The following is a 115,343-nucleotide window of genomic DNA, read 5'->3' as shown; positions in this document are numbered from 1 at the left end:
CAGGTCATTAGCCTGTTTGCCGCCGTTTTTGTATGCCCAGTCGAAGAACTTCAGCACTTCTGCGCCCTGCTCTGGTTTCTTCTGCTCTTTGTGAACCAGAATGAAGGTGGTAGAGGTGATTGGCCACGCGTCTTCACCTTTCTGGTTAGTCAGGTCCTGAGCGAAGGATTTGCTCCAGTCAGCGCCTTTGGCGGCGTTGGCGAAGTTCTCTTCGGTCGGGCTAACCGGTTTGCCGTCGGCAGAAACCAGTTTGGTGTAGGCCAGATTGTTCTGCTTAGCGTAGGCGTACTCTACGTAGCCGATAGAGCCAGGCAGACGCTGTACGAAGGCTGCGATACCGTCGTTGCCTTTACCGCCCAGACCGGTTGGCCAGTTAACGGTAGAGCCGGAACCGACTTTAGATTTCCACTCTTCGTTCACTTTCGCCAGATAGCTGGTGAACACGAAAGAGGTACCAGAGCCGTCAGCACGACGAACCACCGCGATATTCTGCGAAGGCAGCTTAACGCCTGGGTTCAGCTTAGTGATGGCTTCGTCATCCCATTTTTTGATTTTGCCCAGGTAGATGTCACCCAGGGTTTTGCCGTCCAGCACCAGCTCGCCTGATTTCAGGCCAGGGATGTTAACAGCCAGCACAACGCCGCCAATCACGGTCGGGAACTGGAACAGGCCTTCCTGATTCAGTTTCTCATCAGACAGCGGAGCGTCGGATGCGCCGAAATCAACGGTATTCGCGGTAATTTGTTTTACGCCACCGGAGGAGCCGATACCCTGATAGTTGACCTTGTTACCGGTCTCTTTCTGGTAGGTATCCGCCCATTTGGCATACACCGGCGCAGGGAAGGTTGCACCAGCGCCAGTCAGGCTTGCTGCTGCGAAGGCAGAGAAAGCGCTCATCGATAAGGTCGCGGCGACAACAGTTGCGACAGTGGTACGCATAACTTTCATAATGTCTCCTGCAAGGATTTCGTAAATCATTGTTTAAGTGGCTACGATGAGCAAAATAGGACAAACAGGTGACAGATAAATGTACGAAATATGACAGTTTTATGACAATGAGAGAGTGTAAAATAAGCCACTGATATTAATGATTATTTGTTCAGGGGAGCATCATAGAGTTGTCATATAGAAAGGGCTAAGCCTGGTGCAAAAGAGGAAAAATGACAACGGCTGTCATAAACAGCCGTTGGGTGATTAATGTTCAATTTCCAGCGTGACCGTTGCGTACGCTTCAAACGTTCCAGGTTTTGGCTGCGCCCCCGTTGCGCTTGCAGGCGCAGCGGAAAAGGTAAGCGAATTGTTTTCGGCGCCGTTATTGTTTTCTCCCCTATCCATGTCCATCCTGCCGCCGTTGACGCTGACCTGACGATCCCACTTGTCGTATACCACAATGCCTACATCATCATTGCCGTTGACTTTCATCATCGTGGCATCGGCGTCGACAGGGTCTCCATGGAAAGTGGAGTAGACAATATTCTCATCCAGCATGCCTGTGCACTGTACCTGAATCGTCTTTTTTACCTTGTGACTCGTCACGGCGGTGCCTTTGGTAGCGGAAAATTCCGGGGCCGGGATTTTGCCAAAATCTATCTCAAGCGTCTGCCCGGGCGCTATCTCGCAATTTTGCGGCACGACGATATCGCCAGCGATTTTGATCTCTGCCATTTTTTCGGTGCTGGAGGTCGAGGAGGCCGCATCCAGCCCGCCATAAAGATCGGCGACTATCGTACCTGGCACACTCACCCGGCCAATAAACGGCTTGTTAATTAAGAATGATATTTTTATTTTTGAACCGGTATTGAGTGTTGGTTCGCTCCCTTCCTCACCAGGCGCATAACAATAGGAGCTATGAGACATTACGTTTGGTTCTGCGCTGAAAGGTACCGGTATATAATCTCTGCCGAGCACAAGTATCGACGTGGCGATGCTGAGGTTGTTATTAAGGGTAAAATAGGTATACCCGTTCTTTACCACATCTTCACTTAACGACGATCGTGCGGTGTAGTAGATTTGGCGAAAGCCCGTAGAGTAATGCGTAAGACAGTTGCATTGCGCTTTGTAACTCGCAGATGAACTGAGCGTTTCCAGATCCCTGATCTCTGTACCTGCTTTATTTTTATCCGCCGGGATCGACAGCCCGTTCAGATTAAGGTTATAGATATAAGCGCCACCTTCGGAGTGACAAATCCCGTCGCCCGTGGTGTACGCTTTGCATACTGGCGTTATAAATATTATCAACGCGCTTAAAAACAGAGGTGTCCTGAATTTCATCTTATTTCCCTATTGGCATACTGCCGATATTTGTATCAGTTCGACGCCTTCTGGCGGGGTAAAGTGGTAGTTAACCGGGCAGGTCATCGTGTTATCTGCGCCCCACTTCAGGACAAACGCCCCCTCTTCCGGCATGCCGGACAGATAAAGCTCGCCATTTTCGCCCACAATGCCGGTTACGCTGCCGTGGGGTAAATCAGCCGAGGCCATGGCGCCAAACGGCACCGGTTTGCCACTCTTCTGCCGCACATTGAACAGGACGCGATAGCCCACGTGAGTGACAAACTCCGCCCGTACCACCGCGCCGCGCGTCGGGATAACGCTGAGGATACTGTTGTCGATTTCGACGTTGGCCTTCGCAAAGTAATCGCTGTCGATCTCCACTCTGTTTTCATCGTAGGCGTTGAGCTGCGTCTGTACCGTATAGCCGCGCCAGTCCGTCGCCTTACCCGTACCATTCTCCAGCGCCAGGCCGGAAGCTCCCGGGGCTTTAACCAGCGCGACGGTTTCCCCCAGTTCCTGAGAGAAAGTTATGCCATCGCTGTGGGCCAGAATCCCGCCCTTCATTCCATAGTTGAGGCGCTGGTTGTCCTGGGTATAGTCGTAACTGGCGTTTACCGAACCATAGGTGCCGTCATAGCCCACCCCTGCGCTGTTGTTGTAATCTTCGTTATCCGCATCGTAAGACTGCTGAACGTTCCAGGAGAGGTTGTGCGCATCCAGCGCGTTACCGCTCAGCCCCACCTGGTGCATCCCTTTTCCGTGGTTGTTTTGGGTGTACCCATAGTTGACGTAGCTGTCATGCAGCCAGCCTGACAACGGTATGGAGAGGGAGAGCATAAAAATCTGTTCGCTGCCCTGACTGTCGCTGACGTCAGTGTCGGTGCTATTTTGGGCCGAGGTGAGTGAATCGGTGTAGTTCCAGGAGACGTTCCAGGAAATAGCGCGCCAGCTATTGCTGTAGCCCAGCTGCACCAGCCGCTCGACTTCATCCGTCTTCCAGTACTGCTGGCGGCTAAGGGTAAGATAAATATTTCCCATCCCGTCGCCAAAGGTCTGCGTCCATGTTCCCTCCAGACGGCTACGGCGGTTACCTGTCGTCCAGAAGTCGCTCTCGTTATTCTGCCGGGACGCCCATTCGTTCAGGGTGTAGTAGCCCTCTGTGGAGTAGCGGTAGCCCACCAGCCGAAACGTTGTGTTCGTTTCATCAAAACGTTTGGAATAGAGAAAACGGTAAGATTGCCCGCTTTCGTCATCGTCCTCAAACCGCGAGCGGGCATGCGTTACGTCCAGCGAAAGGGCGCCCAGCGAACCCATATCTTTCCCCACGCCAAGCGCGGCGGAGGTGTAATCGCTGGTTCCCTGCACGCCCCCGTAGAGGGTAATACCCGCAGGAAAACCGTGTAACACCTGCGCCTGAAAAACGGTCGGCTGAAAATCGTTTTGATCGCGCAGTTCACCCGCGCTGATATCGACATCGGTTTGGTCTTCACGCTTCAGGATCGCCAGTGAGGCGTAAGGCTGGGTAAAATGTTGCTCGCTGCCATCCTCTTCTTTGATGGTAACATCCAGATCGCCACCCGAATTGGTGGTGTTTAAATCCTTGAGCGCAAACGCTCCCTGCGGTACGGCAGACTGGTAAATGATGTAACCGTTTTGCCGCACAATCACGGTCGCATTGCTTTTCGCCACGCCGCGAACCACTGGCGCAAACCCCGTCAGGCTCGAAGGCAGCATGTCATCATCCGTGTAGAGACGCATCCCTCGCAGTTGCGTGCTGTCAAACACGTCGCTTGCGGTCCATGTATCCCCCAGCATAATTTGGCTGCGTAACGCGGCGATATCGCGCTGTAAATAGGTATTGATCGAATGATACGAAGACTCGCCATCGGTCACGTTTAGCGTACTGTAGTTACGTAAACGCCATGCCCCCAGGTTGGCACCGTTGCGCAGGTTCAGATAATAAAAATCGTTGTTATCATCCTCGTTCGAATGCACCGTGCTGGAGCCGGAAAAATCGTAGTTCACCATCAGCGCATTGATGCCCTCATCCCAGCGTGAGGGATTGATATAGCCGCGCGCCGATACATCAATATAGATTTGCGGCAACGTGACGTTAAGCTGGAGTTTATCCGTATCAAACGTCCAGGTTGAGCCAGGAACGAGCGGCGCGGGGTCCAGACAGGCTTTGTCATCTATGTCGTTAAGGGCCTTGATAGCCGCCACTTTGACCCCAAGCTCAGCGAGCACGGTTTTGATGTCTGAGAAGCAAGGATGCAGGTTGCTGGTGGCAGTATCTTCGAAAAAGGTCACCTCCCGGCGGTCAACATATTCGCCGTTTACATAGATGCTGACCTTATAGTTCCCGGCAGGCAGACTGTTCGCGCGATTAAACTGGTGGATATCCACGTCCACCGGATGATCGATTTCAAGCAGCGCAGGGTTAAACATATCCCTCGCGGCCACCTCGCCGGATAAACCAAGCACCATCCCGGAAGCAAGCGCGATGAAAATACGGTAACACTCCATAAATAAACCATCCTTTGCTTAAAGCGCTGCTTTTAAATCCTGACTAATCGCACCGAAATCATTCACATACCGCCAAACCAGCGCATGGCCATTCACGCCTTCCGGTAAGGGTAAACGCAGGGTTTCAAAGGGATGGACGATATTGAGCGGCACATCTTTGCCGTCCACTGTCACATTCATAACGTTGATATTTAGCGGCGTGGGATTTTCAACTACCAGCTGCCGATTTTCTCTGTGCCACTTCACCTGCGTGGCGGCGCGCTCCGGGGTAATGTTCAACGAGGCCGGACGCCAGATCAGCTTGATACGTGTCTTAATGGCGATTTCCATCGCGTTCGGCTTATTGCTCGCCGGGGGAATATTTTTGATGTTCAGCCAGAACACCGACTCCCGATCCTGCGGTAAATTGCCCTCGGTTTTCATAATGCGCAGAATTTTTTCCTGCCCAGCCTCCAGACGAGATACCGGTGGAATGACGGTAAACGGTGGTTTTTTCGCGGTTCCTGTATTACTGAAGGGGTCAACCCATGTTTGAATAAGATAAGGGATAGCCGCTTCGTTATTTTTGACAGTAATGGTTGCGTCGGATTTATCACTCGAATAAACCACTCGTGTGCCACCGATAACCACACCTGCCGATGCCATTGTAGAAATACCCGTAAGACAACACGCTAATAATACATTCACTATACGCCCTGGCATAATCCAATGTCCTTATATATAAAGGAGCCTGTAAATAAGTTCTTAACAGGCTCCGAATCCATAACCGCTGATTATTTCAAGTATTCAATAGTAAACTGAGAGTCAGCATTCGCAGTACCCGGAGTCACTGTTGCCAGAGTCTGGACGAATTTCGCCTTGAATCCCATATCCGCTTTACCATCTGCAATGGCAACGTATTTAGAATTGTTATACAAAGGGATCGCGGTATCATCGCTCAGGTTGAACAGTTTTATCGCCACGCCCGTCGCCGCAATGGCGTCGCCGCTGCCAGTGAACTCACCGTCCGTACCGTCTTCGTTCACCGGCGTACCGATTGAAAGATAACCTTTACCGATGGTATCTTTATCTTCCGTCCCGTCAAAGCGTACCGCCGCCTCAGTATAGGTTGCCGGGCAGCCTTCCAGACGGATGTGGAAATCTTTAACAGACGCGGTGGAATCAATACCCGCGAAGGTTTTTACCGATACACGACCAATATTAACAGTCTGATTACTGGTATCAGTCGTGACTGTACAAGTAGAATCAATCACCTCGCCACGGAAATGAACAGTACCGTCAGCCGCTAATGTCGCACCTGAAAACAGGACGGAAGATAAAACCAGTGAAGTGGCTATAACGTTTAATTTCATGAAACTCTCCATAATTTACATTATTTGTATGCGTCTCATTTATACATTCAAATAAAACACACCATCCTTTAAAGCGTGGCGATAGTACAGTTCATTCCTGCTCTATGACAAATATGTTTTCCCACATGAAATATCTTTAAAATGGAACAATAAAAATTAAAAATAAAAAAACCCTTAAAAATAAGAACAAAACATAATTAAAAAATGCTATTGATATCTCTTCTCTATTTTTTTAAGAATTTATCAATATCTTTTCTTTGTCATAGCTAAATCAGATTCTTTTTTAAGCAGACATAGGTGAAATGAGCAGATAGAGCAAAAATGTAAGAAAAAATGAAAAAAGAAACAGGTTGCGATAAAAAGAAATAATCGCTGAGGGGAGGGCTATGAGGCTGCCAGAATACTGGCAGCCTCGGGTAGGCTGGAGATTATTCTACGGTGACGGACTTCGCCAGGTTACGTGGCTGGTCTACGTCGGTGCCCTTGATCAGCGCGACGTGATAAGCCAGCAGTTGCAGCGGTACGGTGTAGAAGATCGGCGCAATCACCTCTTCCACATGCGGCATCTCGATGATGTGCATGTTGTCGCTGCTGGCGAAACCGGCATCTTTATCCGCAAAGACGTACAGAACACCACCACGGGCGCGCACTTCTTCGATGTTAGATTTCAGTTTTTCCAGCAGTTCGTTGTTAGGTGCCACCACGATAACTGGCATATCCGCATCGATCAGCGCCAGCGGGCCATGCTTCAGCTCGCCTGCCGCATAGGCTTCAGCGTGAATATAAGAGATCTCTTTCAGCTTCAGCGCGCCTTCCAGCGCAATCGGATACTGATCGCCACGGCCCAGGAACAGGGCGTGATGTTTGTCAGAGAAATCTTCCGCCAGAGCTTCAATGCGTTTGTCCTGAGAGAGCATCTGCTCAATACGGCTCGGCAGCGCCTGCAGACCGTGAACGATGTCATGCTCAACAGAGGCATCTTCACCTTTCAGACGCGCCAGTTTCGCCACCAGCATCAGCAGAACCGTCAGCTGAGTGGTAAACGCCTTGGTGGAGGCCACGCCGATTTCGGTACCCGCTTTGGTCATCAGCGCCAGATCGGATTCACGCACCAGCGATGAGCCCGGGACGTTACAGATGGCCAGAGAACCCAGATAACCCAGCTCTTTAGAGAGACGCAGCGCCGCCAGGGTATCTGCCGTTTCACCTGACTGGGAAAGGGTGATCATCAGGCTGTTACGACGTACGGCAGATTTGCGATAGCGGAACTCAGACGCAATTTCTACGTCGCACGGCACGCCCGCCAGAGATTCAAACCAGTAGCGAGAGACCATACCGGAGTTGTAGGAGGTGCCGCAGGCCACGATCTGAATGTGCTCGACTTTGCTCAGCAGTTCGTTGGCATTGGCGCCCAGCTCGCTCAGATCCACTTCACCATGGCTGATGCGACCAGTCAGGGTGTTTTTAATGGCGTTTGGCTGTTCGTAGATCTCTTTCTGCATGTAGTGACGGTAAGCACCTTTGTCGCCCGCGTCGTATTGCAGGTTTGATTCGATCTCCTGACGCTTAACCTGCTCGCCTTTTGTGTCGAATACGGTCACGCTGCGACGTGTCACCTCGGCAATGTCTCCCTCTTCCAGGAAGATAAAGCGACGGGTAACCGGCAGCAGCGCCAGCTGGTCGGAAGCGATAAAGTTTTCACCCATGCCCAGACCAATCACCATCGGACTACCGGAACGCGCGGCCAGCAGCGTGGACGGGTCGCGGGAATCCATGATCACCGTACCGTAAGCACCACGTAGCTGAGGGATAGCGCGCAGCACCGCATCACGCAGTGTACCGCCCTTTGCCAGCTCCCAGTGCACCAGGTGAGCAATCACTTCGGTGTCGGTTTCAGAGACGAAGGTATAGCCGCGCGCTTTCAGTTCTTCACGCAGCGGTTCGTGGTTTTCGATAATGCCGTTATGCACGACCACGATGTGTTCAGACACATGCGGGTGTGCGTTGCCTTCAGATGGCTCACCGTGGGTCGCCCAGCGGGTATGCGCAATACCGGTGCCACCGTGCAGCGGATGTTCTTCCGCAGCCTGGGCCAGCATCTGCACTTTACCGAGACGGCGCAGACGGGTCATATGACCTTCTGCATCAACGACAGCCAGCCCGGCTGAGTCGTAACCACGGTATTCCAGACGACGTAAACCTTCGAGAAGGATTTCAGCAATATCACGCTGCGCAACTGCGCCAACAATTCCACACATAGTTATATTTCCTGATTATGGCGTTATGCCATGCGTTGTCGCTGACCTGTATTTGCCCTTTCCGGGCGCCCCGAGCCTTGTAGAGAGTGGGGTTATTTTTATGGGTACTGCTTGTGGGGGGAGGATTATGTTATCCCCTCACCCCGGCCCTCTCCCCAAAGGGGCGAGGGAGAAAAACACCGCACCGAACAATCCCCTCTCCCCTGTGGGGAGAGGGTTAGGGTGAGGGGTATAAATCCGTTACTTCTGCTTCACCGGGCGTTTCCAGCCCTGCTTGCTGACCTGCGGAACGCGGCTTAACACCAGCTCGTTCTCGGCCACATCGCGCGTAACGGTTGTCCCGGCGGCAATGGTCACGCCTTTGCCCACGGTAACAGGCGCCACCAGCTGGGTATCGGAGCCTACAAACACGTCATCACCAATGATGGTTTTAAACTTATTGGCGCCGTCATAGTTACAGGTAATCGTCCCTGCACCAATGTTTACGTTGTCGCCAATTTCCGCATCGCCCAGATAGGTCAGATGACCCGCTTTAGAGCCCTTACCCAGACGCGCTTTTTTCATTTCCACGAAGTTACCTACGTGAGCACCTTCCAGCAGCTCAGCGCCCGGGCGCAGACGCGCAAATGGGCCAATCGTACAGGCCGCCTCAAGATGGGCATCTTCCACCACGCTGTACGGGCTGATTTCGCAGTCGTCACCGATCGCGCTGTTTTTAATCACACAGCCGGTGCCGATTTTGACGCGGTTGCCCAGCGTGACGTTACCTTCCAGGATAACGTTAGTATCTATTACAACGTCGCGCCCGTGGGTCAGCGTGCCACGCAGATCGAAACGCGCCGGATCTCGCAGCATAACGCCCGCGAGCAACAGCTTTTCTGCCTGCTCGGACTGGTAAATACGCTCAAGACGGGAAAGCTGGAGACGGTTGTTTACCCCGTCCGTTTCGCTGATACGCGCCGGATGAACGGCAGCAATCTCACGCCCTTCCTGGTAAGCCATCGCAATGATGTCGGTGATGTAGTATTCACCCTGCGCGTTGTTATTGTTGAGTCTGGACAGCCAGCGCTTCATATCCGCACCGTTCGCAATCAGGATGCCGGTGTTGATCTCCTGAATCTGGCGCTGTTCGTCAGTGGCATCTTTATGCTCAACAATCCCCGTCACGTTGCCGTTTTCACGCGTAATGCGGCCATAGCCGGTTGGATCGTCCAGCACGACGGTCAACAAACCGATGCCACCCTGCGGTTTGGCTTCACGCAGCCGAGTAAGGGTTTCAACGGAGATCAGCGGGACGTCGCCGTAGAGCATCAGGATATCTTCATCATCAGCGAAGAAGGGTGCAGCCTGCTGCATTGCATGACCCGTACCCAGCTGTTCTGCCTGAAGCACCCAGTTGAGATTGTCGTCACGCAGCGTTTTTTTCAGCAGATCGCCGCCATGTCCATAAACCAGATGCACCTGGCTGGCGCCTAATTCATTCGCTGCATCAATAACATGCTGAACCATTGGCTTTCCTGCCAGCGTGTGGAGCACTTTAGGCAGATCGGAATACATGCGGGTACCTTTGCCTGCGGCAAGGATCACCACGCTCATCGCACTGTTTAACATACGCATCCTGACGGTAGTTTGTGTGAGAAGTAAAAACGTTTGATGCTTAAAATTCTACATCTTTTTCATCATGAATTAAGGCCGAAAAAAAAAGCCAGCCTGGGATCCAGACTGGCTTTTGTGCTTTTCAAGCCGGTGTTACATCGCTTTTTTGGTCAACTCGATAACGCGCAGTTTCGCGATCGCTTTGGCCAGCTCCGCAGACGCCTGAGCGTAATCCACGTCACCATGAGAGCTGTTAATGTGCTCTTCAGCCTTACGCTTCGATTCCAGGGCTCGCGCTTCGTCGAGATCCTGGCCACGAATAGCGGTATCGGCCAGAACGGTCACACTGCCTGGCTGCACTTCAAGAATGCCGCCGGACAGATAGATAAACTCTTCATGACCGAACTGTTTAACGATGCGGATCATACCAGGCTTAATGGCGGTGAGCAGCGGTGCGTGACCCGGGAAAATACCCAGTTCACCTTCACTACCCGTTACCTGGATTTTCTCGACCAGACCAGAGAACATTTGTTGCTCTGCGCTGACGACGTCCAGGTGGTAAGTCATTGCCATATCACCCTCCGATTAAGGCGTTAAAGTTTTTTGGCTTTTTCCACGGCTTCTTCGATGGAACCAACCATGTAGAACGCCTGCTCTGGCAGGTGATCGTATTCGCCTTCCATGATGCCTTTAAAGCCACGGATGGTGTCTTTCAGGGAAACGTATTTACCTGGAGAACCGGTGAATACTTCCGCAACGAAGAACGGCTGGGACAGGAAGCGCTGGATCTTACGCGCACGTGCTACCACCAGTTTGTCTTCTTCAGACAGTTCATCCATACCCAGGATGGCGATGATGTCTTTCAGTTCCTGATAACGTTGCAGCAGGGACTGTACGCCACGCGCGGTGTCGTAGTGCTCCTGGCCAACAACCAGTGGATCCAGCTGACGGCTGGTGGAGTCCAGCGGGTCAACGGCCGGGTAGATACCCAGAGACGCGATCTGACGGCTCAGAACCACGGTTGCATCTAAGTGAGCAAAGGTGGTGGCTGGAGATGGGTCAGTCAAGTCATCCGCAGGTACGTATACCGCCTGAACGGAGGTGATAGAACCAGTTTTGGTAGAGGTGATACGTTCCTGAAGAACACCCATCTCTTCCGCAAGCGTAGGCTGATAACCTACCGCTGAAGGCATACGACCCAGCAGTGCAGATACTTCAGTACCGGCCAGGGTGTAACGGTAGATGTTATCAACGAACAGCAGAACGTCACGGCCTTCGTCACGGAACTTCTCAGCCATCGTCAGGCCAGTCAGCGCAACGCGCAGACGGTTTCCTGGTGGCTCGTTCATCTGGCCGTAAACCAGGGAAACTTTGTCCAGAACGTTGGAGTCGGTCATTTCATGGTAGAAGTCGTTACCCTCACGAGTACGTTCACCAACACCCGCAAACACGGAGTAACCGGAGTGCTCGATCGCGATGTTACGGATCAGCTCCATCATGTTTACGGTTTTACCTACACCCGCACCACCGAACAGACCAACTTTACCGCCCTTCGCGAACGGGCACATCAGGTCGATAACTTTGATGCCGGTTTCCAGCAGTTCCTGAGAGCTGGACAGCTCTTCGTAGGAAGGTGCCGCGCGGTGGATAGCCCAACGCTCTTCTTCACCGATGTCGCCTTTCATGTCGATTGGTTGACCCAATACGTTCATGATACGACCCAGTGTTGCTTTACCTACCGGGACTTCGATCGGGTGCTCAAGGTCTTTTACTTCCAGACCACGACGCAGACCGTCGGAAGAACCCATGGCGATGGTACGCACGATACCGCCGCCGAGCTGCTGCTGAACTTCCAGCACCAGGCTCTCGTTACCATTCTGTACCTCAAGCGCGTCGTACACGCGTGGTACGGCGTCCTGAGGGAACTCGACGTCCACCACGGCGCCGATTACCTGGACAATCTTTCCAGTAGCCATCTTGAATCCTCTACGTAATTCGTAAACCTGGTTAAACCGCGGCGGCCCCCGAGACGATCTCGGTGAGTTCCTGAGTAATGCTGGCCTGACGAGCTTTGTTGTAAACCAACTGCAGCTCTTTAATCAGGCTGCCGCCATTATCGGTCGCGGCTTTCATCGCCACCATTCGTGCGGCCTGCTCGCTGGCCAGGTTTTCTACAACGCCCTGATAAACCTGAGATTCAACGTAACGACGCAGCAGGGTATCCAGCAGCGGTTTCGGATCGGGTTCATACAGGTAATCCCAGGCTTTCTGTTTCAGCTCGTCATCTTCTGATGCCGGTAACGGCAGCATCTGAGTGAGCGTAGGCACCTGAGACATGGTGTTAATAAATTTGTTGCTGACAACGTACAGTCTGTCCAGACGGCCTTCATCGTAGGCCTGCAACATCACTTTAACCGGGCCGATCAGTTCGGACAGGGACGGGTTATCACCCATACCGGTCACCTGAGCGACAATGTTGCCACCAACGGAGTTAAAGAAAGAGACGCCTTTAGAGCCAATCAGTGCCAGATCGCACTGAACGCCTTTATCGGACCAGCCTTTCATATCCGCCAGCAGTTTTTTGAACAGGTTAATGTTCAAGCCGCCACACAGACCACGGTCAGTCGACACCACCAGGTAGCCCACGCGCTTAACGTCGCGTTCTTCCAGGTAAGGGTGCTTATATTCCAGATTACCGTTTGCAAGGTGACCAATCACTTTGCGCATGGTCTCTGCATAAGGACGGCTGGCCGCCATGCGATCCTGCGATTTACGCATTTTGGAAGCGGCGACCATCTCCATCGCTTTAGTGATCTTTTGCGTGTTCTGGACGCTTGCGATCTTACTACGTATCTCTTTTGCGCCGGCCATGAGCTTCTCCTCAATGCCAGACGGCTTGTCCTGAGACAAGCCGCCGGACGATTACCAGGATTGGGTTGCTTTGAAGGAATCGAGGATAGCTTTCAGCTTGCCTTCGATTTCGTCGTTATAGCCACCGGTCTGGTTGATCTCTTGCATCAGCGGAGCGTGATCACGGTCGACGTAAGCCAGCAGAGCGGCTTCGAAGCTACCGATTTTCGCCAGTTCCACATCTTCGAGGTAACCGCGTTCAGCCGCGAACAGTACCAGGCCCTGCTGAGCAACCGACATTGGCGCGTACTGTTTCTGCTTCAGCAGCTCGGTCACTTTCTGACCGTGGCTCAGCTGTTTACGGGTTGCTTCGTCCAGATCGGATGCGAACTGAGAGAACGCAGCCAGTTCACGATACTGTGCCAGCGCGGTACGGATACCACCGGACAGTTTCTTGATGATCTTGGTCTGAGCAGCACCACCCACACGGGATACGGAGATACCCGGGTTAACCGCCGGACGAATACCGGAGTTAAACAGGTTGGTTTCCAGGAAGATCTGACCATCGGTAATGGAGATTACGTTGGTCGGAACGAACGCAGAAACGTCACCCGCCTGGGTTTCAATGATCGGCAGAGCGGTCAGAGAACCTGTTTTACCCTTCACTTCACCTTTGGTGAAGTTCTCGACGTATTCCGCGTTAACGCGGGAAGCACGCTCCAGCAGACGAGAGTGGAGGTAGAATACGTCGCCTGGGAATGCTTCACGTCCTGGTGGACGACGGAGCAGCAGGGAAACCTGACGATAAGCAACAGCCTGTTTAGACAGGTCATCGTATACGATCAGCGCATCTTCACCGCGGTCACGGAAGTATTCGCCCATTGCGCAACCGGCGTATGGTGCCAGGTATTGCAGTGCAGCAGATTCAGACGCGGTTGCTACCACAACGATGGTGTTAGACAGTGCGCCGTGCTCTTCCAGTTTACGAACCACGTTGGAAATGGTGGACGCTTTCTGGCCGATAGCCACGTACACACATTTGATGCCGGAGTCACGCTGGTTGATGATGGCGTCGATTGCCATCGCGGTTTTACCGGTCTGACGGTCACCGATGATCAGTTCACGCTGACCACGACCGATTGGGATCATGGCATCAACGGACTTATAACCCGTCTGTACTGGCTGATCAACTGACTGACGGTCGATAACGCCTGGTGCGATAACTTCGATTGGGGAGAAGCCATCGTGCTCAACCGGACCTTTACCGTCGATTGGCGCACCCAGGGTGTTAACAACGCGACCCAGCAGGCCACGGCCAACCGGCACTTCAAGAATACGGCCAGTACACTTAACCTTCATGCCTTCGGCGAGGTCAGCGTATGGACCCATCACAACGGCACCTACGGAGTCGCGCTCCAGGTTCAGTGCGATAGCGTAACGGTTACCCGGCAGGGAAATCATCTCACCCTGCATACAATCGGCCAGGCCGTGGATGCGGATAACACCGTCACTTACAGAAACAATAGTACCTTCGTTGTGAGCTTCACTCACAACATTGAACTGAGCAATGCGCTGCTTGATCAGTTCGCTGATTTCGGTGGAATTCAGTTGCATGCTCCAGTCCCCTTAAGACTGCAAGACGTCTGCAAGGCGCTCAAGACGGCCGCGTACGCTGCCATCAATGACCATATCACCCGAGCGGATGATTACGCCTGCCATTACAGACTTATCGATTTTGCAATTCAGCTTAACTTTGCGTGACAGACGTTTTTCCATCGCGGCGGTGATTTTCGCAAGCTGTTCGTCACTCAGTTCAGTCGCGGAAGTTACTTCAACTTCAGCGGTAGCTTCACTAAGGGCACGTAAGTGCTCAAACTGCTCGAGAACATCCGGGAGCACACGGAGACGACCATTTTCCGCCATCACCTTAATCAGGTTCTGGCCGTTGGCATCCAGTTGCTCTCCGCACACGGCGATAAACGACGCGGCGAGGGTTTCAGGCGCTAACGCACCAGAAAGCAACTCGGCCATTTGTTCGTTTTTCGTCACCTCAGCGGCAAACGCCAGCATATTCTGCCAGCGATCGACATTTTGGTGTTCGACAGCAAAGTCAAAAGCTGCTTTGGCGTAGGGGCGAGCTACCGTAACAAATTCAGACATCAGCCCCTCCCTCCTTACAGTTCAGCGACAAGTTTGTCCACGATGTCGCTGTTAGCAGCTTCATCCACGGAACGTTCGATGATCTTCTCGGCGCCAGCAACAGCCAGAATCGCAACCTGCTTACGCAGTTCTTCACGAGCACGTTTACGCTCAGCTTCAATTTCAGCCTGAGCCTGTGTCACGATCTTAGTACGTTCCTGTTCTGCTTCAGCTTTGGCTTCGTCCAGGATCTGAGAACGGCGTTTGTTAGCCTGTTCAATGATTACCTGAGCTTCAGCTTTCGCTTTTTTCAGCTGGTCTGTCGCGTTGGCCTGTGCAAGGTCCAAATCTTTCTTAGCGCGTTCTGCGGAAGCCAGACCGTCAGCAATTTCTTTCTGACGTTTTTCGATGGCAGCCATTAAAGGCGGCCATACATACTTCATGCAGAACCAGACAAAGAGAATAAACGCGATGGCCTGGCCGAGGATTGTTGCGTTCATGTTCACAGCACAATACCTCTTAAATTTCTGTGGCTTGGGGTTTTAAAACAACTACTACGCGACAGCAAACATCACGTACAGACCCAGACCTACAGCGATCATTGGGATTGCATCCACCAGACCCATAACGATAAAGAACTGAGTACGCAGCAGAGGAATCAGATCAGGTTGACGCGCTGCGCCTTCCAGGAATTTGCCCCCGAGGATGCCGATACCGATCGCAGCACCGATAGCCGCCAGACCCATCATCACAGCGGCAGCCATGTACAGCAGATCCATATTCAGGTTTTCCATGACAGTCTCCAGTTTGTTTCAATTAAAACGTAGTAGTGTTGGTAAAAAATCAGTGCTCTTCAGACGCCATCGACAGATAGACGATCGTCAGAACCATGAAGATAAAGGCTTGCAGCGTAATGATCAGGATGTGGAAAATGGCCCATGGCACATTCAGAATCCACTGTGACCACCACGGCAGAAGACCCGCGATCAGAATGAAAATCAGCTCACCCGCATACATGTTGCCGAACAGTCGCAGACCCAGTGAAACAGGTTTGGACAGCAGGCTAACGCCTTCCAGAATCAGGTTGACCGGAATAAACGCCCAGTGGTTGAACGGCTGCAAGGTAAGCTCTTTCACAAAGCCGCTTACGCCTTTCATTTTGATGCTGTAGAACAGAATGAGGATAAATACGCCCAGCGCCATCGACAGGGTGATGTTCACGTCGGCAGACGGAACCACGCGCAGTGCAGGCAGGCCGAGTACGTGCTCACCGATCCAAGGTAAGAAATCGATAGGCAGGAGGTCCATCAGGTTCATCAGGAAGACCCAAACGAACACGGTCAGGGCCAGCGGAGCAATCAGTTTGCTCTTACCATGGTACATGTCTTTCACGCTGCCATGGACGAAGCCGATGATCATCTCGATGAACGTCTGGAATTTCCCTGGAACACCGCTGGTCGCCTTTTTAGCAACGCTACGGAACATGGCCAGGAACAGAAGACCCAAAACCACCGAGAAGAACATGGAGTCGATGTTGATCGTCCAGAAGGTGGCCGGGGGGTTATGTGGATCCACCAGCGAGAATGTACGCAGGTCCAGCTGAAGGTTATTCAGATGGTGACCTATGTAATCCTGCGGCGTCATATTTTCTGAAGCCATGATGCCTTTTACCCTTTGTTATTGATTACAGCTGGAGCCAGAACTTGTACCACCAGCACCAAAACCCACGTTGCTATCAGCGGCATGAATACCACTTTCAAAACCGCCAGCGCCATCACCAGTAGAGCAAAGGTCAGCAACACCTTACACACTTCGCCGAGAGCGAAGGACCAGGCCACGCGGCCTTTGGCAGGTGTATGCGCCTGATGACGCCAGGCAAAAATCATAAACAACACGTTTGGCAGAACCACCGCCAAACCTCCGCACGCGGCGGAGATGCCCCAGAAGGGGTCTTTGAGGCTAAACAGCAGTCCACTTGCTATCACAGCCAGAAACTGAATGAACAGAAGCTTACGAGCAACGTTTCTACTCAAGAGCGACACAGACATCACGTTTTTACTCCTGCTCCCTTCGAGGTATGCCGCGTGTCGTATAAAACGTCCTTTAAGGCTCAGAGTCAAGCATCAAAAAGCGGTCAAATTATACGGTGCGTACCCGTGATTTCAAACATTAAGTAGCGAAAAGGTGAATAAATGTTTAAATATTTTTCCCCAGTCCTATTTTTCAACTTTTGACCTAAGCGTTGACCTTCAGGCAAAACTGCAAACAGCGCGGAAACGTTGGTGATAAAGCGTGCACGAGATCACAAAATACACATTTGCGATAAAGTGGTATTTATCAAAGACGTAAAACGATTAATTTCATCTGTATGAAATTAAAGCAAAAAAACCGCAACTATTTTTAAAACAGAGCCGTATACAACAAAAACCTTTTATTGACATTCTTAATAAATATTTAACATTCCATTCTTGTTGCTTTTACCCACTTTTAGCAGACTGATAATTTCATGGTTGACTATCCTCTGAGTGAACGAATCACGTCAGGTTAACCATAAGAAAATACATGGTAACAACAAGGTTAAATTAACGACGACCAAATCAGACTGAATGTGCTGCTTTTTAACACGATCAGAACAGCACAAATTCCACATTTTTTATTAATTTTTTAAAAAGTGTTTGGCTTAATTATCACCAGATGACGCTCACCTTCGAGCTGAGGGATCTGGAGTTTCTCAATGGATTCGACAACAAAACCGTCCGGAAGCTGCTCGATTTCGTCCCCCGGAAGTTGCCCTTTCAGAGCATAAAAACGCCCCTTCTCCGCTGGCAGGTGTTTGCACCAGCTCACCATGTCATTGAGTGAGGCAAACGCGCGGCTGATAACACCGTCAAACGGTGGCTCTGCCGGGAACTCCTCTACCCTGCTCTGTACGGGCGTAATGTTTTCCAGCTTCAGCTCATGCTGAACCTGGCGTAAAAAGCGTACGCGCTTGCCCAGGCTGTCCAGCAGCGTGAAATGACTCTCCGGTCGAACAATAGACAACGGAACGCCCGGCAAGCCCGGACCGGTGCCCACATCGATAAAACGTTCACCGTTCAGATACGGCGCCACGACGATGCTATCGAGAATATGGCGAATCAGCATCTCGTTGGGATCGCGTACGGAGGTGAGGTTGTACGCTTTATTCCATTTGTTCAGCATATCGACATAGGCCACCAGCTGATTTTTCTGGTGATCGGTGAGCGAAATACCTGCCTGTTCCAGCAGACGAGAGAGTTTATTGAGCACGGTGGATACCTGTTGAGAAACTTAAGTGGCGGGTGGCGCTTCGCTAACCCGCCCTACGGGTTCAGTAGGCCCGGTAAGCGCAGCGCCACCGGGCTATTTACAGAGCATTACGCGCTACGGCGCAGCATGCCCTGCTTTTTCAGCCACACCAGCAGAATCGAAATCGCGGCAGGTGTGACGCCAGAGATACGTGAGGCCTGGCCAATCGACACAGGTTTGTGATCGTTCAGCTTAGCGATCACTTCGTTGGAAAGGCCCGTCACCTGACGGTAGTCCAGCATTTCCGGCAGCAGCGTGTTTTCGTTGCGCTGCTGTTTTTCGATCTCATCCTGCTGACGCGCGATGTAGCCTTCGTACTTCACCTGAATTTCGACCTGCTCGGCAGCTTCAGCGTCTTCAAGGCCCGGTGCGAACGCCGTCAGTTTGACCAGATTCTCGTAGGTGACTTCAGGACGGCGCAGCAGATCTTCCCCACTGGCTTCGCGCGACAGCGGTGCTGTTAAGTGAGCATTCACTTCAGCAGCAGTTTCCGCCTGCGGATTCACCCAGGTGGTTTTCAGGCGCTGACGTTCCTGTTCAATGCGTTCCAGCTTCTCGTTGAAGCGCGCCCAGCGCTCGTCATCCACCAGACCCAGCTCGCGGCCCACCTCGGTCAGACGCAGATCGGCATTGTCTTCGCGCAGCATCAGGCGATATTCCGCACGAGAAGTAAACATGCGGTACGGTTCTTTGGTCCCCAGCGTGCAGAGATCGTCGACCAGAACGCCCAGGTAAGCCTGAGAACGCGCCGGTGCCCAGCCCTCTTTCTCGGCAGAGAAGCGAGCGGCGTTCAGACCGGCCAGCAGCCCTTGCGCGGCAGCTTCTTCGTACCCGGTGGTGCCGTTAATCTGGCCTGCGAAGAACAGACCCTGGATGAATTTGCTTTCCAGCGTCGGCTTCAGGTCACGCGGATCGAAGAAATCGTACTCAATAGCGTAGCCAGGACGAACGATCTTCGCGTTTTCCATGCCCTGCATTGAACGCACAATCTGCATCTGCACGTCGAACGGCAGGCTGGTGGAGATGCCGTTCGGGTAAATTTCGTTAGATGTCAGCCCTTCCGGTTCGAGGAAGATCTGGTGCTGATTACGATCGGCAAAGCGCATCACTTTGTCTTCGATAGACGGGCAATAACGCGGGCCGATCCCTTCGATCACACCAGCATACATTGGGCTGCGATCGAGATTATTGCGGATCACGTCATGGGTTTTTTCATTGGTGTGCGTGATGTAGCACGGCACCTGCTGCGGATGTTGCCCCGCATTGCCCATGAACGAGAACACCGGCATCGGGTTATCGCCGTGCTGCTGTGCCAGCACGCTGAAATCAATGGTGCGCGCATCAATACGCGGTGGCGTGCCGGTTTTCAGGCGGCTTACGCGCAGCGGCAGCTCACGCAGACGACGAGATAACGGAATTGACGGCGGATCGCCAGCACGACCACCGCTGTAATTGTCCAGACCAATATGGATTTTACCGTCCAGGAATGTCCCGACCGTCAGCACCACCGCTTTTGCGCGGAATTTGAGACCCATTTGGGTCACGGCGCCAACAACACGATCGTTCTCCACGATAAGATCTTCTACCGCCTGCTGGAAGATCATCAGGTTCGGTTGGTTTTCCAGCGCGGTGCGCACAGCCTGACGGTAAAGCACACGGTCTGCCTGTGCACGGGTGGCGCGAACAGCCGGACCTTTACTCGCGTTTAGTATCCTAAACTGAATACCCGCATGATCGATCGCTTTCGCCATCAGGCCGCCAAGTGCATCCACTTCTTTTACCAGGTGTCCTTTCCCAATGCCGCCAATCGCCGGATTACAGGACATTTGTCCCAGCGTGTCGATATTGTGTGTCAAAAGCAGGGTCTGCTGACCCATTCGCGCTGCGGCCATTGCGGCCTCAGTGCCTGCGTGACCCCCGCCAATGATGATGACGTCAAAAGGATCCTGATAAAACATGGTGGTCTGCCTCGCGTAAAGCGGTATGAAAATGGATTGAAGCCCGGGCCGTGGATTCTACTCAACTTTAGTCTTTCGAGAAAGCATTGGGATCCTGGGCTATTAAAAAGAAGATCTTTTTATTTAGAGATCTGTTCTATTGTGATCTCTTATTAGGATCGCAGACCTTTGTGGATAAGTCCGATCCCATAAATAAGATCATGCAGTTAGGAAGGATCGTTTGCTGTGAATGATCGGTGATCCTGGACCGTATAAGCTGGGATCAGATCGCCACTTTATACACAGGTCAAAAACTAAACCAACGTTGTTATTTGGATAACTACGGCTTAATACGAGCTTTTAACCAGAGTTATCCACATCTGTTCGCACGATCTTTAATCGTTTTTGAGTAAATTTTTCCATTCCGCGAGCCAGATCTCGGCTGGATCTTCGGGAATATCATGATCGAGGATGTTGATCTTCAGCGTTTCACCCAGCTGTTTTGCTCCGCAGGCGGTCACCGCAGCTTCTACTTTCTCTATGGCGCCACAGAAAGTGTCATATTCACGGCTGCCGATCCCCACAGCGCCAAACCGGACGTTTGACAGATCGGGCTGTTGTTCCAGCAGTTCGTCATATAAAGGTTGCAGGTTATCTGGCAGATCGCCCGCGCCGTGTGTGGAGGTGATCAGCAGCCAGACCCCGTCAGTCGGGAGATCTTCCAGCAGCGGTCCGTGCAGCGTTTGTGTAGAAAAGCCCGCGTCTTCCAGCTTCTCAGCCAGATGTTCCGCTACATATTCCGCACCGCCCAGGGTGCTGCCGCTGATAAGAGTAATGTCCGCCATTGATCGCTCGCTCAGATAAAGAGGCGGCCATTGTACGCTGTGAACGAGCTGGGATCTACCTGTGGAAAATGTGGGAATGAAATTTCCCGATCACGGGCGGATAGTACGCATGATCGGGTTTTGCAGGGAGATCAGGGTTTCAGTGGACTGAATTTCATCGATTGTTTGGATCTTGTTGATAAGTACCTGCTGGAGGGCGTCAATGGATCGGCACATGACCTTTATAAAGATGCTGTAGTGCCCGGTGGTGTAGTACGCCTCAGTGACTTCATCCAGCGCGTTCAGTTTCTCCAGCGCGGAGGGGTAATCTTTGGCGCTTTTCAGAATAATGCCAATGAAGCAGCAGACGTCGTAGCCGAGTTGCTTCGGGCTGACATCAATGCGTGCGCCGGTGATGATCCCGGCCTGCTTCATTTTCTCTACGCGAACGTGAATGGTCCCCGGGCTGACGCCAAATTGTTTAGCCAGTTCGGCATACGCGGTGCGTGCGTTGGCCATGAGCGCTTCCAGAATGCCGCGGTCCAGATTGTCGATCTGATAATTTTCCATAGGTTTTTCTTATGAAGATTAATGATTCCTTCTATTCTAGCGTCTTATTTTAACGAATCAAAAGTGAAGGAGGCTTTTTGTTGATGGGTTATTGAATTAAGCGCCTGTTCTGTTGCTTAATCAGTATCAACAGGACGCAGGAGTATAAATAATGAAAACCGCTTACATCGCAAAACAACGCCAGATCAGTTTCGTTAAATCCCATTTTTCTCGCCAGCTGGAAGAGAAGCTTGGCCTTATTGAAGTTCAGGCGCCGATTCTGAGCCGCGTGGGTGACGGGACGCAGGATAACTTGTCTGGTTGCGAAAAAGCGGTACAGGTAAAAGTGAAAACACTGCCAGACGCTCAGTTCGAAGTGGTTCATTCCCTGGCGAAGTGGAAGCGTCAAACCCTGGGACAACACGACTTCAGCGCGGGCGAAGGGCTTTACACGCATATGAAAGCCCTTCGCCCCGATGAAGACCGCCTCTCCCCCATTCACTCTGTCTACGTTGACCAGTGGGACTGGGAGCGCGTAATGGGTGACGGCGAGCGCCACGTTGGCACGCTGAAGTCTACCGTTGAGGCGATCTACGCCGGGATCAAAGCGACCGAAGCGGCCGTAAGCAAAGAGTTTGGTCTGGCACCGTTCCTGCCGGAAACGATCCACTTTGTTCACAGTCAGGAGTTGCTGAGCCGTTTCCCGGATCTGGATGCCAAAGGCCGTGAACGCGCGATTGCCAAAGAGCTTGGCGCGGTATTCCTGATCGGCATTGGCGGAAAATTGTCTGATGGTAAACGTCACGACGTCCGTGCGCCGGATTACGATGACTGGAGCACAGTGGGCGAAAGCGAATATGCTGGTCTGAACGGCGATATTCTGGTCTGGAACCCGGTTCTGGAAGATGCGTTTGAACTCTCTTCAATGGGGATCCGCGTGGATGCTGAAGCACTGAAGCGTCAGCTGGCCGTGACCGGTGATGAGGATCGTCTGCAACTGGAATGGCACCAGGCGCTGCTGCGCGGTGAAATGCCGCAGACCATCGGCGGTGGTATTGGCCAGTCTCGTCTGACCATGCTGCTGTTGCAACTGTCCCATATCGGTCAGGTGCAGTGTGGGGTCTGGCCGCAGCAGGTACGTGAGAGCGTCGGTTCTCTTCTTTAATTAACGTCGCCAGCGTCTGAGCAGGCGGCTACGCAACCCGGTATCAAAGCGCCAGATATGATCGAAGATGCGCATGATGCCGGGTTTTCCATGTGCAGACATCGCCACGGCATGGAAACGGTGCTGGTGCACGCGCTGCATCTCCTTCACTTTATTCACGACCTCGTCCGGCAGCCGCTGGGCAATAAAATCGGAAATCACCACCGCATCCGCGTCGTACCAGTCACCGCCCTGCATGCGCTCAATGATACTGCGAAAACAGCTGGCCAGATCGGTGCCGCCGCGAAAGCGCTGGCTTAAAAAGCGGATCGCCTGCTCCAGCCCCTGCGGGCTGGTCAGTTCATACCCCACCACTTCGCTGGAAAAGAGCATGATGTAGCAGCGACGACGATCGGCGAGCGCCACGCGCATCAGGGCCAGGCAGAACGCTTTTGCGCACTGTTCATTAAAGCCCCCCATCGATCCGGACGTATCGACGCAAACAATGAATGGGCCGCGCGGTTGCTCATCAAAATCCTGGTGCACCACCGGACGCTGGCTGATCTTCTCGCGCCAGGCTTCGCCATGCAGTCGATAGGTAATGAGCTGTTTTTCCACCAGCCGACGATAAAACTCATACTCCAGTTCGGTCATTCCCAGCGTGCTGAGTTCCGTAGGCAGCAGACGCAGGATGTCATCGCTTTGCTGTAACCCGTCCACCTGCTCCGGTACGGTGGAGGGCTCGCGTACCAGCGTTCGGAAGGTCTCCATCGGCGCATCTTTCTTTGGGACCGACCGGGCCTCCCGGGAGCGGCCGAGCTGTTCTGCGAGCTTCATCAGCTCCGGCTGTTGCGCCAGAAAGTCGCCGTACTTCACGATCAGCTGATAATCGCCCCGCTTTAACTGGCCGGCACTCATATCCCAGAGTCGACCAGCGGCGTTTTCATTCTCCACCAGCACCTGTTCTAACTGGCCGCTCAGGGTCATTCGCTCCTGGACCTCACTGAGCAACTGTTCGCGCTCTTCGTCCAGCAACTGCTGATTGAGGGCCGTGGCCTGGACCACAAGGCTCAGTCGCCAGCGCTGTAAAAACAGCGTATGCAGGGCGGGAGTGAAGCTGGGGTTGTCCGTGACCAGCGCTCTGGCCTGGCTGGCAAACGGGGAGTGAACGTTATCAAGCAGCGTCAGAGTTTGCTGTAGCTGGGCAATAAACTGCGGCGTTGAAAGCCGCTGGCACTGCTGGTAACCAGCCACTTCCTCTGTCAGTTCCGGCGGGACTTCCGTCTCCTTAAACCGCTGGCGCAGGTTATCGCGCCAGCGGGGAAGATCGTCCGTCATTGCTTTTCGGAGCTTCGGGAATTTTTCAAAGAAGGCCGCCAGCTGCGGTGAAGCGAGCAGGGTAATGACGACCTCTTCGATCAACCCTTCCTCGCTAACCGCCAGCATGACGTTAAGCGTGTCCAGCGTTAGCATTGACGAGCCTGTTTGATCTGCGCGCTGACATCCTGCAAGCTGGCTTCAATGCGACCTAACCAGTCGCTATGGATAAAGAGGCATTTCTGCTGCTCGCTGAAGCGGGTGTGCTGCTGATGCCATTCGTTATCCAGCGCGTCGAGCTGCTGTTTGATCTCCTCCGGCACAGTGTCGGAGGCCGTGCCCGGCAGAGCCAGGCGCGATCCCTGAAGGCTGACGTCGCGGATCACAAGGTGCTGGCTGCTGTCGACTTCCATTGACAACGGCTGTGCAAAGCCGATACCGTTGAGTTTACCGCGGATCTCACCGCCCTTATCCAGCCACTGAACCAGCGCAACGCGTTCGATAGTCACATGCACAACCTGCATATCATGAAGCTTCAGCGGCTGCTGAAGAAGAAGCGTTAGCGAGGCGTCAGTCAGCCCGGCTGGCAGTTCGTAGTGCGGTTTACGGGCAAACATCCCGCCAAGACGGTTCACCTTCAGCGCGGTTTTGTCACTTTGCTGCTGCTGGAGCTGAAGGCGACGTTGAGCAATCGCCCCCAGTTGATTAAGCATGGATTGCTGACCCCACGCGTGTCCGGTCATCAAAACGTCCAGCTGCTGCTGCATCAGATTCATCCCTTCTGCGTCATGCCACAGGCAGTCTTTCAGCAGGATCAGATCGATGGGAGCGACAGCATCGCGACCGCTAAACAGCGCGCTTGCCTGGAGCAGACGAATGGCTTTTTTCCAGCGACGATCGGAGACGTACGGCGCGGAGGGCAGTAAATCAAGCTGCTGGCGCAGCATGAAGATCAGCTCAAAAACGGGATCGGGCAGTTTTATCTTGCCGATCTCCTCCTGCCATTGGTGGTATTCCTCGTCCGTGACCTGCAATGACGCTGCCACCGGATTTTCGTTTTCATCCTGCTGGCTTACCAGCATAGAACGGAAGTTTGATTTATCCTGGACTTTATCCAGCCACAGGCGGATCAACATACGGTCATACAGCGCTTCCAGGCTGCTGTCGGCTTCGGGCAATTCGTTTGACGCGGCCACCAGCAGGCGCATGGGGATCTTCTCTTCGCTGGCGCCGTTGCGGAATCGGCGTTCGTTAATTGCCGTCAGCAGGGTATTCAGAATGGCCGGGCCGGCTTTCCAGATCTCATCAAGAAAGACGATTTCCGCTTCCGGGAGATAGCCCGCCGTCAGACGTTCATAGCGTCCCTCATCTTTTAGCGCCTGAATGGAGAGTGGGCCGAAAACCTCTTCCGGCGTGGAGAAGCGCGTCATCAAATACTCGAATGCGCGCGCGTTCTGGAAAGCGAATTTGAGGCGGCGTGCGATCAGACTTTTGGCAATGCCCGGCGGCCCCAGCAGAAACACGCTTTCCCCGCTCAGCGCCGCCAGTAAACAGAGACGAATGGCGTGGCTACGCTCGTAAAGGCCTTTTTCCAGCGCACTGCTAAGGCGGGAAATTCTTTCTGCTAATAAATGTGAGTGAGCCATAATAGTTTTGCATCCTTTCGCCGTCGTGGCGGCTAATTGAAGCGAGTATAGACGTTTCGGTCTGGCCTGGTAATAGGCTGAAGTGCGGCGCTATTTTCTTTGCGCTACATTAATGTGGCTGCATTTAGGGGTACGATTTTGCATTGAATCGTGCATACTGTGCGCTTTTTGTGGGCCAAGGGACTAAGCACACATTTGTTATTCAAACGAAAAGACTAGTCTATGAGCACTGATAATAAGCAATCATTACCCGCAGTAACGCTTGCGGCGATCGGGGTTGTCTACGGTGATATCGGCACCAGCCCGCTTTATACGCTTCGTGAATGTCTGTCCGGTCAGTTTGGTTTTGGTGTAGAGCGTGACGCCGTATTTGGTTTCCTCTCGCTCATCTTCTGGCTGCTGATCCTGGTGGTCTCCCTTAAATATCTCTCTTTCGTTATGCGGGCTGATAACGCGGGCGAGGGCGGTATTCTGACCCTGATGTCCCTTGCCGGGCGCAATACGTCTGCAAGAATGACCTCCGTGCTGGTCATCATTGGCCTGATTGGCGGCAGCTTCTTCTATGGAGAAGTCGTGATTACGCCGGCGATTTCGGTAATGTCGGCCATAGAGGGGCTGGAGATTGTCGCGCCACAGCTTGATACTTGGGTGGTGCCACTCGCTATTATCGTGCTGACGTTGCTGTTTGCTATACAAAAACACGGTACCGGGCTGGTGGGTAAGCTGTTCGCGCCTATTATGCTGGCCTGGTTCCTGATCCTGGCGGCGCTGGGCTTACGCAGTATTATCGCCAACCCGGATGTCCTGCACGCGCTGAACCCATTGTGGGCGGTGCATTTCTTCCTGGAATATAAAGTGGTGTCGTTTGTGGCGCTGGGCGCGGTGGTACTTTCCATTACCGGTGTTGAAGCGCTGTATGCGGATATGGGCCACTTCGGGAAACTCCCTATTCGCGTCGCATGGTTTAGCGTGGTCTTGCCTTCACTGGTGCTGAATTACTTCGGTCAGGGCGCGCTGCTGCTTGCACACCCTGAAGCGATTAAAAACCCGTTCTTCCTGCTGGCGCCGGACTGGGCGCTGGTTCCGATGCTGATCCTGGCTACGCTGGCGACGGTCATTGCCTCTCAGGCTGTCATTTCCGGCGTATTCTCCCTGACGCGTCAGGCCGTGCGGTTGGGTTATCTCTCCCCAATGCGCATTATCCATACCTCAGAGATGGAGTCTGGCCAGATCTACATTCCGTTCGTCAACTGGCTGCTCTACTTCGCGGTGGTGATTGTCATCGTCAGCTTTGAGCACTCCAGTAATCTGGCGGCGGCGTACGGTATCGCGGTAACCGGAACGATGGTGTTGACCTCTATTCTCTCCACCACCGTGGCGTACCGTAACTGGCACTGGAATAAGTTCCTCGTGGGGCTGATCCTGGTTGGCTTCCTCTGTATCGACGTGCCGCTGTTTTCTGCGAATCTCGACAAGATTGTCTCCGGTGGCTGGCTGCCGCTGACGCTGGGTCTGGTGATGTTTATTGTGATGACGACGTGGAAGAGCGAACGTTTCCGCCTGCTGCGTCGTATGCATGAGCACGGTAACTCTCTGGAGGCCATGATCGCCTCGCTGGAGAAATCCCCACCGGTGCGCGTGCCGGGCACGGCGGTGTATATGTCTCGCGCGCTGAACGTAATCCCGTTTGCGCTGATGCATAACCTCAAGCACAACAAAGTGCTGCACGAGCGCGTGATCCTGCTGACGCTGCGTACTGAAGATGCGCCGTACGTTCACAACGTGCGTCGCGTACAGATTGAACAGCTGTCGCCAACCTTCTGGCGCGTGGTGGCAAGCTACGGCTGGCGCGAAACGCCGAACGTGGAAGAGGTGTTCCACCGCTGCGGTCTGGAAGGCCTGAGTTGCCGCATGATGGAGACGTCGTTCTTTATGTCCCACGAGTCGCTGATCATCGGCAAGCGCCCATGGTATCTGCGCCTGCGCGGCAAGCTGTATCTCATTCTGCAACGTAACGCCCTGCGTGCGCCTGACCAGTTTGAGATCCCGCCTAATCGCGTGATTGAGCTGGGCACGCAGGTCGAGATTTAAGACTCCGTGCGGGCTGATGCCCTCACCCCGCCCCTCTCCCACAGGGAGAGGGCGCAACCATAAAAAACGGTAACCTGACGGTTACCGTTTTGCATTTACCTCCTCTGCATTTCACTTAGCGAAACGTTTCGACGTTGATCACAAATCCGTTACGTCATGATGGTTTTCTGAACACTTCTGCGGCTACACTATTTTTAGCGAAACGTTTCGCTAGTGGAGCAAAAAATGAAGAAAGGCACAGTACTCAACTCAGAAATCTCATCGGTGATTTCCCGTCTTGGGCATACCGATACGCTGGTGGTTTGCGATGCAGGCTTACCGGTTCCGCGCAGCACAACCCGTATCGATATGGCGTTAACGCAGGGCGTGCCCTCGTTCATGCAGGTACTGGAAGTGGTCACCGCGGAGATGCAGGTTGAGGCGGCCATTCTCGCGGCGGAAATCAAACAACATAATCCGCAACTCCACGAAACGTTGCTCAGCCACATTGAGCAACTGCAACAGCACCAGGGAAACACCATAGAAATTCGTTACACAACGCACGAGCAGTTCAAACAACAAACCGCAGACAGTCAGGCGGTGATTCGCAGCGGGGAGTGTTCCCCGTATGCGAATATCATTCTCTGTGCTGGCGTCACCTTCTGAGGCCATCATGGACGCATTACTGCAACTCAAAGGGATCGATAAATCGTTCCCGGGCGTAAAAGCCCTCTCCGGCGCGGCGCTGAACGTCTATTCCGGGCGCGTCATGGCGCTGGTGGGCGAAAACGGCGCCGGCAAATCCACCATGATGAAAGTGCTGACCGGTATCTACCAACGCGATGCCGGTTCGCTGCTGTGGCTGGGTAAAGAGACCACCTTCAACGGCCCGAAATCCTCTCAGGAAGCGGGCATCGGCATCATCCACCAGGAGCTGAACCTGATCCCGCAGCTCACCATTGCGGAGAACATCTTCCTCGGTCGTGAGTTTGTGAACCGGTTTGGCAAAATCGACTGGAAAACCATGTATGCTGAAGCGGACAAACTGCTGGCGAAGCTGAATCTGCGCTTTAAGAGCGACCGACTGGTGGGCGACCTTTCCATCGGCGATCAGCAGATGGTGGAAATCGCGAAGGTGCTGAGCTTCGAGTCGAAGGTCATCATTATGGATGAACCGACCGACGCCCTGACCGATACCGAAACCGAATCCTTGTTCCGCGTGATCCGTGAGCTGAAATCCCAGGGCCGCGGCATTGTCTATATCTCACACCGCATGAAAGAGATCTTCGAAATCTGCGACGACGTCACCGTCTTTCGCGACGGGCAGTTTATTGCCGAGCGCGAAGTAGCAACCCTGACCGAAGATTCGCTGATCGAAATGATGGTGGGACGTAAGCTCGAAGATCAGTATCCACATCTGGAGAAAGCGCCGGGTGAGATCCGCCTGAAGGTGGATAACCTCTGCGGACCGGGCGTGAATGACGTCTCCTTTACCCTGCGCAAGGGCGAGATCCTTGGCGTCGCGGGCCTGATGGGGGCGGGGCGTACTGAACTGATGAAAGTGCTCTATGGCGCACTGCCGCGCACCAGCGGCTACGTTACCCTTGACGGTCATGAAGTGGTCACCCGCTCGCCGCAGGACGGGCTGGCGAATGGCATCGTCTATATCTCTGAAGACCGTAAGCGCGACGGCTTAGTGCTGGGCATGTCGGTAAAAGAGAACATGTCCCTGACTGCGCTAGGCTATTTCAGCCGCAGCGGCGGCAGCCTGAAACACAAAGATGAGCAGCAGGCGGTCAGCGATTTTATCCGTCTCTTTAACGTTAAAACCCCATCGATGGAGCAGGCGATTGGCCTGTTGTCCGGCGGTAATCAGCAGAAAGTGGCGATTGCCCGCGGGTTGATGACGCGCCCGAAAGTACTGATCCTCGATGAGCCCACCCGCGGCGTGGACGTGGGCGCGAAAAAAGAGATCTATCAGCTGATTAACCAGTTCAAGGCCGACGGTCTGAGCATCATTCTGGTCTCTTCCGAGATGCCAGAAGTATTAGGCATGAGCGATCGCATTATCGTCATGCATGAAGGGCATCTCGGCGGTGAATTCACTCGCGAGCAGGCCACCCAGGAAGTTCTGATGGCTGCCGCTGTGGGCAAGCTTAATCGCGTGAATCAGGAGTAAGAAGATGACTACCCAGGCTGTTTCTGGTCGCCGCTATTTCACAAAGGCGTGGCTGATGGAACAAAAATCGCTGATTGCCCTGCTGGTGCTGATCGCGATTGTCTCGACCATGAGCCCGAACTTTTTTACCGTCAATAACCTGTTCAACATTCTTCAGCAGACCTCTGTCAACGCCATTATGGCGGTGGGGATGACGCTGGTGATTTTGACCTCGGGTATCGATCTGTCCGTCGGTTCCCTGCTGGCCCTCACCGGCGCGATCGCCGCGTCGATTGTCGGTATTGAGGTCAACGCGCTGGTGGCCGTTGCCGCTGCGCTGGCGGCAGGTGCGGCAATTGGCGCCGTAACCGGCGTAATTGTGGCGAAAGGTCGCGTTCAGGCGTTCATCGCCACGCTGGTGATGATGCTGCTGCTGCGCGGTGTGACCATGGTGTACACCAACGGCAGCCCGATTAATACCGGCTTTACCGATAACGCCGATCTGTTTGGCTGGTTCGGTATCGGTCGCCCGCTGGGTGTCCCGACCCCGGTCTGGATCATGGCTATCGTTTTCCTGGCGGCGTGGTACATGCTGCACCATACCCGTCTGGGTCGTTATATCTATGCGCTGGGCGGTAACGAAGCGGCAACGCGCCTGTCCGGTATCAGCGTTAATAAAGTCAAAATTATCGTTTACTCCCTGTGCGGCCTGCTGGCGTCTCTGGCGGGCATCATCGAAGTGGCGCGCCTCTCTTCCGCACAGCCAACGGCGGGTACGGGCTATGAGCTGGATGCCATCGCGGCAGTGGTTCTGGGCGGTACGAGCCTTGCGGGCGGTAAAGGTCGCATTGTTGGGACATTGATCGGCGCACTGATCCTCGGTTTCCTGAATAATGGTTTGAATTTGTTAGGTGTTTCCTCCTATTACCAGATGATCGTTAAGGCAGTGGTGATTTTGCTGGCGGTACTGGTAGACAACAAAAAACAGTAACTGACGACACTACAGGACATCTTAGATATGAACATGAAAAAACTGGCTACCCTGGTTTCTGCTGTCGCGCTGAGCGCAACCGTAAGTGCTAACGCCATGGCGAAGGACACCATCGCGCTGGTTGTCTCTACCCTGAACAACCCGTTCTTCGTCTCCCTGAAGGATGGCGCGCAGAAAGAAGCAGATAAACTGGGCTACAACCTGGTGGTGCTGGATTCTCAGAACAACCCGGCGAAAGAGCTGGCTAACGTTCAGGACTTAACCGTTCGTGGCACCAAAATCCTGCTGATCAACCCAACCGATTCCGACGCGGTCGGTAATGCCGTGAAGATGGCAAACCAGGCGAAGATCCCGGTAATCACCCTTGACCGTCAGGCAACGAAAGGGGATGTGGTCAGCCACATTGCGTCTGATAACGTACTGGGCGGTAAAATCGCCGGCGACTACATCGCGAAGAAAGCCGGTGAAGGCGCGAAAGTGATTGAGTTGCAGGGTATCGCCGGGACTTCCGCGGCCCGTGAACGTGGTGAGGGTTTCCAGCAGGCTGTAGCGGCGCACAAATTCAACGTGCTGGCGAGCCAGCCGGCAGACTTCGACCGTACAAAGGGTCTGAACGTCATGCAGAACCTGCTGACCGCGCATCCTGATGTGCAGGCGGTATTCGCACAGAACGACGAAATGGCGCTCGGTGCGCTGCGTGCGCTCCAGACTGCGGGTAAATCAGATGTGATGGTTGTCGGATTTGACGGCACGCCGGATGGTGAAAAAGCAGTAAATGATGGCAAACTGGCTGCGACCATCGCTCAGCTGCCTGAGCAGATTGGCGCGACTGGCGTGCAAACTGCCGATAAAGTGCTGAAGGGCGAAAAAGTTCAGGCCAAATATCCTGTTGACCTGAAACTGGTCATTAAGCAGTAAAGGCGATTCAGGCAGTCGCTGGCTGCCTGAGGGACACCAAATAAAAGAAAAGTGTGGCATACGCCACCGGGTAATACCGGTGGCGCTCTCAGATGGACACCTCAATACATGAAAACCGCAGGCAACCTCGTCGTCCTTGGCAGTATCAATGCCGATCACATTCTTAACCTTGAAACGTTCCCCACTCCGGGCGAAACCGTCACCGGCAATCAGTATCAGGTGGCGTTCGGCGGTAAGGGCGCAAACCAGGCGGTTGCCGCCGGACGCAGCGGGGCGAATATCGCGTTTATCGCCTGTACGGGTGATGACGATACCGGCGAGCGCGTACGCAAACAGCTCGCAAGCGACAACATCGACATCGCACCCGTCAGCGTGGTTGCAGGGGAATCTACCGGCGTGGCGCTGATTTTCGTCAATGCGGAAGGTGAGAATGTCATCGGTATTCATGCGGGGGCTAATGCCGCGTTAACGACTGAACGCGTCGAAGCGCAGCGTGGAATCATCGCCGGAGCGGAAGCCCTGCTGATGCAGCTGGAGTCACCGGTTGAAAGCGTGCTGGCCGCTGCGAAAATTGCGCATGAAAATCATACCTCTGTCGTACTTAACCCGGCACCTGCCCGTGTATTATCAGACGAGCTGCTGGCGCTGGTGGATATTATCACCCCGAACGAAACCGAAGCGGAAAAGCTGACGGGTATCCGTGTCGAAAATGATGACGATGCAGCGCGTGCCGCGCTTGCGCTGCATGATAAAGGCATCGGCACCGTGATCATCACCCTCGGCAGCCGTGGGGTGTGGGCTAGCGTCAATGGCGAAGGTCGTCGCGTGCCGGGCTTTAAGGTCAAAGCCATTGATACCATCGCCGCAGGAGACACCTTCAACGGTGCGCTGGTAACGGCGCTGCTGGAAGGAAAAGCAATGGATGACGCGATCCGCTTCGCGCATGCCGCCGCTGCGATCGCGGTGACGCGTAAAGGCGCTCAGCCTTCTGTTCCATGGCGTAAAGAGATTGATGAATTCTTAAGTCAGCAGGGGTAACGCTTGGCCACAATGAAAGATGTCGCCCGTATGGCGGGCGTTTCTACCTCGACTGTTTCCCACGTTATCAATAACGATCGCTTCGTCAGCGAGGCGATTCGGGAGAAAGTTGACGCTGCAATTAAAGAACTCAACTATGCGCCGTCTGCGCTGGCCCGCAGCCTGAAGCTCAACCAGACGCGCACCATCGGCATGCTGATCACGGCCAGTACCAACCCTTTTTATTCTGAACTGGTGCGCGGCGTGGAGCGCAGCTGCTTCGAGCGCGGCTACAGCCTGGTGCTGTGCAATACCGAAGGCGATGAGCAGCGCATGAACCGTAACCTGGAAACGCTGATGCAAAAACGCGTCGACGGGCTGCTGCTGCTCTGTACCGAAACGCATCAACCTTCGAAAGAGATCATCCAGCGCTACCCTTCTATTCCCACGGTGATGATGGACTGGGCGCCGTTCGACGGCACCAGCGATCTGATCCAGGATAACTCGCTGCTGGGCGGCGATATGGCGACTCAGCATCTGATCGATAAAGGTCATACCCGCATTGCCTGTATTACCGGCCCGCTGGATAAAACCCCGGCGCGCTTGCGTCTGGAAGGCTATCTTTCGGCCATGGAACGTGCGGGGCTTGCCATTCCTGATGGCTATCGCATCACCGGCGATTTCGAATTTAACGGTGGATTTGAAGCAATGCAGAAACTGCTGGCGCAAGAGCCGCGCCCGCAGGCGGTGTTTATCGGTAATGATGCGATGGCATTCGGAGCTTATCAGGCGCTTTATCAGGCGGGATTACGTGTCCCGGACGACATGGCGATCGTCGGTTACGATGATATCGAACTGGCGCGCTACATGACGCCGCCGCTGACCACCATCCATCAGCCGAAAGATGAACTGGGCGAGCTGGCCATCGATGTGTTGATCCACCGCATGGCCCAGCCCACGCTGCAACAGCAACGTTTGCAGCTTACTCCTGTTCTGATGGAACGCGGTTCGGTTTAGCCTTCTCTTTGTGACGCTCTTTAATCAGGTTCCGGCCGTCTTTTGGTTTTAACAACATAAAGACCACCGCCGATACCACGGTAAGCGCGCCCATGGTGATAAAGGTATAGTGGAACTGCTCAACGGTATTTGTACCGTCAAACCCTTCATAAAACCGCAGTACCGCCGCGCTCACGGCAACCCCGAGGCTGATCGACAGCTGTTGAGTGACCGCCAGTACGCTGTTGCCGCTGCTGGCATTCTCGTCGGTGAGGTCCGCAAGGGTGATGGTGTTCATCGACGTAAACTGCGTCGACATGGCCATACCCAGCACAAACAGCGGCAGGATCAGCATCCAGATTGGTAACGCCGCAGATTGCAGAGAGAACTGCGCAATCATCAATCCGATAAAGATCGTCACGCCAACCAGCGTCTTACGATAGCCAAACCAGCGCAGCACCTGCGTGACCGTCGATTTTGCCAGAATCGAGCCCATCGCCGTGGGCGCCATCATGCAGCCAGCAATCAGGGCCGGATAGCCGAAACCGACCTGGAGCATCAGCGGCATCAGGAACGGTACGCAGCCCGTGCCCAGACGTGAGGCAATGTTGCCCGCAATCCCGACGGAGAACGTTCGGGTGTTAAACAGAGATAAAGAGATAAGCGGTGTCGGATGGCGACGCGCATGACGTATATATAGAAGGAACAGCAGAATACCGCTGAGGATGACGGCCAGCGCCAGCCACGTCGCTACGATTTTCTCGCCAAACAGCTCCATCCCGCTGGAGAACAGGACCAGGCTCAGGCCAAACAGAAAGAAGCCGCCCATATCGAAGCTGCGTCTTGGCGTGGTGAAGTTCGGCATATATTTGCGAGCATAAATCAGCCCTGCCACACCAATCGGAATATTAATCAGGAAGATCCAGTGCCAGCTTGCCCAGGTCACCAGGACGCCGCCGAGAACCGGGCCAAGTATCGGGCCGACCAGCCCCGGCATAGTCACAAAGTTGAGCACCGGGAGCAGTTCGCTGCGCGGATAGGCGCGCAATAACGCCAGACGCGCGACGGGCATCATCATCGCGCCGCCTATCCCCTGTAGAACGCGGAAGATAACCAGTTCCATCAGAGAGGTGGAGAGGGCGCAAGCCAGAGAACCGAGGGTGAACAACGTCACCGCCAGCATGAATACTTTACGCGTGCCGAAACGATCGGCCAGCCAGCCGCTGACCGGAATAAGCATCGCCACCGTCAGGGTGTAGCTGATGATGGCGGATTGCATCGCCAGCGGGGAGCGGTTAAGGCTTTGGGCTATGGCGGGAAGGGCGGTATTGAGGATAGTGGCATCAAGTGCCTGCATAAAGAACGCCATGGCTGCAATCCACGGCAATCCGGCCATACTGCGTGCTTTTTTCTCTGTCATTTATTTACCTGCTGGTGGGTTGGCGCGGCCAGCAACGCCTGGCACGCACTCAGGGCTCGCTGCCCGTCGCTCTCCTGAATGGCATCGACTATCGCCTGATGCAGATCCAGCTTCACCACCTCATCCTGTGTGATAGAGGTAAAGTAAGTGTGGTACACAGAATGGAATAAAGAAGCAAAGGAGGTCAGGAAAGGATTTCCGCTCATATTATAGATATGTTCATGCCAGGCCATATCGACCGCTATCCAGCGCTCGCGGTTAAAGTGCTTTTTCAGATCCACCATCTCTTCCATCAAAGTATTGAGCTGCGCTTTTTGCTCTGCTGTGCCGAGCGTGGCGGCAAGCAGACAGGCCTGAGGTTCAAGACTGCTGCGCATGACCAGAAAGTGATCGACGACCTGATTAAAGTTATCTTCGGTCATCCACCAGGTGAGCAACTCCTGATCGAGAAAGTTCCAGTTTCCCTGAGGCATAACGCGGGTGCCAATGCGCGGGCGTGGAAGCACCATCCCTTTCGCCGTTAATGTTTTTACCGCTTCGCGAACGGCTGTACGGCTAACGCCAAACTGATCTCCCAGCTCCATCTCGCTGGGCAGGATGCTACCTGGAGCATATTTACCCGCTAAGATCAGCTGCGCCAGTTTCTCTGCCAGCACATAGGACAGGTTTTTTTGAGCTGCCAGCTGTTGTGCGCTTAATGGCATCGCTTTTATTCCTTAGATATTGATGCGGCTAATTATGCCATCTCAGGTGTGATTGTGGTTGCAGATACATCAAATAGAACAATTTGTAGCTGGATCTCATCGCTTTTGGTGAAAAAAAACACGGTCAGAAATTTTTTTTAAATTTCCTCTTGTCACTTCAGAAGAACTCCCTATAATGCGCCTCCACTGACACGGAACAACGGCACACACGCCGCCGGGTCAGCAGAGAAAAGCAAAACAAACGCTTGACTCTGAAGCGGGGAAGCGTAATATGCACACCCCGCGCCGCAGCGAAAACGAAGCGGCACTGCTCTTTAACAATTTATCAGACAATCTGTGTGGGCACTCAAAGTGACATGGATTCTTAACGTCCTCGGACACTAAATGAATACCAAGTCTCAACGAGTGAACACGTAATTCATTACGAAGTTTAATTCATTGAGCATCAAACTTTTAAATTGAAGAGTTTGATCATGGCTCAGATTGAACGCTGGCGGCAGGCCTAACACATGCAAGTCGAACGGTAACAGGAAGCAGCTTGCTGCTTCGCTGACGAGTGGCGGACGGGTGAGTAATGTCTGGGAAACTGCCTGATGGAGGGGGATAACTACTGGAAACGGTAGCTAATACCGCATAACGTCGCAAGACCAAAGAGGGGGACCTTCGGGCCTCTTGCCATCGGATGTGCCCAGATGGGATTAGCTAGTAGGTGGGGTAACGGCTCACCTAGGCGACGATCCCTAGCTGGTCTGAGAGGATGACCAGCCACACTGGAACTGAGACACGGTCCAGACTCCTACGGGAGGCAGCAGTGGGGAATATTGCACAATGGGCGCAAGCCTGATGCAGCCATGCCGCGTGTATGAAGAAGGCCTTCGGGTTGTAAAGTACTTTCAGCGGGGAGGAAGGCGATAAGGTTAATAACCTTGTCGATTGACGTTACCCGCAGAAGAAGCACCGGCTAACTCCGTGCCAGCAGCCGCGGTAATACGGAGGGTGCAAGCGTTAATCGGAATTACTGGGCGTAAAGCGCACGCAGGCGGTCTGTCAAGTCGGATGTGAAATCCCCGGGCTCAACCTGGGAACTGCATTCGAAACTGGCAGGCTAGAGTCTTGTAGAGGGGGGTAGAATTCCAGGTGTAGCGGTGAAATGCGTAGAGATCTGGAGGAATACCGGTGGCGAAGGCGGCCCCCTGGACAAAGACTGACGCTCAGGTGCGAAAGCGTGGGGAGCAAACAGGATTAGATACCCTGGTAGTCCACGCCGTAAACGATGTCGACTTGGAGGTTGTGCCCTTGAGGCGTGGCTTCCGGAGCTAACGCGTTAAGTCGACCGCCTGGGGAGTACGGCCGCAAGGTTAAAACTCAAATGAATTGACGGGGGCCCGCACAAGCGGTGGAGCATGTGGTTTAATTCGATGCAACGCGAAGAACCTTACCTACTCTTGACATCCAGAGAACTTAGCAGAGATGCTTTGGTGCCTTCGGGAACTCTGAGACAGGTGCTGCATGGCTGTCGTCAGCTCGTGTTGTGAAATGTTGGGTTAAGTCCCGCAACGAGCGCAACCCTTATCCTTTGTTGCCAGCGGTTAGGCCGGGAACTCAAAGGAGACTGCCAGTGATAAACTGGAGGAAGGTGGGGATGACGTCAAGTCATCATGGCCCTTACGAGTAGGGCTACACACGTGCTACAATGGCGCATACAAAGAGAAGCGACCTCGCGAGAGCAAGCGGACCTCATAAAGTGCGTCGTAGTCCGGATTGGAGTCTGCAACTCGACTCCATGAAGTCGGAATCGCTAGTAATCGTGGATCAGAATGCCACGGTGAATACGTTCCCGGGCCTTGTACACACCGCCCGTCACACCATGGGAGTGGGTTGCAAAAGAAGTAGGTAGCTTAACCTTCGGGAGGGCGCTTACCACTTTGTGATTCATGACTGGGGTGAAGTCGTAACAAGGTAACCGTAGGGGAACCTGCGGTTGGATCACCTCCTTACCTTAAAGAACCTGCCTTTGTAGTGCTCACACAGATTGTCTGATGAAAAGTAAATAGCAAGGCGTCTTGCGATTGAGACTGTACGTCCCCTTCGTCTAGAGGCCCAGGACACCGCCCTTTCACGGCGGTAACAGGGGTTCGAATCCCCTAGGGGACGCCACTTGCTGGTTCGTGAGTGAAAGTCACCTGCCGTCATATCTCAAAACTGACTTGCGAGTCATGTTTGAGATATTTGCTCTTTAAAAATCTGGATCAAGCTGAAAATTGAAACGACACACAGCTCATGTGTGTTCGAGTCTCTCAAATTTTCGCAATCGGAAGTGAAACATCTTCGGGTTGTGAGGTTAAGCGACTAAGCGTACACGGTGGATGCCCTGGCAGTCAGAGGCGATGAAGGACGTGCTAATCTGCGAAAAGCGACGGCGAGGTGATATGAACCTTTGACCCGTCGATGTCCGAATGGGGAAACCCAGTGTGTTTCGACACACTATCGTTAACTGAATACATAGGTTAACGAGGCGAACCGGGGGAACTGAAACATCTAAGTACCCCGAGGAAAAGAAATCAACCGAGATTCCCCCAGTAGCGGCGAGCGAACGGGGAGCAGCCCGGAGTCTGAATCAGCTTGTGTGTTAGTGGAACGGTCTGGAAAGTCCGACGGTACAGGGTGATAGTCCCGTACACGAAAATGCACATGCTGTGAACTCGAAGAGTAGGGCGGGACACGTGGTATCCTGTCTGAATATGGGGGGACCATCCTCCAAGGCTAAATACTCCTGACTGACCGATAGTGAACCAGTACCGTGAGGGAAAGGCGAAAAGAACCCCGGCGAGGGGAGTGAAAAAGAACCTGAAACCGTGTACGTACAAGCAGTGGGAGCACCTTCGGGTGTGACTGCGTACCTTTTGTATAATGGGTCAGCGACTTATATTCTGTAGCAAGGTTAACCGTATAGGGGAGCCGAAGGGAAACCGAGTCTTAACTGGGCGTTAAGTTGCAGGGTATAGACCCGAAACCCGGTGATCTAGCCATGGGCAGGTTGAAGGTTGGGTAACACTAACTGGAGGACCGAACCGACTAATGTTGAAAAATTAGCGGATGACCTGTGGCTGGGGGTGAAAGGCCAATCAAACCGGGAGATAGCTGGTTCTCCCCGAAAGCTATTTAGGTAGCGCCTCGTGAACTCATCTTCGGGGGTAGAGCACTGTTTCGGCTAGGGGGCCATCCCGGCTTACCAACCCGATGCAAACTACGAATACCGAAGAATGTTATCACGGGAGACACACGGCGGGTGCTAACGTCCGTCGTGAAGAGGGAAACAACCCAGACCGCCAGCTAAGGTCCCAAAGTCATGGTTAAGTGGGAAACGATGTGGGAAGGCACAGACAGCCAGGATGTTGGCTTAGAAGCAGCCATCATTTAAAGAAAGCGTAATAGCTCACTGGTCGAGTCGGCCTGCGCGGAAGATGTAACGGGGCTAAACCATGCACCGAAGCTGCGGCAGCGACACTATGTGTTGTTGGGTAGGGGAGCGTTCTGTAAGCCGTTGAAGGTGTGCTGTGAGGCATGCTGGAGGTATCAGAAGTGCGAATGCTGACATAAGTAACGATAAAGCGGGTGAAAAGCCCGCTCGCCGGAAGACCAAGGGTTCCTGTCCAACGTTAATCGGGGCAGGGTGAGTCGACCCCTAAGGCGAGGCCGAAAGGCGTAGTCGATGGGAAACAGGTTAATATTCCTGTACTTGGTGTTACTGCGAAGGGGGGACGGAGAAGGCTATGTCAGCCGGGCGACGGTTGTCCCGGTTTAAGCATGTAGGCGGAGGTTCCAGGTAAATCCGGTACCTTGTTAACGCTGAGGTGTGATGACGAGGCACTACGGTGCTGAAGTGATAAATGCCCTGCTTCCAGGAAAAGCCTCTAAGCATCAGGTAACACGAAATCGTACCCCAAACCGACACAGGTGGTCAGGTAGAGAATACCAAGGCGCTTGAGAGAACTCGGGTGAAGGAACTAGGCAAAATGGTGCCGTAACTTCGGGAGAAGGCACGCTGATATGTAGGTGAAGTCCCTGCGGACGGAGCTGAAATCAGTCGAAGATACCAGCTGGCTGCAACTGTTTATTAAAAACACAGCACTGTGCAAACACGAAAGTGGACGTATACGGTGTGACGCCTGCCCGGTGCCGGAAGGTTAATTGATGGGGTTAGCGGCAACGCGAAGCTCTTGATCGAAGCCCCGGTAAACGGCGGCCGTAACTATAACGGTCCTAAGGTAGCGAAATTCCTTGTCGGGTAAGTTCCGACCTGCACGAATGGCGTAATGATGGCCAGGCTGTCTCCACCCGAGACTCAGTGAAATTGAACTCGCTGTGAAGATGCAGTGTACCCGCGGCAAGACGGAAAGACCCCGTGAACCTTTACTATAGCTTGACACTGAACACTGGTCCTTGATGTGTAGGATAGGTGGGAGGCTTTGAAGCGTGGACGCCAGTCTGCGTGGAGCCGTCCTTGAAATACCACCCTTTAATGGCTGGTGTTCTAACGTAGACCCGTGATCCGGGTTGCGGACAGTGTCTGGTGGGTAGTTTGACTGGGGCGGTCTCCTCCCAAAGAGTAACGGAGGAGCACGAAGGTTGGCTAATCCTGGTCGGACATCAGGAGGTTAGTGCAATGGCATAAGCCAGCTTGACTGCGAGCGTGACGGCGCGAGCAGGTGCGAAAGCAGGTCATAGTGATCCGGTGGTTCTGAATGGAAGGGCCATCGCTCAACGGATAAAAGGTACTCCGGGGATAACAGGCTGATACCGCCCAAGAGTTCATATCGACGGCGGTGTTTGGCACCTCGATGTCGGCTCATCACATCCTGGGGCTGAAGTAGGTCCCAAGGGTATGGCTGTTCGCCATTTAAAGTGGTACGCGAGCTGGGTTTAGAACGTCGTGAGACAGTTCGGTCCCTATCTGCCGTGGGCGCTGGAGAATTGAGGGGGGCTGCTCCTAGTACGAGAGGACCGGAGTGGACGCATCACTGGTGTTCGGGTTGTCATGCCAATGGCACTGCCCGGTAGCTAAATGCGGAAGAGATAAGTGCTGAAAGCATCTAAGCACGAAACTTGCCCCGAGATGAGTTCTCCCTGAGACTTTAAGTCTCCTGAAGGAACGTTGAAGACGACGACGTTGATAGGTCGGGTGTGTAAGCGCAGCGATGCGTTGAGCTAACCGATACTAATGAACCGTGAGGCTTAACCTTACAACGCCGAAGCTGTTTTGGCGAAGAGACAGACACGATTTTCAGCCTGATACAGATTAAACAGAATTTGCCTGGCGGCTTTAGCGCGGTGGTCCCACCTGACCCCATGCCGAACTCAGAAGTGAAACGCCGTAGCGCCGATGGTAGTGTGGGGTCTCCCCATGTGAGAGTAGGGAACTGCCAGGCATCAAACAAGTGAAGAGGCCATCCGCAAGGATGGCCTTTTTGCGTTTGTTTGCTGAAAAACGGCAGGCCTTAAGAAGCCGTCACCCGGCAGATTTCAGACTGCACACCACGCCGAAATAAACGCTGCAATCCCCTCCACATTATTCAAATCCAGAACCGGTACTTTCAGCGTCAACGCAACGTCACTGGCCACGGCAATCACATGTTCATCCAGCGTTAACTCACTTACGTCATGTCCGGCATCGCTTCTGAATAGCAGGATCTTCGCAACAGCCTCATGCTTAAACCCCTCAACCAGCACCAGATCCAGCGTGGAGTGATCCATCCGGCTGACAAGATAAGCGAGATCCAGCGGTGCTTCATCCGGTGTTTCTGTCATTAACGCCCAGCGCTGGTTACTCGCCACCATCGTTTGTGCAGCGCCAGCCTTACGCAGCTCATAGCTATCTTTCCCCGGTTTATCGACATCCATGTTATGGTGCGTATGCTTAATCAATCCGGGACGAATGCCTTTGGCGCAAAGTGCAGGTATCAGTTTTTTTAGCAGCGAAGTTTTCCCGGTGCCACTCCAGGCTGAGATCGCTAATACGGGTATCATTTTCTCTCCTGCATCATCTGCAAATCTTCCGTCGTGTTTACATTCACAAACGCCGATTTCATGTCGCTGAAATCAACGGAATGCCCTCCGGACTGGCGCATAAATACCATGACGCGTCGCTCTCCTGCGGCCAGGTAATCTTCCAGCGCGGATATTAACGAGCGATTAATCAATGCGATCGTTGGATGGTCGCGTTCACCGTCGTGTACCCAGACGACGGGAGCACCACCGCGCCGCTGCACCAGACGTTCAACCAGACAGGACGGGATGAAGGGCGTATCACATGAACAAAAGAGAAACCACTCTCCGTACGACTGCTGCATAACAGAAAGCATTCCCGCCAGCGGACCGGGGTAGTCCATCAGGTTATCCTGATAAACCGGATACCCGCTGCGCTGATAAATATCAACATGTCGGTTAGCGCTGATCGCCATCGATGACACCTGATCTGCAAGCGTATCAGCAACATGCTGCCATAATGGTGTGTTGTTCAGGAGCTGAAGTCCCTTATCCTTTCCACCCATTCGCGTTGCCCTGCCCCCGGCCAGAACAACCCCGATGATTTCCTGGCATTGATTCACGAATATCGCCTCTTTTATTGTGGGATTGACCCTGCTAACGTGTCTCTCTAAATGAAAGGAGCACTACCATGAAATGTAAACGTCTTAATGAAGTCATTGAGCTTCTCCAGCCGGCCTGGCAAAAAGAGCCAGAGCTGAATCTGATGCAATTTTTACAGAAACTGGCGAAAGAGTCAGGTTTTGATGGCGAACTGGCGGACCTTTCTGACGACATCCTGATCTACCACCTGAAAATGCGTGACTCGGCTAAAGATGCTGTTATTCCTGGCATTCAGAAAGATTATGAAGAGGATTTTAAAACCGCATTACTGCGCGCCCGAGGCGTAATTAAAGAGTAAAAGCTTGTAAGCGGAGCCACCGAAATCGCCACAAGATGATATCCTGAATCATTCGTATAATTTCCGGATGATCGGATGAACGACCAGGCTTTTACTTTCCAGACACTACACCCGGATACCATTATGGATGCGCTGTTCGAGCAGGGTATTCGGGTGGATTCCGGGTTAACCGCTTTAAACAGCTACGAAAACCGTGTCTACCAATTTCAGGACGAAGAGCGCCAGCGCTTTGTCGTAAAGTTTTACCGTCCACAGCGCTGGTCCGCAGAACAAATTCAGGAAGAACATCAGTTTGCCCACGATCTACTGGATGATGATGTTCCCGTTGCGGCACCGATTAAATTCAATAACCAAACGCTGCTGACCCATCAGGGCTTTTACTACGCGGTATTTCCGAGCCTGGGCGGAAGACAGTTTGAGGCAGATAATATCGATCAGATGGAATGGGTTGCCCGCTATCTGGGGCGCATTCATCAGACGGGACGTAAAAAACCGTTTGTTGCCCGTCCGACGATTGGTGTTCAGGAATATCTTATTGAGCCGCGACAGGTATTCGAAACATCGGCGCTGATCCCGAATGCACTAAAGGATAATTTCCTCACGGCGACCGATAAGCTTATTGATGCTGTAAAAGCCTGCTGGCGGGATGATATTACTACTCTGCGCCTGCACGGTGACTGCCACGCCGGGAATATTCTCTGGCGCGATGGGCCGCTATTTGTCGATCTTGATGACGCACGTATGGGACCCGCGGTGCAGGATCTATGGATGCTACTCAACGGTGATAAAGCCGAGCAGCGCATGCAGCTTGAGACCATAATTGAAGCTTATGAAGAATTTATCCCCTTTAATTCAGACGAAATTGCCTTGATAGAGCCTTTACGTGCGATGCGATTTGTTTATTATCTCGCGTGGTTAATCAGGCGTTGGGAAGACCCGGCTTTTCCCCGAAATTTCCCCTGGCTTACCGGGGAGGATTACTGGCGCAACCAGATATCCACATTTACCGAGCAGGTTAAGGTTCTACAGGAACCCCCTTTGCAATTAACGCCGATGTATTAATTGGACACACCCAGGAGAGAGTTGATCATGAAAAAAATTTGGCTGGCGCTGGCTGGTATGATTCTGGCATTTAGCGCAACTGCTGCGCAGTTTACCGACGGCAAGCAGTACATTACGCTAGACAAGCCTGTTGCTGGCGAGCCTCAGGTGCTGGAGTTCTTCTCCTTCTACTGCCCGCACTGCTACGAGTTTGAGCAGGTACTTCATGTTTCTGACAACGTGAAGAAAAAGCTGCCGGAAGGCACCAAAATGACGAAATACCACGTTGAGTTCCTTGGCCCACTGGGCAAAGATCTGACTCAGGCATGGGCGGTCGCGATTGCGCTGGGTGTGGAAGATAAGATCACCGCGCCTATGTTTGAAGCCGTACAGAAAACCCAGACCGTACAAACTACGGCAGATATCCGTAAAGTGTTCGTAGATGCCGGTGTGAAAGGTGAAGACTACGACGCTGCCTGGAACAGTTTTGTGGTGAAATCTCTCGTGGCACAGCAGGAAAAAGCTGCCGCTGACTTCCAGTTGCAGGGCGTGCCGGCGATGTATGTTAACGGCAAATACCAGGTGAATATGCGTGGTATGGACACGACCAGCATGGATATCTTCGTACAACAGTACGCTGATACCGTGAAATACCTGGTTGAGAAAAAGTAACAACCATAAAGAAAAACGCCGGTCACTGACCGGCGTTTTTGTATGAAGATTTAATCTTCGCTATCTGCTCGTCTTTCTCTTTCCAGAGTGTATTAAGCCAAAGCTGGAAACGACGTTTGAAGTTTTTATCGTTGACGTAATCCCCGTGCAGTTCAGTATTGACGGGCACCAGATCAACGCGGACAACGATACGCGTCAGCCTGCCGCTGAGCATGTCGTAGAATGGCGTCCTGTCGTTTTCCGGATAGCAGAGCGTTACGTTCAACAATTTATCGAACTGCTCACCCAGCACGTTGAGCGCCATTGCGATGCCCGCAGCCTTTGGCGGCAACAGGTTCTGATAAGGAGAGCGAGTTTGCTGGCGCTTCTCTTCGGTAAAGCGCGATCCTTCGACGAAGTTAACAATGGTGGTGGGATGCGCGCGAAACTTCTCGCAAGAACGGCGCGTGGTTTCCACGTCCTTACCGCGGCGTTCCGGATGACGAATCAAATAGCTGCGTGAATAGCGTTTCATAAACGGCATATCCAGCGCCCAGCAGGCCAGACCAATGAAAGGCACCCAGGCCAGCTGCTGTTTCAGAAAGTATTTATTCATCGGAATGTGTTTGCGAAACAGTACGCACAATACAACAATGTCGGCCCAGCTGTGGTGATTGCAGATCAGCAGATACCAGTTCTTTTTGTTCAGCTTCTCCAGACCCTGAACGTCCCACTTCAGCCAGGGGTTCAGATGCAGCAGGATCGCCAGGCCTTCACACCAGCAGTACATCATAAAATTACAAAAAGCAGACACCGCGCGCCATACCGGAGGGACAGGCAGCAGGAGCTTAATTATTCCGGCAACGATGATTGGCACAGAACAGGCGATAGTAACCAGAATAGTTAAAATGACGCTTAACAATAATGTTATCGCAGCGAGTATTCTCGACATGATGAATTTTTTCAGATAGTTAGCTGTAATTGAGCAGCCGGCTATCCGGTGCTGGGCACCGATCTTATCAGAAATTCGCTCAGACCAGGGCGCTTTCACACCAGGAGGCCGCGGCTTTTCCTGGCAGGCCGCGAATTCTTCCCTATAGACAAGGTGCTTAAGCCTTATATCCACATAGACTAAATAACCATCAGTGAGGTGTGATCTTAATTGATCTTTTATTAATTATTTGATTTAAATAGATAAATAAGTTTTCAATATCACTTTTATCAAGCTGTTATTCACCTGTATTAAAAATATGCACAAACTTATCCACAGTTTTGTTTTGCGAGCGATCTTCCCGATCGCAAAATCTTTTTCTGTATAAAGCGCTAAAACCTGATGTTTTCATCCTTCTGTGGCATCCTTTACCCATAAATTCATAACAGGCACGGACATTATGGTTCAGATCCCAGAAAACCCACTTATACTCGTCGATGGCTCTTCTTACCTGTATCGGGCGTATCATGCGTTTCCTCCTCTGACCAACAGCGCAGGGGAACCTACCGGCGCAATGTACGGCGTGCTGAATATGCTGCGCAGCCTGATTCTGCAATACCATCCAACCCATGCGGCCGTGGTGTTTGATGCGAAGGGTAAAACCTTCCGCGATGAATTATTTGAGCACTACAAATCACACCGTCCCCCTATGCCTGACGATCTGCGTGCGCAGATTGAACCGCTGCACGCTATGGTGAAAGCGATGGGGCTGCCACTGCTGGCGGTCTCTGGCGTTGAAGCTGACGACGTAATTGGTACCCTGGCGCGCGAAGCGGAAAAAGCAGGCCGCCCGGTTCTGATCAGTACCGGTGATAAAGACATGGCGCAGCTGGTAACGCCAGGGATTACGCTGATCAACACCATGACAAACACCATTCTTGGCCCGGAAGAAGTGGTCGCCAAATATGGTGTGCCGCCAGAGCTCATTATTGATTTCCTCGCCCTGATGGGCGATTCCTCGGATAACATTCCTGGCGTGCCGGGCGTGGGTGAAAAAACAGCTCAGGCGCTGCTGCAAGGGCTGGGCGGGCTGGATACGCTGTATGCAGAGTCCGACAAAATTGCCGGTCTTACCTTCCGTGGCGCAAAAACCATGGCCGGAAAGCTCGCCGATAACAAAGAGGTGGCTTATCTCTCCTATCAGTTGGCCACCATCAAAACTGACGTAGAGCTGGAGCTTACCTGCGAGCAGCTGGAAGTGCAGGAACCCGCCGCCGACGAACTGCTTGGTCTGTTCAGAAAATACGAATTTAAACGCTGGACCGCGGATGTTGAAGCCGGTAAATGGCTTCAGGCGAAAGGGGCTAAACCTGCGGCGAAGCCGAAAGAGACCATCGTTGTCGATGCCGAAGAGCAGTCAGAAGAAGAGGCGGTAGCGCTCTCCTTCGACAACTATGAAACCATCCTGGAAGAGTCACGGCTCGTCGCCTGGATTGAAAAGCTGAAAAAAGCGCCAGTATTTGCTTTCGATACCGAAACGGACAGCCTCGATAACATTACGGCTAATATGGTGGGCCTGTCATTCGCAACGGAGCCGGGTATTGCCGCCTATGTTCCGGTTGCTCACGACTATCTGGATGCGCCGGAGCAAATCTCCCGCGAGCGCGCCTTAGAACTGCTGAAGCCGATTCTGGAAGACGAGAAAGCGCTGAAGGTCGGGCAAAACCTGAAGTACGACCGCGGTATTCTGCAAAACTACGGCATTGAGCTGCGTGGTATCGCTTTTGACACCATGCTGGAATCTTACATTCTGGACAGCGTGGCGGGCCGCCATGATATGGATTCCTTATCCGATCGTTGGCTGAAACACAAAACCATCACCTTCGAAGAAATTGCCGGTAAGGGCAAAAATCAGCTGACCTTTAACCAGATCGCGCTGGAAGAAGCAGGCCGCTACGCCGCGGAAGACGCTGACGTCACGCTACAGCTGCATCTCAAAATGTGGCCGAAATTGCAGAAGCACGAAGGGCCGCTGAATGTGTTCCGGAACATTGAGATGCCGCTGGTGCCTGTGCTGTCCCGCATTGAGCGCAATGGCGTTAAAATCGACCCAACGGTGCTGCATAACCACTCTGGTGAGCTGGCGCAGCGCCTGACCGAGCTTGAACAGAAGGCGCATGAGCTTGCTGGCGAGGCATTTAACCTGTCGTCACCGAAACAGCTGCAAACCATCCTGTTTGAAAAACAGGGCATCAAGCCGCTGAAGAAAACCCCAGGCGGCGCCCCTTCAACGTCTGAAGAGGTGCTGGAAGAGCTGGCGCTGGACTATCCGCTGCCAAAAGTTATTCTGCAATACCGCGGCCTGGCTAAGCTGAAATCGACCTATACCGACAAACTGCCGTTGATGATCAACCCGAAAACGGGCCGCGTGCACACCTCCTATCACCAGGCTGTGGCGGCGACCGGGCGACTTTCGTCAACCGATCCTAACCTTCAGAACATTCCGGTGCGTAATGAAGAGGGCCGCCGTATTCGCCAGGCTTTCATTGCGCCAGAGGATTATCTGATTGTCTCCGCGGACTACTCGCAAATCGAACTGCGTATTATGGCGCACCTGTCACGCGACAAAGGCCTGCTGACGGCCTTTGCCGAAGGGAAGGACATTCACCGGGCAACCGCTGCCGAAGTGTTTGGGCTGCCGCTGGAGAGCGTGACAAATGAGCAGCGTCGTAGCGCAAAAGCGATCAACTTCGGTCTGATTTACGGCATGAGTGCCTTTGGTCTTTCACGCCAGCTCAATATTCCGCGTAAAGAGTCGCAGAAGTATATGGATCTCTACTTCGAGCGGTATCCGGGCGTGCTGGAATATATGGAACGTACCCGCGCGCAGGCGAAAGAGAAAGGCTACGTTGAAACGCTGGATGGCCGTCGTCTCTACCTTCCGGACATCAAATCCAGCAACGCCGCGCGCCGCGCGGGTGCTGAACGTGCTGCGATTAACGCCCCTATGCAGGGCACTGCGGCGGACATCATTAAACGCGCAATGATCGCCGTCGATGCCTGGTTGGAAAAAGAGAAGCCGCGCGTGAAAATGATCATGCAGGTACACGATGAACTGGTCTTTGAAGTTCATAAAGACGATCTGGAGACGGTCTCTCAGAAGATCCATGAACTGATGGAAAACAGCATGAAGCTGGACGTTCCGTTGCTGGTGGAAGTGGGTAGCGGCGAAAACTGGGATCAGGCTCACTAAGGGTTAACGGAATAACGCGCGTTTTATGTAAGTAAGCAACATAAGTACGCGCGTTTTGTGACGATCATTAGAATTCCCTATGTAAAGAATGAAAAAAAACTACAAAAAGTGCTTTGTCCAGCGATAAAAAAAGAGTAGAGTTAACGACGTAGGGTACAGAGGTAAGATGTTCTATCTTTCAGACCTTTTACTTCACGTAATCGGATTTGGCTGAATATTTTAGCCGCCCCAGTCAGTAATGTCTGGGGCGTTTTTTATTGCGGCAAAGAAAGTTTCAGGCGAAAAAAAGCGCGGTCATCGCCGCGCCTGTTATTACTCTGCTTCCGCTTCTGTCGCCGGTTCCAGATCGTTAAACCAGCTGTCGAGCTTCTGACGCAGTTTATCCACGCCCTGCTTTTTCAGCGAGGAGAACGGTTCAACCTGTACATCACCGTTGAATGCCAGCACCGCTTCACGAACCTTATTCACCTGTGCCTTGCGCGCGCCGCTCGCCAGCTTATCCGCTTTTGTCAGCAGTACCAGCACCGCAATATCGCTTGCCACCGCCCAGTCAACCATCTGCTGGTCGAGATCTTTCAGCGGATGACGAATATCCATCAGCACCACCAGGCCTTTCAGACACATGCGTTTTTCCAGGTATTCACCCAGCGCACGCTGCCATTTGATCTTCATCTCTTCCGGTACCTGCGCGTAACCGTAGCCCGGTAAATCGACCAGGCGTTTGCCTTCAGCCACTTCAAACAGGTTAATCAGTTGTGTACGGCCAGGTGTTTTTGAGGTACGCGCCAGGTTTTTCTGATTGGTCAGCGTATTCAGGGCACTGGATTTTCCCGCATTGGAGCGGCCAGCAAATGCCACTTCAATCCCTGTGTCTGAGGGCAGGTGGCGAATATCGGGCGCACTGGTGACAAAATGCGTCTGTTGGTAGTTCCAGGTAGTCACGTGGTCGTCTCCAAAAATCGTAATCTGCGGGGATTATACCTGAATGCGGGCAAAAGGCTTTTCCCTTCGTCATTGACATGTAAGTGAAAGCCCTGCGAAATGTAAGAGATTTGCCCTTAAGCGTATGAGAAATTTAAGAGAAATCGCAGGGTCTAAAAAACTCAAGATATTAAAATTCAAAGAGTTATTAATGAGTAATTATCTGAAAATCCGGTTTTGTACCTTTTCGTTGCTTGTTAGTTTAAAGGAACAAGGTAAAGTGTGTGCTACGGCGAGGATGCCAACAGGATAACGACTTAAGGATAAGGGTCAGGAGCGCCAGGAGGCGAAGACTCAGGATTGTCAGGACGACCGGCGCCTGGAGGCGTTTTTAACAGGAAACGGAACCGTATCACGGACGGTAGTAGCCAAGGGATAAACAGGGTTTGTTGCAGGCAAACAGGGAATGTCTGACCCGTTAAGGGTTGTGAGTCAGGAAAAAAGGCGACAGATTGCTCTGTCGCCTTTTTTCTTTGCTTGCTTTCTGCTAGATTTCGCCGCAATTCTATACTGAAGAAAACGACTTAAAGATAAAACATCATGAAAAAACCGACCTCCGCTGCGGGCGCGAAACGCCCTGCAAAAGCACGCCGCAAAACGCGCGAAGAACTGAATCAGGAAGCGCGCGATCGCAAACGCGATAAAAAACATCGTGGCCATGCTGCGGGTAGCCGTGCTAACGGTGGCGGTGCCGCAGGCGCTTCTGCAAAAGGCAAACAGCAGAAAGATCCTCGTATCGGCAGTAAAACTCCCATTCCACTGGGCGTGACAGACACCCCGGTCACTAAGCAGCATAAACCAAAGAGCGAGAAACCTATGCTTTCACCGCAGGCTGAGCTGGATTTGCTGGAGAACGATGAGCGCCTGGACGCGCTGCTGGAACGTCTTGAAGAGGGTGAAACCTTGACCGCCGAAGAGCAGTCATGGGTGGATGCCAAACTGGATCGCATCGACGAGCTGATGCAGAAGCTGGGTCTGTCTTACGATGACGAAGACGATGAAGAAGAAGACGAAAAGCAGGAAGATATGATGCGTCTTCTGAAGGGTGGAAACTAACATTTGCACCCGGCAGGTACACTCGTCCTGCTTATAACCCTTCCGGTTATATGTTATCTGGTGTGGTTATTCGTTAAACTACGGCGGTTGTCGCGGCGACAGAAGTGGCTGCGCACCCGAATGATGGCCCGCAACGGGACCAGAACGGGCCGCCGTATACGAACGCGACACCAACGGAAGGAGTGAGCATGTCTGTACCATCTATCGACTGGGATTTGGCCCTGATCCAGAAATATAACTATTCCGGGCCGCGTTATACCTCATACCCCACCGCGCTGGAGTTTTCTGACGCTTTCGGCGAGGCGGATTTTCAGCATGCTGTGGTGCGCTATCCCGAGCGCCCGCTGTCGCTCTACGTCCATATTCCATTCTGCCATAAGCTCTGCTACTTCTGCGGCTGCAATAAAATCGTTACCCGCCAGCAGCACAAAGCCGATCAATACCTCGATGCGCTCGAACAGGAAATTCTGCACCGCGCACCGCTGTTTAAAGGGCGTCACGTTAGCCAGCTTCACTGGGGCGGTGGTACGCCAACCTATCTGAATAAAGCGCAGATCAGCCGCCTGATGGCGCTGCTGCGCGACAATTTCAGTTTTAACGACGACGCCGAAATTTCGATCGAGGTCGATCCACGTGAAATCGAGCTGGATGTGCTGGATCATTTACGCGCTGAAGGCTTCAACCGCCTGAGTATGGGCGTACAGGACTTCAATAAAGAAGTACAGCGCCTGGTAAACCGCGAGCAGGACGAAGCGTTTATCTTTGCCTTACTCAACCATGCGCGTGAAATCGGCTTTACCTCAACGAATATAGACCTGATTTACGGCCTGCCGAAGCAGACGCCGGAGAGCTTCGCCTACACGCTTAAACGCGTGGCTGAGCTTAACCCGGACCGTCTGAGCGTCTTTAATTACGCGCACCTGCCGACGCTGTTCGCCGCTCAGCGCAAAATCAAAGATGCGGATCTGCCTTCCGCCCAGCAGAAGCTGGACATTTTGCAGGAGACCATCGCCTCGCTGACCGAAACCGGCTATCAGTTTATCGGGATGGATCACTTTGCCCGCCCTGACGACGAACTGGCAATTGCCCAGCGCGAAGGTGTTCTCCACCGTAACTTCCAGGGTTACACCACCCAGGGCGATACCGATCTGCTCGGAATGGGCGTCTCCGCCATTAGCATGATTGGCGACTGCTACGCTCAGAACCAGAAAGAGCTGAAGCTGTACTACCAGCAGGTTGATGAAACGGGTAACGCATTGTGGCGCGGCATTGCGTTAACGCGTGACGACTGCATCCGTCGTGATGTGATTAAGGCGCTTATCTGCAACTTCCGTCTCGAATTCCGCGAGGTGGAGTCGCAATGGGATCTGCAATTCAGCGATTACTTTGCCGAAGACCTGAAACTCTTTGCGCCGCTGGCGAAGGACGGGCTGGTGGATGTGTCGGAAAGCGCGGTGGTCGTCACGCCGAAAGGACGTCTGTTGATTCGTAATATCTGCATGTGCTTCGATGCCTATCTACGTCAGAAGGCGCGTTTACAGCAGTTCTCGCGGGTGATTTAAGTTGAAAAGCCGGGTAAGCGAAGCGCCACCCGGCTTTTCATCAACAGCTCGTTAGCTAAACAGCCCAACCAGCGCCGCACACAGCACCGCCGCAACGGCAGTTTGAGGCGTGTGGCTTTCTGCTGCTCCGCTCGAAAGCAAAGTCACTAATGATTCCAGCATGATGCTCCCCCTGTTTCCGGGCACGATCATACAAAACTCATCGGAACAGTAAAGCGCAAAATAACGGCACTTTGCGCTCAATTAGTAACCTTTACACAGCGGAGTAAGATCACTCCATTCCCAGCTCTTTCAGCTTGCGCGTCAGGGTGTTTCGACCCCATCCCAACAGGCGAGCCGCTTCCTGTTTGTGGCCCTGGGTATGACGAAGCGCGGTAGTTAACAGCGTGCGCTCCATCTCAGGCTGCGCTTCGGAGAGCAGATTTTGATGACCGGAACGCAGCGCGCGATCTGCCCACTGCGCCAGCAGCGTCGCCCAGCTGTCCGGCAGCGCATGTCCGGCGGTGCTTTCGGGCACGGTGGCTTCAAACAGCTCGGCGGGGAGATCCTGAATCAACACTTCCTGTCCGGCGGCCATCACGGTCAGCCAGCGACAGGTGTTTTCCAGCTGACGCACGTTGCCAGGCCACGCCAGACGGGTGAGGGCGGCATCCGTTTCCGGATGAAGCTGCTTGGCTTCCACGCCCAGCTCGCGGGCCGCCACTTGCAGGAAATGGCGCGCCAGACGCGGGATATCTTCCCGACGCTCGCGCAGCGGCGGCAGGTGGACACGGATCACGTTCAGACGATGGAATAAATCTTCACGGAATTTCCCCTCCTGCACGCGCAGCTCCAGGTTCTGGTGCGTCGCGGCAATAATACGCACGTCCACCTTCACCGGCGCATACCCGCCCACGCGGTAAAACTGGCCATCTGCCAGCACGCGCAGCAATCGGGTCTGAACATCCAGCGGCATATCGCCGATTTCATCCAGGAATAGCGTTCCGCCGTCAGCCTGTTCAAAGCGTCCCTGACGAATGGTATTTGCCCCGGTAAACGCCCCTTTTTCGTGGCCGAATAGCTCAGATTCAATCAAATCTTTGGGGATCGCCGCCATGTTCAGGGCGATGAAAGGCGCTTTCGCCCGCGGGCTGTGGCGATGCAGGGCGTGCGCAACCAGCTCTTTACCGGTCCCTGATTCACCGTTAATCAAGACGCTGATAGACGAGCGCGACAGACGCCCGATGATGCGAAACACGTCCTGCATGGCCGGCGCTTCACCGATGATGTCCGTCGTAGGCCCGAAATCCGGCGCGTGGCGGGGCTGCTGTTGCTCCTGATAGTGGCTGATGGCGCGTTCGACCAGGGCAACGGCTTCGTCGATATCAAACGGTTTTGGCAGATAATCAAACGCCCCCTGCTGGTAGGCGCTAACGGCGGCATCCAGGTCGGAGTGGGCGGTCATTATGATGACCGGAAGCATGGGGTGGCGCTGTTTGATCTGCTTTAAGAGCGCCAGTCCGTCCATGCCCGGCATGCGAATATCCGAGAGCAGAACGTCCGGCGTTTTGGTGGTGAGTGCGTCGAGCACCTCGCTGCCGCTCTCAAACGTCGTGCAGCTTAATCCCGCTCCCGTGAGTGCGCGTTCAAGCACCCAACGGATGGAGCTATCGTCATCGACTACCCAGACTATCCCTCGTTGCATAAACGTCACCTTTATTTTTTAATCGGCAGGAAAACCGAAAACTCGGTATGTCCCGGCCAACTGGTAAATTCAATTTTGCCGGAGTGTTGGTCAATCAAATTTCGGGCTATGGATAACCCCAGCCCGGTGCCGCCTTCGCGACCGCTGACCATCGGGTAGAACAGAGTGTCCTGGAGATGCGGTGGGATCCCCGGCCCGTTATCTTCCACATCAATACGTGCCGCCAGACGATAACGCACGCCGTGCAGCGTCAGCTGGAACGCGGTGCGGGTACGCAGAATAATTTCGCCACCCTCCGGGCCCAGCGCCTGCAACGCGTTACGCACAATGTTCAACAGCACCTGTTCAATCTGGTCCGGATCGTGCGCCAGCTCCGGCAGGCTTGGGTCGTAATCACGCACCAGCGTGACGTTATCCGGCAGCTCCATAGAGACGAGTTTCACCACCCGCTCCGCGACCTTGTGAATGCTTTCTGAAACATGCATCCCCGGCTGCTGTGGCCCGAGCAGGCGATCGACCAGATTACGCAGACGGTCCGCCTGCTCGATAATGACGTTGGTATACTCCGCCAGGGCAGGGTCAGGCAGCGCTTTGGTCAAAAGCTGTGCCGCACCGCGTAAGCCGCCCAGCGGGTTTTTGATCTCATGGGCCAGCCCGCGCACCAGGTCGCGCGCCGCAATCTGCTGCGCATGCTGAAGCTGCTCCTGGCTGAGACGACGTTGGTTATCCATCGGCGCCATTTCCAGCAGAATCATGCCATCTGGCAGGCGCTGTGCGGTGAGGGACAAAATATGCGAGCGTCCGTCAATCACCAGCGTCACTTCGTTATCGGTGAAGCCCTGACCCGCCTGCAAACTCTCCTGCATCAGACCAATATTCAGCGAGAAATAGCTCAGCAGTTCCGGCAGCGGCGTGCCAAACAGTTTTCGGGCGCTTTGGGCGAGCAGCTGTTGCGCCGCCGGGTTGGCGTAATGCACCGCCAGCTCGTCGTCGACCAGCAAAATACTGTTAATCAAAGAATTGAGGATCTGCCCAGCATCGGGCAGCGTGCCAGTTGCCATTCAGCAGTCTCCTGGAGTCGTTGCACTATTTTAGTGCAGTATAGCGTTTTAGAGGTAAAAAGCGCGTGAGATCAGGTTGTTGGTGGAGAAAAAAGCCCATCCGAAGATGGGCTAAAGTTTCCACGGCAACTACTCCCGACGCGTATGCGCCGGGTAAAACAAAACAATTAAACGCTGTAGTACAGTTCAAACTCAACCGGGTGCGGCGTCATGCGAACGCGGTCGTTTTCTTCGGTACGCAGCGCGATGTAAGCGTCGATAGCTTCATCGGTGAACACGCCGCCAGCGGTCAGGAACTCGCGGTCTGCGTCCAGCGCTTGCAGGGCTTCTTCCAGAGAGCCGGCAACCTGTGGGATCTCTTTCGCTTCTTCTGGCGGCAGGTCGTACAGGTTTTTGTCCATGGCTTCGCCCGGGTGGATCTTGTTCTTGATACCGTCCAGACCGGCCATCAGCAGTGCTGCGAAGCACAGGTATGGGTTAGCCGCCGGGTCCGGGAAGCGCACTTCGATACGACGCGCTTTCGGAGACGCAACCACCGGGATACGGATAGAAGCAGAACGGTTACGGGCAGAGTACGCCAGCATCACGGGTGCTTCGTAGCCTGGAACCAGACGCTTGTAGGAGTTCGTGGTCGGGTTCGCCAGGGCGTTGATCGCTTTAGCGTGTTTGATAACACCGCCGATGTAGTGCAGCGCCTGCTCAGACAGACCCGCATACTTGTCACCAGAGAACAGGTTGGTGCCGTTCTTGGACAGGGACATGTGGCAGTGCATGCCGGAACCGTTGTCGCCAAACATTGGTTTTGGCATGAAGGTCGCGGTTTTACCGAAACGGTGCGCAACGTTGTGTACAACGTATTTGTAGATCTGAATCTCATCCGCTTTTTTGGTCATGGTGTTGAAGCGGGTAGCGATCTCGTTCTGGCCAGCCGTTGCCACTTCGTGGTGGTGAGCTTCAACAACCAGGCCCATCTCTTCCATGATCAGACACATGGTAGAACGGATGTCCTGTGAAGAATCGACCGGAGGAACCGGGAAGTAACCGCCTTTCACGCCCGGACGGTGACCTTTGTTACCACCTTCGTACTTGGTGGAAGAGTTCCATGCGCCTTCGATATCATCGATAGCGACGTGGGAGCCAGAAATGGAAGCACCAAAACGGATGTCGTCGAACAGGAAGAACTCTGGCTCTGGCCCGAACAGAACGGTGTCTGCGATGCCGGTAGAGCGCAGGTACTCTTCAGCGCGTTTTGCGATGGAGCGTGGGTCACGGTCATAGCCTTGCAGCGTGCCAGGTTCCAGAATATCGCAGCGGATGATCAGCGTAGGTTCTTCGTAGAACGGGTCAATGAGCGCAGTGGTTGCATCTGGCATCAGAACCATGTCGGATTCGTTAATGCCTTTCCAGCCGCCAATGGAGGAGCCGTCAAACATTTTGCCTTCTTCAAAGAATTCGGCGTTCACCTGATGAGCAGGGATCGTGACGTGCTGTTCTTTACCTTTGGTATCGGTGAAGCGCAGATCAACAAACTTCACTTCATGTTCGTTCAGCATCGTCAAAACGTGTTCAGCGGACATACTTAACTCTCCAGATTGGTCATTGTCGTCGTGGTAACGAGGTCTTCAAATCGGCTGGGCTGCCATATTTTTACTGTATTTCTGTAAAGCGAAATCTGTGCCAACTTTTAAAACACCCCAAAAAGGCGTTATCATGCGCACCATAGTGCAGAAGGGCTGCACCACATTGGATTTGTTGCACCATTATAGTGCTTCTGTGTGAACATCGAGCACCATATTGGTGCAATTTACGTTAAAGTGCCCTTTTACCGCTCCGTGAAAGCGATCACAAAGCATCTCTGCAATACTTGTTTGCGGGGGATGTTTGTGATCCTGTTTTGTAGTGCGATTAATCCGTGTACAATAACGCGCTATTTCTAAATGCCTGAGGCAAAGTTGTGATCGAAAAATTGCGTAATATCGCCATCATCGCGCACGTCGACCATGGTAAAACTACCCTGGTTGATAAGCTGCTACAGCAGTCCGGTACGTTTGATGCTCGTGCCGAAACTCAAGAGCGTGTGATGGACTCCAACGATTTGGAGAAAGAGCGTGGGATTACCATCCTCGCCAAAAACACCGCTATCAAATGGAATGACTACCGTATCAACATCGTTGATACCCCAGGGCACGCCGACTTCGGTGGTGAAGTTGAGCGCGTGATGTCCATGGTGGATTCCGTGCTGCTGGTGGTTGACGCATTTGATGGCCCTATGCCGCAAACGCGCTTCGTGACCAAAAAAGCATTTGCCCACGGCCTGAAACCTATCGTTGTGATCAACAAGGTTGACCGTCCTGGCGCGCGTCCTGACTGGGTTGTTGACCAGGTCTTCGACCTGTTCGTTAACCTCGACGCGACCGACGAACAGCTGGACTTCCCTATCGTTTATGCGTCTGCGCTGAACGGTATCGCCGGTCTGGATCACGAAGACATGGCGGAAGACATGACTCCGCTGTACCAGACGATTGTTGACCGCGTTCCTGCGCCAAACGTTGACCTGGAAGGCACCCTGCAAATGCAGATCTCTCAGCTCGACTACAACAACTATGTTGGCGTAATCGGCATTGGTCGTATCAAGCGCGGTAAAGTGAAGCCTAACCAGCAGGTCACTATCATCGATAGCGAAGGGAAAACCCGTAACGGTAAAGTCGGTAAAGTGCTGACTCACCTGGGTCTTGAGCGTATCGAGAGCGACATCGCTGAAGCGGGCGACATCATCGCCATCACCGGTCTGGGTGAACTGAACATCTCCGACACCATCTGCGATCCGCAGAACGTCGAAGCGCTGCCAGCCCTGTCCGTTGATGAACCAACCGTATCCATGTTCTTCAACGTCAACACTTCTCCGTTCTGTGGTAAAGAAGGTAAGTTCGTTACCTCTCGTCAGATCCTTGACCGCCTGAACAAAGAGCTGGTGCACAACGTTGCGCTGCGCGTTGAAGAAACCGAAGACGCTGATGCATTCCGCGTTTCGGGTCGTGGTGAGCTGCACCTGTCTGTTCTGATTGAGAACATGCGTCGTGAAGGTTTCGAGATGGCGGTTTCCCGTCCGAAAGTTATCTTCCGCGAAATCGATGGCCGTAAACAAGAGCCGTTCGAAAACGTAACGCTGGACGTTGAAGAGCAGCACCAGGGTTCTGTGATGCAGGCACTGGGTGAGCGTAAAGGCGACCTGAAAAACATGAATCCAGATGGCAAAGGCCGCGTACGTCTCGACTACGTGATCCCAAGCCGTGGCCTGATCGGCTTCCGTTCTGAGTTCATGACCATGACTTCCGGTACCGGTCTGCTGTACTCCACCTTCAGCCACTACGACGACGTTCGTCCGGGCGAAGTGGGCCAGCGTAACAACGGCGTGCTGATCTCCAACGGTCAGGGTAAAGCGGTTGCGTTTGCGCTGTTCGGTTTGCAGGATCGCGGTAAGCTGTTCCTGGGTCACGGTGCTGAAGTTTACGAAGGCCAGATCATCGGTATTCACAGCCGTTCTAACGACCTGACGGTAAACTGTCTGACCGGTAAGAAACTGACCAACATGCGTGCGTCCGGTACTGACGAAGCAACGGTTCTGGTTCCACCGATCAAGATGACCCTGGAGCAGGCGCTGGAATTCATCGATGATGACGAACTGGTCGAAGTGACGCCTCAGTCAATTCGTATCCGTAAACGTCACCTGACTGAGAACGATCGTAAACGTGCAATGCGCGGTGCGAAAGAAGACTAATTCGGTTATGCCGTAGGCCGGGTAAGCGCATGCGCCACCCGGCAACGAAAAAGCCGCTGAGCGATCAGCGGCTTTTTTATTAGAACGAATACCGTAACCCTAAACGGATCCGGTACTGCTCCCGGTTGTAATCATTCCATCGGTCCAGCCACTGTAGCTCAAGATACGGCAGCCAGTTTCTGTCGATTTTATAGCTGAACTTGTTAGTAATTTCCCAGTGATGATCTTTGCCATTTTTGCTGTGGTAATCATTCACCCGCTGGAAAAAGTGCGGCTCAAAGGTGTAGAAAAACGCATCCGTCACTTTGAAATTCCAGTAGTTGGCGAATTCATGCGTGTCGTTCTTATCCATCTGCCCGTTATAGTCCGGCGTATCGTAATTGTTATGGTTATAGCGATAGCGGAACGTCAGATTAAACCAGTCCGTAAATTTGTAATTGGTATCTAAATAAACCGCGCCACCTGATCCTGCGCTGCTGTCATTAATTAAGCCGCCGGGCTGGAAGGTCAGTTTGTCGGTCGGTTTGAAGAGCGGATACCACCCCTCGATTTCGTTATAGCTGTGTTTCAGTTCGTCCCATTTCCCCACGTTATAAGCGTTGGTGAACATCAGCCCCGCGCCCATATCGAAGTTATAGCCCGCACGCAGGATCACTTCGTGCAGCTCTGAGGCGGTGTTGTAGGCTTCGCGCGTTTCGACGTAGGCCCCGGCAAATACCGGGCAGGACACAGACGACACGATCAGTACGGTGATGATTCTTTTCATAATTTGTCCATGTATCAGGTACAGAAAGGCCTCCCTCCTGATAAACAGGAAGGACATAGTGGCCGGATTTATTGTTATAAAGTGACTGCTGACGCTTTATTGTTGGTGGTTATCTCAGGGGTATTTGCTGTCTGTTTCTTCCGTTTTCCAATCTCCTCGATAATAAAGGCGAAGCGCGCTTCGTTGAGTTTATAAAATAGCCCCATGGTCACGGCGGCGACGATTGCCAGGCCGCACGGCCAGAGGAAAATAAGCTGACGCAACCCAAGCAGCGTGCCCGCGCTCTGCACGGCGTGAGGAACGTAGCCAATCTGGGTCAGCATGATGCCGGGCAGGAAACCGGCGAGCGCGGCGGAGATTTTGCGCGAGAAGGTATAGCCGGTATACACCGACCCTTCGGCGCGAATGCCGGTTTTCCACTCGCCGTAATCAACGGTATCCGGCACCAGCGCCCAGTTCAGGCTATTAACAAACGCCGTGCCGAAGAAGGCCATGCAGGAAAACAGCACGAACAGCAGGGAGCTGGTCCCCCAGAAAAAATTCAGCACGTCGCCCACCGCCCACAGCGTCAGCCCGCCCAGATAGACCGGCTTCTTGCCAAAGCGCTTCACCGCGCCGGGCACCAGAAACACGCCAATCAGAATGCAGCCCATGCTGAAAAAGCCCATCCACGACAGGAGATGCAGATCGTTCAGCACGTACTGGGTGTAATAGACCTGAATCGCCAGCTTGATGTTAAACGCGGCGAGGGTACAGAGGTTGGCGATGCACAGCACCAGCAGCGGCGGATTGCGGAAAATCGCGCAGAATGATTTCAGAATGCCGGGCTTATGGTGATCGGGCGTAAGCTCGACGTAGCGTTCTTTCACCCCGCTGTAGCACCACCACATGCAGAACAGCCCCCCGGTGACGAACACCAGCGCGGCCACCAGATAGCCGAGTGAGGGCTGGCTGATGAACAGCGCCTGAATCGGCATAAAGCCGACGGTGCAGAGCAACAGTCCTACCGTTGCGCCGCCTTGACGCCACGCCGCAAGCTGCGCGCGCTCGTTCGGGTTTTTGGTGATGGCCGGAACCATTGCACCGTAGGCGCAGTTCATCAGGCTGTAGCAGAGGCCAAACATCATGAAGAGCACGGTGGCGAGGGCCGTTTTCACCGTCAGGCTAAAGTCGTTGGCCATAAACTGCGCCGTCGCGACCAGCGCCACCGGAACGGAGGCGTAAAGTATGAATGGCCTGAACTTCCCCCTCGGGCCAATGTTACGCCGGGAATCCAGCAGCACCCCGGTCAGCATGTCGGTGAACGCGGTAAAGAACTTGGCGACCAGAAAAATGATGCCGCCGTAGAACGCGGGCATGCCCAGCTCGTCCGTGTAAAACTTAAGCAGATACAGCGTGCCAATACACAGCATCAGGTTCGAGCCAAAATCACCCATCCCGTAGGCGCACTTCTCTCGCAGGCTCAATTTCAGGGTTAACGGATCAGTATTATGTGTCATGGTCGATCCTCAAAGCGCCCCGCAGGGCGCTCAATCACGTCATTTATGCCGTACGTTTGCGCAGTTCGATCTCTTCCACTATGCGCACATACATCTTCTCGTTGAGGTTGTAGAAGCAGCCCATCGCCACGATGGTGATGACCGCCAGCAGGCTCGGGTAGATAAATATCAGCTGCCGCAGCCCTTCAACCGTCCCGGCGGACTGCACCACGTTCGGCACATAGCCGATCTGGGTGAGCATGATCCCCGGGAAGAAGCCCGCCAGCGCCTGCGAGACCTTCCTGAAGAAGGTAAAGCCGGTGTAGACCGTTCCCTCGGAGCGCACGCCGGTGCGCCACTCGCCGTATTCCACGGTATCGGACACCAGCGCCCAGTTCAGGCTGTTCACGAACGCGGAACCGAAGAACGCCAGGCAGGAGAACGCCACAAAGCTCACCGAGCCGCCGCCGAAGAAGTAGTTAAGCAGATCGCCCGCCACCCAAATCATCAGCCCGCTGATGTAGACCTTTTTCTTGCCGAAGCGCCGCACCGCGCCGGGCATCATAAAGACGCCGATAAAAATACAGCCCATGCTGAAGAAGCCCATATACGACAGCAGGATCGGGTCGTTCAGCACGTACTGCGTGTAGTAGACCTGAATGGCGAGCTTAACGTTAAAGGCGCCCAGCGTGCACAGGTTAGCGATGCACAGGATAAACAGCGGACGGTTCCCGGCGATGGCGCGAAACGACTGCAACAGCCCCGGTTTCTGCGCCGGGTTAGCAGGCTGCGTCTCGACGTAACGCTCGGTAACGCCCTTATAGCACCACCACATAAAGAACAGCCCGAACAGCGAGAAGAGGGTGGCGGCAAAGATGTAGCCAAGCTCGTCGTTACCCTCAATCAGGTTCATCACCGGGACAAAGCCCACCGTACAGAGCAGCAGGCCGAGCGTGGCGCCGCCCTGACGCCAGGCCGCCAGCGAGGCGCGCTCGTCCGGGTTTTTGGTGATGGCGGGCACCATCGCGCCGTAAGAGCAGTTCATCATGCTGAAGAACAGGCCGTACAGCATGAACAGCACCGTCGCCATCACCGTTTTACCGGTGATTTCAAACGGTGTGCCGACGAAGTTGGCAATCGCCAGCAACGTTACCGGGAAGGCTGCATACAGCACGAACGGGCGGAATTTCCCTTTCGGGCCGATCTTGCGCCGGGAATCGAGCATGATCCCGGTGCCCATATCGGTGAAGGCGGTAAAAAACTTCGCAATCAGGAAGATAATCCCGCCGTAGGTGCCCGGCAGCCCCAGCACGTCGGTGTAGAACTTCAGCAGATACAGCGTGCCGATATCAAGCAGGATGTTAGAGCCGAGATCGCCCATCCCGTAGGCGAGTTTTTCTTTAAACGGCAGGCGCAGGGTTGCCGGATCAGAAGTATGTTGACTCATTATTGTTCTCCGTCTGCCCGCAGGTTTTCCCGCGGGCGAGCCTTATCAGATATGACGTAAGGTGCTAAACAGATCAGCCCATTCGCTTTGCTGGCGATAGAAGACCGGCGGTTTGCCGAGCGGGGCATCAACGGTGATGTCACCGCCCTGGCAGGTTTCTCCGGTCCACGCATTGACCCAGGTGTCCTGCGGCAGATAGAGCGACCAGTCGCGGCGTCCCTCTTCATGGACCGGCGCCACCAGCAGATCGCGGCCAAACAGATACTGGTATTTCAGCGTGTAGGCGCGCGCGTCGTCCTCGTAGTGCAGGAAAAGCGGACGCATCACCGGCAGGCCGCTTTTCGCGTTCTGCGCGACCGCGGCTTTGATGTACGGCTTCAGAGTGGTGAAGACAGTGGTCATGCGCGCGAAGTGCGCGATGGTTTCCGCGTCGCCGTCGAACTGCCAGTTATCGCCAGGGCGGTTGCCCTCGTGGGTACGCATCATCGGCGTAAAGGCGCTGAAATCACACCAGCGCAGCAGCAGCTCTTTGCTGCGCTTCATCTCGAAGAGCGTCGTATAGCCGCCAATGTCGCTGTGGTGCAGGCCGTGCCCGGTCATCGCCAGCGACAGCGCCGCCGGTACGACGGAAGCCAGACCGTCGTCCAGGCTCCAGTCGACGTTCTGATCCCCCGCCCACATCATCACCGAGTGCTTCTGGCTACCGGTGTAGCCTGCGCGCATGAAGAACAGGATCTCCCCGAGCTTGCCGGTCTCCTCCAGCGCTTCGTAGTTACATTTCGCCCACAGGGCAGGCCAGGCGTTATGCATGATCTCCGCGCTCACGCCGTTGTGCAGGAAGGTATCGGTCGGCAGGTACTCCCCGAAATCGGCCATCCAGCCGCCGCAGCCCAGTTCGATCAGGTTCTTTTTAATGACCTCTTTGTACCAGTCGTAGGCTGCCGGGTTGGTCAGGTCGATAACGCCCGCGTAGAACTCGCCGAACTCGACGTGGTAGTCCTTGCCGTCGGCGTTTTTGGTCAGATAGCCGCGTTTCGCGGCCTCTTCGCAGAGATCTTTATCGCTGGCGACGTACGGGTTGATATAGGAGAGGAACTGCACGCCTTCTTCTTTCCACTGCGCAATCCGCGTATCAAGCTGCGGATAGAGCGCGCTGTTCCACTTCCAGTTCCACATTACGCGTTTGCCGAAGGAGGTCATGCGGATGCCGGACCAGTCCTGCGCCCAGATGCCGTTCACCTTTACGCCGCCGTTACGCATGGTGTCGAGCTTCTGCTGGCACACCTCGGTGCCGCCCTGGATGCCCAGCGTCACGCCGTCGTACACCCAGTCCGGCAGCTCCGGCTGGCGTCCCAGCAGGCCGGTCAGTTTTTCCAGCAGATCGACGTACGTTTCCGCACATTCGAAGCGCAGCGTGGCGTTATCTTCCCAGAACGCCAGCTCGTGGAAGTCAGGGGCGCTGAAGTCAAAGTTCATGTAGCAGCTGTTATCCACGTGGCAGTAGTACTTCTGGGTGCTCACGAAGGTGGGCTGCGGGAAGAAGGTCCAGTAGTAGTCACCGCCCGCGTTCTCTTTGCAGTCGGCCTGCCAGGTGACATAGGTCTGCTTGTTGCGGCCCACGCCCTGCTCGCTGGTCCACAGCGGGAACGGCTTGCCGCGCAGATCGAAGTACGAGAACTGCTCGCCGCAGCCGTAAATATGATCTTCTGGCTGCGCCGCCAGCCGCAGCCAGATGCGGTTATGGCCGGGAGCATCATTTTTCAGCTTCAGCTCCAGACGGCCTTCACCATCCACGCCCACCAGCAGCGTCGCGCTTACCGCATCGCCGCGGGTAAAGCGGATTGCCCAGCCCGCGCTTTGCTGCGTAACGGTCGCGTTCGTCAGGGCAATCTTTTCGTTGAGCTTGTCTTTGATGCTGAAGTTGCCGCGAAACATCTCGATATCCGCCTCACCTGCGCCAATCCACAGGCAAGGGGCATCCGCGGTGTGGGATAAAATCAGACGGTCCTGCCAGCGCAGGGTGAAGCCACTTTCGTTATTTTTCAGGTCAATATTGTGTAGGGTACGCATAAAAACTCCGTCTTAATTATTTGGCCTGGCTATCCAGTAATCCGGCGGCGACGGCAGGCGCTAAGCCCGGTGCCAGCGGCAGGCGGGGGATCACCAGGCAGTGCAGCAGATGGTAAATATCCTGCTTGCCGTCCCAGACTTTGGTGGTCACTTCGTTGTTGGTGTCCAGCTCCTGCCACCAGGATCCGTTTTCGTAATCCATCAGATACTTGATGCAGTAATCCCACCATTTCTGATACCAGGCTTCGTACTGCGCCTCGCCGGTCACGGTATAGAGGGCATAGGCCGTGCCCATCGCCTCGACGATTGGCCAGCGCACGCGTTCGCGCACGATTGGCTTGCCGTCCCAGCCCACGGAGTAGACAAAGCCGTCCGCCCCGTCGGGTGCCCAGGCGTCGCGGATGGTGGCGTGGAACAGTCCTTTCGCATCTTCCAGCAGCCACTCCGGCGGGGTTTCAAAGCGCGCTTCCAGCGCGGCGCGCAGGTGCAGCATCAGGCGGCCCCACTCAATCCAGTGCCCAGGCGTGCCGCCATAGGCGCGGAAGCGGTGGGCGGGGTTATCGATGTTATAGTCGCGGATCGGGTTCCAGTTGGTGTCAAAATGCTCGTTAACGCGGTACTCCCCTTTGCGCGCCACGTCGTGAATAATCACCGAGGCGATGCGCAGGGCGCGGTCGAGCCATTTGCGGTCGTGGGTCACGTCATAAACGATGAGGAAGGCTTCCACGGCGTGCATGTTGGCGTTACCGCCGCGATAGTCTTCCGTTTTGCTGAAGGCTTCGTCCCAGGACTCCAGGCACATCTGCTCCTGTTCGCTCCAGAAGTAGCGCTCAATCACCTCGATGGCGTCGTCCAGCAACTTGCGTGCCTGCGGATGGCCGGTGGTGACGGCGCTCGCCGCGCCCAGCAGAACGAAGAAATGCTGATAGCCCTGCTTGGACGCATCAATGACGCCTTCATCGTTAACGCAGGCGTACCAGCCGCCGTGCTGCTTGTCGCGCAGCGGACCGTTCAGGGCATTAATGCCGTGCTCAACCAGGGCGTACGCGCCGGGGCGCCCCATGTTCGCCGCCACCGCGTATACATGCAGCATGCGGGCGGTGATCCACAGATGTGTGCCCATATCGCTACGCACCTGCCCGTTATTGCCCAGCCAGCCAAAGCCGGTCGGTACGGCGGCGTTTTTACCGAAATCGAGAATGCGGTCGGTCTCTTGTTCGAGCCAGCGGTTATGGCTCAGGGTGTTAAACCATTTCATGTTCGGATCCTTTCTTAACGGCGAGCCATCATTTCGTCGACGATCTCACCCAGACGCTGAAGTTTTGGTACGGAAATATCACGCAGCATCAGCTCGGTGTCCGGCAGGCCAATCACAGAGGACCAGACGGCGCGACCGGCTAAAAAGCCCGATGCCCCCGCCTGCATCGCCACGCTCACCGCGCGCGGGAATAACTTATCGTCAACGCCGGACGAGAGGATCACCCACGGCATGGCGATGTTCTCGTTAAGCTTTTGCGAGGCCGCCAGCAGCTCTTGCTGCGTGCCCTTGCCAAACAGTGGCATCTCCACTTTGTAGAGGTCGGCACCGCTGTCGCCCAGCTCTTTGGCCGCGTCGATAATCGCCTGTTCGCGGTTAAACGCGGCACCGCGACGCGGTGGACGCACCACCGGCTCGATAATGCTCAGCAGACCGTTATCGTGGCACAGCGTATTGAACGCTTTCACCATCTCCAGGCGCTGCTGCGGATCTTCATCGCTGCGCCACAGCACCAGCAGCTTCAGTGCTTTGCCGCCATCGCGCTTGACCGCCTGCGCGTCGACGTTCTTGTCGATCGCCACGCTGTCGACCGGAATACCGTTCCCCGGGATAAATTCGTCGGCGGCCACAATCATCGCGCAGCTTTTGGCCACGGCCTGCTGCTCGACAATCTGGCGATAGCAGAACTGCTGGTCGACAAGGATCGCAGAGGCGTACGGCGACAGAATTTTTGCCGCGTTGACTTTAAAATCCGTCAGGTGCTGGTCGGTTACCGGTACCGGCGCGCCTGCCGCCGCAAACATCAGGCGCATCGCTTCGCGCTGATCCACGGCCAGCATCGCAAAACCGCCGGAAGGTCGGGTGATATCTTTCAGGGTGTACATCGTCATTCCTCAGTCCTTTCGTATCAGTGTGATTTTTTCAGCCCGGCAGATGCGCGAACCTGTTCAAGAATGGCCGTCCAGTCCTCGCGCCCGCGCCCGGCGGCGCGAGCCTGGTTGTAAACTTCGCGGGAGGCCGCGCCCAGCGGCATCGGAACGTGGAGCTGGTTGGCCACGTCGAGGGCGATCCCCAGGTCTTTATGCGCAAGGTCGATCATGAAGGCGGGAGAAAGATCCCCTTTCAGCACCTTGTTCGGCCAGGATGTCGTGAAGTGGCCTTTACCCGCAGGCGTACCGCTCATGACCTTGAGCGCCACGTCAAAGGAGAGGCCAAGCGCTTCGCACAGCACGGCGGCCTCGGCGGAAAGGGCGTTCAGGGCAATGCTCATGTAGTTATTGATAAGCTTCACGCGGATGCCCATGCCTGGCCCGCCGGCGTTAATCAGCTCATTGCCCATCGCCATTAAGACCGGGGTGGCGCGCTCAACCTGCTGGGCCGTGCCGCCTGCCAGCAGGAGCAGCGTGCCGGCGATGGCATGGTCAGAGGTGCGTCCGACGGGCACGTCCATCAGGCTGAAGCCTTGCTCAGCCATGTCGCGTATCAGCGCGTCGGTTTGCAGCGGGTGAATGGTGGACATATCAATGACCAGCGCGTCGCGGGATAATCCTTCGCACACGCCGTGCTCGCCGAACAGGACGCTGCGCACCAGGTCGCCGTTGGGCAGCATGGTGATGACGAACTCGGCATCCGTTGCGGCCTGTGCTGGCGTAGCCGCCGCCCGAGCGCCGCTCTCTACCAGCGCCTGAACCGCCTGCGGGTTCACATCAAAAACGTTAAGCTGGTGGCCCTGTTTCAACAGATTCTTCGCCATGGGCGCGCCCATCTGTCCTAAGCCGATAAATGCGATTGCTGACATGCCTCTCTCCTGTCACATCGTGTCAATTTTTGCGCGTTTGTAGTGTCTGTTTTTGATCGTATTTGTAATTTATAGTCAAAAAATTGACACGGGTCACTTTTTAAACATTTGGTGAAATTAAAATGAAGGCATCAGAAATCGCAGAAGGAATCACCATGACTCGCATCGTTTGTGTCGGCATTACCGTGCTGGATCGCATCTGGTATCTCGATGATTTACCGAAAGAAGGTGGGAAATATGTCGCAAAAGACTATACGGAAGTGGGCGGTGGCCCGGCGGCAACGGCGGCAGTGGCAGCCGCGAAACTGGGCGCGGAAGTGGATTTTATTGGCCGGGTGGGGGACGACGATACCGGCAGACGACTGCTTGCGGAGCTGGAATCCCTGGGGGTGAACACCCGCTATACGCGCATAGTTAAGGGAGCCCGATCGTCGCAATCGGCGGTGCTGGTGGACGCAGGTGGGGAAAGAGTGATTGCCAACTACCCCAGCCCCGATCTCCCTGCGGCGGCAGACTGGCTGCATGAAATCGACTTCTCGCAGTGGGACATTGTCTTAGCCGACGTGCGCTGGCATGACGGGGCAAAACAGGCATTTACCCTGGCCCGCCAGCAGGGCGTACCGACGTTGCTTGATGCGGATGTCACCCCGCAGGACATCGCGGATCTGATTGCCTTAAGCGACCACGCGGCCTTCTCCGCGCCGGGATTGCGGCGTTTAACGCAGCGGGATGAAACCGAAAACGCGCTGAAGAAAGCACAAACGCTCACAAATGGACATGTGTATGTTACGCAGGGGCGAGACGGCTGCTTCTGGCTGGAAAACGGTGCACTGTGTCATCAGCCCGGCTTTGAGGTGAACGTGGTGGATACCACGGGGGCGGGCGACGTGTTCCACGGTGCGCTGGCGGTCAGTCTGGGGCAACAATCGTCCACTTCAGACGCCGTGCGTTTTGCCAGCGCCGTCGCAGCACTGAAATGCACAAAGCCCGGTGGACGCGCGGGTATACCCGACTGTGATCAAACCCGCTCTTTTTTGTCACTTTTTGTATAAAATGCGGGGCGTGATGGTTTTCAGAGGACAGCCCATGAGCCTTACCGAACTGACCGGCAACCCGCGTCACGATCAGCTGCTGACGCTGATTGCCGATCGCGGCTATATGAACATTGATGAACTGGCGCAGCTGCTGGATGTGTCGACGCAAACCGTGCGCCGGGATATCCGTAAGCTCAGCGAGCAGGGGCTGATCACCCGTCATCACGGCGGCGCGGGCAGGGCATCCAGCGTGGTCAACACGGCGTTCGAACAGCGTGAAGTCTCGCTTACCGAAGAGAAACGGGCGATTGCCGAAGCGATTGCGGACTATATTCCCGACGGTTCGACCATTTTTATCACCATCGGGACGACCGTGGAGCACGTTGCCCGGGCGCTGCTTAACCATAATCATCTGCGCATCATCACTAACAGCCTGCGGGTGGCGCACATTCTTTATAAGAATCCGCGCTTTGAGGTGATGGTGCCCGGCGGTACGCTGCGCCCGCATAACGGCGGCATTATCGGTCCTGCGGCAACGGCGTTCGTGTCAGGATTTCGCGCAGATTACCTGGTCACCAGCGTCGGGGCGATAGAGCACGACGGCGCGATGATGGAATTTGACGTTAACGAAGCCAGCGTGGTGAAAACCATGATCGCTCACTCCCGCCACATTTTACTGGCGGCCGATCATACGAAATACCACGCCTCCGCGGCGGTTGAAATTGGCAACGTGGCGCAGGCGACGGCGCTGTTCACCGATGAGCTGCCCGGCCCGGCGCTGCAAAATCACCTCAAATCCAGCAAGGTTGAGGTTGTCGAAGTCAATTCCGGAGAAGAGCAGCAGGCTGGCTGATCATCCTATGGCCCGATATTGCGATTCGGGCCTTTCCTTTCTCTAAGCTGAATCTGGCGCATAGCTAAAGTTTCTCTTTCCCGCTACAGTTACTTCTCCACGGCGAAAGGAGATAAACATGCTTTATATCTTTGACTTAGGAAATGTAATCGTCGATATCGATTTTAACCGGGTGTTGGGCGCATGGAGCGATTTTAGCCGTGTTCCGCTGGCGACGTTAAAGCAGAATTTCGCGATGGGTGAGACTTTCCATCTGCACGAGCGAGGTGAGATCAGCGACGAAGCGTTCGCAGAGCGTTTCTGCCAGGAAATGGGTCTTTCGTTAAGCTACGAGCAGTTTTCCCACGGCTGGCAGGCCATATTTGTCGCGATCCGCCCGGAAGTGATCGACATCATGCACAAGCTGCGCGAGCAGGGGCATCGTGTTGTCGTGCTGTCTAATACTAACCGCCTGCATACCACCTTCTGGCCGGATGAATACCCGGAAATTCACGCGGCGGCAGATAAAGTGTATCTCTCCCAGGAGATGGGGATGCGTAAACCTGAGGCGCGCATCTATCAGGCAGTATTGCAGGAAGAAGGATTCACGGCAGCGGATGCGGTCTTTTTTGACGACAACGCCGATAATATAGAAGGGGCTAATCAGTTAGGTATCACCTCCATTCTGGTGACCGGAAAAGAGACGATACCGAACTACTTTGCGAAGCAGTTATGCTAAAAACCGTTCATCAAAAAGCCAATCACCACACGCGCCCGCTGAGGGCGTGGTTGAAACTCCTCTGGCATCGCATTGATGAGGACAACATGACCACGCTGGCGGGCAATCTCGCTTACGTGTCGTTGCTCTCGCTGGTGCCGCTGGTGGCGGTGATTTTTGCGCTTTTTTCGGCATTTCCAATGTTTGCCGATGTGAGCATGCAGCTTCGCCATTTTGTTTTCGCAAACTTTATTCCTGCCACCGGCGATGTGATCCAGAACTACATTGAGCAGTTTGTCGCAAACTCCAGCAAGATGACGGCGGTGGGGGCGTGTGGGCTTATTGTTACCGCGCTGCTGCTGATGTACTCCATCGACAGTGCGCTCAACACCATCTGGCGGAGCAAAAAAGTCCGCCCGAAGGTTTACTCCTTTGCCGTCTACTGGATGATTTTAACCCTTGGCCCATTGCTGGCGGGGGCAAGCCTGGCGATCAGCTCCTACCTTCTTTCGCTGCGCTGGGCGACCGACTTAAACAGCGTGATCGATAACGTGCTGCGTATCTTCCCGCTGATTTTATCGTGGCTTTCGTTCTGGCTGCTCTACAGCGTGGTACCAACCACGCGCGTACCCAACCGGGATGCCGTGGTGGGTGCTCTGGTCGCGGCGTTGCTCTTTGAGCTGGGCAAGAAAGGATTCGCGCTTTATATCACCATGTTCCCCTCTTATCAGCTGATTTACGGTGTGCTGGCGGTGATCCCCATTTTGTTTGTCTGGGTCTACTGGACGTGGTGTATCGTCTTGCTTGGCGCCGAAATAACTGTCACTCTCGGGGTCTACCGCGAACTCAAAAAAGCAGCAGAAGCTGAAAAACAACAAGAAGCAGACCAACCATGATTGCATTGATTCAGCGCGTAACCCGTGCCAGCGTCACCGTGGCGGATGAGGTGACGGGTGAAATTGGCCCAGGACTTTTGGTGCTCCTGGGTGTCGAAAAAGATGACGACGAACAAAAAGCTAACCGCTTATGTGAGCGCGTGCTGGGCTACCGCATTTTCAGCGATGCGGAAGGCAAGATGAACCTGAACGTTCAGCAGGCGGGCGGCAGCGTGCTGGTGGTTTCCCAGTTTACGTTGGCTGCGGATACCGAACGCGGCATGCGGCCGAGTTTTTCGAAGGGCGCGGCACCGGAGCGCGCAGAAGCTCTATACGAGTACTTTGTTGAGCGCTGTCGCCAACAGGACATGAATACACAAACCGGACGATTCGCTGCGGATATGCAGGTTTCGCTGGTGAACGATGGCCCCGTCACATTCTGGCTCCAGGTATGAGCCAACTGGCGGTATGGCCGCGGGTAACAAGAGAGAGTACAGCTATGTATCACCTTCGAGTACCGCAAACGGAAGAAGAATTAGACGCTTATTACCATTTCCGCTGGGAAATGCTGCGCAAACCACTGCATCAACCGAAAGGCTCTGAACGCGACGCCTGGGACGCGATGGCGCACCACCAGATGGTGGTTGATGAAGAGGGCAACCTCGTTGCCGTGGGACGTCTGTACATCAATGCCGACAACGAAGCTTCAATCCGCTTTATGGCCGTTCATCCCTCCGTGCAGGACAAAGGCCTTGGAACGCTGATGGCAATGACGCTGGAATCCGTTGCCCGTCAGGAAGGGGTCAAGCGCGTCACCTGTAGCGCCCGCGAAGATGCCGTTGAGTTCTTTGCCAAGCTTGGTTTCGTGAATCAGGGGGAAATCACCGCCCCGCAAACTACGCCGATTCGTCACTTTTTGATGATCAAACCCATCGCCACGCTGGACGATATTCTCCATCGCGCCGACTGGTGCGGGCAGCTCCAGCAGGCGTGGTATCAGCACATTCCGCTCAGTGAAAAAATGGGCGTACGTATTCAGCAGTATACCGGACAAAAATTTATCACCACCATGCCGGAAACCGGCAACCAGAACCCGCACCATACCCTGTTTGCCGGCAGCCTGTTTTCACTCGCCACGCTCACCGGATGGGGACTGATCTGGCTGATGCTGCGCGAACGTCATCTCGGCGGCACCATTATTCTGGCCGATGCCCATATCCGCTACAGCGCGCCGATCAGCGGCAAGCCGAGCGCGGTAGCTGACCTGGGCGCACTGGGCGGCGATCTCGACCGTCTGGCGCGTGGACGTAAAGCACGCGTACAGATGCAGGTTGAGCTGTTCGGCGATGAAACGCCAGGCGCGGTGTTTGAAGGCACCTATATCGTTCTGCCTGCGAAGCCGTATGGCGCGTATGAAGAGGGTGGGAACGAGGAGGAGTAGTCTCCTTCTCACTCTCGCCCGGCATGGTTAATGCGCCAGGCAATATCTCGCATAATGTCTCGCGCTGACTGGCTAATTCCACCCAACTGGAAGAAGCCGTGAATTACACCCCGCCATTGTTGAGCGGTACACTTCACGCCTTGCGCCGTGAGGCGCTGATAAAGCGCCTCGCCTTCGTCACGTAACGGATCATACTCAGCGGTAACAATATGGACCTTCGGCAGACCGCTAAAGTCGTTGCGCCACAGTGGACTGACTTCAGGATGCTGACGGTCGGCTCCAGCCAGATACATTTCATAGCCGCTCAAAAGGGTATCGCGAGTAATCACGTAATCCATGCCATTGAGGGTATAGCTTTCAAGACTGGCCGTAGCGTCGAGCATGGGATAGATAAGAATGAGCTGCGCGGGATCCCAGAGCCCTTTTGCCTTAAGCCGCAATGACGTTACCAGCGCCAAATGCCCTCCTGCGCTGTCTCCACAGAGGGTGAGTCGGTTCTTATCCACGCCTAATTCGTCTGCATACTGCCAGACCAGATTCGCACCTCTTTCAGCATCGTCATGTGCGGCGGGGAAGGTATGCTCCGGCGCCAGTCTGTACTGAATCGCAATCACCCGGCAATTGCCGTAGTAGGCTAACTGACGGAGCTGGTTGTCATGGGTATCAAAGCCGCCGCTGATAAAACATCCGCCGTGGTAGTAGATGGCAGCAGGCAATATTTCAGGCGCATTGAGAGGTGAAAATACCCGAATGGTAAGACCCTCAAGAACAAGCGTCTCCAGCTGAACGCGCGTTTCGGTCTTCCCGGCAAGCTCCGTGCTGGCAATATAGCCTGCTCGTCGTACCTCAATTGTCTGGCGACGCGATGAGGGGCGACCTGCAGCGATAAATCCTTGAACCAGCCGTTCAATACCCTTTTCCAGTGCCATGAAAACACCTTTTAACTGTATGAATGTACAGCTTTATAGCCTGGTTTAATTCAAAAGAAAACAAGAATATTATTGAGGGGAAAAGTCTTGAAAGCTGCTCGCAAAGGCGAGAGCTTTTTTATTATCTGCTTTCGTCACAGACATAAAGTGCGGATGTTGCCTGAGATTTGCCGTGGAAGCGATGCTAAAGCGATAACGCGTCTTTAGACGGATCCTGGACTACGGGCTGAAGAGCATCTGGCATATAAGACGGCAGGTATTGCTGTCGAGGTGTAGGCCGGGCAAACTCGCGCCGCCCGGCACTCTCACAGGAGATTACTCCCCTTCACCCGGGAACAGGAACGGGTTGATCGAGCTGCGGGCAAAGCCCTCCTGCTCCATCTTCGCGTCCAGAATCAGCGAGGCGAGATCGTCGGCCACGGCTTCGACTTTCGGGTCTTTTTCCTGATACAGAATCTTCAGGTAGGTCCCGCAGTCGCCGCAGCTCTCCGCTTTCACCGCCGCGTCTTCATTTTCCAGCGACCAGTAGTTCAGATCGCGGGTCTGTTCGCAGTTGCTGCACTTGATGCGCACCACGTGCCACTCGGTTTCACACAGGTTGCAGTGCAGGTAGCGCAGCCCCTGAGTGGTGCCGATTTGCACCATGCTGGAGACCGGCATTGAACCACACACCGGGCAGAACTGGCGCGCTTCGCCGTATTCGGCGCGGGCTTTACCTGGAATCAGGCTCGCCATTTGCGCCCAGTAGAGCGACAGCGCAGCCCAGATGAACGGCGCTTTATCGCTGCTCACCAGTGAGAAGTCGGAAGCAAACAGCGCGCTCGCCATCTCTTCCAGCTCCTGATCGGAGGCTTTTTCCAGGTTCTCAATGACCGCCAGCGCCGTGCCGCTCATCTCGGGCTTCAGCTCGGCGATCAGGGAATGCAGCAGCTTATGCCAGTGCTTGTCGCGCGGCAGAACGTGAATATCCAGCGGCGGTTTGCCCTGCTCATTGGCTTCTTTGATGCGTGCGGTCAGGTCCATTTGCAGCGGATGGTCGTACAGCACCACTTCCTGCGCATGGGCGACCAGCGCGGCAAAACGCAGAAAATCGCCCAGCGGGTTGTTCTCTGCCAGCTCGCGCAGACGCTCTGCGCGGCGGTTGTAGAGGTTCTTGAGTCTGGGGAATAACAACGGCGGAATATACTCCGCCGTACGTTTCTCGCTCGACCCCAGCTCATCTTGCGGGATTATGCGAATACTCATTCAGATGACTTTTCCTGTTTCTGGCGGACTTCTCGGTACCAGCGCGGGTGATGTTTCTTCGCCCACGTTTTGGTGACCCAGCCTTCCACCATCGCGGTAATGGTGCCTTTCACCCAGAGGGCGGCGTAAATATGCACCATGATAACCACAATTAACGCCACTGCGGCAAATGAATGCAGCATTAGCGCAAATCGGATCACCGGGATTGAGAAAGCAGGCGCAAAGTACGGACGCCAGATGATCACGCCGCTCACCAGCAACAGGACCAGGAAGATAATCGCCGCCCAGAATACGCATTTCTGGCCGAAGTTATAACGCCCGGTATCACCTACTTCCTCGTTGACGACGATCTTACGAATATTCTTCGCCCAAAAGATATCATCCCGATTGATTAGGTTATGGTGCCAGTAACGGAAAAACATGATGATGAACGACGCGAACATGATGACGCCCACAAACGGGTGCAGTATACGCGCCAGCTGTGGTGTCCCCATGATCTGCATCAGCCAGTTGAAGGACGGGAAGAAGAACCCCAGCCCGCTTATCGCCGCCAGCATGAAGCAGAAGGCGGTGACCCAGTGGTTGATGCGTTCCGGCGCGGTGTAGCGCACGATGGTGTCACGTTTTCTCATTTGCGCACCTCGTCTTTCTCTTCATGCAGGTTGTCGTCTTCCTCTTCCGCACGGTTCGGACCAACGCCGACGTAGTGGAAGATGCTCGCTGCGAAGGTGGCCGCAAAACCGACCGCGGCCAGCGGTTTCCAGATGCCTTTCCAGAACTTCACGGTCGCGCTGATTTCCGGGTTCTCCGGCAGGCCGTGATACAGGTTCGGCTTGTCGGCGTGGTGCAGCACGTACATCACGTGCGTACCGCCAACCCCGGCCGGATCGTACAGGCCCGCGTTATCGTAACCACGAGTTTTCAGCTCGCCCACGCGCTCTGCCGCCAGCGTTTTCATATCCTCTTTAGAGCCAAAGTGGATAGCGCCGGTTGGACAGGTCTTCACGCACGCTGGCTCCTGGCCGACATTTACGCGGTCAACGCACAGCGTACATTTGTAGACGCGGTTGTCTTCCGGGTTCATGCGCGGCACGTCGAACGGACAGCCCGCGATGCAGTAGCCGCAGCCAATGCACTGCTCGGACTGGAAGTCGACGATGCCGTTGGCATACTGAATGATAGCCCCTTCTGACGGACACGCCTTCAGGCAGCCCGGATCCGCACAGTGCATACAGCCGTCTTTGCGAATAAGCCATTCCAGCTTGTCGTTCTGCTCCACTTCCGAGAAACGCATTACCGTCCAGGACTTGGCGGTCAGGTCCGCCGGGTTGTCGTACACCCCGACGTTGTGACCCACTTCGTCACGGATGTCGTTCCACTCAGAGCAGGCCACCTGACAGGCTTTACAGCCGATACAGGTGGTCACGTCGATAAGCTTCGCCACTTCCTGCTGGTGGTCCCGCGCCTGAGGCGCGGGCGTGAAACCGTTAGTCGCGGAACGACGGATAATGTCTTGAGATTGATAAGCCATAAGTCGTCTCCGTTACACCTTTTCCACGTTCACGAGGAAGGCCTTAAACTCCGGCGTCTGCGTGTTCGCATCACCGACGAACGGCGTCAGGGTGTTCGCAATGAACCCTTTCTTCGCCACGCCCTCATAACCCCAGTGAATCGGGATGCCGATGGTATCCACCTGCTGACCGTGAACGTTCAGCGTGCGAATACGCTTGGTCACCACCGCCTTGGCTTTGATGTAGCCGCGGTTAGAGGAGACCTTCACGGTATCGCCATGGGCAATGCCGAGTTTGTTCGCCAGCTTCTCGCCGATCTCCACAAACTGTTCCGGCTGCGCGATGGCATTCAGCAGCGCGTGCTTGGTCCAGTAGTGGAAGTGCTCGGTCAGACGGTAAGTGGTGCCGACATACGGGAACTTGTCCTTTTTACCCAGCGCTTCAAAATCGCTCTTGAAGATACGGGCTGCCGGGTTAGAGACCACGTTCGGGTGCAGCGGGTTAGTACCCAGCGGCGTCTCAAACGGCTCGTAGTGTTCCGGGAATGGCCCTTCCGCCATCTTATCGATAGCAAACAGACGGCCCATCCCTTCAGGCTGCATGATAAACGGCCCGACATCGCTGCCTGGTGCGGCAGTGCTGTAGTCCGGAATATCCACGCCGCCCCATTTCGCGCCGTCCCACTTCAGAAGCTGACGCTTCGGATCCCACGGGTTGCCCTGCGGATCAGCGGAGGCACGGTTATAGAGGATGCGGCGGTTAAGCGGCCACGCCCATGCCCAGCCCAGCGTATTACCGAGGCCCGACGGGTCGGCGTTATCGCGGTTGGCCATCTGGTTGCCTTTCGGCGTCCAGCTCCCGGCAAAGATCCAGCAGCCGCTTGACGTCGTACCGTCATCGCGCAGGTGCGCGAAGGTGCTGAGCTGATCGCCTTTCTTCGCCAGCACCGCACCGGTCGCCGGGTCGATAACGTCCGCCAGCGCTTTACCGTTGCTCTCCATGGCCACTTCTTCCGGCGCTGGGTTTTCCGGCGTCGAGTAGTTCCAGGTCATGTTCAGTACCGGCTCAGGCGTTGCGCCGCCCTCAGAGGCGTACATCTTACGCAGGCGTAAGAAGATGCCGGCCAGGATCTCGCCGTCATTCAGGGCGATGCCCGGGGCGTCTGCGCCTTTCCAGTGCCACTGCAACCAGCGGCCGGAGTTGACGATAGACCCGTTCTCTTCCGCGAAGCAGGTGGACGGCAGACGGAACACTTCGGTCTGAATCTTCGACGGATCGACGTCGTTCGACTCACCGTGGTTCTGCCAGAACGTCGACGTTTCGGTATTGAGCGGGTCAATCGTCACCAGGAACTTCAGCTTCGACAGAGACTCGACAACCTTGTTCTTGTTCGGGAACGACGCCACCGGGTTAAAGCCCTGGCAGATATAGCCGTTGACCTGGCCCTGGTGCATCATTTCGAAGTACTGAAGTACGTCGTAACCTTTGTCCCACTTCGGCAGCCAGTCAAAGCCCCAGCTGTTTTCCGCCGTCGCCTTGTCGCCGTAGAAGGCTTTCATCAGCGAGACGAAGAACTTCGGATAGTTGCCCCAGTAGTTCACCTGGCCTTCGAGCAGCGGTTTTGGCGTGCTGGCCGTCAGGTAGGTTTGCAGGTCAGTCTGTTTCTCGCTCGGCAGGTTCATGTAACCCGTCAGGCTCTGAGACAGCAGGCCGAGGTCGGTCAGACCCTGAATGTTGGAGTGACCGCGCAGGGCGTTCACGCCGCCGCCTGCCATCCCCATGTTGCCGAGGAGCAGCTGAACCATCGCCATGGTGCGGATGTTCTGCGCGCCGATGGAGTGCTGCGTCCAGCCGAGCGCATACAGGAACGACGCGGTTTTATCTTTCGCGCTGGTTTCCGCAATCAACTCGCACACCTTCAGGAAATCCGCTTTCGGCGTCCCACAGATGTTTTCGACAACCTCCGGCGTGTAGCGGGAAACGTGCTCTTTCAGCAGGTTCCACACGCAGCGCGGGTGTTGCAGGGTGGTGTCGCGCTTCGCAAAGCCGTTTTCGTCCAGCTCGTAGTTCCAGCTGGTTTTGTCGTACTTGCGTTTTTCGGCGTCGTAACCGCTGAACAGGCCATCTTCGAAGTGGTAATCCTCACGCACGATCAGGCTGGCGTTGGTATAGGCTTCGGTGTACTCGCGGTTATATTTTTCGTTGGTCATCAGGTACAGCAGTACGCCTGACAGGAAAGTGATGTCAGTACCTGAACGAATAGGGGTGTAGAAATCCGCCACTGACGCTGTACGCGTAAAGCGGGGATCGATCACAATCAGCTTCGCGCCGTTGTGGATTTTGGCTTCCATCGCCCAGCGGAACCCGACAGGGTGCGCTTCAGCGGCGTTACCGCCCATCACCACAATAAGGTTGGCGTTCTTGATGTCGACCCAGTGGTTGGTCATCGCACCGCGACCAAATGTTGGAGCAAGACTTGCTACCGTTGGTCCGTGTCAGACACGCGCCTGGTTGTCGACCGCGAGCATACCGAGTGCGCGCGTAAATTTCTGGGTTAAATAGCCGGTTTCGTTACTGGACGCTGAAGCACACAGCATGCCGGTGGAGAGCCAACGGTTAACGGTGGTGCCTTCGGCATTCTTCGCGATAAAGTTGGCATCGCGGTCTTCTTTCATCAGCTTAGCGATGCGATCGAACGCTTCTTCCCAGCTGATTTGCTGCCATTTGTCAGAGCCGGGAGCGCGATACTCAGGAAACTTCAGGCGGCTTTCGGAGTGGATAAAATCTACCAGACCGGCCCCTTTCGGACAGAGTGCACCACGGTTTACCGGGTGATCCGGATCGCCTTCGATGTGGAAAATAGATGCTTTGGCGTTTTTCGCACCGTCGCCGAGGCTATACATTAACAGCCCACAGCCGACGGAGCAGTACGTACAGGTGTTACGGGTTTCGCGGGTGCGCAGCAGTTTATACTGCCGTGTTTCCGCCAGCGCTACACCGGGCGCAAAGCCCAGTGCCGCCGCCGTGGTGCCTGCCATACCGCCAGCGCAGATCTTAAAGAACTGCCTTCTGCTGACCTGCATGGGTCACTCCTTGGTTCATTACGACATTGCTATGTAGTTTTACTCTGCGGTTGAGAATTAACCGCAAAGGAGAAAAATTTGCGTTAATCCCTCATTTCTCCGAGGGATAAGCCCAGAATACCACAATGTCGGTACGCCTGTTCCAACGGGGTTAAAACAAAGTGAACGTATTATCACGGCATTGATTATAAAATGTGATATCAATCACATTTTACCCTGTGCATGTTAAAGAGGTGTAGCAGGTGATCGGTTGCACCCCTCCGTATTGAGTAGGAGAATGGTTGCTGAAAAGTTGATCCATACTATGCGTAAGGCCTGCCGTTTGTGTTGCAATAGCAGGCTCACTTCCGTGGTTGTTCAGGAATACCGTTGTGTCTAAACAAAACCGTGTTGCCCACGCGTCGCCACTGCCTGCGGGTATTGTGGAACTGTCGATACACAGACCGCCTCACATTTCACATGCCACGCCGGATTTTCTGGCGGAAGAGGTCCCCGTTGCCCTGGTTTACAACGGTATTTCGCATGTGGTGATGATGGCCTCGCCGAAAGATCTGGAGCTGTTCGCCATAGGTTTTTCCCTCTCGGAAGGCATCATTGCGCATCCGCAGGAGATCTACGGCATGGATGTGGTTCATGCCTGTAATGGTCTTGAAGTGCAAATCGAACTCTCCAGCCGCCGCTTTATGGGGCTGAAAGAGCGCCGCCGGGCGCTGGCCGGACGTACCGGCTGCGGCGTGTGCGGCGTTGAACAGCTTAACGATATCGGCAAACCCATTATCCCGCTGCCGTTCACCCAGACGTTCAATCTGGCGCACCTTGATCGGGCGCTTGAGCACCTGAACGACGTGCAACCCATCGGTCAGCTCAGCGGCTGTACCCACGCGGCGGCATGGATATTGCCGTCAGGCAACATTGCCGGCGGTCATGAAGATGTGGGCCGCCACGTCGCGCTGGATAAGCTGTTAGGTCGCCGCGCTCGGGAAAGCAACGTCTGGCAGCAGGGCGCGGCGTTAGTCTCCAGCCGCGCCAGCTATGAGATGGTGCAAAAGTCCGCCATGTGCGGCGTGGAAATTCTGTTTGCGGTGTCAGCGGCAACCACGCTGGCGGTGGAAGTGGCGGAGCGCTGCAACCTGACGCTGGTGGGGTTCTGCAAGCCGGGTAGAGCAACTATTTACACCCATCCGCAGCGATTGATAGTTGATCAGTAATTTTGAATGAGTATAGCAAATCCTTCCGCTTTTAGTTGTTCATGATGAGGTCTAATATTTATCTCATCAAGGCACGGCGCCTTATCTAAACAACTTAACGAAAGGGTTTATCTCATGAAAAGCATCAAAACTTTTGTCGCAGTAATCGCTCTGGCTACCTCTTTTGGTTCTTTCGCTGCGCAGACAGTGACCGCATCCGCCTCTACCCTGGATGGTGCAGAAGCTAAAATCGCTGCACAGGCACAGGAAGCGGGCGCGTCATCCTACAAAATTACCCAGGCATTCACCGGTAACCGCGTACACATGACCGCTGAACTGAACAAATAATTCCGCTATACCGTCGAAAGAGCGCCCCTGGGGCGCTTTTTAGTTTATGCCTGCCAGACGCAGCAGTGCGGTCACCACCGCCGCCGCGACGATCACCACAATTAACGGCATTTTGCGCCAGGCCAGAAACACCGCGAACCCCACGCCCAGCACACGTGCCATCCCGGCAAAATGGTCCCCTTCATAAAACGTTGTCGCCAGCGCGACGGAGAACAGCAAAACGGTAGCCGCGTCTGAAAGCAGCGCCTGCGACCGTTCTGAAAGCGCCAGCCGGTTGCCAAGCTTCGCTCCGCCAAGACGCATCAGATAGGTTCCGGCAGAAAGAATGGCGATGCCGAGAATAAAGACCGTCATGTTTTCCATTATTTTTTCCTCGCGGCAAGGCCGAGCAAAGAGAGCAGTACCGGCAGACCCACCGGCGCAAACGGTACGGCGGCCAGCGACAACACTGCGCCGCTACAGGCGCGGATCAGCGTGGTACGGTTTTTAAATGCCGGCACCACTAACGCCAGCAGGATCGCCGGGAACACCGCGTCCAGCCCGATGGTTTCCGGGTCTGGCAGCAGCTTGCCGACCATCGCCCCCAGTACCGCCCCCAGCGGCCAGATAATTGCCACGCCCAGGCCGCACAGCCAGTAGGCCGCTTTACGCTGCTCGGCGGTTTTTTGCGAAAGGCCGAACACCACGCTTTCATCGTTCATAATATGACAGCCCAGAAAGCTCAGGCCGCGCTTGCCCACCAGGTCACGCACCGTTACGCCGAACGGCACATGGCGTGCGTTTACCAGTAAACCGGCCGCGGCCGCTGCCAGCGGATTGCCGCCGCTTGCCACGATGCCAATAAACATAAACTCGGATGCGCCTGCCAGCACCGTGAGGGAGAGGACAAACGGCACCCACAGCGGGAAACCGTAGGCCATCGCCAGTGAGCCATAAGACATGCCGACCACGCCCACCGCGAGGCAGACCAGGACGATCGCTTTTATCGTGTCGCCTTTCAGGCAAGAGAGGTGATTCTTCATACCATTTTAGCCATATCGAACGTATTTCCATTATAATGAACGCATCAAAATCGTTTTACAAGGCGAACGATTCGTTCGTTATAGAGAGAAAGAGGCCGTTTTTATGACGCAGCCAATCAGCGTGATCGCCAAAAGCCTGGTACGAGAACGCCTGCGAACCGGGCTCTCACTGGCGGAAATTGCCCGCCGTGCCGGGATCGCCAAATCCACGCTTTCACAACTGGAGTCTGGCAACGGCAATCCTAGCCTGGAAACGCTGTGGTCGCTTTGCGTGGCGCTGGATATTCCGTTTGCCCGGTTACTGGAGCCGCAGCAACCCGTCACGCAGGTGATCCGCCGCGGCGAGGGCACAAAAGTCGTCGCCGGGCAGGCGAACTACGAGGCGATTTTGCTCGCGGCGTGTCCGCCGGGCGCGCGTCGTGATATCTATCTGCTGCTGACTCAGCCGGGGGCAGACCGTATTTCCCAGCCCCATCCGCCTGGTTCGGTTGAGCATATTATCGTGACCCAGGGGCGGGCGATGGTCGGTCTGATCGACGCGGCGGAAGAACTCGGCCCGGGAGATTACATTTGCTACCCTGCTGACCAGCCGCATATCTTTAAGGCGCTGGAGCCCGATACGCACGCGCTGCTGGTGGCGGAACAAAACTAAAGAAGATACGGAAAATCATGTCGCTTAAAGCCATTGCCAAAGAACTGGGGCTGTCTGTTACCACCGTCAGCCGCGCCCTCAACGGATATGACGACGTTTCTGCTGAGACGCGCGCCCGCGTGGAAGCGGAGGCCCAGCGCCGTGGCTACCGACCAAATACCTTTGCCCGTCGCCTGAAGATGGGCAAAATCGACGCCGTCGGGCTGGTATTTCCGGTGCATCCTGTTCCGCTCAATAACAGCGTTTTTATGGACATGGTCGGCGAAATTAGCCACGAACTGGCGCGACATGAGATTGACCTGCTGCTCATCGCTGACGACGATCTGGTGGACAAACACAGCTATATGCGCATGGTGCAGAGCCGACGCGTGGATGCGCTGATAGTGGCGCATACGCTGGATCACGATCCGCGTCTTGAGCAGCTTCAGGCCGCCGGGTTTCCGTTCCTGGCGCTCGGCCGCAGCCAGCTCCCGCAGCCGTACGCGTGGTTCGATTTCGACAACTATGCCGGTACGTATCAGGCCACCCGCTGGCTGATCGAGAAAGGCCATCAGCGCATTGCGCTGCTGGGCGAAAGCAACAACCAGGCATTCATCACCCAGCGCCGCCAGGGCTACCTGGACGCGCTGCGGGAAGCCGGACTTTCCAGCGAATGGCTGCGCGCCATGCCTCCTTCGCGCCGCGTGGGTTATGCCACCACGCAAGAACTTCTCTCCCTGCCGCAGCCGCCCACGGCCATCATTACCGACTGCAACACCCACGGCGACGGCGCAGCGATGGCCCTGGCGCAGATGGGACGCTTAACCGGTGAAAATGCCGTCTCGCTGGTGGTCTATGACGGCTTACCGCAGGACAGCATTGTCGATATCGACGTCGCGGCGGTGATCCAGTCTACCCGTCAGGGCGTCGGGAAACAGATTGCCGATATGGTGCGCCAGTTGATTAACGGCGACGACATTGACACTCTTCAGGTGCTCTGGCAGCCAGAATTCTCCCCAGGCCAGACGGCCTAATCACACGAAAAATTCCAAACCCGATCACAGATCCGAAACGTTTTGGTTTGTATCCGAAACGTTTCGGATCAAAACTCAGGACATCCCGATGACAGGAGATGTCCGATGCAAGATGCCATTTTTCGACTTGAAAGCAATACGGTTGACGTGGTGCTAAAAACTCACCCGTTCGCCGAAATTCTCTACTGGGGGCCGCACCTTCAGCACTTCTCGCCGCAGGATGTCCTGAGTATTGCGCGCCCGGTTGCTAACGGCAGGCTGGACGTCGACTCCCCCGTCACGCTGATGGCAGAGCTGGGGCATGGGCTGTTTGGCTCGCCGGGCATCGAGGGGCATCGCCAGGGGCTGGACGGATCGCCGGTATTTAAAACCACGCAGGTGCAGCAGGCGTTAAACGCCCTGACAATCACTGCTGAAGACGAGCATGCAGGCTTGCGCCTGACCAGTGAAATAACGCTGGATGCCAGCGGCGTACTGGTGGTGCGCCATGGGTTAACCAACCTGAAAACGCTGGCGTGGCAGGTGGATCGCTTTGCCGTGACGCTGCCGGTGGCCGAACGCGCGCAGGAGGTGATGGCCTTCCACGGACGATGGATCAGGGAGTTTCAGCCGCACCGCGTTACGCTTGAGCACGACAGCTTCGTGATTGAAAACCGCCGGGGTAAAACCTCCCACGAACATTTCCCGGCACTGATTTCAGGTACGCCGTCATTCAGTGAAATGCACGGCCACGTCTGGGGTGTGCATCTGGGCTGGAGCGGCAACCACCGCCTGCGCGCAGAGGCGAAAACCGATGGCCGCCGCTATATGCAGGCCGAAGCGCTCTACCTGCCGGGTGAAATGGCGATTGAAGAGGGGGAAACGCTCTGGACGCCGCGCCTGTATGCCAGCCACTCCCCGCACGGGCTGAACGGCATGAGCCAGCAGTTCCACCGCTACCTGCGCGATAACGTTATCCGCTTCCCGGAAGATAAACCGCGCCCGGTGCATCTCAACACCTGGGAGGGGATCTACTTCGACCACGATCCGGACTACATCATGCGCATGGCCGACGAGGCCGCAGCGCTGGGCGTGGAGCGCTTTATCATTGACGACGGCTGGTTCAAAGGCCGCAACGACGACCACGCCGCGCTGGGCGACTGGTATCTGGACGAGAAAAAATACCCGAACGGCCTTAAGCCGGTAATCGATCACGTTAAACAGCTCGGCATGGAGTTTGGTATCTGGGTTGAGCCGGAGATGATTAACCCGGATTCCGATCTGTACCGCGCGCACCCTGACTGGGTGCTGGCGCTGCCGGGCTACGCTCAGGCGACCGGGCGACATCAGCTGGTGCTCAATCTTAATATTCCGCAGGCCTTTGATTATCTGGTCGAGCGCATGAGTTGGCTGCTGGGCGAACACGCGGTCGACTACGTGAAATGGGACATGAACCGCGAGCTGGTGCAGCCAGGGCACAAGGGCAAAGCCGCCGCCGATGCCCAGACGCGCCAGTTTTATCGCCTGCTGGACGTGCTGGGCGAGCGTTTCCCGCACATTGAGTTTGAATCCTGCTCCTCCGGCGGCGGGCGAATCGATTATGAAGTGCTGACCCGCTGCCACCGCTTCTGGGCGTCCGACAATAACGACGCGCTGGAGCGCAACACTATCCAGCGCGGCATGAGCTACTTCTTCCCGCCGGAGGTGATGGGGGCGCATATCGGTCATCATAAGTGTCACGCTACCTTCCGCCAGCACAGCATTCAGTTCCGCGGGCTGACGGCGCTGTTTGGTCACATGGGGCTGGAGCTGGATCCGCTCACCGTCGACGCGCAGGAGCGTGAAGGCTATCGACATTACGCCGCGCTGTATAAGCGGTGGCGCGAGGTCATTCATCACGGCACCCAGTGGCGCGTGGATATGCCGGACGCCACCACCCTGGCGCAGGGTATAGTGAGCGAAGACAAGACGCAGGGGCTGTTTTTGGTCAGCCAGCTCGCGATGCCGGATTACACCCTGATGATGCCGCTGCGCATGCCGGGGTTAGACGCCAGCGCGCAGTACCGCATCACGCTGCTCGATCACCCGAACATTCAGATTACGGGCGAGGGCGGGCACACCATGCGCAAGCTGCCGGCGTGGATGGACGCGCCGCAAACGGTAAGCGGTGAATGGCTGATGCAGGCGGGTATTGCGCTGCCGATTCTGGATCCGGAAACCACCATTCTGATTGGTGTGGAACGCGTGTAAGGGTGACGGGCCGGGCAACCGGCCCTCCGTTGAGGATAAAAATAATGAACACAACAACCTGTACCCACAAAGACAACCCTAACTTCTGGATCTTCGGGCTGTTCTTCTTTCTCTACTTCTTCATCATGGCCACCTGTTTTCCGTTCCTGCCGATCTGGCTGTCGGACATCATCGGCCTGAACAAAACCCATACGGGGATTGTTTTCTCCTGCATCTCGCTGTCGGCCATTGCCTTCCAGCCGGTGCTGGGGGTCATTTCGGACAAGCTGGGGCTGAAAAAACATTTGCTTTGGATCATTTCGGTGCTGCTGTTCCTGTTCGCGCCGTTCTTCCTGTACGTCTTCGCCCCGCTGCTGAAAACCAATATCTGGCTGGGGGCGCTGAGCGGTGGGTTGTATATCGGCTTTGTCTTCTCAGCGGGTTCGGGGGCGATTGAGGCCTACATTGAACGCGTGAGCCGCAACAGCTTTTTTGAGTACGGCAAGGCGCGCATGTTCGGCTGTCTCGGCTGGGGGCTGTGCGCCTCAACGGGCGGCATCCTGTTCGGCATCGATCCGTCGTATGTTTTCTGGATGGGATCGGCGGCGGCGCTGTTGCTGATGCTGCTGCTGGTGGTCGCGAAACCGAAGCCCAACCAGACGGCGCAGGTCATGAACGCCCTGGGCGCGAACCAGCGGCAGATCACTGCTAAAACCGTGTTCAACCTGTTCCGCCAGCGCAGAATGTGGATGTTCATCCTGTACGTGATTGGCGTGGCCTGCGTATATGACGTCTTCGACCAGCAGTTTGCTACCTTCTTCAAAACCTTCTTCGCCACGCCGCAGGAGGGGACCCGCGCCTTTGGTTTCGCCACCACAGCGGGGGAAATCTGTAACGCGATCATCATGTTCTGCTCGCCGTGGATCATTAACCGCATCGGTGCGAAAAACACGCTGCTGATTGCCGGGGTGATCATGGCGACGCGCATTATCGGATCGTCGTTTGCCACCACCGCCGTGGAGGTGATTGCCCTGAAGATGCTGCACGCGCTGGAAGTCCCGTTCCTGCTGGTGGGGGCATTCAAGTACATCACCGGGGTGTTTGATACGCGCCTGTCGGCCACCATCTACCTGATTGGCTTCCAGTTTGCCAAACAGTCGGCGGCGATCTTCCTCTCCGCCTTTGCCGGAAATATGTATGACCGGGTCGGCTTCCAGGAGACGTATCTGATACTGGGCTGTTTCGTGCTGGCGATCACGGTGGTGTCGGCGTTTACGCTGAGTGGCAGGCGGGAGATTGCTGCTACCGCTGGGGCAGCAGCGTTAACACATCAGTCCAGGTAAAACACCTCGTTCAGCGCCGCACTCACCGGGCTGTTGTCAGGGTTAGACGGCATAACGTCAGCCATATGTTTCCACCAGCGCTGGCAGACGTCGGTATTCGCTACCGCGTTCCAGCGCTCCTCCGATTCAATCTCCACGGTTGCAAACAGCAGGTTGCGGGCTTTGTCGAGGTAAATGGCGTAGTGGTGCGCACCGTGGGCTTTCAGTACCGCCTCCAGCTCAGGCCAGATCGGGTTGTGGCGACGTGCGTACTCCTCGTGCGCGTCCGGGTTTACCTGCATCACAAACGCTTTGCGGATCATAAAGCCTCCAGGTACAGCTCGCGGACCTCATCGCGGCTGGCGGTGCGCGGGTTACACGGCGCGCACGGGTCGGCGAGAGCTTTATCCAGCCAGCCTTCAATATCGGCTTTGGTCACGCCGAGCTGGCTAAATCCGGACGGAATGCCGACCCGGGCGCTCAGGTCGCGAATCGCCTGAATGGCTGACATGCTGGCCGCTTCATCGCTCATGCCGCGCGTGTCAACGCCCATCGCCTGCGCCACGCGGGCAAATCGGGCAACCGCGTTCGGGCGGTTAAAGTTTTCGATGATCGGCAGCAGAATGGCGTTGCACACGCCGTGCGGCAGGTTGTGCGTCGCGCCCGGCTGGTGCGCCAGGGCATGCACCAGCCCCAGACCGGCGCTGTTAAACGCCATGCCCGCCAGATACTGACCAAAGGCCATCTGCTCGCGCGCTTCCAGGTTGTGACCGTCGTCGACCGCTTTCGGCAGCCAGAGGTTGATCAGGCGAATCGCCTCCAGCGCGTTGGCATCGGTCAGCGGGTGCGCGCCGACGGACACGTAAGCTTCAATGGCGTGGGTCAAGGCATCCATGCCGGTTGCGGCGGTCACGGAGGCCGGAATTTCAAGCATCACGCTGGCATCGTCCACGGCGATATCCGGGATGATGTTCGGGTCGATAATCACCTCTTTCACCTGTCGTGCGGCGTCAATGATCACCGCGTTGCTGGTCATCTCCGCTGCCGTGCCTGCGGTGGTGTTGATCGCCACCAGCGGCACGCCCGCGTTTTTCACCTTGCCGACGCCAGAGTAATCGGTTGACGGACCGGGGTTGGCGGTGAGGATTTTGATTGCCTTGGCGGTATCAATCGGGCTGCCGCCGCCAAAGGCAATCAGGTAATCACACTCCGCATCCTGATATGCCGCATAGCCTTTTTGCACCAGCGCTTCCGTCGGATTCGGGAATACCTCATCGAACAGGTGATACGACATCTGATGGGCGTCGAGCGCGGAAAACAAACTGTCGAGCAGGCCCAGCTTCACCAGCTGACCGTCGGTGACAATCAGCGCTTTTCCCCACTGTTTGTTTGCCACCAGATTGACCATATCGCCGATCGCGCCCGCGCCGTGCAGGCTGATTTTGGGGAGTGCCAACATAAAGCTCATGATAATTCTCCTTAATTACTGTGAATTTTATGCCCGGCGGCGCTGCGCTTGCGCGGGCCTACGGTTAAGCAGGCCGGGTAAACGCAGTGCCACCCGGCTATGAGATCCGTCTTCGCTGCATAATCCGGCGGGTAATAATCGGCAGCGAAATCACCACGATCAGCATCGCGCCGATAATCACCGACATCACAATGCCGGGCACGTTGAGCAGGCTCAGGCCGAAGGTCACCAGCCCCATCAGGAAGGCGGCGATAATCACGCCCACCATGCTGCCGGACCCACCGAGAATATTGACGCCGCCGAGCACCGCCATCGTCACCACCGCCAGCTCCCAGCCCATCGCGATGGTCGGACGGGTGCTGCCCAGACGCGAGGTGAGCAGCACCGACGCCAGGCCGGACATCAGCCCCACCAGCGCGAAGAGGATCAGGTTGTGGCGCTTCACGTTGATGCCGGAGTACCACGCGCCGGTCGGGTTGTTGCCGATGGCGTAGGTGCGGCGGCCAAAGTTGGTACGGTGCAGCACAAAGGCAAACAGAGCGGCCAGGACGATAAACAGCGCGAACTCAAACGACAACGCGCCCCAGACGTAGCCCTGGCCGAACCAGGCAAAGCTCTCCGGGTAGCTGTTCAGCGCCTGGTCCCCGAGCAGGATGTAGGTGATCCCGCGGTACAGGCTCATGGTGCCGATGGTGATGACGATGGACGACAGGTTAAAGCGCGTCACCAGAATGCCGTTGAACAACCCGCACAGTAGCCCGACGCCTAATCCCACGCACACCAGCAGTGGCGTATCGACGCCCGCCGCCGCGCAAAAGCCCATCACCGTGGAGCTGAGCGCGATGGTGGAGGCCACCGACAGGTCAATTTCCCGGGCGATAATCAGCATCGCCATCGGCAACACAATGATCGCTTTTTCCGTGAAGTTGAACGTCGCGTCGGAGAGGTTCCAGATATTGAGGAAGTAGGGCGAGGCGAGCGCGTTCACCACAAACACCGCCAGCGTCACCGCCAGCAGGAAGCCCTCCCAGCACAGCAGACGCTGGAAGATGCCCGGCGCAGAAGTGGGTTTGAACTCTTCAGATGTCATCATTTTACTCATGGTTTCACCGCCAGTTTCTGACGTGCCAGCGCCGCGTCGCGCAGGATCAGCCTGCCTTTGCGTTTGTTGCCGCGCTCGTTCAGCAGCACAGCGATGACAATGACCGAGCCGGAAATCGCCATCTGCCAGAACGGGGAGACGCCGATCACCGGCAGGGCGTTGTTGATGACGCCAAGGAACAGCGCCCCGAACAGACAGCCGAGCACGCGGCCGGTGCCGCCCATGGTGCTGATCCCGCCAATCACGCAGGCTGCCACCACCTGCAATTCAAAACCGTTAGCGACGTCAACATACGCAACGGCAAAGCGCGATATCCACAGGTAGCCGCAGAACCCGGCCAGCAGACCGGAAAGGCAGAAGCTGATGAACTGCATTTTCCCGGCGTTGATCCCGGTGTAGTACGCTGCCGTGGCGTTCCCGCCTGCGGTGTAGAGCGCCCGTCCGGTGCGGCTGTAGCGCAGGAAGTAGCCCACCAGCAGCAGTACGGCGATGGCGCACCAGCTCAGCACCGGCAGGCCCAGCACTGACGCACGCGGCAGGCCGAGGAAGTCTGCACCCATCTGGTTGGAGTTCACCCAGCCGCCGCCGGAGAGCAAAAAGATCATTCCGCGGTAGATGCTCATGGTGCCGAGTGTTACCACAATCGCCGGAATGCCCAGCTTCCACACAAGCAGGCCGTTTATCGCGCCCATCAGTAGCCCAAGCGCGCTGGCGAGGATCAGCAGCGCCCAGACGGGCACGTCCGGGTAATGGAAGTTAATCAGGGCGACAATCATCCCGGTCAGGGCCAGATTGGCCGCCATCGACAGGTCGATGCCTTTAGTGAGCAGCACCAGCATCTGCCCGAGCGCGAGGACGATCAGAATGGCGGTGTCGTTAAACATCTCCACCAGGTTGCCCGGCGCGATAAACGATGGCACGCGGCTGCCAATGGCGACGATCATCAGGATAATCACCGCGCCCAGCAGGGCTTCGCGGTGTTTTAAGAGTGAGCTAAGCATTTATGCCGCCTCCTGTTTTGCACCGCTGGCGGCGCTGACGATGGTTTCCGCCGTCGCGTCTCCCGCCTGGTATTCGGCCACCATCAGCCCCTCGTGCATGACGATAATGCGATCCGCCATGCCCATCACTTCCGGTAGTTCGGACGAGACCATAATCACCGCCAGCCCCTGACTGACCAGCTCGGACATAAACTGATGAACGGCTGCCTTTGAGCCGATATCGATGCCTTTTGTTGGCTCATCGAGGATGATCACGTCAGGGTGCGTCGCCAGCCATTTGCCGATCACCACCTTTTGCTGGTTGCCGCCAGAGAGGGTCTCCACCGCCTGCTTCCAGCTGAAGGCTTTCACTTGCAGGCGTTTGGCGTACTCGTTCGCCAGTTTCCATTCACGGTCGTCATGCAGCACGCCGTTCGGATTGAGCGTGCTAAGCTGAGGCAGGCTGATGTTCTGGGCAATCGGCAGGGCGATAATCGCCCCCTGTTTCTGCCTTTCTTCCGGCACGCAGACAATACCGGCTTTGATCGCATCCGCAGGCTGGCGGAAGCGCCGGGGCTGTCCGTTGAGGATAATTTCCCCGGACGATGGCCGCGTGACGCCGGAAAGCGCCTGCATCAATTCGGTACGCCCGGCACCCACCAGCCCGTAAAAGCCGAGGATTTCCCCTTTACGCAGGGAGAACGAGATATGCGCAAACTCGGTCGGATGGCAGAGGTTTTTCACCTCCAGCACCGTCTCGCCTTTTTCGCAGTCGATTTTCGGGAAGGTTTGGGTAATGGCGCGCCCGACCATCATCGACACCATCCGCTCCTCGGTGATCTCATTTATTGCCCCTGCACCGACGAACACGCCGTCGCGCAAAATGGTGTAGTGATCGGCCAGCTCAAAAATCTCGTCGAACTTGTGGGAGATAAACAGGATGGCTTTTCCCTCCTGCTTTAAGCGCTCCACAATCTGGTAAAACTCGAGGATTTCATGCTGCGACAACGCCGCCGTGGGTTCGTCGAGGATCACCACCTGCGCCTCAAACGACAGCGCGCGGGCAATCGCCACCATGTGACGCTGGGCGATGCTTAGGGTTTTCAGCGTTGCGCGCGGGTCGATTTGCACCTCAAGGCGGGCGAGAATAGCCTGCGCCCGGCGGTGCATTTCCGGCCAGTCGAGCTTTTTCAGGAAGCCTTTGTGAAGGTACTGACCAACAAAGATATTTTCGGTGACCGAGAGTTCATCAAACAGGACGGTTTCCTGGTGTATGGCGGTGATACCCATTTTATGCGCCGACTCCGGCGTTGGAAGGTGAACGGGGATCGCCTTGTAGAGAATTTCGCCCTCGTCGGGCTGGTATATGCCGGTCATCACTTTGACCAGCGTCGACTTGCCCGCGCCGTTTTCGCCGATAAGCGCCGTCACTTTGCCGGGCCACAGCGCAAGCTGCACGTTCTCAAGAGCACGTACGCCGGGGAACACCTTGGTGATGCCAGAAAGCTGTAGCAATGGGGTCATGATAGTTCTCCGTTTGGTTCACCCTCACCCCGACCCTCTCCCTTTGGGAGAGGGCTAGGGTGAGGGGGGAAAGGATCAAAAGATTTTCGAGAACTTATCAATATTGCTGGCATCGTAGACGAACGGCTCGGCCATCGCGCCGTTGCCGTCCGCATCCAGCTTCACTTTGCCCAGTTTGCCCATGCTGGCCTCACCTTTCGTGGCCGTGCCTTTCACCAGATCGTCCGCTAAGTAAGTCGCGGCATAGCCCAGGTCAATCGGGTTCCAGATGGCAAAGCTCTTGCTCGCGCCGGATTTCACCGCGCCCGCCATCTCAGACGGCAGGCCTAAACCGGTGACGTACACTTTGCCAATCTTGCCCTGGTCCTTCACCGCCTGCGCGGCAGCCACAATGCCCACGGACGACGGCGAGACGATGACTTTCAGCTCCGGGTAGGTTTTCAGCAGGCCGACCGCTTCGCGATAGCTTTTGTCAGAGAGATCGTCTCCGTAGGCCACGGTCACCAGATTGACGGACGGGTACTTCGGCAGCACCTTTTTCATCTCCGCAATCCAGGTGTTCTGGTTGGTGGAGGTTGGCGTGGCGCTCAGCACCGCTACTTCGCCCTTCTCCACGTTCAGCGCTTTCAGGGCATCGGCGGCGAGCTTGACGTTGGTTTCGCCAATCAGGGCGTTATTGGACGGGTTGAGATGGATCTGACGCCCGGCTTTCGCCACCCCGGAATCCCACGACACAACCTTAATGCCGCGCTGCATCGCTTTTTTCAGCACCGGCACGACGGCGTCCGGATCGTTCGCGGAAATTGCGATCGCATCCACGCCCTGGGCGATCAGCCCGTTCAGCACCTCGATCTGCGCTTCCGCCGTGGTGGTGGTCGGGCCGGTATAAATCACTTTTACATCGCCTAACTCTTTGGCCGCCTCCTGCGCGCCGACGTTCGCTGCCTCGAAGAATCCATTCCCTAAGGACTTCGCCACCAGGGCGATTTTCACTTCTGCTAAAGCGGAACCGGACAACGCCAGAGCGGCAACGGTGAGGATCAAGCTTGCTTTTATTTTCATTGCTTTTACTCCACTGACTTGAGTTAGTTGTAGGGATTGCAGGTGGTTTTCGCCCCGTCTCGGTGAGCGGGGCGCGATGTTGTTATTGGTACAGATCTAACGCCGACTGCATCGGGGTGACGCCAAAGCGTTTGCCCAGGGCAATCAGCTCTTCCCGGGTGATGGTCTGCTTCATGCTGCCCATGGAATAGACCTTCACCAGCACCTCCGCGGATTTCTCGGCGGTGTCGATCAGGCCGAAGGTTTCATCCAGTGTCGGGCCGCTGCCGAAGACGCCGTGGAACGGCCACAGCACCAGTGAGTGCTTCTGCATGTCCGTCGCGGTCGCCTGGCCGATTTCGTCGGTACCCGGCACCATCCACGGCAGAATGCCGACGCCGTCCGGGAACACCACCAGACACTCGGTGCTGCCTTCCCACAGTTTGCGGGTGAAGAAATCAGAATTATTTTCCAGCACGTAGGTCAGGGCGATCAGGTTGGTGGCGTGGCAGTGCATGATTACGCGGTCCTTGCCATTGGTCGCCTTAATGCGCTCGCAGTGGGAGAGGAAGTGCGCCGGCAGTTCGGATGTCGGTACCGCGTCGTCCGTCAGTCCCCAGAGAATGTGGTAACCCGCGCCGTCGCTGTCCACCTTCACCACGCCGAGGTTGGCTTCCGGGTCCAGCTGTACGTTGCGGAAAAACTTCCCGGAACCGGTGACGATAAACGGCGTGTTGGCGAGCAGCGGCATCGGCTGGCTCAGGGCGATATAGCGCGGCTTCTGGTGGAAATCGGAGGCAAATGGCTCGATATCCGCGTCGTCCAGGCGTAGCGTCAGGTTGCCGCCGTTGCGCTCATCCCAGCCCTTGAGCCAGGCGTCAGAGGTGGCTTTGATCATGCCCTGGACGAACCAGGAAGTGGTGATGGTCTGCATACTGTAGTTCCTTTGAAAATGCCGGGTGGCGTTACGCTTACCCGGCCTGGTCTTATCTGTAGGCCCGGCAAGCAACGCGCCGCCGGGCGATGTTTTTTACTGACGAGCGGCAAGAACCTCTTTCTCATACGCCCGCACGTTATCCAGCCACTGGCTGCCCGCAGGTGCATCGTGACGCTGGCAGTACATCTCCCACACCGCCTGCCACGGCAGGGATTTCTGCTCTTCCAGCAGCGCCAGGCGCGCGGTGTAGTCGCCGTTTTCTTCCAGCTGTTTCAGGGCGGCGACAGGCTCCAGCAGCGCGCGCAGCAGGGCTTTCTTCATGTTACGGGTGCCGATAACCCACGCCGCGATGCGGTTGATGGAGGCGTCGAAGAAGTCGAGGCCGATATGTACGCGGTCAAAGAGGTTGTGGCGGATGATTTCGCTGGCAATGGCCTGGGTTTCGTCATCCAGCAGCACCACGTGGTCGCTGTCCCAGCGCACCGGGCGGCTGACGTGCAGCAGCAGGCGCGGCACGTAGAGCATGGCGGCGGAGATCTTGTCGGAGATGACTTCCGTTGGGTGGAAGTGGCCAGCATCCAGGCACAGCGCGGTCTGGCGGCTGGTGGCATAACCCATGTAGAACTCGTTTGAGCCCACGGTGTAGCTCTCTGCGCCAATGCCGAACAGCTTGCTCTCGACGGCGTCGATGTGGTGCGCCGGGTCCAGCTTCTCGCTGATGGCTTCATCCAGCGCGGCCAGCAGGCGCTGACGCGGGGCCAGTCGGTCTACGGTGATGTCCTTCATGCCGTCCGGGATCCAGATATTCATTACCGATGGCGTGCCAAGCTGCTCGCCAAAATAAGCCGAGACGCGGCGGCTGGCTTTGACATGGTCGATCCAGAACTGGCGGATTTCATCGTTGGCATGCGCAAGGGTAAACCCGTCCGCGCTCAGCGGGTGCGAGAAGCAGGACGGGTTAAAATCCAGACCCAGCCGGTTGGCTTTCGCCCACGCCACCCAGTTCGTAAAGTGTTCCGGTTTGATTTCGTTACGCGCGACCGGCTCATCGGATTCGAGATAAATGGCGTGCAGGTTCAGGCGCTTTGGCCCGGGGATCAGGCTCAGCGCCAGCTCCAGATCCGCACGCAGTTCGGTGGCGTTGCGCGCTTTGCCAGGATAGTTACCCGTGGCCTGAATACCCCCCGTCAGGGAACCGCCCGGGTTCTCGAAACCGGCGACATCATCACCCTGCCAGCAGTGCATGGAGACGGGCAGACGATCGAGCTGGCGCAGCGCCTCTTCGACATCCACGCCGACGGCGGCGAAACGCTGTTTAGCCAGGTCCCAGGCTTGTTCAAGTTGAGTGGTCATGCGCAAAGCTCCTTAGTCAGTCGTTTTTGCTGAAACTGCGCCCGGTAGCGGGCAATTTCATGGCAGGGATGGGGGGTGAAGGTGGTCAGGCTGTTATTCGCCGTCACCACCGAACGGAAATCGTCGACGTTGGACAGTTCGTCCAGGGTCATCAGCTGAATGCCGATATTGCCGAGCGTGGAGGCTTCAATCGGACCTGCCACCACGGTAATGCCGCATGCATCCGCGCAGAGCTGGTTCAGCAGCTGGTTCTGGCAGCCGCCGCCCACGATATGCAGTTGTGTGAACGGTTTGCCGCGAAGGTCAGCCAGCTCGCTCAGGATGTCGGCATAGAGCAGGGCGAGACTGTCAAAAATGCAGCGCGCCAGCTCGGCGGGGCGGGAAGGTACCGGCTGCCCCGCTTCAAAACAGGCGGCCTGGATTTCGGCGCTCATGTGCGCCGGGTTGATAAAGCGGTCGTCGTTCGGGTTAATCAGGAAGGTGCAGGCCTTCAGCGTTTCGGTTTCCGCGATAAGCGCGGGCAGGTCGGTGATGTTCTGCTCTTTCAGCACCCGCTGGAGCAGCCACAGGCCCATGATGTTCTTCAGCACCCGGTAGCGCCCTTCGGCACCGCCTTCGTTGGTGATGTTCGCGGCCAGCGCGGCATCGCTGGTGTAGGGCGTTTTGCTCTCAAAGCCCATCAGCGACCAGGTGCCGGATGAGAGGTAGGCCGCATCTTTGCCGGCGAGCGGCGAGGCAATGACCGCGCTCGCGGTGTCGTGGCTGGCGACGGCGACAACGGGGATTTTATTCCCTTGCGGGCAAAGCCAGTGGCCGATCACATTGCCCGGATGGGTTGGCGCGCCAAACCAGGACGGCGAGGCGCCCGTCCAGGCCAGCAGATGTTCATCCCAGTTATCGGTGTTGATGTTGACCAGCTGCGTGGTGGTGGCGTTGGTGTATTCCCAGTTCATGTTGCCGGTCAGACGGTAGCTTAAGTAGTCCGGGATCAGCAGCGCATGCGCCACCTTTTCGACCAGCTCTGGCTGTTGCTCAACCAGCGCGCGCAGCTGATACAGCGTGTTAAACGGCAGAAACTGAATGCCGCTGCGACCATAGATGTTCTCCTTGCCAAGCTGGGCGATGGCGTGCGCCATTAGCCCATCGGTGCGGCTGTCGCGGTAGGAGACGGGCAGGCCGACGCGTTCGCCGTGACGGTCCAGCAGTAGGTAATCCACACCCCAGGTATCAATGCCGATACTGTCGATGCGAATACCGTCTTCGCAGACGTTGTGAAGTCCGGTGCGGATCTCTGCTTCCAGGGCGTCGATATCCCAGGTAACAAAACCGTCCTGTTTTTGCAGACAATTGGCGAAACGGTGCATTTCGCGAAGCGTAAGGGTGTGCAGGTCGCAGTCCCAGGTGGCGAGCATTACACGGCCGCTGGATGCGCCTAAATCGACAGCCACACAATGGCGAAAAGTCATGGTCGGGTCCTTTCTTAAGTCATTAGCGAGGAGTGTAAGAAAGGGAAGAAATAGCCACCTTCTCGCCACTGACAGCCCAAATCTCGCGCTGGCAAGAAAGCAAAGATGAACGTGAGGGAGTTCACAGTTTCCAGTAATGGCGGGGTTTGCAGGCAGTGTGACGCTGACCGCATTTCCCGATCTTTCCGCCTGTTTCTTGAAAAACCGACAGCTTTTGCGCGGTTTGCTGTCAAAAATTTAAGGTGAGCGTGAAAGGCCTTAATTACTATTTTGAGAACTTTTCTCATTGGTGGGGGCCGTTATGACCGTACTGCACAGCGTCGATTTTTTTCCTACGGGGGCTTCGCCGGTCGCGATTGAGCCACGGCTGCCTCAGGCTGCGTTCCCGGAGCATCATCATGATTTTCATGAAATTGTGATTGTTGAGCACGGAACGGGCATCCACGTGTTTAACGGTCAGCCGTATACCATCAGCGGCGGTACGGTGTGCTTCGTGCGCGATCACGACAGGCACCTGTATGAACATACCGACAACCTGTGCCTGACCAATGTGCTCTATCGTTCTCCGGATGCGTTCCAGTTTCTTTCCGGGCTGAATCAGCTGTTGCCGCAGGAGAAGGACGGCCATTATCCGTCGCACTGGCGGGTGAATCAGTCCACGTTGCAGCAGGTGCGTCAGCTGGTGAGCCAGATGGAGCAGAGCGAGGATGGACAGGAGACGCACGCCATTGCTACCCGCGAGCTGCTGTTTATGCAGCTGCTGGTGCTGCTGCGGCGCAGCAGCCTGGTGGAAGGGCTGGAAAATAACGACGCGCGCCTGAATCAGCTGATGGCATGGCTGGAAGATCATTTCGCCGAAGATGTCTGCTGGGAAACGCTGGCGGATGACTTTTCGCTCTCGCTGCGCACGCTGCATCGTCAGCTCAAGCAGCATACCGGCCTGACGCCGCAGCGTTACCTTAACCGTCTGCGCCTGATCAAAGCGCGTCACCTTTTACGTCATACCGACGAAAGCGTCACCGATATCGCCTATCGCTGCGGTTTCGGCGACAGTAACCACTTTTCGACGCTGTTTCGCCGGGAGTTTAGCTGGTCGCCGCGCGATATTCGTCAGGGGAAAGACGCGTTGCTTCAGTAACGCGAGGGCAGTCACCGTTTTTTTGCTGCAAAAAGGCTAATAATGTCCGGTTATTCGCCGTAGAGGTTGTGGTGTGGCTGCTCAGCTCATTCTTCGCAAAGATGATTTTTTTGCCTCCGCGAGTCAGGCCGTCGCGGTGGCCGACCGCTACCCGCAAAACGTCTTCGCCGAGCACACCCACGAGTTTTGCGAGCTGGTGCTGGTGTGGCGGGGCAATGGCCTGCACGTCCTCAACGACCGTCCCTACCGCATCACGCGCGGAGACCTGTTCTACATCCGCGCTGAAGACAAACACTCCTACGCCTCGGTTAACGATCTGGTGTTGCAGAACGTCATCTATTGCCCCGACAGACTTAAACTGAATGTCGACTGGGCGGGCAATATCCCCGGTTTTCATGATGCCAGAGGCGAACCGCACTGGCGCTTAAGCAGCAACGGCATGGCTCAGGTGCGCCAGACGATTTCCCAGCTGGAGCAGGAGAGCCAGAAGAGCGATCCGGTGGCAAACCAGATGTCGGAGCTGCTTTTCGCCCAGCTGGTGATGACCCTGAAGCGCCATCGTTACGCTACGGATAATCCCTCTGCCACCATGCAGGAAGCGTTGCTGGATAAGCTCATCACCCGGCTTGCGGGCAGTCTGAACAAGAGTTTCGTGCTGGAAAAATTCTGCGAGCAGGAGCAGTGCAGCGAGCGCGCGCTGCGCCAGCAGTTCCGCACCCAGACGGGGATGACGGTAAACCACTATCTGCGCCAGCTGCGCATCTGCCACGCCCAGTACCTGTTACAGCATACGGAGCTGATGGTGAGTGAAGTGGCGATGCGCTGCGGCTTTGAGGACAGTAACTACTTCTCGGTGGTGTTTAACCGTGAGGTGGGGATGACGCCGGTTCAGTGGCGTCATCGCAGTCGAAAGGCAGCGTAATCAGTTCGCCATGCCGAGGCCGACGATATTGGCCGCAATGATAATCACCACGCAGCCCAGGCTCAGCACGCCAACCGGACGACGCCCGGCGTTGTTCCACTCTTTCAGCACCAGCCCAACCAGCCCGCCGCACAGCACGTAGAAGCTCATGTGCAGCATCCAGCTCATGTAGTCATACTGCGCCGGAATACTGGCGTGACCCCAGGCGTAGAAGAAGAATTGCAGATACCACATCAGGCCGCCAAGGGCGGAGAGCAGGACGTTGGTGACGATCAGCGGTTTTGCCAGCGAGAAGTCGGCTTTTACCGACAGGTTGTTCACTTTTGCCAGACGAATAAAGCAGAAGCCGAGGTTTACCAGCGCGCCGCCGCCCATGATCACCACGTAGCTTGGCAGGGCAACGTACAGCGGATCGACGCCCAGCGCCGCAGCGGCGTCGTGCATCGGTTTGGCGGCATTCATGGCGAACGACATGCCCGCCGAGAAGATGCCGCACATCACCGCCAGCAGCAGCCCTTTCTTCAGGTTGAACTCTTCGGCTTTGATGCCCATCTTGCGTTCTTTCAGCTGGCCCGCGCGGGTGACGATGCCCACGCCGATCACCGCCACCAGCACGCCCAGCAGGGTCATTCGCCCTCCCTGGGTGTTGATCAGCACATCGAAGTTGCCGTTGAGGATTGGCGTCATCAGGGTGCCAACAATCAACGTTATGCCAATCGCGATGCCAATCCCCATCGACATGCCGAGGTAGCGCATGGTGAGGCCGTAGTTGATATTACCGATGCCCCACATCGCGCCGAACAGGAATATCGGCAGCAGGGTGGAGGCGTTGAAGGAGGAGAAGTAGCCCCAGAAATCGGGCAGCAGCATGGCGCTGATTGTCCACGGCAAAATCAGCCAGGACACGGTACCGCCAACGGACCACATGGTTTCCCATGACCAGCCTTTCACCTTTTTAAACGGGGCATAGAAACAGGCTGCACTGGCCGCGCCTATCAAATGCCAGAAGATACCCATCGTAATCGCATGATTCATTTTTACATCCTCATCGTTTTTATAGCCGGAGGCTTCCCGCCGACTTGATGAGTGTAAAAATGAGGCGGTTTGGGAACCTTCAGAAGGTTGCCGCACTTTTGTTCAGGATGGCAATCAGCACGTTAAACACGTGAGCAGACTCACAATTTTGTCATTTATCAAAAACCGAATAACCTTATAAAAACTACGGCATTGATAATCATTTTCAATATCATTTAATTAACTATAATGAACCAACTGCTTACGCGGCATTAACAGCTGTGCCGCCCGACAATAATGGAGAGGATTATGAGTTATACACTGCCATCCCTGCCGTATGCCTACGACGCACTGGAACCGCATTTCGACAAGCAGACGATGGAAATCCATCACACTAAACACCACCAGACCTACGTGAACAACGCGAACGCCGCGCTGGAAAGCCTGCCTGAGTTCGCTAATCTGCCTGTTGAAGAGCTGATCACCAAGCTGGACCAGCTGCCGGCAGACAAGAAAACCGTGCTGCGCAACAACGCGGGCGGTCACGCTAACCACAGCCTGTTCTGGAAAGGCCTGAAAACCGGCACCACCCTTCAGGGCGACCTGAAAGCGGCTATCGAGCGTGACTTCGGTTCCGTTGACAACTTCAAAGCGGAATTCGAAAAAGCCGCTGCAACCCGTTTCGGCTCTGGCTGGGCGTGGCTGGTCCTGAAAGGTGACAAACTGGCGGTCGTTTCTACCGCTAACCAGGACTCCCCGCTGATGGGTGAAGCTATCTCTGGCGCATCCGGCTTCCCAATTCTGGGTCTGGACGTGTGGGAACACGCTTACTACCTGAAGTTCCAGAACCGTCGCCCTGACTACATCAAAGCCTTCTGGGATGTAGTGAACTGGGACGAAGCAGCAGCGCGTTTCGCCGCTAAAAAATAAGGTTGCATTGACGCCTGTGAGAAGCGAGTCTGATGACTCGCTTTTTTTGTATCTGAAGGAGTGGAGATGCATTACCCGGTGAATGTGTTTACAGGCAAGGTAAGGGAGTACGAAGGCAGCCGCCCGAGTGCCATCGCCAAAGTGCAGGTCGACGGTGAGCTGACGTTGACCGATCTCGGGCTTGCGGGTGACCAGCAGGCTGAAAAGAAAATCCACGGCGGGCCCGATCGCGCGCTGTGCCATTATCCCCGCGAGCACTATCAGCACTGGAAAACCGAATTTCCTGAACAGGCTGACCTCTTCGTCGCCCCCGCGTTTGGCGAAAATCTCTCAACGGAGGGGCTGACGGAGAAGAACGTCTTTATCGGCGATATTTACCGCTGGGGCGATGCTTTGATTCAGGTCACCCAGCCGCGCTCACCGTGCTTTAAGCTTAATTACCATTTCGGCATTCAGGATATGTCGGCCCAGTTGCAAAACGCGGGTAAAACCGGCTGGCTGTATCGCGTTGTGCAGGCGGGACAGGTTTCGGCGGATGCGCCGCTTGAGCTGGCTTCGCGTTTGAGTGAGGTGTCGGTGTACGAGGCCTGCGCAATTGCCTGGCATATGCCGTTTGATGACGATCAGTATCACCGTCTGCTGTCAGCGGCGGGATTATCCACCAGCTGGACCAGAACGATGCAGAAGCGGCGGATAAGCGGCAAGATCGAGAGCAGTTCGCGGAGATTATGGGGGAAATAGTTCCCGCAGAAAGTAGGCCGGGTAAGGCGAAGCCGCCACCCGGCACATACGGTTACGAACGCTTATACAGCGGCAGCCACAGCGTTAACCTGAGCCCGCCCAGCGGGCTGTCATCGGCTTTCACCCAGCCACGGTGCTGTTGCATGGCGGTTTCAACAATCGCCAGACCCAGTCCCGTACCGCCAGATTCACGGTCGCGTGCCTCGTCGGTACGGTAGAACGGACGGAAAATCTGCTCGCGGTCTTCCGGGCTGACGCCAGGACCGTCGTCGTCGACGATGACGGTGATCCCGTCTTTATCCACCGAGAACGCCACCTCAATCTTCGTGTGCGAGTAGCGCAGGGCGTTACGCACGATATTTTCCAGCGCGCTTTCCAGCGCGTTGGGGTTACCGTAGAGCGGCCACGGGCCCGGCGGGAAGTTAACGGTGAAGGATTTGCCCATCTGCTCCGCTTCAAACGCCGCGTTGTCCAGCACCTCATGCCACAGATGATTGGCTTTCACCGTTTCGCTCACCAGCGCGTTTTTCTGCTGATTGCGCGACATCACCAGCAGATCGTTTATCATGCTGTCCAGGCGATGCGCTTCCGTCTCAATACGCTCCAGCTCTTTGCTCTCACCGCTGCGGCGGCGCAGCAGGGCGGTACCCAGCTGTAAGCGCGTGAGCGGCGTCCGCAGCTCGTGGGAGATATCCGACAGCAGGCGTTGCTGCGCGGTCATCATGCGGTCAAGAGCAGAGACCATCTGGTTAAAACTGGTTCCGGCGGCCAGGAACTCCTGCGGCCCGGATTCCAGCTCCGGATGCTGCCTCAGGTTGCCCTGCGCCACTTCGTCCGCCGCATTTTTCAGCTTACGCGCCGGTTTCGCCAGGCTCCACGCCAGCCATAATAGCAGCGGGGAACTGACCAGCATCGTGACAATCAACAGCAAAAGCGGACGGTCAAACAGCAGGTTGATGAAGTCGGACTGGGAACTGCTCGCAGGGCGAATCAGGTAGAGCTGATAATTGTCTTCCCCGTCCCGAACCGAGAAAGGACCAACCATCTCTACCCGACCATATTTCTTTTTCTGTGGGTGATCGGCGTTATCCGCCTGGCCAATAAAGTTGCGGATAATCTGCATTTCATTGCGATCGGCCCCAATCACGCGACCTTCGCTGGTGACCAGTAAAAGACGTTGTCCGGGGGGCGCCCACTTGTCGATAGCGCGAAACAGCCTGCGCCACCACATTAAATCGTTCGGCGGATCGTTTGCCAGCTCCGCTTCCACGTGCTGCTCGATCATCACGCCCTGACGTTGCTCGCTGTCGAGTAGCTCCGTCATCTGGCGTGAGTCGAGTTTTGGCAACATCAAAACGAGCATTAAAACCAGTGCCAGCGTCAGCCAGAAGATGGCGAAGATGCGGGCGGTTAAGCTGCCTATCATGAAGCGGAAACCATCAGATAACCACGACCACGCAGGGTTTTGAACCAGGGATGACCGTCTTTACGCTCCGGCAGCTTACGGCGCAGGTTCGAGATATGCATGTCGATGGCGCGGTCAAACGGGGTGAGGCGTTTGCCCAGCACTTCCTGGCTTAAGTGTTCACGCGACACCACCTGGCCGAGATGCTGCGCCAGCAGATACAGCAGGGTGAACTCGGTGCCGGTTAGCTCCAGTGTTTCACCGTCGAAGCTCGCTTCCTGTCGGCCCGGGTTCAGGCTCAGGGAGTCCACTTCCAGCGTAGGTGAGCTGTTGTCGGTATTCTGCTGCTGCTCGCTCCAGTGAGAGCGGCGCAGGATCGCGCGAATACGCGCCACCAGTTCACGGTCGTTGAACGGCTTAGGTAAATAGTCATCCGCACCCAGCTCAAGGCCGAGTACGCGGTCAAGCTCGCTGCCGCGTGCGGTCAGCATAATGACGGGGGTCTGGTGTGTCTGGCGAAGCTCTTTCAACGTATCAATACCGTTTTTCTTCGGCATCATGACGTCGAGCAAAAGTAAATCGATGCTGTCGTCAAGGAGACTCAGCGCCTGCTCGCCATCATGGGCAACCAGGACGTTGAAACCTTCCATGTCGAGCAACTCCTTTAAAAGAGATGTGAGCTCTCGGTCATCATCAACTAACAGGATTTTATTCATTGTTTAAATACCTCCGAGGCAGAAATTACGACATCAAGGCTATCTAATCCATGACTTTACGTTGTTTTACACCCCCTGACGCATGTTTGCAGCCTGAATCGTAGACTGTCTCTCGTTGAATCGCGACACGAAAGATTTTGGGAGCAAGTGATGCGCAAAGTTACCGCTGCCGTCATGGCCTCAACGCTGGCCTTCAGTGCGTTTAGCCAGGCTGCTGTAGCTATCATCAGCGATAACGGTTCCTCAGCAGAGGGCACAACGCAGCACAGCAGCCAAAGCCATATGTTTGACGGCATAAGTTTAACCGAACATCAGCGTCAACAGATGCGAGATCTGATGCAGAGGGCAAGACACGACCAGCCCCCTGTTAATGTTAGCGAAATGGAGACAATGCATCGCCTTGTCACCGCAGAAAATTTTGACGAAAGCGCTGTACGCGCTCAGGCCGAAAAAATGGCGCAGGAACAGGTTGCCCGCCAGGTAGAGATGGCGAAGGTTCGCAACCAGATGTTCCACCTGCTAACGCCCGAGCAGCAAGCGGTTTTGAATACCAAACATCAGCAACGTATGAACCAGTTGCGTGAGGTTGCACGGATGCAGCGAAGCTCAGATATGACGCTTTTCAGTAGCAATAGCAGTACCCGTAGTAACCAGTAAACCCTGTTTTCCTTGCCATAGACACCATCCCTGTCTTCCCCCACATGATGTGGGGGTTTTTTTTGCCCATCGTTCCGGTTTGTTAACGCTTTATTCATCCTTTCACTCCACCACCATCCGTTATACTAGCGCCATGGCATGACAGGAGTGTTTATGAATCAATCCTATGGACGGCTGGTAAGCCGGGCCGCAATAGCCGCGACGGTGATGGCGTCGTGTTTACTGATCATTAAAATTTTCGCGTGGTGGTACACCGGATCGGTCAGTATTCTGGCGGCGCTGGTGGACTCACTGGTGGATATTGCCGCCTCGCTGACCAACCTGCTGGTGGTGCGCTACTCGCTGCAACCGGCGGATGAAGAGCATACGTTTGGCCACGGCAAAGCGGAATCGCTGGCGGCGCTGGCACAAAGCATGTTTATTTCGGGCTCTGCGCTTTTCCTGTTTTTGACCGGCATTCAGCATCTTGTTTCGCCGTCACCAATGAACGATCCGGGCGTTGGCGTGGTCGTAACGGTAGTTGCACTTATAAGCACACTTGTTCTTGTAACGTTCCAGCGCTGGGTTGTACGCAAAACACAAAGCCAGGCTGTACGGGCCGATATGCTTCATTATCAGTCTGATGTTATGATGAATGGGGCTATTCTTATTGCGCTTGGTCTGGCCTGGTATGGCTGGCATCGGGCCGATGCGTTGTTTGCGTTAGGGATAGGGATCTATATTTTATACAGCGCCTTGCGGATGGGGTATGACGCGGTACAGTCGCTTCTTGACCGTGCGCTTCCGGATGCAGAACGTGATGAAATTTATGCCATCGTGACCAACTGGCCCGGCGTCAGTGGTGCTCACGATCTTCGTACGCGGCAGTCAGGGCCGACCCGCTTTATTCAGATTCATTTGGAAATGGAAGACAACCTGCCACTGGTTCAGGCGCATATGGTCGCTGAACAGGTGGAGCAGGCGATTTTGCAGCGTTTCCCTGGGTCAGACGTCATTATTCACCAGGATCCGTGTTCTGTCGTACCCAGGGCGTTTTGAGCTTTCGTAATTCGTTGTAAAAAAGTGAGCCAGAGCAGCATTTTGTGGATAAATTACCACCATATGGCCTGACCTGAATCAATTCAGCTGGAAGGGATTGATATACTATTTGCAGTATTCGACGGTTGAACAGTTTCTTCCGGCAGCAGATTTCAATTTTGCATTCCTAAGTTCAGAGGTAGTCATGATTAAGAAAATCGGTGTGTTGACAAGCGGCGGTGATGCGCCGGGCATGAACGCGGCAATCCGTGGGGTTGTCCGTGCAGCGCTGACGGAAGGTCTGGAAGTTTTTGGTATCTATGACGGTTACCTGGGTCTGTATGAAGACCGCATGGTTCAGCTCGACCGCTACAGCGTGTCTGACATGATCAACCGTGGCGGTACTTTCCTCGGTTCTGCACGCTTCCCGGAATTCCGTGACGAACACATCCGTGAAGTGGCTATCGAAAACATGAAAAAACGGGGTCTGGATGCGCTGGTGGTTATCGGCGGCGACGGCTCCTACATGGGTGCAAAACGTCTGACTGAAATGGGCTTCCCGTGCATCGGCCTGCCTGGCACCATCGACAACGACATTAAAGGCACCGACTACACCATCGGTTACTTCACCGCGCTGGGTACCGTTGTGGAAGCGATTGACCGCCTGCGTGACACCTCTTCCTCTCACCAGCGTATTTCCATTGTTGAAGTGATGGGCCGTTACTGCGGTGACCTGACTCTGGCGGCGGCAATTGCCGGTGGCTGTGAGTTCGTGGTGGTGCCGGAAGTGGAATTCAGCCGTGAAGATCTGGTCGCTGAAATCAAAGCTGGTATCGCGAAAGGCAAAAAACATGCGATCGTTGCCATCACCGAGCACATCTGTGACGTTGACGAGCTGGCGAAGTACATCGAAACCGAAACCAAACGCGAAACCCGCGCGACCGTTCTGGGTCACATTCAGCGTGGCGGTTCCCCAGGCCCGTACGACCGTATCCTGGCGTCCCGCATGGGCGCGTACGCGATCGAGCTGCTGCTACAGGGCCACGGCGGCCGCTGCGTCGGTATCCAGAACGAGAAACTGGTTCACCATGACATCATCGACGCCATTGAAAACATGAAGCGTCCGTTCAAAGGTGACTGGCTGGACTGCGCGAAAAAACTGTACTGATTGGCTCTGTTGCCCGGTGGTGACAAGGTAAATGCAAAACGGTAACCCAAGGGTTACCGTTTTTTATGGTTGCTCCCTCTCCCGTGGGAGAGGGTTGGGGTGAGGGCATCAGGCCGCTCATTCATTTTTTTATTCCTTCACGTTATAGCCAATCTTTTTTTATTCTTTAATCATCGATTAGCTTTCTGGCACGCTGCATTCATCAAAACACTACACAAGAGAGCTGGGCGATGAATAAATGGGGCGTGGGGTTAACATTATTGCTGGCATCAACCAGCGTTCTGGCAAAGGACATTCAGTTACTGAATGTGTCGTACGATCCGACGCGTGAACTGTACGACCAGTACAACAAAGCTTTCGCGGCGCACTGGAAACAGGAAACCGGCGATAACGTGGTGGTTCGCCAGTCTCACGGCGGTTCCGGTAAGCAGGCGACATCGGTGATCAACGGTATCGAAGCCGACGTGGTGACCCTGGCGCTGGCTTATGACGTGGATGCGATCGCGGAGCGTGGCCGTATCGACAAAAACTGGATCAAGCGCCTGCCGGACAACTCTGCGCCATACACCTCGACCATCGTCTTCCTGGTGCGCAAAGGCAACCCGAAACAGATTAAAGACTGGAACGACCTGATTAAGCCTGGCGTGTCTGTCATTACCCCGAACCCGAAAAGTTCCGGCGGCGCACGCTGGAACTACCTGGCGGCCTGGGGCTACGCGCTGCACCACAACAACGGCGATCAGGCCAAAGCACAGGACTTCGTCAAAGCACTGTTTAAAAACGTCGAAGTGCTGGACTCCGGCGCGCGCGGCGCAACCAACACCTTCGTCGAGCGCGGCATCGGCGACGTGCTGATCGCCTGGGAAAACGAAGCCCTGCTGGCGACCAACGAGCTGGGTAAAGACAAGTTCGAGATCGTCACCCCGAGCGAATCCATCCTCGCTGAGCCGACCGTCTCCGTCGTCGATAAGGTTGTTGATAAGAAGGGCACCAAAGCGGTGGCGGAAGCCTACCTGAAGTACCTCTACTCACCGGAAGGGCAGGAAATTGCGGCGAAAAACTTCTACCGCCCACGCGATGAGGCCGTCGCGAAGAAATACGAAAACGCCTTCCCGAAACTGAAGCTGTTTACTATCGATGATGTTTTTGGCGGCTGGACCAAAGCGCAGAAAGAGCACTTCTCTAACGGCGGCACCTTCGACCAGATCAGCAAGCGCTAAGCGTTTTACAAAGAACGACACGGTAACCCGGTGTGAGAAATCCGCCGGGTTTTTTATTTGGTAATCATTTTGCGTTACTCTTTTGCCTCTATTGAAAACAGGGAACGCGTTGTGAAAAAAATTATCTTACTGATTCTGATCGTTATCGCCCTTGCCGCAGGCGGCGTGTACTGGATGAAAGCGGGTAATCCGAATGCGTTGCGTCATATCGTTCTCGACCAGTGTGTGCCCAACCAGCTGCATAACCGTAACCCGGCACCGTGCGCGCAGGTGAAGCCAGATGCGGGCTACGTGGTGTTCAAAGACCGCAACGGACCGTTGCAATACCTGCTGATGCCCACGTACCGTATCAACGGCACTGAAAGCCCGCTGCTGACAGAGCCGCAGACACCGAATTTCTTCTGGCTGGCATGGCAGTCTCGTCATTTTATGAGCATGAAACGAGGGGCCGACGTGCCTGACAGCGCCGTTTCGCTAACCATCAACTCCCCGACCGGGCGCACGCAAAACCATTTTCATATCCACATCTCCTGTCTGCGCCCAGACGTGCGCGAGAAGCTGAACGCGTCGCAGGGGCAAATCAGCACCCAGTGGTTACCGCTTCCGGGCGGGCTGGAAGGGCATGAATACCTTGCCCGTCGGGTGACGGAGAACGAACTGGTGCAGCGCAGCCCGTTTATGATGCTGGCGGAAGAGCTGCCAGAAGCGCGCGACCATATGGGACGCTTCGCGCTGGCGATGGCGCAGCAGTCAGACGGCTCGTTTGTATTGCTGGCGACAGAGCGTAATTTGCTTACCTTTAACCGCGCGTCAGCTGAGGAATTGCAGGATCATCAATGCGATATCCTGAAGTGACCCCACCATAAATAGCGTTTACTCGCCCTGCCTGTCGCCGTAGACTTGCTGAAAAATTCTACAGGAGACAGGTATGTCGCTCTGGTTAACGCATCCTCTGCTGCTTCCCTCGCTGATCGTCGGCGTCACCATCGTGCTGTGGGCGACGTCGCTGTTGCCCGAATTTATCACCGCGCTGTTGTTTTTCACGGCGGCGATGACCGCCAGAATCGCCCCGCCGGAAGTGATCTTCGGCGGCTTCGCCTCGTCTGCCTTCTGGCTGGTGTTCAGCGGCTTTGTGCTGGGTGTGGCGATTCGGAAAACCGGCCTGGCGGACAGGGCCGCCCGGGCGCTGTCGGCAAAGCTTACCGACTCCTGGGTGCTGATGGTGGCAAGCGTTGTGCTACTGAGCTATGCCCTGGCATTCGTGATGCCGTCGAACATGGGACGTATTGCGCTTCTGATGCCGATTGTCGCCGCGATGGCGAAGCGGGCCGGCATTCCTGATGGCTCGCGGGCCTGGTTTGGCCTGGCGCTGGCGGTCGGGTTTGGCACCTTCCAGCTCTCGGCCACTATTTTGCCCGCCAACGTGCCCAACCTGGTGATGAGCGGCGCGGCGGAAGGCTCATACGGCATCCACCTGAACTATGTTCCGTATCTGCTGCTGCACACCCCGGTGCTGGGTATTCTCAAAGGCCTGATTCTGATTGGCCTGATCTGCTGGCTGTTCCCCGGCAACCCGAAACCGGCGAAGGATCTCGCGCCATCGGAACCGATGGGGCGTGACGAAAAACGGCTCGCCTGGCTGCTGGCGGTGGTGTTGACGATGTGGGTGACGGAGAGCTGGCACGGCGTAGGCCCAGCGTGGACAGGGCTGGCGGCCTCAGTCGTCGTTATGCTGCCGCGTATAGGTTTTATCACCGGGGAGGAGTTCTCGGCGGGGGTGAATATGCGTACCTGTATTTACGTCGCGGGTATACTCGGGCTGGCCATTACGGTAACGCAGACCGGTATCGGTTCGACCGTAGGTGAAGCGTTGCTCCATATCATGCCGCTGGATGCAGATCGCCCGTTTACCAGCTTCCTGGCGCTGACGGGGATCACCACGGCGCTCAACTTCATTATGACCGCCAATGGCGTTCCGGCGCTGTACACCACGCTGGCGCAGAGCTTCTCCGACGCGACCGGCTTCCCGCTGCTGTCGGTGATCATGATTCAGGTGCTGGGGTATTCCACGCCGCTGCTGCCGTATCAGGCGTCGCCAATTGTGGTGGCGATGGGCTTAGGGAAAGTGCCTGCGAAGGCGGGGATGCTGCTCTGTCTGGCGCTGGCGATTGCGACGTACCTGGTGCTGCTGCCGCTGGATTATTTGTGGTTTAGCGTATTAGGACGTTTGTAGTGGTTTTGTAGGGCGGGTTAGCGAAGCGCCACCCGCCACAAAGGCAATTACGCCTGCTTAGCCGCTTCTGCCGCTTTAACGATCACCGCGAAAGCGTCTGCTTTCAGGGATGCGCCGCCAACCAGCGCGCCATCGATGTCTGGCTGGGTGAACAGCTCAGCTGCGTTTGATGCGTTAACGGAACCGCCGTACTGGATGATGACCTGCTCCGCCACTTTCGCGTCTGCTTTCGCAATGTGGTCACGAATGAACTTGTGCACCGCCTGTGCCTGCGCTGGAGTTGCAGATTTGCCGGTACCGATCGCCCAGACTGGCTCGTATGCGATAACCGCGCCTTCGAACGCTGCCGCGCCCTGGGTTTTCAGCACAGCGTCGATCTGACGTGCGCACACTTCTTCGGTTTTACCCGCTTCGTTTTCTGCTTCGGTTTCACCGATGCACAGAACCGGGATCAGACCCTGCTCTTTCAGCACAGCGAATTTCTTCGCGATGAACTCGTCAGATTCTTTGTGGTAGGTGCGACGCTCAGAGTGGCCGATGATGATGTATTTCGCGCCGATGTCTTTCAGCATTTCAGCGGAGGTTTCACCGGTAAACGCGCCAGACAGGTTAACGTCAACGTTCTGCGCGCCCAGAATGATGTGGCTGCCGTCAGCGGCACGTTTAGCCAGATCCAGGTACATATCCGGCGGAGCGATAGCAACCGCGCAGCCGGTCACGCCAGCCAGCTCTTTACGCAGGTTAGCAACCAGTTCGTTTACCATGTGGCGGCTGCCGTTCAGTTTCCAGTTACCCATCACTAAAGGATGTCGCATTTCAATTCTCCACGCTCAATAAGCGAATTAAGGAATATGGCCACCCTTAAGGGCAGCATGGTCTGTGAATCAGTATAGAGATTTTCCCTCGAAAGGCTTTGCTTTTTGTCATTAATTCGCCCCCTCGAGTGCGTCTGATAGGGCCAGCTTAATCGGTTCAACCGCGAAGGTCAGCCCCTTTTCGCCGTTATCTGCGACGACATAGCGAACGGCACCTTCCGTATCGGCGTAATAGCGTTTGTTTTTCCCCGCGGTAAGTAGTTTTTGCAGCTTTTGCTGGCTTTGTGCTTTCGTGAAGGTGGGGGTAAAGGCGCGCAGAATAGCGCTCATGTACTCCAGCGCTTTCGCTTTCGCCGCTTTCTGCTCTGGGCCCTGAATCGGCAGCCAGGTGATCTGCATGCTTTTGATTTTTAACGTTCCGCGCTCAAGGGCGGTAGAGGCATACAGATTCTCGTTAATTTTGCTGGCCGCGCGGGTCAGGGTCGGCGTATCGCGGGCGCTGTCAATCGCTCGGAACTCTCCCAACGGAAGTGAGGGGTTTTCTTTGTTGAAGGCTTCGCGGAACTGGCTGATAGATTGATCGAAAGAGGGAGCGCCCGCCAGAAGATAGGGGGCGGTGACCGGGGAAGCCGTTTCCGTGGCGTACAGGGAAAAACTGGCGCACAGCATCGCTAAACACAAATAAAGAGAGTGTGCCGAACTTTTCATCAACATTGCCCCTGGCCGTCATTGCCCATGATTAAAACGATATCTGGTCGGCTTGTCAAAAGGTCACAACTCCAGGGTAAAATGCGGGCTAAACAATAATAAGGAACCTTACATGACCATACAGCAGTGGCTGTTTTCATTCAAAGGGCGTATTGGGCGCCGTGACTTCTGGATCTGGATTGCAACGTGGGTTGTCGCCATGCTGCTTCTGTTTTTTGTTGCCTACAACGCATGGCTGAGCACGCAAACCGCGGCATTTGCGCTGGTCTGTTTACTGTGGCCAACCGCCGCCGTGGTGGTGAAACGTCTGCACGATCGTGGCCGCTCCGGCGCATGGGCTTTCCTGATTATCCTGGCGTGGATGCTGGTGGCGGGGAACTGGTCATTGCTGCCCTCAATCCTCCCATGGGTGGTGGGCAGACTGCTGCCGACGGTTATCTTTGTGATGATGGTTGTCGAACTGGGCGCGTTTATCGGCACCCAGAGCGAGAACAAATATGGTAAAGATACCCTTGAGGTGAAGTACCGCTGATCACCAGTAGTGTTCAGCGGTCATGTGGCCCGGCCGGCGGCGAAGGTGCTTCGTCATCTGTCGGGTATCTTTCAGCAGCTGCTGCGTATCGCGTACCATCTGCGGGTTACCGCACAGCATCACATGGCTGGTTTCGGTATTCATCGGTAAACCCACCGCCTCTTCCAGCGCGCCGCTTTCAATCAACGCCGGAACGCGACCGGTTAACGAGCCAGCTGCGGTTTCGCGGCTGACCACCGTCTGAATTTTTAACTTTCCGCCATATCGCTGTTCCAGCGCCTGCATCTGCGGCAAATAGCTCAGGTCTGCGGCGTAGCGCGCGGCGTGAACCAGCACGATATTTTTAAAGCGCTCCAGATCTTTGCCGTATTGCAGAATGGAAAGATACGGGCCGATGGCCGTGCCGGTCGCCAGCATCCAGAGCGTGTCACAGTCGGGGATTTCATCCAGCACGAAGAACCCCGCCGCGTCGGAGACAATCTGCACTTCATCGCCTGGCTTCAGCGCAGCGAGGCGCGGGCTGAGCTTACCGTCCGGGACGGTGACCAGATAGAACTCAAGGTCCGGGTTATCAGGCGCATTAACGTAAGAGTAGGCGCGCTGTACGCGTTCACCGTCGATATCCAGCCCGAGTTTGGCAAACTGCCCGGCAGTAAACGGATGAACGGGAGCGTGCAGCGTGAGGCTAAATAGCGCATCGGTCCAGAACTGTACCTTTGTGACTTTACCTGTTACCCAGTCCGCCATGATCTTCTCCTGTGCTGTTTCTCTCTTCTATCTTCCGTACTTGTGGGAAACATTTCCAGCCCATTCGGGCCGGAAAGCTCTATCGATCAAACGGTTTTACAGAATGTGCGTCTGTACGTCCGGATCTTTACGATCGAGATAATGAATGGACTTAATGCGGCGAATAGTGCGGGATTTACCGCGGATCAGCAGGGTTTCAGTGGTGGCCATGTTGCCCTTGCGGGTGATGCCGTCCAGCAGATCGCCTTTGGTGATGCCGGTTGCGGAGAAGACCACGTTATCGCTGCGGGCCATCTCGTTTAGCGCGAGCACTTTATTGGCCTCGATGCCCATCGCCGCGCAGCGCGCCAGTTCGTCTGCACCAATGCGAAGGTTCTCGTCGCTGTCGCCTTTCACCTCATGGCGTGGCAGCAGACGCGCCTGCATATCGCCGTCCAGCGCGCGGATCACTGCCGCAGAGACCACACCCTCCGGCGCGCCGCCGATGCCGTAAAGCACGTCGACTTCGCTGTCAGGCATGCAGGTCAGAATAGAGGCGGCAACGTCGCCATCCGGAATAGCAAATACGCGCACGCCAAGCGTTTGCAGGTACGCGATGGTGGCGTCGTGGCGCGGTTTTGCCAGAATGGTCACGGTGAGTTCGCTGAGCGCTTTACCCAGCGCCGCAGCGATATTGCGCAGGTTGGCGTCCAGCGGCAGACTAAGGTCGATAGCGCCTTTAGCGCCAGGACCGACGATCAGCTTTTCCATATACATATCGGGCGCGTTGAGGAAGCAGCCCTTATCGCCCACCGCCAGTACCGCCAGCGCGTTGGCCTGGCCCATCGCCGTCATGCGCGTGCCTTCGATCGGGTCGACCGCGATATCCACCGCATCGCCTTTGCCGGTCCCGACCTTTTCACCGATGTAGAGCATCGGCGCTTCGTCGATCTCGCCTTCACCGATGACGATAGTGCCGTCGATGTTGACCTGGTTAAGCACAATGCGCATGGCGTGGACGGCTGCGCCGTCTGCGGTATTTTTGTCGCCACGGCCCAGCCACTTGTAGCCTGCGAGGGCGGCAGCTTCGGTGACGCGGGAAAACTCGATAGCAAGTTCACGTTTCATGAGGTACTCGTACAATCAAAAGGAATTGCACGAAGTTTATCACAGAGTGGGGAGGGTCGAGGGGACCGGTGCGGTTGGAGCCCCTCACCCTAACCCTCTCCCCAGGGGAGAGGGAATATAGGCTTACTCGTCGTGCTCTTCCCACGCCAGGGCACGTTTCACCGCTTTCTTCCAGCCGCTGTAACGGTAGTTGCGCTCGGTGGTTTCGATGCCAGGACGGAATTCGCGTTCGATAACCGCTTTTTCCTGAAGCTCGTCGAGGTTTTGCCAGAAGCCAACCGCCAGACCTGCCAGATACGCCGCGCCCAGCGCCGTCACTTCTCGCACCTCAGGACGTTCAACGCGAGTGCCCAGAATGTCGGACTGGAACTGCATCAGAAAGTTGTTGGCTACTGCACCGCCGTCCACGCGCAGGGCGTGCAGACGAATGCCAGAGTCAGCCTGCATCGCTTCCAGCACGTCGCGCGTCTGGTAGGCGATGGATTCCAGCGTCGCGCGAATGATGTGGTTTGAGTTCACGCCGCGCGTCAGGCCGAAAATCGCGCCGCGGGCGTACGGATCCCAGTACGGTGCGCCCAGACCGGTGAACGCTGGCACCACGTACACGCCGTTGGTGTCTTTCACTTTGGTCGCGAAGTATTCGGAGTCAAACGCGTCGCTAATCAGCTTCATCTCGTCGCGCAGCCACTGAATGGAGGCACCCGCCATGAATACCGCGCCTTCCAGGGCATAGTTCACTTCGCCGCGCGGGCCGCAGGCGATGGTGGTCAGCAGACCGTTTTCTGATTTCACCGCTTTCTCGCCCGTGTTCATCAGCATAAAGCAGCCGGTGCCGTAGGTGTTCTTCGCCATCCCTTCTTTTACGCACAGCTGGCCGAACAGGGCTGCCTGCTGGTCACCGGCGATACCGGCGATAGGAATACGCGTGCCGCCTTTACCGCCAATGTTGGTCTGGCCGTACACTTCTGAAGATTTACGCACGTCTGGCAGCATCGCTCGCGGAATGTCCAGCGCGTCCAGCATCTTGTCATCCCACTCCAGAGTGTTGATGTTGAACAGCATGGTGCGCGAGGCGTTGGTGTAGTCGGTGACGTGAACGCGTCCCTGAGTCATCTTCCAGATAAGCCAGGTATCGACGGTACCGAAGAGCAGCTCGCCACGACGTGCGCGCTCGCGTGAACCTTCCACGTGGTCGAGGATCCACTTCA

At 55.4% G+C, this 115,343-nt stretch carries 102 protein-coding genes, 1 tRNA gene and 3 rRNA genes (2 of these 106 cut by a window edge); 43 read left to right on the top strand and 63 right to left on the bottom strand.

The window, feature by feature from the left end:
- The 20 genes from pstS to asnC form a co-directional block, all read right to left on the bottom strand.
- Positions 1-948: the 5' portion of a phosphate ABC transporter substrate-binding protein PstS gene (gene pstS, locus BFV63_RS22170; RefSeq protein WP_022652104.1), read on the bottom strand. 93 nt of this gene lie to the left of the window's left edge; the window shows 948 of its 1,041 coding nt (coding positions 1-948); the start codon lies at positions 946-948; its stop codon lies off the left edge, out of view.
- A 246-nt stretch (positions 949-1,194) separates the two neighbouring features.
- A complete protein-coding gene (gene stgD, locus BFV63_RS22165) occupies positions 1,195-2,271 on the bottom strand; it encodes a fimbrial protein StgD (protein WP_069597595.1) in 1,077 nt (358 codons plus the stop codon).
- A 9-nt stretch (positions 2,272-2,280) separates the two neighbouring features.
- On the bottom strand, positions 2,281-4,800 hold the full coding sequence (locus BFV63_RS22160) for a fimbria/pilus outer membrane usher protein (RefSeq protein ID WP_048241618.1): 2,520 nt from the start codon (positions 4,798-4,800) through the stop codon (positions 2,281-2,283).
- Positions 4,801-4,818: 18 nt separating this feature from the next.
- On the bottom strand, positions 4,819-5,502 hold the full coding sequence (locus tag BFV63_RS22155; RefSeq protein ID WP_022652100.1) for a fimbrial chaperone: 684 nt from the start codon (positions 5,500-5,502) through the stop codon (positions 4,819-4,821).
- 71 nt (positions 5,503-5,573) lie between these two features.
- Positions 5,574-6,152: a chaperone-usher fimbrial major subunit gene (locus BFV63_RS22150; RefSeq protein ID WP_048241619.1), complete on the bottom strand. Its 579-nt coding sequence runs from the start codon at positions 6,150-6,152 to the stop codon at positions 5,574-5,576.
- A gap of 428 nt (positions 6,153-6,580) precedes the next feature.
- A complete protein-coding gene (gene glmS, locus BFV63_RS22145; protein WP_048209822.1) occupies positions 6,581-8,410 on the bottom strand; it encodes a glutamine--fructose-6-phosphate transaminase (isomerizing) in 1,830 nt (609 codons plus the stop codon).
- 240 nt (positions 8,411-8,650) lie between these two features.
- Positions 8,651-10,021 (bottom strand): bifunctional UDP-N-acetylglucosamine diphosphorylase/glucosamine-1-phosphate N-acetyltransferase GlmU, encoded by a 1,371-nt coding sequence (gene glmU / locus BFV63_RS22140; protein ID WP_023323907.1) that lies wholly within the window; start codon positions 10,019-10,021, stop codon positions 8,651-8,653.
- Between the two features lie 138 nt (positions 10,022-10,159).
- Positions 10,160-10,579, bottom strand: a complete 420-nt coding sequence (locus BFV63_RS22135) for a F0F1 ATP synthase subunit epsilon (protein WP_003862360.1) — start codon at positions 10,577-10,579, stop codon at positions 10,160-10,162.
- Positions 10,580-10,599: 20 nt separating this feature from the next.
- Positions 10,600-11,982 (bottom strand): F0F1 ATP synthase subunit beta, encoded by a 1,383-nt coding sequence (atpD, locus tag BFV63_RS22130; RefSeq protein WP_003862362.1) that lies wholly within the window; start codon positions 11,980-11,982, stop codon positions 10,600-10,602.
- Positions 11,983-12,013: 31 nt separating this feature from the next.
- A complete protein-coding gene (gene atpG, locus BFV63_RS22125) occupies positions 12,014-12,877 on the bottom strand; it encodes a F0F1 ATP synthase subunit gamma (protein WP_003862364.1) in 864 nt (287 codons plus the stop codon).
- A gap of 51 nt (positions 12,878-12,928) precedes the next feature.
- On the bottom strand, positions 12,929-14,470 hold the full coding sequence (gene atpA, locus BFV63_RS22120) for a F0F1 ATP synthase subunit alpha (RefSeq protein ID WP_003862367.1): 1,542 nt from the start codon (positions 14,468-14,470) through the stop codon (positions 12,929-12,931).
- Between the two features lie 12 nt (positions 14,471-14,482).
- Entirely contained in the window at positions 14,483-15,016 is a 534-nt protein-coding gene (gene atpH, locus BFV63_RS22115; RefSeq protein WP_003862369.1) for a F0F1 ATP synthase subunit delta, read from the bottom strand.
- A gap of 14 nt (positions 15,017-15,030) precedes the next feature.
- A complete protein-coding gene (gene atpF, locus BFV63_RS22110; protein WP_003862370.1) occupies positions 15,031-15,501 on the bottom strand; it encodes a F0F1 ATP synthase subunit B in 471 nt (156 codons plus the stop codon).
- A 48-nt stretch (positions 15,502-15,549) separates the two neighbouring features.
- Positions 15,550-15,789 carry a F0F1 ATP synthase subunit C gene (gene atpE / locus BFV63_RS22105; protein WP_000429386.1) on the bottom strand — a complete coding sequence of 80 codons (240 nt, stop codon included), beginning with the start codon at positions 15,787-15,789 and terminating at the stop codon, positions 15,550-15,552.
- 49 nt (positions 15,790-15,838) lie between these two features.
- Positions 15,839-16,654: a F0F1 ATP synthase subunit A gene (atpB, locus tag BFV63_RS22100; protein ID WP_003862373.1), complete on the bottom strand. Its 816-nt coding sequence runs from the start codon at positions 16,652-16,654 to the stop codon at positions 15,839-15,841.
- 8 nt (positions 16,655-16,662) lie between these two features.
- A complete protein-coding gene (gene atpI, locus BFV63_RS22095; RefSeq protein ID WP_003862375.1) occupies positions 16,663-17,043 on the bottom strand; it encodes a F0F1 ATP synthase subunit I in 381 nt (126 codons plus the stop codon).
- Positions 17,044-17,659: 616 nt separating this feature from the next.
- Positions 17,660-18,283 (bottom strand): 16S rRNA (guanine(527)-N(7))-methyltransferase RsmG, encoded by a 624-nt coding sequence (rsmG, locus tag BFV63_RS22090; RefSeq protein WP_003862377.1) that lies wholly within the window; start codon positions 18,281-18,283, stop codon positions 17,660-17,662.
- A gap of 107 nt (positions 18,284-18,390) precedes the next feature.
- The gene (gene mnmG / locus BFV63_RS22085) at positions 18,391-20,280 is read right to left on the bottom strand and encodes a tRNA uridine-5-carboxymethylaminomethyl(34) synthesis enzyme MnmG (RefSeq protein ID WP_048241620.1); all 1,890 of its coding nucleotides are present in this window, start codon (positions 20,278-20,280) and stop codon (positions 18,391-18,393) included.
- Positions 20,281-20,654: 374 nt separating this feature from the next.
- The gene (gene mioC, locus BFV63_RS22080; protein ID WP_003862381.1) at positions 20,655-21,104 is read right to left on the bottom strand and encodes an FMN-binding protein MioC; all 450 of its coding nucleotides are present in this window, start codon (positions 21,102-21,104) and stop codon (positions 20,655-20,657) included.
- Positions 21,105-21,194: 90 nt separating this feature from the next.
- Positions 21,195-21,653 (bottom strand): transcriptional regulator AsnC, encoded by a 459-nt coding sequence (gene asnC, locus BFV63_RS22075; protein ID WP_003862383.1) that lies wholly within the window; start codon positions 21,651-21,653, stop codon positions 21,195-21,197.
- 151 nt (positions 21,654-21,804) lie between these two features.
- On the opposite strand from asnC, the gene asnA reads away from it, so the two are divergent.
- Complete coding sequence (gene asnA / locus BFV63_RS22070; RefSeq protein ID WP_003862385.1) at positions 21,805-22,797, top strand: aspartate--ammonia ligase; 993 nt, start codon at positions 21,805-21,807, stop codon at positions 22,795-22,797.
- Here asnA and viaA read toward each other — a convergent pair whose 3' ends face one another.
- Both viaA and ravA read right to left on the bottom strand, forming a co-directional pair.
- The gene (gene viaA / locus BFV63_RS22065) at positions 22,798-24,249 is read right to left on the bottom strand and encodes an ATPase RavA stimulator ViaA (protein WP_023315068.1); all 1,452 of its coding nucleotides are present in this window, start codon (positions 24,247-24,249) and stop codon (positions 22,798-22,800) included.
- Positions 24,243-25,739, bottom strand: coding sequence for an ATPase RavA (gene ravA, locus BFV63_RS22060; protein WP_003862389.1), 1,497 nt, complete (start codon positions 25,737-25,739; stop codon positions 24,243-24,245). Before ravA ends, viaA begins: the two co-directional genes overlap by 7 nt.
- Positions 25,740-25,961: 222 nt before the next feature.
- Between ravA and kup the strand changes: the two genes are divergently transcribed.
- The 7 genes from kup (at position 25,962) to rbsR (ending at position 33,910) form a co-directional block, all read left to right on the top strand.
- The gene (gene kup, locus BFV63_RS22055; RefSeq protein WP_003862390.1) at positions 25,962-27,830 is read left to right on the top strand and encodes a low affinity potassium transporter Kup; all 1,869 of its coding nucleotides are present in this window, start codon (positions 25,962-25,964) and stop codon (positions 27,828-27,830) included.
- Between the two features lie 225 nt (positions 27,831-28,055).
- Positions 28,056-28,475, top strand: coding sequence for a D-ribose pyranase (gene rbsD, locus BFV63_RS22050; protein ID WP_003862392.1), 420 nt, complete (start codon positions 28,056-28,058; stop codon positions 28,473-28,475).
- Between the two features lie 7 nt (positions 28,476-28,482).
- A complete protein-coding gene (gene rbsA, locus BFV63_RS22045; protein WP_003862393.1) occupies positions 28,483-29,988 on the top strand; it encodes a ribose ABC transporter ATP-binding protein RbsA in 1,506 nt (501 codons plus the stop codon).
- Positions 29,989-29,992: 4 nt separating this feature from the next.
- Complete coding sequence (gene rbsC, locus BFV63_RS22040; RefSeq protein ID WP_003862395.1) at positions 29,993-30,958, top strand: ribose ABC transporter permease; 966 nt, start codon at positions 29,993-29,995, stop codon at positions 30,956-30,958.
- A 27-nt stretch (positions 30,959-30,985) separates the two neighbouring features.
- Positions 30,986-31,876: a ribose ABC transporter substrate-binding protein RbsB gene (rbsB, locus tag BFV63_RS22035; protein ID WP_003862397.1), complete on the top strand. Its 891-nt coding sequence runs from the start codon at positions 30,986-30,988 to the stop codon at positions 31,874-31,876.
- 108 nt (positions 31,877-31,984) lie between these two features.
- Positions 31,985-32,914: a ribokinase gene (rbsK, locus tag BFV63_RS22030; protein WP_003862399.1), complete on the top strand. Its 930-nt coding sequence runs from the start codon at positions 31,985-31,987 to the stop codon at positions 32,912-32,914.
- 3 nt (positions 32,915-32,917) lie between these two features.
- Positions 32,918-33,910 (top strand): ribose operon transcriptional repressor RbsR, encoded by a 993-nt coding sequence (rbsR, locus tag BFV63_RS22025; protein WP_003862402.1) that lies wholly within the window; start codon positions 32,918-32,920, stop codon positions 33,908-33,910.
- On the opposite strand, the gene mdtD is transcribed toward rbsR, so the two are convergent.
- Positions 33,876-35,309, bottom strand: a complete 1,434-nt coding sequence (gene mdtD, locus BFV63_RS22020) for a multidrug transporter subunit MdtD (RefSeq protein ID WP_022652092.1) — start codon at positions 35,307-35,309, stop codon at positions 33,876-33,878. The genes rbsR and mdtD overlap by 35 nt on opposite strands.
- Positions 35,306-36,013, bottom strand: coding sequence for a FadR/GntR family transcriptional regulator (locus tag BFV63_RS22015; protein WP_003862405.1), 708 nt, complete (start codon positions 36,011-36,013; stop codon positions 35,306-35,308). The genes mdtD and BFV63_RS22015 overlap by 4 nt, the downstream gene beginning before the upstream one ends.
- A 455-nt stretch (positions 36,014-36,468) precedes the next feature.
- Between BFV63_RS22015 and BFV63_RS22010 the strand changes: the two genes are divergently transcribed.
- From BFV63_RS22010 to rrf, 4 genes are all read left to right on the top strand, one after another.
- Positions 36,469-38,010 (top strand): 16S ribosomal RNA (locus BFV63_RS22010).
- A gap of 84 nt (positions 38,011-38,094) precedes the next feature.
- Positions 38,095-38,170 (top strand) — tRNA-Glu (locus BFV63_RS22005).
- A 182-nt stretch (positions 38,171-38,352) separates the two neighbouring features.
- A 23S ribosomal RNA gene (locus tag BFV63_RS22000) occupies positions 38,353-41,256 on the top strand.
- Positions 41,257-41,326: 70 nt separating this feature from the next.
- Positions 41,327-41,442 (top strand): 5S ribosomal RNA (gene rrf, locus BFV63_RS21995).
- Together the 16S, 23S and 5S rRNA genes with 1 tRNA gene alongside form the textbook arrangement of a ribosomal RNA operon.
- A 94-nt stretch (positions 41,443-41,536) precedes the next feature.
- Here the strand turns inward: rrf and mobB are convergent.
- Together mobB and mobA are read right to left on the bottom strand one after the other, a co-directional pair.
- The gene (mobB, locus tag BFV63_RS21990) at positions 41,537-42,040 is read right to left on the bottom strand and encodes a molybdopterin-guanine dinucleotide biosynthesis protein MobB (protein WP_003861899.1); all 504 of its coding nucleotides are present in this window, start codon (positions 42,038-42,040) and stop codon (positions 41,537-41,539) included.
- The gene (gene mobA / locus BFV63_RS21985) at positions 42,037-42,621 is read right to left on the bottom strand and encodes a molybdenum cofactor guanylyltransferase MobA (RefSeq protein ID WP_003861901.1); all 585 of its coding nucleotides are present in this window, start codon (positions 42,619-42,621) and stop codon (positions 42,037-42,039) included. Before mobA ends, mobB begins: the two co-directional genes overlap by 4 nt.
- 68 nt (positions 42,622-42,689) lie before the next feature.
- Between mobA and BFV63_RS21980 the strand changes: the two genes are divergently transcribed.
- From BFV63_RS21980 to dsbA, 3 genes are all read left to right on the top strand, one after another.
- Complete coding sequence (locus BFV63_RS21980; protein WP_003861904.1) at positions 42,690-42,959, top strand: YihD family protein; 270 nt, start codon at positions 42,690-42,692, stop codon at positions 42,957-42,959.
- Positions 42,960-43,034: 75 nt separating this feature from the next.
- Complete coding sequence (locus BFV63_RS21975; protein WP_003861905.1) at positions 43,035-44,021, top strand: serine/threonine protein kinase; 987 nt, start codon at positions 43,035-43,037, stop codon at positions 44,019-44,021.
- A 27-nt stretch (positions 44,022-44,048) separates the two neighbouring features.
- Positions 44,049-44,672 carry a thiol:disulfide interchange protein DsbA gene (dsbA, locus tag BFV63_RS21970; protein WP_003861908.1) on the top strand — a complete coding sequence of 208 codons (624 nt, stop codon included), beginning with the start codon at positions 44,049-44,051 and terminating at the stop codon, positions 44,670-44,672.
- A 22-nt stretch (positions 44,673-44,694) separates the two neighbouring features.
- On the opposite strand, the gene BFV63_RS21965 is transcribed toward dsbA, so the two are convergent.
- Complete coding sequence (locus tag BFV63_RS21965; RefSeq protein WP_003861910.1) at positions 44,695-45,603, bottom strand: 1-acylglycerol-3-phosphate O-acyltransferase, YihG family; 909 nt, start codon at positions 45,601-45,603, stop codon at positions 44,695-44,697.
- Positions 45,604-46,042: 439 nt separating this feature from the next.
- On the opposite strand from BFV63_RS21965, the gene polA reads away from it, so the two are divergent.
- Complete coding sequence (polA, locus tag BFV63_RS21960) at positions 46,043-48,835, top strand: DNA polymerase I (RefSeq protein WP_023323904.1); 2,793 nt, start codon at positions 46,043-46,045, stop codon at positions 48,833-48,835.
- A 166-nt stretch (positions 48,836-49,001) separates the two neighbouring features.
- The gene (spfP, locus tag BFV63_RS23645; protein ID WP_071892919.1) at positions 49,002-49,049 is read left to right on the top strand and encodes a small protein SpfP; all 48 of its coding nucleotides are present in this window, start codon (positions 49,002-49,004) and stop codon (positions 49,047-49,049) included.
- Positions 49,050-49,147: 98 nt separating this feature from the next.
- On the opposite strand, the gene yihA is transcribed toward spfP, so the two are convergent.
- Positions 49,148-49,777, bottom strand: coding sequence for a ribosome biogenesis GTP-binding protein YihA/YsxC (gene yihA, locus BFV63_RS21955; protein ID WP_069597594.1), 630 nt, complete (start codon positions 49,775-49,777; stop codon positions 49,148-49,150).
- A gap of 579 nt (positions 49,778-50,356) precedes the next feature.
- On the opposite strand from yihA, the gene yihI reads away from it, so the two are divergent.
- Together yihI and hemN are read left to right on the top strand one after the other, a co-directional pair.
- The gene (gene yihI / locus BFV63_RS21950; protein ID WP_014885763.1) at positions 50,357-50,872 is read left to right on the top strand and encodes a Der GTPase-activating protein YihI; all 516 of its coding nucleotides are present in this window, start codon (positions 50,357-50,359) and stop codon (positions 50,870-50,872) included.
- A gap of 188 nt (positions 50,873-51,060) precedes the next feature.
- Positions 51,061-52,434, top strand: coding sequence for an oxygen-independent coproporphyrinogen III oxidase (gene hemN, locus BFV63_RS21945; protein WP_069597593.1), 1,374 nt, complete (start codon positions 51,061-51,063; stop codon positions 52,432-52,434).
- Between the two features lie 51 nt (positions 52,435-52,485).
- On the opposite strand, the gene BFV63_RS23165 is transcribed toward hemN, so the two are convergent.
- The 4 genes from BFV63_RS23165 to glnA all read right to left on the bottom strand — a co-directional run bounded on the left by BFV63_RS23165 (position 52,486) and on the right by glnA (position 56,756).
- Complete coding sequence (locus BFV63_RS23165; protein WP_017382667.1) at positions 52,486-52,596, bottom strand: YshB family small membrane protein; 111 nt, start codon at positions 52,594-52,596, stop codon at positions 52,486-52,488.
- A gap of 109 nt (positions 52,597-52,705) precedes the next feature.
- The gene (gene glnG / locus BFV63_RS21935; RefSeq protein WP_003861919.1) at positions 52,706-54,118 is read right to left on the bottom strand and encodes a nitrogen regulation protein NR(I); all 1,413 of its coding nucleotides are present in this window, start codon (positions 54,116-54,118) and stop codon (positions 52,706-52,708) included.
- A gap of 11 nt (positions 54,119-54,129) precedes the next feature.
- Entirely contained in the window at positions 54,130-55,179 is a 1,050-nt protein-coding gene (glnL, locus tag BFV63_RS21930; protein ID WP_003861923.1) for a nitrogen regulation protein NR(II), read from the bottom strand.
- A 167-nt stretch (positions 55,180-55,346) separates the two neighbouring features.
- Positions 55,347-56,756 carry a glutamate--ammonia ligase gene (gene glnA, locus BFV63_RS21925; RefSeq protein WP_003861925.1) on the bottom strand — a complete coding sequence of 470 codons (1,410 nt, stop codon included), beginning with the start codon at positions 56,754-56,756 and terminating at the stop codon, positions 55,347-55,349.
- Between the two features lie 377 nt (positions 56,757-57,133).
- Between glnA and typA the strand changes: the two genes are divergently transcribed.
- Positions 57,134-58,957 carry a ribosome-dependent GTPase TypA gene (gene typA, locus BFV63_RS21920; protein ID WP_003861927.1) on the top strand — a complete coding sequence of 608 codons (1,824 nt, stop codon included), beginning with the start codon at positions 57,134-57,136 and terminating at the stop codon, positions 58,955-58,957.
- A 79-nt stretch (positions 58,958-59,036) separates the two neighbouring features.
- On the opposite strand, the gene ompL is transcribed toward typA, so the two are convergent.
- The 7 genes from ompL to yihU all read right to left on the bottom strand — a co-directional run bounded on the left by ompL (position 59,037) and on the right by yihU (position 67,774).
- Positions 59,037-59,723 (bottom strand): porin OmpL, encoded by a 687-nt coding sequence (ompL, locus tag BFV63_RS21915; RefSeq protein ID WP_003861929.1) that lies wholly within the window; start codon positions 59,721-59,723, stop codon positions 59,037-59,039.
- Between the two features lie 74 nt (positions 59,724-59,797).
- Positions 59,798-61,222 (bottom strand): MFS transporter, encoded by a 1,425-nt coding sequence (locus BFV63_RS21910; RefSeq protein WP_023315060.1) that lies wholly within the window; start codon positions 61,220-61,222, stop codon positions 59,798-59,800.
- 43 nt (positions 61,223-61,265) lie between these two features.
- Positions 61,266-62,648, bottom strand: a complete 1,383-nt coding sequence (locus BFV63_RS21905; protein ID WP_048241621.1) for an MFS transporter — start codon at positions 62,646-62,648, stop codon at positions 61,266-61,268.
- A gap of 45 nt (positions 62,649-62,693) precedes the next feature.
- Positions 62,694-64,718, bottom strand: a complete 2,025-nt coding sequence (locus tag BFV63_RS21900; protein WP_048241623.1) for an alpha-glucosidase — start codon at positions 64,716-64,718, stop codon at positions 62,694-62,696.
- A gap of 16 nt (positions 64,719-64,734) precedes the next feature.
- Entirely contained in the window at positions 64,735-65,976 is a 1,242-nt protein-coding gene (gene yihS / locus BFV63_RS21895; RefSeq protein WP_003861936.1) for a sulfoquinovose isomerase, read from the bottom strand.
- Positions 65,977-65,990: 14 nt separating this feature from the next.
- Entirely contained in the window at positions 65,991-66,866 is an 876-nt protein-coding gene (gene yihT / locus BFV63_RS21890) for a sulfofructosephosphate aldolase (RefSeq protein ID WP_003861939.1), read from the bottom strand.
- A gap of 17 nt (positions 66,867-66,883) precedes the next feature.
- Positions 66,884-67,774 (bottom strand): sulfolactaldehyde 3-reductase, encoded by an 891-nt coding sequence (yihU, locus tag BFV63_RS21885; protein ID WP_023323900.1) that lies wholly within the window; start codon positions 67,772-67,774, stop codon positions 66,884-66,886.
- A 155-nt stretch (positions 67,775-67,929) separates the two neighbouring features.
- Here yihU and BFV63_RS21880 point away from each other — a divergent pair, with 155 nt between their 5' ends.
- The 6 genes from BFV63_RS21880 to fabY all read left to right on the top strand — a co-directional run bounded on the left by BFV63_RS21880 (position 67,930) and on the right by fabY (position 72,674).
- Positions 67,930-68,826, top strand: coding sequence for a sugar kinase (locus BFV63_RS21880; protein ID WP_003861942.1), 897 nt, complete (start codon positions 67,930-67,932; stop codon positions 68,824-68,826).
- A gap of 34 nt (positions 68,827-68,860) precedes the next feature.
- Positions 68,861-69,661, top strand: coding sequence for a DeoR/GlpR family DNA-binding transcription regulator (locus BFV63_RS21875; RefSeq protein WP_003861944.1), 801 nt, complete (start codon positions 68,861-68,863; stop codon positions 69,659-69,661).
- A 118-nt stretch (positions 69,662-69,779) separates the two neighbouring features.
- Positions 69,780-70,379 carry a glucose-1-phosphatase gene (gene yihX / locus BFV63_RS21870; protein WP_003861947.1) on the top strand — a complete coding sequence of 200 codons (600 nt, stop codon included), beginning with the start codon at positions 69,780-69,782 and terminating at the stop codon, positions 70,377-70,379.
- Positions 70,373-71,254, top strand: coding sequence for a virulence factor BrkB family protein (locus BFV63_RS21865; protein ID WP_003861949.1), 882 nt, complete (start codon positions 70,373-70,375; stop codon positions 71,252-71,254). The genes yihX and BFV63_RS21865 overlap by 7 nt, the downstream gene beginning before the upstream one ends.
- On the top strand, positions 71,251-71,688 hold the full coding sequence (gene dtd / locus BFV63_RS21860; protein ID WP_003861951.1) for a D-aminoacyl-tRNA deacylase: 438 nt from the start codon (positions 71,251-71,253) through the stop codon (positions 71,686-71,688). Before BFV63_RS21865 ends, dtd begins: the two co-directional genes overlap by 4 nt.
- Before the next feature lie 44 nt (positions 71,689-71,732).
- Positions 71,733-72,674 carry a fatty acid biosynthesis protein FabY gene (gene fabY / locus BFV63_RS21855; protein ID WP_015569910.1) on the top strand — a complete coding sequence of 314 codons (942 nt, stop codon included), beginning with the start codon at positions 71,733-71,735 and terminating at the stop codon, positions 72,672-72,674.
- Positions 72,675-72,682: 8 nt separating this feature from the next.
- Here the strand turns inward: fabY and BFV63_RS21850 are convergent, their stop codons facing one another.
- From BFV63_RS21850 to fdnG, 5 genes are all read right to left on the bottom strand, one after another.
- Positions 72,683-73,603 (bottom strand): alpha/beta hydrolase, encoded by a 921-nt coding sequence (locus BFV63_RS21850; protein ID WP_003861954.1) that lies wholly within the window; start codon positions 73,601-73,603, stop codon positions 72,683-72,685.
- 315 nt (positions 73,604-73,918) lie between these two features.
- Entirely contained in the window at positions 73,919-74,848 is a 930-nt protein-coding gene (gene fdhE / locus BFV63_RS21845) for a formate dehydrogenase accessory protein FdhE (RefSeq protein WP_003861956.1), read from the bottom strand.
- Positions 74,845-75,480, bottom strand: coding sequence for a formate dehydrogenase cytochrome b556 subunit (gene fdoI, locus BFV63_RS21840; protein ID WP_003861958.1), 636 nt, complete (start codon positions 75,478-75,480; stop codon positions 74,845-74,847). Before fdoI ends, fdhE begins: the two co-directional genes overlap by 4 nt.
- On the bottom strand, positions 75,477-76,379 hold the full coding sequence (fdxH, locus tag BFV63_RS21835) for a formate dehydrogenase subunit beta (RefSeq protein ID WP_003861960.1): 903 nt from the start codon (positions 76,377-76,379) through the stop codon (positions 75,477-75,479). The genes fdoI and fdxH overlap by 4 nt, the downstream gene beginning before the upstream one ends.
- Positions 76,380-76,391: 12 nt before the next feature.
- Positions 76,392-79,442, bottom strand: coding sequence for a formate dehydrogenase-N subunit alpha (gene fdnG / locus BFV63_RS21830; RefSeq protein WP_086527948.1), 3,051 nt, complete (start codon positions 79,440-79,442; stop codon positions 76,392-76,394).
- A gap of 371 nt (positions 79,443-79,813) precedes the next feature.
- Here fdnG and fdhD point away from each other — a divergent pair, with 371 nt between their 5' ends.
- Together fdhD and BFV63_RS21815 are read left to right on the top strand one after the other, a co-directional pair.
- Positions 79,814-80,650: a formate dehydrogenase accessory sulfurtransferase FdhD gene (fdhD, locus tag BFV63_RS21820; protein ID WP_048241628.1), complete on the top strand. Its 837-nt coding sequence runs from the start codon at positions 79,814-79,816 to the stop codon at positions 80,648-80,650.
- A gap of 114 nt (positions 80,651-80,764) precedes the next feature.
- Positions 80,765-80,977, top strand: a complete 213-nt coding sequence (locus BFV63_RS21815; RefSeq protein ID WP_003861966.1) for a YdgH/BhsA/McbA family protein — start codon at positions 80,765-80,767, stop codon at positions 80,975-80,977.
- Positions 80,978-81,016: 39 nt separating this feature from the next.
- Here the strand turns inward: BFV63_RS21815 and BFV63_RS21810 are convergent, their stop codons facing one another.
- Positions 81,017-81,340: an AzlD domain-containing protein gene (locus tag BFV63_RS21810; protein ID WP_003861969.1), complete on the bottom strand. Its 324-nt coding sequence runs from the start codon at positions 81,338-81,340 to the stop codon at positions 81,017-81,019.
- Entirely contained in the window at positions 81,340-81,999 is a 660-nt protein-coding gene (locus tag BFV63_RS21805; protein ID WP_003861971.1) for an AzlC family ABC transporter permease, read from the bottom strand. Before BFV63_RS21805 ends, BFV63_RS21810 begins: the two co-directional genes overlap by 1 nt.
- Before the next feature lie 103 nt (positions 82,000-82,102).
- Here BFV63_RS21805 and BFV63_RS21800 point away from each other — a divergent pair, with 103 nt between their 5' ends.
- The 4 genes from BFV63_RS21800 to BFV63_RS21785 all read left to right on the top strand — a co-directional run bounded on the left by BFV63_RS21800 (position 82,103) and on the right by BFV63_RS21785 (position 87,215).
- Positions 82,103-82,651, top strand: coding sequence for a helix-turn-helix domain-containing protein (locus tag BFV63_RS21800; protein WP_003861973.1), 549 nt, complete (start codon positions 82,103-82,105; stop codon positions 82,649-82,651).
- Positions 82,652-82,668: 17 nt separating this feature from the next.
- A complete protein-coding gene (locus tag BFV63_RS21795; RefSeq protein ID WP_023323894.1) occupies positions 82,669-83,664 on the top strand; it encodes a substrate-binding domain-containing protein in 996 nt (331 codons plus the stop codon).
- Positions 83,665-83,769: 105 nt separating this feature from the next.
- The gene (locus tag BFV63_RS21790; RefSeq protein WP_023323893.1) at positions 83,770-85,893 is read left to right on the top strand and encodes an alpha-galactosidase; all 2,124 of its coding nucleotides are present in this window, start codon (positions 83,770-83,772) and stop codon (positions 85,891-85,893) included.
- Positions 85,894-85,937: 44 nt separating this feature from the next.
- Complete coding sequence (locus BFV63_RS21785; RefSeq protein WP_003861977.1) at positions 85,938-87,215, top strand: MFS transporter; 1,278 nt, start codon at positions 85,938-85,940, stop codon at positions 87,213-87,215.
- On the opposite strand, the gene rhaM is transcribed toward BFV63_RS21785, so the two are convergent.
- The 9 genes from rhaM to rhaB form a co-directional block, all read right to left on the bottom strand.
- Entirely contained in the window at positions 87,203-87,517 is a 315-nt protein-coding gene (gene rhaM / locus BFV63_RS21780; RefSeq protein WP_022652074.1) for an L-rhamnose mutarotase, read from the bottom strand. The two genes, BFV63_RS21785 and rhaM, sit on opposite strands and share 13 nt — an antisense overlap.
- On the bottom strand, positions 87,514-88,662 hold the full coding sequence (gene fucO, locus BFV63_RS21775; protein WP_023323891.1) for a lactaldehyde reductase: 1,149 nt from the start codon (positions 88,660-88,662) through the stop codon (positions 87,514-87,516). The genes rhaM and fucO overlap by 4 nt, the downstream gene beginning before the upstream one ends.
- Before the next feature lie 97 nt (positions 88,663-88,759).
- Positions 88,760-89,764, bottom strand: a complete 1,005-nt coding sequence (locus tag BFV63_RS21770) for an ABC transporter permease (RefSeq protein WP_003861982.1) — start codon at positions 89,762-89,764, stop codon at positions 88,760-88,762.
- A complete protein-coding gene (locus BFV63_RS21765) occupies positions 89,761-90,765 on the bottom strand; it encodes an ABC transporter permease (protein ID WP_023315047.1) in 1,005 nt (334 codons plus the stop codon). Before BFV63_RS21765 ends, BFV63_RS21770 begins: the two co-directional genes overlap by 4 nt.
- Entirely contained in the window at positions 90,766-92,268 is a 1,503-nt protein-coding gene (locus BFV63_RS21760) for a sugar ABC transporter ATP-binding protein (RefSeq protein ID WP_023315046.1), read from the bottom strand.
- Between the two features lie 75 nt (positions 92,269-92,343).
- Entirely contained in the window at positions 92,344-93,330 is a 987-nt protein-coding gene (gene rhaS, locus BFV63_RS21755; RefSeq protein WP_003861987.1) for a rhamnose ABC transporter substrate-binding protein, read from the bottom strand.
- Between the two features lie 82 nt (positions 93,331-93,412).
- Positions 93,413-94,243, bottom strand: a complete 831-nt coding sequence (rhaD, locus tag BFV63_RS21750; RefSeq protein WP_022652070.1) for a rhamnulose-1-phosphate aldolase — start codon at positions 94,241-94,243, stop codon at positions 93,413-93,415.
- 96 nt (positions 94,244-94,339) lie between these two features.
- Complete coding sequence (gene rhaA / locus BFV63_RS21745) at positions 94,340-95,599, bottom strand: L-rhamnose isomerase (protein ID WP_003861990.1); 1,260 nt, start codon at positions 95,597-95,599, stop codon at positions 94,340-94,342.
- The gene (gene rhaB, locus BFV63_RS21740; RefSeq protein ID WP_048241631.1) at positions 95,596-97,065 is read right to left on the bottom strand and encodes a rhamnulokinase; all 1,470 of its coding nucleotides are present in this window, start codon (positions 97,063-97,065) and stop codon (positions 95,596-95,598) included. The genes rhaA and rhaB overlap by 4 nt, the downstream gene beginning before the upstream one ends.
- Before the next feature lie 301 nt (positions 97,066-97,366).
- Here rhaB and rhaS (BFV63_RS21730) point away from each other — a divergent pair, with 301 nt between their 5' ends.
- The gene (gene rhaS, locus BFV63_RS21730; RefSeq protein WP_022652068.1) at positions 97,367-98,203 is read left to right on the top strand and encodes an HTH-type transcriptional activator RhaS; all 837 of its coding nucleotides are present in this window, start codon (positions 97,367-97,369) and stop codon (positions 98,201-98,203) included.
- 73 nt (positions 98,204-98,276) lie between these two features.
- The gene (gene rhaR / locus BFV63_RS21725) at positions 98,277-99,125 is read left to right on the top strand and encodes an HTH-type transcriptional activator RhaR (protein ID WP_003861996.1); all 849 of its coding nucleotides are present in this window, start codon (positions 98,277-98,279) and stop codon (positions 99,123-99,125) included.
- Here rhaR and rhaT read toward each other — a convergent pair whose 3' ends face one another.
- Complete coding sequence (gene rhaT / locus BFV63_RS21720) at positions 99,126-100,160, bottom strand: L-rhamnose/proton symporter RhaT (protein WP_048209939.1); 1,035 nt, start codon at positions 100,158-100,160, stop codon at positions 99,126-99,128.
- Positions 100,161-100,448: 288 nt separating this feature from the next.
- On the opposite strand from rhaT, the gene sodA reads away from it, so the two are divergent.
- Positions 100,449-101,069, top strand: a complete 621-nt coding sequence (gene sodA, locus BFV63_RS21715) for a superoxide dismutase [Mn] (RefSeq protein ID WP_003861999.1) — start codon at positions 100,449-100,451, stop codon at positions 101,067-101,069.
- Between the two features lie 66 nt (positions 101,070-101,135).
- Positions 101,136-101,810, top strand: coding sequence for a 6-hydroxyaminopurine reductase (gene yiiM, locus BFV63_RS21710; RefSeq protein ID WP_003862001.1), 675 nt, complete (start codon positions 101,136-101,138; stop codon positions 101,808-101,810).
- 52 nt (positions 101,811-101,862) lie between these two features.
- On the opposite strand, the gene cpxA is transcribed toward yiiM, so the two are convergent.
- Both cpxA and cpxR read right to left on the bottom strand, forming a co-directional pair.
- Positions 101,863-103,236: an envelope stress sensor histidine kinase CpxA gene (cpxA, locus tag BFV63_RS21705; protein WP_003862003.1), complete on the bottom strand. Its 1,374-nt coding sequence runs from the start codon at positions 103,234-103,236 to the stop codon at positions 101,863-101,865.
- Positions 103,233-103,931, bottom strand: coding sequence for an envelope stress response regulator transcription factor CpxR (cpxR, locus tag BFV63_RS21700; RefSeq protein ID WP_003862004.1), 699 nt, complete (start codon positions 103,929-103,931; stop codon positions 103,233-103,235). The genes cpxA and cpxR overlap by 4 nt, the downstream gene beginning before the upstream one ends.
- A gap of 150 nt (positions 103,932-104,081) precedes the next feature.
- Here cpxR and cpxP point away from each other — a divergent pair, with 150 nt between their 5' ends.
- The 6 genes from cpxP (at position 104,082) to BFV63_RS21670 (ending at position 110,226) form a co-directional block, all read left to right on the top strand.
- Positions 104,082-104,588, top strand: a complete 507-nt coding sequence (gene cpxP / locus BFV63_RS21695) for a cell-envelope stress modulator CpxP (RefSeq protein WP_048241633.1) — start codon at positions 104,082-104,084, stop codon at positions 104,586-104,588.
- A 153-nt stretch (positions 104,589-104,741) separates the two neighbouring features.
- On the top strand, positions 104,742-105,626 hold the full coding sequence (fieF, locus tag BFV63_RS21690) for a CDF family cation-efflux transporter FieF (protein WP_022652064.1): 885 nt from the start codon (positions 104,742-104,744) through the stop codon (positions 105,624-105,626).
- Between the two features lie 184 nt (positions 105,627-105,810).
- A complete protein-coding gene (pfkA, locus tag BFV63_RS21685) occupies positions 105,811-106,773 on the top strand; it encodes a 6-phosphofructokinase (protein ID WP_003862009.1) in 963 nt (320 codons plus the stop codon).
- 230 nt (positions 106,774-107,003) lie between these two features.
- The gene (locus tag BFV63_RS21680; protein WP_003862012.1) at positions 107,004-107,993 is read left to right on the top strand and encodes a sulfate ABC transporter substrate-binding protein; all 990 of its coding nucleotides are present in this window, start codon (positions 107,004-107,006) and stop codon (positions 107,991-107,993) included.
- Between the two features lie 111 nt (positions 107,994-108,104).
- Positions 108,105-108,848, top strand: coding sequence for a CDP-diacylglycerol diphosphatase (locus tag BFV63_RS21675; protein WP_003862014.1), 744 nt, complete (start codon positions 108,105-108,107; stop codon positions 108,846-108,848).
- Between the two features lie 73 nt (positions 108,849-108,921).
- Positions 108,922-110,226 (top strand): SLC13 family permease, encoded by a 1,305-nt coding sequence (locus tag BFV63_RS21670; RefSeq protein WP_045895071.1) that lies wholly within the window; start codon positions 108,922-108,924, stop codon positions 110,224-110,226.
- Between the two features lie 47 nt (positions 110,227-110,273).
- On the opposite strand, the gene tpiA is transcribed toward BFV63_RS21670, so the two are convergent.
- Both tpiA and BFV63_RS21660 read right to left on the bottom strand, forming a co-directional pair.
- Positions 110,274-111,041 carry a triose-phosphate isomerase gene (gene tpiA / locus BFV63_RS21665; RefSeq protein WP_003862019.1) on the bottom strand — a complete coding sequence of 256 codons (768 nt, stop codon included), beginning with the start codon at positions 111,039-111,041 and terminating at the stop codon, positions 110,274-110,276.
- Positions 111,042-111,152: 111 nt separating this feature from the next.
- On the bottom strand, positions 111,153-111,749 hold the full coding sequence (locus tag BFV63_RS21660; protein ID WP_022652062.1) for a DUF1454 family protein: 597 nt from the start codon (positions 111,747-111,749) through the stop codon (positions 111,153-111,155).
- 112 nt (positions 111,750-111,861) lie between these two features.
- On the opposite strand from BFV63_RS21660, the gene BFV63_RS21655 reads away from it, so the two are divergent.
- On the top strand, positions 111,862-112,281 hold the full coding sequence (locus BFV63_RS21655; protein ID WP_003862022.1) for a DUF805 domain-containing protein: 420 nt from the start codon (positions 111,862-111,864) through the stop codon (positions 112,279-112,281).
- Here the strand turns inward: BFV63_RS21655 and fpr are convergent, their stop codons facing one another.
- The 3 genes from fpr to glpK all read right to left on the bottom strand — a co-directional run.
- Positions 112,282-113,028 (bottom strand): ferredoxin--NADP(+) reductase, encoded by a 747-nt coding sequence (gene fpr, locus BFV63_RS21650; protein WP_003862024.1) that lies wholly within the window; start codon positions 113,026-113,028, stop codon positions 112,282-112,284. It abuts the gene before it with no gap.
- A 96-nt stretch (positions 113,029-113,124) separates the two neighbouring features.
- Positions 113,125-114,135 (bottom strand): class II fructose-bisphosphatase, encoded by a 1,011-nt coding sequence (gene glpX, locus BFV63_RS21645; protein WP_023315041.1) that lies wholly within the window; start codon positions 114,133-114,135, stop codon positions 113,125-113,127.
- Positions 114,136-114,258: 123 nt separating this feature from the next.
- Positions 114,259-115,343, bottom strand: the 3' portion of a protein-coding gene (gene glpK / locus BFV63_RS21640) for a glycerol kinase GlpK (protein ID WP_003862028.1). 424 nt of this gene lie beyond the right edge of the window; only the last 1,085 of its 1,509 coding nucleotides appear in the window; the start codon falls outside the window, past its right edge; the stop codon is at positions 114,259-114,261.

Origin of the sequence: Enterobacter hormaechei subsp. xiangfangensis (genome assembly GCF_001729785.1) — a bacterium.
Taxonomy (GTDB): domain Bacteria; phylum Pseudomonadota; class Gammaproteobacteria; order Enterobacterales; family Enterobacteriaceae; genus Enterobacter; species Enterobacter hormaechei_C.
Note: the sequence above shows the minus strand (reverse complement) of the source record. Positions and strands in the feature narration are given on the sequence as shown.

What these genes read in the sequence shown, in the direction of transcription:
- fdhE (WP_003861956.1), bottom strand. Translation starts at nt 74,848, where the DNA reads ATGAGTATTCGCATAATCCCGCAAGATGAGCTGGGGTCGAGCGAGAAA.
- hemN (WP_069597593.1), top strand. Translation starts at nt 51,061, where the DNA reads ATGTCTGTACCATCTATCGACTGGGATTTGGCCCTGATCCAGAAATAT.
- yihT (WP_003861939.1), bottom strand. Translation starts at nt 66,866, where the DNA reads ATGACGATGTACACCCTGAAAGATATCACCCGACCTTCCGGCGGTTTT.
- BFV63_RS21760 (WP_023315046.1), bottom strand. Translation starts at nt 92,268, where the DNA reads ATGACCCCATTGCTACAGCTTTCTGGCATCACCAAGGTGTTCCCCGGC.
- dsbA (WP_003861908.1), top strand. Translation starts at nt 44,049, where the DNA reads ATGAAAAAAATTTGGCTGGCGCTGGCTGGTATGATTCTGGCATTTAGC.
- ravA (WP_003862389.1), bottom strand. Translation starts at nt 25,739, where the DNA reads ATGGCTCACTCACATTTATTAGCAGAAAGAATTTCCCGCCTTAGCAGT.
- BFV63_RS22150 (WP_048241619.1), bottom strand. Translation starts at nt 6,152, where the DNA reads ATGAAATTAAACGTTATAGCCACTTCACTGGTTTTATCTTCCGTCCTG.
- BFV63_RS21670 (WP_045895071.1), top strand. Translation starts at nt 108,922, where the DNA reads ATGTCGCTCTGGTTAACGCATCCTCTGCTGCTTCCCTCGCTGATCGTC.
- rhaS (WP_022652068.1), top strand. Translation starts at nt 97,367, where the DNA reads ATGACCGTACTGCACAGCGTCGATTTTTTTCCTACGGGGGCTTCGCCG.
- viaA (WP_023315068.1), bottom strand. Translation starts at nt 24,249, where the DNA reads ATGCTAACGCTGGACACGCTTAACGTCATGCTGGCGGTTAGCGAGGAA.
- mnmG (WP_048241620.1), bottom strand. Translation starts at nt 20,280, where the DNA reads ATGTTTTATCAGGATCCTTTTGACGTCATCATCATTGGCGGGGGTCAC.
- cpxA (WP_003862003.1), bottom strand. Translation starts at nt 103,236, where the DNA reads ATGATAGGCAGCTTAACCGCCCGCATCTTCGCCATCTTCTGGCTGACG.
- rhaT (WP_048209939.1), bottom strand. Translation starts at nt 100,160, where the DNA reads ATGAATCATGCGATTACGATGGGTATCTTCTGGCATTTGATAGGCGCG.
- rhaM (WP_022652074.1), bottom strand. Translation starts at nt 87,517, where the DNA reads ATGATCCGCAAAGCGTTTGTGATGCAGGTAAACCCGGACGCGCACGAG.
- BFV63_RS21875 (WP_003861944.1), top strand. Translation starts at nt 68,861, where the DNA reads ATGAGCCTTACCGAACTGACCGGCAACCCGCGTCACGATCAGCTGCTG.
- BFV63_RS21815 (WP_003861966.1), top strand. Translation starts at nt 80,765, where the DNA reads ATGAAAAGCATCAAAACTTTTGTCGCAGTAATCGCTCTGGCTACCTCT.
- BFV63_RS21785 (WP_003861977.1), top strand. Translation starts at nt 85,938, where the DNA reads ATGAACACAACAACCTGTACCCACAAAGACAACCCTAACTTCTGGATC.
- BFV63_RS21790 (WP_023323893.1), top strand. Translation starts at nt 83,770, where the DNA reads ATGCAAGATGCCATTTTTCGACTTGAAAGCAATACGGTTGACGTGGTG.
- fdoI (WP_003861958.1), bottom strand. Translation starts at nt 75,480, where the DNA reads ATGAGAAAACGTGACACCATCGTGCGCTACACCGCGCCGGAACGCATC.
- fucO (WP_023323891.1), bottom strand. Translation starts at nt 88,662, where the DNA reads ATGAGCTTTATGTTGGCACTCCCCAAAATCAGCCTGCACGGCGCGGGC.
- atpI (WP_003862375.1), bottom strand. Translation starts at nt 17,043, where the DNA reads ATGTCTGTGTCGCTCTTGAGTAGAAACGTTGCTCGTAAGCTTCTGTTC.
- BFV63_RS21805 (WP_003861971.1), bottom strand. Translation starts at nt 81,999, where the DNA reads ATGAAGAATCACCTCTCTTGCCTGAAAGGCGACACGATAAAAGCGATC.
- atpB (WP_003862373.1), bottom strand. Translation starts at nt 16,654, where the DNA reads ATGGCTTCAGAAAATATGACGCCGCAGGATTACATAGGTCACCATCTG.
- atpE (WP_000429386.1), bottom strand. Translation starts at nt 15,789, where the DNA reads ATGGAAAACCTGAATATGGATCTGCTGTACATGGCTGCCGCTGTGATG.
- BFV63_RS21770 (WP_003861982.1), bottom strand. Translation starts at nt 89,764, where the DNA reads ATGAGTAAAATGATGACATCTGAAGAGTTCAAACCCACTTCTGCGCCG.
- atpH (WP_003862369.1), bottom strand. Translation starts at nt 15,016, where the DNA reads ATGTCTGAATTTGTTACGGTAGCTCGCCCCTACGCCAAAGCAGCTTTT.
- yiiM (WP_003862001.1), top strand. Translation starts at nt 101,136, where the DNA reads ATGCATTACCCGGTGAATGTGTTTACAGGCAAGGTAAGGGAGTACGAA.
- mioC (WP_003862381.1), bottom strand. Translation starts at nt 21,104, where the DNA reads ATGGCGGACATTACTCTTATCAGCGGCAGCACCCTGGGCGGTGCGGAA.
- BFV63_RS21910 (WP_023315060.1), bottom strand. Translation starts at nt 61,222, where the DNA reads ATGACACATAATACTGATCCGTTAACCCTGAAATTGAGCCTGCGAGAG.
- BFV63_RS22160 (WP_048241618.1), bottom strand. Translation starts at nt 4,800, where the DNA reads ATGGAGTGTTACCGTATTTTCATCGCGCTTGCTTCCGGGATGGTGCTT.
- BFV63_RS22135 (WP_003862360.1), bottom strand. Translation starts at nt 10,579, where the DNA reads ATGGCAATGACTTACCACCTGGACGTCGTCAGCGCAGAGCAACAAATG.
- rhaD (WP_022652070.1), bottom strand. Translation starts at nt 94,243, where the DNA reads ATGCAGACCATCACCACTTCCTGGTTCGTCCAGGGCATGATCAAAGCC.
- fpr (WP_003862024.1), bottom strand. Translation starts at nt 113,028, where the DNA reads ATGGCGGACTGGGTAACAGGTAAAGTCACAAAGGTACAGTTCTGGACC.
- glmU (WP_023323907.1), bottom strand. Translation starts at nt 10,021, where the DNA reads ATGTTAAACAGTGCGATGAGCGTGGTGATCCTTGCCGCAGGCAAAGGT.
- BFV63_RS21850 (WP_003861954.1), bottom strand. Translation starts at nt 73,603, where the DNA reads ATGGCACTGGAAAAGGGTATTGAACGGCTGGTTCAAGGATTTATCGCT.
- BFV63_RS21680 (WP_003862012.1), top strand. Translation starts at nt 107,004, where the DNA reads ATGAATAAATGGGGCGTGGGGTTAACATTATTGCTGGCATCAACCAGC.
- glmS (WP_048209822.1), bottom strand. Translation starts at nt 8,410, where the DNA reads ATGTGTGGAATTGTTGGCGCAGTTGCGCAGCGTGATATTGCTGAAATC.
- cpxP (WP_048241633.1), top strand. Translation starts at nt 104,082, where the DNA reads ATGCGCAAAGTTACCGCTGCCGTCATGGCCTCAACGCTGGCCTTCAGT.
- BFV63_RS23165 (WP_017382667.1), bottom strand. Translation starts at nt 52,596, where the DNA reads ATGCTGGAATCATTAGTGACTTTGCTTTCGAGCGGAGCAGCAGAAAGC.
- glnG (WP_003861919.1), bottom strand. Translation starts at nt 54,118, where the DNA reads ATGCAACGAGGGATAGTCTGGGTAGTCGATGACGATAGCTCCATCCGT.
- kup (WP_003862390.1), top strand. Translation starts at nt 25,962, where the DNA reads ATGAGCACTGATAATAAGCAATCATTACCCGCAGTAACGCTTGCGGCG.
- asnA (WP_003862385.1), top strand. Translation starts at nt 21,805, where the DNA reads ATGAAAACCGCTTACATCGCAAAACAACGCCAGATCAGTTTCGTTAAA.
- rbsD (WP_003862392.1), top strand. Translation starts at nt 28,056, where the DNA reads ATGAAGAAAGGCACAGTACTCAACTCAGAAATCTCATCGGTGATTTCC.
- dtd (WP_003861951.1), top strand. Translation starts at nt 71,251, where the DNA reads ATGATTGCATTGATTCAGCGCGTAACCCGTGCCAGCGTCACCGTGGCG.
- BFV63_RS21810 (WP_003861969.1), bottom strand. Translation starts at nt 81,340, where the DNA reads ATGGAAAACATGACGGTCTTTATTCTCGGCATCGCCATTCTTTCTGCC.
- rbsK (WP_003862399.1), top strand. Translation starts at nt 31,985, where the DNA reads ATGAAAACCGCAGGCAACCTCGTCGTCCTTGGCAGTATCAATGCCGAT.
- BFV63_RS21800 (WP_003861973.1), top strand. Translation starts at nt 82,103, where the DNA reads ATGACGCAGCCAATCAGCGTGATCGCCAAAAGCCTGGTACGAGAACGC.
- atpG (WP_003862364.1), bottom strand. Translation starts at nt 12,877, where the DNA reads ATGGCCGGCGCAAAAGAGATACGTAGTAAGATCGCAAGCGTCCAGAAC.
- BFV63_RS21980 (WP_003861904.1), top strand. Translation starts at nt 42,690, where the DNA reads ATGAAATGTAAACGTCTTAATGAAGTCATTGAGCTTCTCCAGCCGGCC.
- fdxH (WP_003861960.1), bottom strand. Translation starts at nt 76,379, where the DNA reads ATGGCTTATCAATCTCAAGACATTATCCGTCGTTCCGCGACTAACGGT.
- rbsC (WP_003862395.1), top strand. Translation starts at nt 29,993, where the DNA reads ATGACTACCCAGGCTGTTTCTGGTCGCCGCTATTTCACAAAGGCGTGG.
- tpiA (WP_003862019.1), bottom strand. Translation starts at nt 111,041, where the DNA reads ATGCGACATCCTTTAGTGATGGGTAACTGGAAACTGAACGGCAGCCGC.
- fabY (WP_015569910.1), top strand. Translation starts at nt 71,733, where the DNA reads ATGTATCACCTTCGAGTACCGCAAACGGAAGAAGAATTAGACGCTTAT.
- cpxR (WP_003862004.1), bottom strand. Translation starts at nt 103,931, where the DNA reads ATGAATAAAATCCTGTTAGTTGATGATGACCGAGAGCTCACATCTCTT.
- BFV63_RS21975 (WP_003861905.1), top strand. Translation starts at nt 43,035, where the DNA reads ATGAACGACCAGGCTTTTACTTTCCAGACACTACACCCGGATACCATT.
- yihS (WP_003861936.1), bottom strand. Translation starts at nt 65,976, where the DNA reads ATGAAATGGTTTAACACCCTGAGCCATAACCGCTGGCTCGAACAAGAG.
- rhaA (WP_003861990.1), bottom strand. Translation starts at nt 95,599, where the DNA reads ATGACCACTCAACTTGAACAAGCCTGGGACCTGGCTAAACAGCGTTTC.
- asnC (WP_003862383.1), bottom strand. Translation starts at nt 21,653, where the DNA reads ATGGAAAATTATCAGATCGACAATCTGGACCGCGGCATTCTGGAAGCG.
- atpA (WP_003862367.1), bottom strand. Translation starts at nt 14,470, where the DNA reads ATGCAACTGAATTCCACCGAAATCAGCGAACTGATCAAGCAGCGCATT.
- BFV63_RS21865 (WP_003861949.1), top strand. Translation starts at nt 70,373, where the DNA reads ATGCTAAAAACCGTTCATCAAAAAGCCAATCACCACACGCGCCCGCTG.
- mdtD (WP_022652092.1), bottom strand. Translation starts at nt 35,309, where the DNA reads ATGACAGAGAAAAAAGCACGCAGTATGGCCGGATTGCCGTGGATTGCA.
- BFV63_RS21900 (WP_048241623.1), bottom strand. Translation starts at nt 64,718, where the DNA reads ATGCGTACCCTACACAATATTGACCTGAAAAATAACGAAAGTGGCTTC.
- BFV63_RS21905 (WP_048241621.1), bottom strand. Translation starts at nt 62,648, where the DNA reads ATGAGTCAACATACTTCTGATCCGGCAACCCTGCGCCTGCCGTTTAAA.
- yihX (WP_003861947.1), top strand. Translation starts at nt 69,780, where the DNA reads ATGCTTTATATCTTTGACTTAGGAAATGTAATCGTCGATATCGATTTT.
- BFV63_RS21880 (WP_003861942.1), top strand. Translation starts at nt 67,930, where the DNA reads ATGACTCGCATCGTTTGTGTCGGCATTACCGTGCTGGATCGCATCTGG.
- atpD (WP_003862362.1), bottom strand. Translation starts at nt 11,982, where the DNA reads ATGGCTACTGGAAAGATTGTCCAGGTAATCGGCGCCGTGGTGGACGTC.
- rbsB (WP_003862397.1), top strand. Translation starts at nt 30,986, where the DNA reads ATGAACATGAAAAAACTGGCTACCCTGGTTTCTGCTGTCGCGCTGAGC.
- pfkA (WP_003862009.1), top strand. Translation starts at nt 105,811, where the DNA reads ATGATTAAGAAAATCGGTGTGTTGACAAGCGGCGGTGATGCGCCGGGC.
- BFV63_RS21660 (WP_022652062.1), bottom strand. Translation starts at nt 111,749, where the DNA reads ATGAAAAGTTCGGCACACTCTCTTTATTTGTGTTTAGCGATGCTGTGC.
- BFV63_RS22155 (WP_022652100.1), bottom strand. Translation starts at nt 5,502, where the DNA reads ATGCCAGGGCGTATAGTGAATGTATTATTAGCGTGTTGTCTTACGGGT.
- BFV63_RS21795 (WP_023323894.1), top strand. Translation starts at nt 82,669, where the DNA reads ATGTCGCTTAAAGCCATTGCCAAAGAACTGGGGCTGTCTGTTACCACC.
- yihU (WP_023323900.1), bottom strand. Translation starts at nt 67,774, where the DNA reads ATGTCAGCAATCGCATTTATCGGCTTAGGACAGATGGGCGCGCCCATG.
- rhaB (WP_048241631.1), bottom strand. Translation starts at nt 97,065, where the DNA reads ATGACTTTTCGCCATTGTGTGGCTGTCGATTTAGGCGCATCCAGCGGC.
- glnL (WP_003861923.1), bottom strand. Translation starts at nt 55,179, where the DNA reads ATGGCAACTGGCACGCTGCCCGATGCTGGGCAGATCCTCAATTCTTTG.
- fieF (WP_022652064.1), top strand. Translation starts at nt 104,742, where the DNA reads ATGAATCAATCCTATGGACGGCTGGTAAGCCGGGCCGCAATAGCCGCG.
- sodA (WP_003861999.1), top strand. Translation starts at nt 100,449, where the DNA reads ATGAGTTATACACTGCCATCCCTGCCGTATGCCTACGACGCACTGGAA.
- rhaS (WP_003861987.1), bottom strand. Translation starts at nt 93,330, where the DNA reads ATGAAAATAAAAGCAAGCTTGATCCTCACCGTTGCCGCTCTGGCGTTG.
- mobB (WP_003861899.1), bottom strand. Translation starts at nt 42,040, where the DNA reads ATGATACCCGTATTAGCGATCTCAGCCTGGAGTGGCACCGGGAAAACT.
- ompL (WP_003861929.1), bottom strand. Translation starts at nt 59,723, where the DNA reads ATGAAAAGAATCATCACCGTACTGATCGTGTCGTCTGTGTCCTGCCCG.
- BFV63_RS21765 (WP_023315047.1), bottom strand. Translation starts at nt 90,765, where the DNA reads ATGCTTAGCTCACTCTTAAAACACCGCGAAGCCCTGCTGGGCGCGGTG.
- glpX (WP_023315041.1), bottom strand. Translation starts at nt 114,135, where the DNA reads ATGAAACGTGAACTTGCTATCGAGTTTTCCCGCGTCACCGAAGCTGCC.
- BFV63_RS21965 (WP_003861910.1), bottom strand. Translation starts at nt 45,603, where the DNA reads ATGTCGAGAATACTCGCTGCGATAACATTATTGTTAAGCGTCATTTTA.
- glnA (WP_003861925.1), bottom strand. Translation starts at nt 56,756, where the DNA reads ATGTCCGCTGAACACGTTTTGACGATGCTGAACGAACATGAAGTGAAG.
- yihI (WP_014885763.1), top strand. Translation starts at nt 50,357, where the DNA reads ATGAAAAAACCGACCTCCGCTGCGGGCGCGAAACGCCCTGCAAAAGCA.
- polA (WP_023323904.1), top strand. Translation starts at nt 46,043, where the DNA reads ATGGTTCAGATCCCAGAAAACCCACTTATACTCGTCGATGGCTCTTCT.
- rbsA (WP_003862393.1), top strand. Translation starts at nt 28,483, where the DNA reads ATGGACGCATTACTGCAACTCAAAGGGATCGATAAATCGTTCCCGGGC.
- BFV63_RS21655 (WP_003862022.1), top strand. Translation starts at nt 111,862, where the DNA reads ATGACCATACAGCAGTGGCTGTTTTCATTCAAAGGGCGTATTGGGCGC.
- stgD (WP_069597595.1), bottom strand. Translation starts at nt 2,271, where the DNA reads ATGAAATTCAGGACACCTCTGTTTTTAAGCGCGTTGATAATATTTATA.
- BFV63_RS22015 (WP_003862405.1), bottom strand. Translation starts at nt 36,013, where the DNA reads ATGCCATTAAGCGCACAACAGCTGGCAGCTCAAAAAAACCTGTCCTAT.